Raw genomic sequence first — 115,343 nt, 5'->3', positions numbered from 1 at the left:
TGAAACAGGAAAAGTTATAGATAGCAATTCCTTATTTAAGGATCACGGTAAATTTGTATCTTTTGCAGAAGCTATTTTTAGAAAAACCTACAATATCCCCGAAGATCAATCCATCAATAGTACCGGATTCTTTTTTGATAATGATAAATTCACACTTCCCGCAAGCATTGGATTTACAGATACTGACGTTGTTTTATTCTATAATTCTTATGAGATCAGCTCTTATGCCGATGGCCCGGTAGAACTCAGATTAAACAAAAAAGATGCTTCTGAATTATTCAGCATCCAGATCTTATAGGGATTTTTTAAGTGCCAAAATATATCCTAAATGAACGCCCTCATGATAATTATTAAACATCATTGCATCTGCAATCGATCTCAAAACAAATCCAGTACTGGTAGGATATTCTTTGTATTCTGTAAAAATATTAGCATCAATATCTTTTTCTATTTTATCTACAGTACTAAATAACAAATCTTTGATAAAATCCACTTCGTCTTGATTTACCGGCTTTTCTGTTTTTGTGCCTTTTTTATATAAATCTATAATTTCATCATCAATCATAGGAGATAAACCACTTAGTCTATATACCAAAAGTTGTTGTGTAACCAGCACGTGAGCAATATTCCAAATTAAGTTATTAGAAAAACCTTCCGGAACTTTATTTAACTCTTCTAAAGAATAAGAATTCAGAATTTTTTCCAGTGTTTTTCTATTGGTTCTCGTAATCTCTAATTGATCTTTCATGGGCGAATAACAAATGTTCTTAATTTTTAGCCAAAAATATGAGTTTTAATTGTGAAAAGAATTTCCTTTGTGTCTATTTTGACATTTAAATTACTTTTTTGTGAAAAAAATATATCACCTATCCACCTGCGATACTTGCAAACGAATCCTTAATGAAATCAACCCCTCTTCTGATTTCACATTACAAGACATTAAAAATGAAGCTATAACACCCGAACAATTAGAGGAGATGAAAGCACTTGCCGGAAGCTATGAAACACTGTTTAGCAAAAGGGCGAGATTATACAAAGAACGTGACCTGAAGAATCAAGAACTAACTCCCAATGATTACAAAGATCTTATCCTGGAACATTACACTTTCTTAAAACGTCCGGTACTAATTATCGAAGATCAGATTTTTGTTGGGAATGCTAAAAAAACTATTGAGGCTGCAAAAGCCTCCATCTAGTGCACATGAGTAGAAGAACTTTGGCTTTTTGTGCTGCTAGTTTTGCTGCATTCTTTTATGCTGGAAATTATAGCATTGCTAAAGACGTTATGCCTCACTATGTAGAACCTTTGGGCTTTATTGTGCTTAGGGTTTTGGGAGCAGGATTGTTGTTTTGGATCATTAGCTTTTGGGGACCCAAAGAAAAAATCGAAAAAAGAGATTATATACGTATTGTAGGAGCTGCAATTTTTGGGGTGGGAATCAATATGCTGTCTTTTTTTGAAGGACTCAATCTAACCACGCCAATAAGCGCTTCTGTTATTATGACAACAGTGCCTATTTGTGTACTGATTCTTTCTACTTTTTTGCTACGAGAGAAATTAAATGCACTGAAAATTATCGGGATACTCATTGGATTATCCGGAGCTTTGACCATTATACTTTATGGATCAGGAAATAATCGAACCGCCACGAATCCAACACTGGGCAATATATTAGTTTTTATAAATGCACTATCCTATGCCATCTATATCATAATTATTAAAAAAATTACACAAAAGTATCACCCATTTACTTTTATTAAATGGATGTATTCATTGGGATTCCTATTCGTACTTCCATTTGGATACCAGCAACTTATCAATATACAAACTGATATGATCCCTGTATCAGGATATCTAAAAATAGGATATGTTCTTGTCTTTGCGACCTTTGGCACTTACATCCTTAATATATTTGCCATACGCGAACTTAAACCTACTACGGTAGCCGTTTTTATCTATGTACAACCCTTACTTGCTTCAATATTAGCCATAGGGCTGGGTAAAGATACCCTAGATATTGTAAAAATTACCGCTGCTATTTTGATTTTCTCGGGTGTATATCTCGTAACTAGAAAACAAAAAAAGTTACACTAAATCTACCGGGATTTTATTAAACTTCCTGGTATCCTCTTTGGTAAGTGTTCTAAAATCATCCGGATACTCTACATCTTTTAAAAATGTCTGCATCTCTTCCGGAAGTGGAATCAATTTTCGGGTTTCCAGATTCACCCAGGCTCCAATCATCTCACATAGAGCAAAGTTTCGCCCTTTATAATCATAATAACTATGCCTGAATTCAAAAAATTTACTATCCTCACTCAGTCCGGAGATTTCTAAAGATACTTTTACAGGTCTTCCATAAAAAACTTCTTTAAAATAGTAAATATGCTCGTGAAATACCACTGGTCCTATATTAAATTTTCCTAATAATCGTTGATCAAAACCTCTTTCTGTCAGAAAAGACATTCTGGTATGAGCTGCGTATTCTATATAGGCTTTGTTTGCTAAATGACGATTCGCATCAATATCATTCCATCTAATCTCGAATTCCTTTAAATACATATTTAGTATGTTTTGGTGCTCAAAAATACAAAACATCTATTATGCATACATAATAAATACTTGTTAAAATATTCTATAGTTTCTTTCTATCAAAAACACATAAAACAATCTTTCAATGCAACATCAGCTCACTTATACCCTTAAAATTAAAGCAGACATTAATCAATAATCGTTTTTATACAATGACTTCTAATCATATTGTAAGCGAGAAAATTACGTCTCACAAGTTTTGATAAGCTATCAGGTATTCTTATTTTAGAACAAAACTGAAAGAATGTATATCAAACGAAACATCAGCTGGGGAATTATTCTTCGTTACGCATGGAAGAATATTATTTTTTTCTTTATCTATACAGCAATTATTTTTTCACTTTATCATTTTTTTGAACTTAAATTCATTGACATCCCTTTCCAACCTCTTAGTGTTATTGGTATAGCTGTAGCTTTTTATATTGGTTTTAAAAATAGTCAAAGTTATGATCGGTTCTGGGAAGGCAGAAAAATCTGGGGAGGTATCGTTAATTATAGTAGAACCTGGGCCAATCAGGTATTAAGCTTAGTAAATGAAGACTATGAAACCAAAAAAATACTCATTTATCGCCATATTGCCTGGATCAATGCACTTCGCATACAATTAAGACAGCCTAACTCTTTCTCAATAAAAGAAAATACTGCTGTCGAAAAACTTTTTGACAAACACGGTGAAAAAAATCCTGCTTACGATGCTACAAAAGCTTTTATTTCTGATGAAGAATATCAAGATCTAATAAAAAGAAAAAATCCTGCCACACATTTAGTAAAAAATCAAGCTTTACATTTAAAAGATCTGCTTAGTAGTCAAAAAATAACAGAATTTGATAAACAATTGTTTCACAGAACACTAGAAGAGTTCTATAATCTTCAGGGGAAGTGTGAAAGAATTAAAAACACTCCTTTTCCTCGTCAGTATGCTTATTTTAGCACTGTTTTTACCTGGATTTTTGTTTTATTATTGCCTTTTGGGTTACTTAATGTTTTTGAAAATGAAGTAAGCGATATGTCACAGCATCTCCAACCCTGGTTTATTTTTCTGATAATTCCCTTGTCTGTTCTGGTTTCCTGGATATTTACAACTATGGAAAAAATAGGTAGTAATAGTGAAGATCCTTTTGAAGGTAGAATTAATGACGTACCTATGACTGCACTTTGTAGAACTATTGAGATCGACCTTAGAGATATGCTTGACGAAAAAGAATTACCAGAAAAAATAAAACCCAAAGATAATATCCTTTACTAATGCCAGTAGTACCATCAGAATACAATCCTCCCTTTTTATTTAAAAATAGCCATTTTTCTACTATATACCCTAATCTTCTGAGAAAAGTAAAAGCTGTGGTGCAGACAAGAAAACGAATAGAATTAGAGGATGGAGATTTTATAGATGTTGATTGGAGTTTTGCACCTGATAAAAACGATAAAAATCTTGTTGTATTAATTCATGGACTTGAAGGAAATGCCCAAAGACAGTATATCCTGGGACTCGCTAAAAACCTCAATGATCATCATTGGAATGTAGCCGCCATTAATCTGCGTAATTGTAGCGGGCAAGTAAACAGATATTACCGTTCTTACAATGCTGGAGTTAGTGATGATTTACATGAAGTTATACATCATATTATCAACACATATTCTTATACCAACATTACACTTTGCGGCTTTAGCCTTGGAGGTAATATTGCGCTAAAATACTTAGGAGAAAAACAAGTTTTACCTACAGAAATAAAAGCAGCGGTTGGTATTTCTGTTCCTTGTGATTTATACGATTCATTAACTGCTATTAACAAATCTTATAATTATATCTATCAAAAACGTTTCCTGCTAAATCTTAAGCATAAGCTTTATGAAAGACAAAAAAAGTTTCCGAATCAAATAAGCGTTGAAGATATAAAAGCTTGTGATTCATTAATTGATATAGATAATTTATACACTAGTAAGGCTCATGGATACAAAGATGCTATGGATTATTATACCAAATGTAGTTGTTTACAATTTTTACCCAATATTAAAATCCCTACTTTACTGCTGAATGCTAAAAACGATTCTTTTTTAGGGGATAAATGCTATCCTATCAAAGAAGCTAATAAAAATGCTAATTTATTTCTGGAAATTCCAGATTATGGCGGACACGTAGGTTTTTATCTCCCTGGCGGGACTTATTATCACGAAAACAAAGTTTCAAGCTTTTTGAATACACATGCGAATACACCTTAAAAAATCAATAGCTATAGTATTAAAGAGACTGCATCCCAACAAGCTTTTTATATATCCCTTCTCTAGCCAGTAATTGTGTATGGGTTCCTTGTTCTACAATTTCTCCTTTCTGCATCACTACAATGGCATCTGCTTTCTGGATCGTGGATAGCCTATGAGCAATAACAATAGAAGTTCTGTTTTGCATCATTTTTTCTAATGCATCCTGCACTAAACGTTCACTTTCTGTATCCAATGCAGAAGTTGCTTCATCCAAAATCATGATGGGAGGGTTTTTAAGTACTGCTCTAGCAATACTAAGACGCTGCTTTTGTCCACCAGATAGTTTTCCTCCGGAATCCCCAATATTAGTGTGGATACCATTTGGCAAATCTTTGACAAATTCCCAGGCATTTGCAATTTTTAATGCATCAATGACCTCTTCCTCGCTAGCATCTTCTTTCCCTAATAGTATGTTATTTCTCACCGTATCATTAAACAAAATTGAATCTTGTGTTACTAACCCCATCAAACTCCGTAGTGATTTTTTAGTTAAATCTTTGATATTCTGTTTATCAATAGTAATATCCCCCTTATTTACGTCATAAAAACGTGTTATCAAATTAGCAATTGTAGATTTCCCACTTCCTGATTGCCCAACTAAAGCCACTGTTTTTCCTTTTTCTATTTTTAAAGAAAAGTTTTTTAACACATAATTATCTTCATATTTAAACGAGATATTCTCAAAAGAAACATTGGCATCAAATCCTTCTTTTACAATAGCACCTTCTTTATCATCTAATGGAGAAATTGTATCCAAAACCTCTAGGACGCGATCAGCCGCTGCATTTCCGGATTTCACTCGATAACTAGCCTTACTAATTGCCTTTGCAGGCGTTAATATCTGATAGGACAGTGCCATATATCCAATAAAATTTGAGGCAGCTAATGTATGATCTACCAAAACCATGGTCCCACCGTACCATAATAATGCAGCAATTGTAACAATTCCTAAAAATTCACTTGTAGGCGAAGCCAGATTTTGCCTGTGACCAAGGCTGTTAGAAAATCTAAAAAACCTACTGGTTGAACCCTGAAATCTTTTATTAAAATGCGATTCGGCATTAAATCCTTTGATAACTCTTAACCCACTTAATGTTTCTTCTAGTGTGGATAAAAACACTCCTTGTTCTTCCTGTACTTTTTGCGAATGTTTCTTTAATCTTTTCCCAATAAGTGAAATAATAAAACCTGCTATCGGAATAAATATAAACACAAACAAAGTAAGTTTTGCACTAATGACAAACATGGCTACAATGGCAAAAATAATAGTAAGTGGCTCTCTTACTATTAACTCTAAAACGGATAACAGCGATGCCTGAACTTCATTCACATCACCAGAAATACGAGCAATTACATCACCTTTTCTTTTTTCTGAATAATATGAGATGGGTAGATTAATTATTTTATCATAGATACTATCTCTCAGGTCTTTTAATACGCCATTCCTAAGATAGGTTACAAAAAAAACTGCTAAATAGCCAAATAAGTTTTTTAATAAAAAAAGGCTAATAATCATTATGATCATATATAATAATGCCTGCTGCGGACCTTCTTTTTCTAAAATAGAGGTAACCAGATAATTTAGAGAATCCTCAACAAAAGATTTTATATCTGTAATATCCTCAAAAACAGGTTTGACAGTTACCTTTTCTTTACCACTCTCACTTTCACCAAATAAGACATTAATCATTGGCATCAGTGATACCATTGCCAGAGTACTAAATAATGCATAAAAAACATTACAAATAATATTCAAAATTGCATATTTTTTATAAGGTAAAATAAAGTTGGATAACTTTTTTAAGTAATTCATTAATCTAAATTGATTTAAAAAATGTGTTCTTCTATAGAACGATGTGGCTGTATTCCTTTCACCTTTTTCGTACTATCAAAATCAGACACAAAAATAGAGTTTTATTTTTGGTTCTGTTATTCAGTTATGAAGCAATATTGATACCATCTCTGCCCCAGAGATTGTAACGACATTTTTTTAGTACAGAGGTATCGTTTTTTAAAAGAAAAACCAATTTTGGCAGATTCGCAGAAATACTGACTAATCATTTTGTCAGTATTATAACAATTGTTATCGTATTTTTACTACTTGATTATTTTAATTTTTATAGTGTACAGACGCTTTTTTGAATTAAAAATACATTCCCAAATTTGCTCTTTATCTAAATGTGTTTAAACCAGAAATGGTATGAGGATACCAAAAATCAAACGATCGGATCTAGAGAATTTATTTTTCAGACAAAAAAAACCTATTACACTTAACAGGGTAATAGGTTTTTCTCATCACGAATCGAAAAAATCATGATCATTAAATACTAAGATATCACGCTAGCAAAAAATATTTTGAATTAAAACAAAAATACTTTCTTCGCTAAATACATACAGTTAGATATCAATTCAATTGTTGGTTTAACTGATTTCTGTAAACGATTTATACGCTTTTTCATAATAGGGTAATGTGTGAGGTTAAAAAATTAATTAATAATTTATAAAATATACTCTTTATTAGGGACTGCTAATATGCAAAATATTTTTCAAAACAACGTTTAAGTACTTATAAAATAGATAAAAAACACAAAAATTTAACATTTTTTGTTAAAAACAGCACTTACAGAGGCTTTGTAAACATTTAAAGTAGGCTAAAAACTTACTTTAACGTAGTATTTTTCCTTCAAAATAAATATTTAAAAACATTTAGATATAGAACGTTGCTTTTGTTTATTTATTATTCGTAGTAGTAAAAGCAATAAACGTTATTGATCAAGTAGAATTTGAAAAATCAATCCAAAATCATTTCGGGCACATTTCCTTCTATAAGTAAGGTGCCTTCTGTAGCTTTTTGAACATCTTCCTTAGTTACTCCAGGAGCTACTTCTAACAGCTTAAATCCTTTTTCTGTAATTTCTAAAACTGCCATATTCGTAATAACTTTTTTTACGCATTGTACGCCTGTCAATGGCAATGAACATTTTTTTAGTAATTTGGATGCCCCAGACCTGTTAGTATGCATCATGGCCACAATAATATTTTCTGCGCTTGCCACAAGATCCATGGCGCCTCCCATACCCTTTACCATTTTACCAGGAATTTTCCAATTGGCGATGTCTCCGTTTTCTGCGACTTCCATAGCGCCAAGAATGGTTAGATCCACATGTTGTCCTCTAATCATATTAAAACTAGTAGCAGAATCAAAAAAGGAAGCTCCAGGCATCGTGGTAATAGTTTGTTTTCCTGCATTGATGACATCAGCGTCTTCTTCTCCATCAAAAGGAAAAGGTCCCATTCCCAGTACTCCATTTTCACTCTGAAATTCTACCGCTATCCCTTGAGGAATGTAATTTGCTACCAATGTAGGGATCCCAATACCTAAATTCACAAAATATCCATCTTGTAACTCTTTAGCTATGCGTTTTGCTATTCCATTTTTATCTAACATATGTATCTTCTTCTAATTTTTATATACTGAAATTATTGATAGTCCCGCTTCCATTTTGGCAATCCACCTATCAAAAGTGATATCCTTGTCCTATATATTATTAGTGCCTAAAATCATACTAATCCCATTTAATATGTATAAAATACCTATTCAAATTTGCCTTTTTCACACTAAAATGGTATAAAATAGTTCTGAACACACGCGAATCATTTACTCGATCATCGAGATTTAAATGCCCCGAGGTAGTTTACAGCGTAATTTTAAATAGTAAGCAATCCTATCAAGAAAAATCTATCACGCTTTTTGTTTTAAATAAAACATTGTAATTATTAATATAAGAACCTCACAGGCTTTAAAAAAAGCCTGTGAGATTTCGCAAAATACAGGGGTATACCATGTATTTTATTTGATCAGGTTGTCAAAAACTATTTTTTTATGTTGACTAACTAATTTTATGAAAATTAGTTGGGTTGCGGGGTCATTCTTAAATACGGTTTTATTTCTTTATGACCTTTGGGGAACAACTTAGGAATATCTTCATTACTTACTGCAGGTACAATAACACAATCATCTCCTTGATTCCAATTTGCAGGAGTAGCCACTTTATGATACGCAGTTAATTGAAGTGAATCTATAACACGTAATAATTCATCAAAATTACGTCCCGTAGCTGCAGGGTATGTAATTGTTAATTTCACTTTTTTATCAGGACCTATTACAAACACCGAACGTACTGTCAGCTGACTATCTGCATTAGGATGTATCATATCATATAATTCTGATACTTTTCTGTCTTCATCTGCAATAATTGGAAAATTAACTGTCGTATTCTGAGTTTCATTTATATCTTTAATCCAACCGTGATGCGAAGCAACACCATCTACACTTAATGCAGCAACTTTTACGTTCCGTTTTGTGAATTCTTCAGTGTATTTTGCTACCGTTCCTAATTCTGTGGTACATACAGGAGTGTAATCTGCAGGGTGCGAAAATAAAATTCCCCAGTGATCTCCCAACCAGTTATGAAAATCTATTTCGCCTTCTGTTGTTTGCGCTGTGAAGTTAGGTGCTATATCTCCTAATCTTAATGCTGCCATAATTTTTGTGTGTTTTAAGTTTTAAATAATTATTTTAAATAATAAACGAAGTAGTAAAAGCTCTTTTCTTAATATAATAATCAAAATACTTTTGTGCCTGGTTTGGTTTTTTCTTTACCAATACTTAAATTCTGACACAAAAGAAAATTATATGAAATACAAAAAAGTTATAGACTACGTGCAACGTTATTCTTTTTTTAGAACCGTCCTTTGTTCAATTCTTTTTTCATATTTTTCTCCCTGAAAAATACGTTGTACAAAGATCCCCGGGATATGTACATGATTTGGATCCAGACTTCCTGCAGGAACCAATTCTTCTACCTCTGCTACCGTAATTTTTGCTGCTCCACACATACAGGGGTTAAAGTTTCTGGCTGTCCCTTTAAAAATAAGGTTTCCAGCCTCATCTCCTTTCCAGGCCTTTACAAATGCAAAATCTGCCTTAAAAGCCTGTTCCAGAATATACATCTTGCCATTAAATTCTCTGGTTTCTTTTCCTTCGGCTACTTCTGTACCATAGCCTGCCGGAGTATAAAATGCAGGAAAACCTCCTTGTGCAGCTCTGCATCTCTCTGCCAATGTCCCTTGCGGAATTAATTCTACATCTAATTCTCCACTTAACATCTGTCTCTCAAATTCATCATTTTCGCCCACATACGACGATATCATTTTTTTTATTTGTTTTTGCTGAAGTAAAAGCCCTAATCCAAAATCATCCACACCTGCATTATTAGATATACAAGTCAATCCTTTTATATTTTTTTTAACTAAAGCAGCAATACTATTTTCAGGAATTCCACAAAGCCCAAAGCCTCCCAGCATAAAAGTCATATTACTTTTTACACCTTCTGTTGCCTCTATAACGCCACTTACCGTTTTTTGGATCATAATCTCTTATTTTTATGCTATTCCCAACTCGAATTTACCCTATAAAACTGTATCTTTTTGTTCTTTTATGTGCAAACTCAAATCAGGCTTACTATATGCCAACTAAAAGTACTAAAAAAATAGTACTATAACGTTTGAACCTACGTAGTTTTAGAAATATTTAATAGAAAAAAGAAAGTTGATACTATCCTATTTACACTCTGTATTTGCAGAATGAATAAACTACATCGGGGCAGTAATACGAGATAGTTATTGAAAAAAACATTTTGATTTCGAAGCAAGCCTTGGAGCATTTAAATCTTGATTATCCAGTAAAACAGTATTATAAATTAAATTCACTGTCAATACCATTCGTATTGCGAACATTATTTTCATATTTTTCACAATCTACCTCTATGGAAAAATTCTCTGGTTTTTTGAACGCGGATGTTGAAATTTGTAGAGAGGTATCACTATAGCATTTTTTCATAAACAATCCCCAAATAGGTAATGCCATTGTTGATCCCTGGCCATAAATAACCGACTCAAAGTGTGTAGCTCTATTATCTGCTCCTACCCATACTCCCGTGCATAAATCCGGAACGACTCCAATAAACCAACCATCACTATGATTCTGGGTAGTCCCAGTTTTTCCTGCTATGGGATTTGTAAATTGGTACGGATATCCAGTGACTATATTTTTATACACATATCCTTTTGCATCCGTAGTTCTTAATCTTCTCCCTGATCCGGTTTGCGTAACACCTTCCATCAAATTTATAGTTGCATATGCCGTCTCTTTATTAATGACGTCTCTACTTTCTGGAATATTATCATATAACAAAGTGCCATTCTTATCTTCGATATACGAAATAACTATGGGTATCGTATAGACACCTTCATTAGCAAATGTACTATAGGCACCTACCATTTCTGATAACTTAATATTTTCTGTTCCCAAACATATAGAAGCAACAGTATCAATTTTTGACTGGATACCCATCCTTTTAGCAAGGCGTATAACAGGTTCCGGGCCTATTCGATCTATTAATCTTGCTGAAATTGTATTTACGGATCCTGCCAACGCATCTTTTAGCGTAAGGGAACCTATATAATCATTATCCGTATTTGTGGGACTCCAGCTCTTACCCGAAACACCGTGCCTGCCTATAGGGATCGTAATCTTGGATTTTGGAACCTTGGTACAGGGAGATAGTTTTAACTGATCCATAGCTGTAGCATATACAAATGGTTTAAAAGTAGAACCTACTTGTCTTGCTCCCTGATATACATGATCATACTTAAAATATTTATGATCTATTCCACCCACCCAAGCTTTTATTTCACCTGTTTCCGGTACCATTGACATCAAACCAGCATGTAGAAATCTTTTATAATACAAAATAGAATCTCTGGGGGTCATAATGGTATCTACGGTACCTCTCCAGGAAAACACACTCATTTCTGTCTTCTTATCAAAAGATGCACGAATCTCTTCTTCTGTTTTACCTTGTTTTAACAGTACCTTTCTCCTCGAAGAAGATTTGATTGCCTTATCTATAATATCACTGATTTTTTGATCAGAAATACCTCTAAACGGTGTTGTGTAATTATCTTGTTCCAGTTTATCGAATTCCTGCTGAAGATTAGAAATATGCTCGACAACAGCTTCTTCTGCATATTTTTGCATTCTGGAATCTATGGTTACATATATTTTAAGACCATCGCGATAGATATCATGATATTCGATTTCAGCATTTTTATTATTGCTTTTGGGATTTGCTTTTATCCATTTTTGTACCCAATCTTTAATATATTCTCTCACATAAGTGGCACTCCCATATGAATACCCTTCTGGTGAAAAGTCTAATTTTAATGGCATTTTTTGCAAACTATCTTTTTCTCTAACAGTTAAATAACCATATTTAGCCATTTGACTTAAAACAATATTCCTTCTATTTATTGCGTTTTTAAGTCTGGATTTTGGATTATATAATGTAGCACTTTTTAGCATTCCTACTAATATGGCTGCTTCTTCAATCTTAAGGTCCTTTGATTTTTTATTAAAATAAATACGTGATGCTGATCCAATCCCAATAGCCTGTCTTGCAAAATCATATTTATTAAGATACATAGTAATAATTTCATTTTTTGTGTACTGTCGCTCCAAGCGGGTAGCAATCACCCATTCTTTAATCTTCTGGGTGTACCCTTGCCAGCCTTTAATTCTTTTACCGTGAAAAAGTAATTTTGCTAATTGCTGTGTGATAGTACTGGCTCCTCCTCTTCTCCCAAAAGACATTATTGCACGGAGTGTACCTCTGGCATCAATACCGGAATGCTCATAAAAACGAATGTCCTCTGTTGCCACTAAAGCCTCAATAAGATGTTGTGGCAAATCTTTATACTCGATAGGAGTTCTGTTTTCATTGGATCTAAAAATAGTTCCTAACTGCTTTCCATCAGAAGAGATAATTTGAGCTGCCAGATCTGTTCTGGGATTTTCTAACTCTTCAAAAGTTGGCATTTTTCCAAAAACACCTATACTTGCCAGAAAAAAAAGAAGTACGGTACTCATCGCAACTGAAATAAAAACTAACCAAAACCATTTAATTTTTTTTTGATTTTCTGATAGCAGTCGTTTTTTCGTTTCGAGCATTCTTATTTTTACTTACGTATACTTTCATTAAAGATACTGATTTCTAAAAACCTAGCTCATCATCATCATCAGTTTCATTACTTGATGGAAGACTTTTTCTATATGCTCTACAGTCAATTTCAATGGTTAAATCTTCCGGTCTTTTAAATCCACTTGTAGAAATATTTAATGTTTTATCTGCATAGCATTTTTTCATATACAATGCCCAAATAGGCAGTGCCATGGTAGCTCCTTGTCCATATCTGGTGGTATTAAAATGAGTAGCACGATCATCACCTCCAACCCAAACTCCTGTGCATAGGTTAGGCACAATTCCCATAAACCAACCATCACTCTGATTCTGAGTAGTACCTGTTTTTCCTGCGATTGGATTCGTAAATTGATATGGATGGCCTGTAATTACATTTTTATAATCATGTCGATTAGATGGGCCAGATCTAAGACGTGCGCCAGAACCTGATTGTGTAACCCCTTCTAATAAATTAAGAGTGACAAATGCAGCTTCTTTACTAATCACATCACGTGTCTCTGGTTCGAACTGATACAAAGTAGTACCGTTTTTATCTTCGATACTTGTAATCATTACAGGTTTATTATAAATCCCTTCATTAGCAAATGTACTATAGGCACCTACCATTTCTGATAATTTGAGATCTACGGATCCTAATGCTATTGAAGCAACTTCTATAATTTCTGAGGTTACCCCTGATTTTTTTGCTAATCTAACAATCGGTTCTGGTCCTATCCTATCCATTAAACGGGCAGAAATAGTATTTACGGACTTAGCCAAAGCTTCTTTAAGACTTAGATACCCTGTATATTCACCATCACTATTTTTGGGTGTCCAATCTTCCATAACTCCGTGAGAACCTGCTGGAATGGTCATTTGTGACATAGGCAAGGTATCGCAAGGAGATAATTTGAGTTGATCAATTGCTGTGGCATACACAAAGGGTTTAAACGTAGACCCTACCTGTCTTGCTCCCTGATACACGTGATCATACTGAAAATGTTTAATGTCCACACCGCCTACCCAAGCTTTTACCTGACCTGTCTGCGGCTCCATAGACATCATACCAGACCTTAAAAAACCCTTATAATATAAAATAGAATCTCTGGGAGTCATAATTGTGTCAATATATCCTTTCCAGGAGAATACTTTCATTTCTCTTTTGACATCAAAAGACTTAAGAATTTCTTTTTCACTTTTATTCTGAGAAAGCATTTTCTTTCTGCGAGCAGAACTTCTTATAGCTCTTTTAAGAATACCATCAATTTGTTCATCTGTTAAATCTCTGAAAGGCGAAGTTTTATTTTTCTTCTCCTGCTCATCAAATTCTTTTTGCAAATTAGACATATGCGCTTGTACTGCTTCTTCTGCATATTTTTGCATTCTTGAATCAATCGTTACATTAATTCTCAGTCCATCTCTATAAATATTATAATATTTATCTTCTCCTTCTTCATTTTTTCCTTTAGGATTTTTCTTCACCCAATTACCCATCCAACTTCTTACATATTCTCTAAAATATGTGGCAATCCCATCAGAATGACCTTCTGGAGCATAGTCTAATTTTAAGGGTAATTGTTGTAAACTATCCTTTTCTTCTGTAGTAATATATTCATATTTTGCCATCTGAGACAATACGACATCTCTTCTGGTTTTTACCAATTCTGGTCTTCTTAACGGATTAAAAAGCGCAGAGTTTTTTAACATTCCAACTAATACTGCTGCTTCTTCTTTTTTTAGTTCTTTTGGGCTTTTATTAAAATAAATTCTGGCAGCAGAACTAATTCCTATTGCCTGATTAAGAAAATCATATTTATTGAGATACATTGTCATGATCTCATCTTTTGTATACTGTCTTTCTAATCTTGTAGCGATGACCCATTCTTTAATTTTTTGAGTATATCGCTGCCATCCTCTTGATCGTTTTCTTGTAAAAAGTAATTTTGCTAATTGCTGTGTGATGGTACTGGCTCCACCTTTAGATCCTAAAAAAGCAAAAGCTCTAATCGTCCCTCTGGCATCAATACCAGAATGTTCATAATACCGGGCATCTTCTGTAGCTACCAGCGCATGTACTAAATCAGATGCCAGCTCTTCAAAATTGACGGGAGTTCTATTTTCCTTAAAAAAAGTCCCGATTTGTTTACCATCAGAAGAAATAATTTGCGTCGCCAAGTCATTCTGAGGATTTTCTAACTCTTCAAAATCAGGCATTTCCCCAAATAATCCCCAACTAGCAAAAAGAAATACAAGAATAACCAAAAATATTCCTGATGCAAAGGTGATCCAAAACCACTTGATATATTTTAATACACTAATGTGATTCGATTTTGATGTTTTTTTTGTTCTTTTCGGTGTTGCTTTGGCCATTTCTAAGGGTTTTGTGAAGATTCTATTCTAAAACCTATGTCTGTAATTCCTTCTAAAGAGTATATCCCGGATATTTCCCCGTTTTTTCTCATCGCATGTTGCAGCACAAAAGTATATTCACCTTTCTCAGTAAAACTCACATTTTCTTTATACCACAATTTATTTTCTTTAAGATCCGTAAAACCTGTTCCTAGCCAGGTACCATCTGGTAAAGCCATTTGATACTCCAAAGTATCCTTGACTACTTTGCCATTTGGAAATCTCATTTCACTAATCAAAAACAGGTTACTATATCGATATGCATTATCATTACGAATATTTATAAATAAATTATACGTTTGTATACTATCCAACTCAGGGATTACAAAATGCATGTATTCTGTCTGCTCCCAAGATCCTGATACCGTTTTATACTGATCAAACACTTGTTTATCATCACAAGAAACTAAAGCAATACTAAGGAAAAGTAGTATTAAAAATCTAATCTTTATCATTCTTTTTATTACGCTGCTGTGGTTTACGTTTATTATTGCGTCGTTGATTGTTCTTTCTTTTATTAGATGTTTTATTTTCTTTTGTCTCCTGTTTTTGTTTTTCTGGAGGGGTATTTGATTTTTCTGAAGATACTTTAGGCCTATTCTTGTTTCGATTTCTACTTTTATTTCTTCTTCTACTACTCTTTTTAGGCTGATCAAATCGAGTTAAACTATCCTGACCTACAACGTTTTCAAATTCTACTTTAGTATCTTCGAGTAATTCTGAAGCAAATTCTTCCAGGCTTGCGACCTTTTCTTTATTATTGTTTGCCTCGATAATTTCATTCGCATGTTCTGTAGAAATCTTATGCCAATTCATCCATTCACCTTCATAGGCATACCATAAATATCCTTTAAAAATATCTGTTTTCTGGCATACAGCCGTTCCTTTTTCGGTATACAGCTTAGTTTCTATTTTTGGAAATTCTTTTAATGCATCTATATACGCGTCTAATTCATAATTAAGGCAGCATTTTAGCTTTCCGCATTGACCTGCCAGTTTCTGTGGATTTAAGGATAATTGCTGATATCTCGCCGCACTGGTGTTTACAGATCTAAAATCGGTGAGCCAGGTAGAGCAACATAATTCGCGACCACAGGAGCCTATACCTCCCAATCTGGCTGCTTCCTGACGGAATCCAATCTGACGCATTTCTATTCTGGTACTGAATTCCTGTGCAAATTCTTTAATCAATTGCCTAAAATCTACACGATCTTCTGCGGTATAATAAAATGTACATTTAGAACCGTCTCCCTGAAATTCTATATCAGAGATCTTCATCTGTAGTTTTAATCGAATTGCAATTTGTCTGGAACGAACTTTTATACTCTCTTCGCGATCCCGCGCTTTTTGCCATATATCAATATCCTTTTGCGAAGCTTTTCTATATATCCTCCTTACTTCCTCGCTATCTACCTCTATCTTCTTCTTTTTCATCTGGATACGCACCAATTCACCCGTGAGGGTAACGATACCTATATCGTGACCCGGAGAAGCCTCTGTAGCTACAATATCTCCTATACTTAAGGAAAGATTCTCTGTATTTTTAAAAAAACTCTTTCGCCCATTTTTAAAACGGATCTCTACACAATGAAAAGGAGCCACTCCGTTAGGAAGTGACATATTAGATAACCAATCAAAAACAGTTAGTTTATTACAACCATCTGTACCACATGTACCATTATTCTTACATCCTTTTGGTTGTCCGTCTTTCCCGGAGGAACAACTACTACACCCCATACCCTCTTACTATATTGAAATTTGTCTGTGATTAATACACAACAAATATGGTTCTTACTCAGATCTGATATGTTATACACCAGATATCTTAATCGATAAAGATACTATGATTTCTTTTAAAACCATAGTATCTAAAACATTTTAGCACTACCGTTTATATTTTAGCACTTCTGATCGCCCTTTTTTGAAGATCTTATTACTATTTCCCTTTCCTTTTCTTAATGTTTTTTGTTCTTCATAAGGTAAGGCATTTATTTCTTTACATGCAATAGAACAACAATTATCCATTTTTGCACCACAATCGGGACATTGAATAAATAATAGATGACAAGCTTCATTTTCACAATTGGCATGGGTATCGCAAGGCTTTCCACATTGATGACAACTAGCTATTACATCTTCAGAAATTCGTTCTGATCTTCGATGATCAAAAACAAAGTTTTTCCCCAAATATTTATTCTCTAATCCTTTTTCTTCAACTTGTCTGGCATATTCTATGATTCCACCTTCCAGCTGAAACACATTTTTAAATCCTTTGTGCTTATAATAGGCACTTGCTTTCTCACATCGAATTCCTCCGGTACAATACATTACCAGTTTCTTATCTTCTTTATGTTCCTTTAGATTTTCCTCAATAATATCCAATGAATCTCTAAAAGTATCTACGTCGGGAGTGATTGCTCCTTTAAAATGACCAATCTCACTCTCATAATGATTACGCATATCCACTAATACGGTTTCAGGATCTTCAATCAATTGATTGAAGGTCGAAGCATCTACATGGACTCCTTTATTAGTGACATCAAAAGTCTCATCATTTAGACCATCAGCCACAATTTTATTACGAATCTTTACTTTTAGCTTAAGGAATGATTTTACATCCTGTTCTCTGGCAATATTTAAGCGCACATTTTCCAGAAAAGAAATACTATCCAAATGTTTTTTGAATACTTCAAAATTTGGTGCTGGTACTGATAGTTGCCCATTAATACCTTCGTTTGCGACATAAATTCTACCGAGAACATCAAGCTCGTTCCAATGTATAAAAAGATAATTTCTGAAAATCTCGGTATTCCCGATATGTGCATATTTATAGAAAGAAAGTGTAAGACGATCTGTCCCCGCCTCATCAATAAGGGCTGCTCTCTCTTTTGCACTTAATTTATTGTACAGTTGCATGCTATACTAATTTTTTAAGTTAAAGAAAATATTTTGTGCAAAAGTACAAATACAAGAAGATAAAATAAAAAAATGCCTTAAAAATTACTTCAAGGCATTTTTTGGGCTAATTCGTTAATTTATAAATTAATCTAATGACTAAGAATTAAACTAGCGAGGTTAACCCCCTTCTACTATACAGCTACAGATTTTAGTAACCATACATCCTTTACAGGTATGTCTTACGACTTTTTTAAGAAATTTCATCTACATCTTCTTTCATCACGATTTGTTCAATGTTTGCTTTTATACTAGATGTTGTAAAACTTAAATGGTTGCGTTGTGATTCAAAAAAAAATAAATCATTGGCATAAGAACCTCTGCCACTATTGTTAATAAATTAGCTAGAGAAGTATAATTTTTAAAATGTGTATACAAAAAACATGTAGTATTTTAGCCAAAATCATTTATAAAAGAACGTAAACGCATGAGTAAGGACAAAGAAAAAGATGCAAAATTAAAAGCGTTACAATTAACCTTAGACAAACTAGATAAATCCTACGGAAAAGGAACCGTAATGAAGATGGGAGATAGTGCGGTTCAGGAAGTAGAAGTTATCCCTACCGGATCTCTAGGATTGGATTTAGCATTAGGAGTAGGTGGATATCCAAGAGGAAGAGTTATAGAAATCTTTGGACCAGAATCTTCTGGTAAAACAACACTTACCTTACATGCAATTGCACAAGCGCAAAAAGCAGGAGGAATTGCCGCTTTTATAGATGCCGAACATGCATTTGATCGTTTTTATGCTGAGAAACTAGGTGTAGATATTGATAACTTAATTATTTCTCAGCCTGATCATGGAGAACAAGCACTAGAAATCACAGATAACTTAATCCGATCGGGTGCTATTGATATTATCGTTATTGATTCTGTGGCTGCATTGACTCCCAAAAGTGAGATCGAAGGTGAGATGGGAGATTCTAAAATGGGACTTCATGCCCGACTTATGTCTCAGGCTTTAAGAAAACTTACAAGTTCAATCAGTAAGACAAATTGTACGGTAATCTTTATCAATCAGCTGCGTGAGAAAATTGGAGTGATGTTTGGTAATCCAGAAACTACTACTGGTGGTAATGCATTAAAATTTTATGCATCGGTACGATTAGATATCCGCCGATCTACTCAGATCAAGGATAGTAATAGCGAAGTACAAGGTAATAAGACCCGTGTAAAAGTGGTTAAAAATAAAGTTGCTCCCCCATTCAGAACTGCAGAGTTTGATATCATGTATGGAATGGGAATCTCTAAAACAGGCGAAGTTATTGATATTGGTGTTGATTATGAGATCGTAAAGAAAAGTGGTTCCTGGTTTAGTTATCAGGATACTAAATTGGGTCAGGGACGTGATGCTGTAAAATCATTACTAAATGATAATCCTGAACTAATGGAAGAACTCGAAGAAAAAATCAAAGAGGCGATTAAAATTATTAAAGAATAAAATTTTTATGTTTATCCGTTTATTTCCCTAGCATAGATTTCGTATCTTATAGGTATGAAATTACTAGAGTTTACAAATTGTTTTCCTGATGAGGAAAGTTGCAAATCGGCTTTTAAAGCCTACAGGCTAAAACAAGGTATTACGTGTAAAAAGTGTGGTTGTACCTCTCACTATTGGAAACAATACCGAGAGCAATGGGAATGTAAAAAATGTAAGTACCGTACTACTTTGAAAAGTGGAACAGTGATGCATGGTAGTAAATTATCTTTTCAATATTGGTTCATTGCTATACACTTTCTTACTAGCACTAAGAAGTCGTTTTCAGCAAAAGAAGTCCAGCGTCAGTTGGGTCATAAGCGCTATGAGCCTATCTGGGCGATGATGCACAAACTAAGAAGTGTCATGAGGCTTAGGGATGATGAGTATACCTTAAAGGAGGAGATAGAACTGGATGAAGGTTTTTTTGAGACAGTCTCTATAACAAGGGATAAATGAACCATTAAAACGTGGACGAGGAAGCCAACGTTAAACCACAGTCCTAGTAAGTGTGGAATCTAGAGACGCTGGAGATGATCATGATCCTAAAAAACATGGCAAGAAGAAAAAGGTAGGGTATTTAAAAATGAAAGTTGTTGAATCTTTAAAAAAGGAATGCATAACCCAAAAGATCACAAAATCTGTAGAGAAGAATACAAAAATAGTAGCAGACAAGTCTACCAGCTATGTGGATTTAGAAAAGGACTTTGAAATAGAGTCCAAGGTCATCCCCAAAAAGGATGTTGTAAAGGTGTTGCCTTGGGTACATACTGCTATAAGCAATGCCAAAAGGTTGTTCTTAGATGTACATCATAGAATAGATGATGATTTTTTACAGAATTATCTCAATGAATTCTGTTATAAATTCAACAAACGTTACTTTAATGACCTCTTCGATAGGCTGATTATAGCAGCGGTTTCTTATAGATGGAATTATCTTGGGGAACCTTACGGATAAGCATATTTTCTTTATTGTGCACTGATAACCAGCTTTTAAAAAATCATCAAAAATTAAAGTAAAACTCTAGATTAAAAAGTGGCATTGAAGATATGTTAAGCAATTAAAAAGAACTCATCTTGACTTTTTATTTCTAAAAATTACAAGGTTTTATACGCAACCTTATATTTATACATACATCTATATTATACAATCCGGTATGTAATACCTAAATAGTCATTAGTATGAAGAAGGCAAAAATAATTATAATGATTATTCTATCAGCTTGTTTACATAGTTGTTTAGACGATGATGATCGCATTAATTTTTTTTATGAAGCAGTACCAATAGAAGAGGTTGATATTCCTGATCAATTTACAAGGGGAGAAGTTTTTAAAATAACAGTTTCTTATTTCAGACCATCTGACTGCCATTCCTTTGGTGGTTTTGATTATGACAGAGTATCTAATGAGCGCACAGTGGCGGTCGTTAATGTTGTATTTGATGATAGAGTGTGTCAAGATCTTGAGCAAAACGATATGGTAGAAACCTCACTCAATTTTTTAGTCGGGTCAGAAGACTCTTATATCTTTAGGTTCTGGCAAGGTCGTGACGATCAGGGCGAGAATCAATTTTTAACAATAGAAGTCCCGGTAGTAGAATGATTTTACTGCCTAATCAAAAGAAAAACTGTTCGTGGGTTTAGACCAACTCATAAAAAAATGTAAAAAACAAGATACCAAAGCGCAAGAACAATTGTACAGATTGTACGGTAGCAAGTTATTTTCAATTTGCTTAAAGTATTCTAACAATTATACAAGTGCTGAGGATACTTTGCAGGATGCTTTTATTACCATTTTTGATAAAATAGGACAATATAAAAATCAAGGTTCTTTTGAGGGTTGGCTAAAACGAATAACAGTAAATACCGCTTTACAGAAATATCGAAAACAAAAAGTTTTTGAAATTGTTAGTGAAGAACAAATAGAAGAAGCAGAAGTAGAAATTGATGAAGATCAAGTATCTCTGGATTACCTGCTAGAGATAATTCAGCAACTACCTGATCGATATCGGTTAGTTTTTAATCTATACGTGTTGGATGGGTATTCTCATAAGGAGATCGCTGAAATGTTAGCTATTTCTATAGGAACATCTAAATCTAATTTGGCAAGAGCCAGATATATTTTAAAAGAAAAAATAGAATCCAACCTGGAACATCAGGTTAAGTCAATTGAAAGGTGACTATGAACGAAAAGAAAAACATAGACAGGCTATTTCAGGAAAAATTCAAAAATTTTGAAGTTACTCCTGATGATGCGGTCTGGGAAAGGATTAAAGCCCACAAAGAAGAAGATCGAAAACGAATACTGTTTATTCCCCTCTGGTATCGTATTGCTGGAGTTGCAGCATTGGTTACCATAATTTTATCCATAGGATCGGTTTATATGACTGATACTATAAATCAAGATTCTGTAGTAAGTAATGAAGCTCTTGACAAAATAGACGCAATATCACCGGATAATAATAATAATAATAATACCGATAACTCCAATAATACGCTTGTCGATATTCAGGAAAATCAAGATACGGAGAATCAGGAACATTCTTCTGAAACAAAAAGTACAAATAACGAAGGGATTTCTGGCAAACCTCTAAACACCGAAGAGGAAAAGGTCTCCAAATTCAAGACACCTACAAACGCTAAAACTATAATTTCTGATGTTAATAAAAATACTATTCCTAACAAAAATACTATTCGCAAAGAAAGTATTGTAACCAATATGGTACAAAATACGAATACTGCAGATATGCAGAAAAAAGAAGATATCTTCTCTAAATCTGGAAATAATTCTGAAAAAGCCATTACTGGTATCGTTACTAATGACACTTTGGTTTCAGAAAAAATGCCGGATATTTATCATAAAAATAATCTTCAAAACTCTAAAAACAGTATTGCAGAAAATACAGCTCTTTTAAAAGAGAAAAAACCGAAAACTGATATCGCAAAGGATAATATAGATACTCAGCTTATTAAAAAACCAAGTACGACTGAAGGTATTGCTGAAAATATACCTACTTTAGATAATAAGAAACAAAAAATCACGGATAAAGAAAATCCAACTTTCAAAGATTCTATTGATAAAAATCAAATCACTAAAGAAGCTATTGCTGAAAATATAGGCACAACAGACGCTCTTAATAAAAAAGAAGATGAACTTGACGATACTTCGGCGGAAAATCCAGATGCTTTAAAAAAATCAATTTTTGATGAAATAGACGAAAAAGAAAAGGACAAAATAGCAATTGCTGAAGAAAAATCGATCAAAAGATGGGATGTGATTCCTACGATAGCTCCAGTGTACTATAATCCAACAGGCAACGAATCTACGGTAAATAATCAGTTTTCTGACAATGCAAAAACGGGTCAGGTAAACTTAAGTTATGGGATACAGGTTGCTTATAATTTTAATAAAAAGATTAGTGTTCGATCTGGGGTTAACAAATTGGATGTAAGTTACAACACCGAAGGTATTGGATTTTCGGCCTCTTCTTTTGGAAGAAATTTAAATGGCATTGATTATAATGATACTTCTATGGATATTATTATCTCTGACTTTAATACTAATCAACAGCAGACACCTCCAGGTACTGCTGCTCCGGATGTTAATGGAGAGAGTCTTGTCGGAAAACAGAACTTAGGATTACTTAATCATAGTATTGGCTATATCGAAGTTCCAATAGAGCTTACCTATGCTCTCAGCGATAAAAAATTAGGAGTTCATATGGTTGGAGGCATAAGCACCTTGTTTTTAGAAAATAATGAACTATCTATTAATGCAGGGGATTTCAAAACTAATCTGGGAGAAGCATCTAATATTAATGAAATAAGCTTTAGTGGAAACTTTGGCATAGGTCTTGATTATAAGTTATCAGAGCAATTTCATATTAATATGGAACCCATCCTTAAATATCAGTTTAATGGGTTTAAAGAAAGTGCCAAAGATTTCAGACCCTATTACTTTGGGGTATATACCGGAGTAAGTTTTAGGTTCTAGTCATAGAAAAAGAAAAATAAATAATGTGTGTTTAGGTTATTGCTATACAAGAAGCAATGATGACAAAGCTGTTTCTGGGGAGAAACAGCTTTTTTTATAAGGTCTATCTTCTTTTCTTATACGATTTTTAAGGCAGAAATGGTATTATTAGATTTTTCATTTCAAACTCTCTCTATCATTATATTTTCAACATTCAGTATGTCAAAATTTTCTTCTTTATAACCTAAATTATCAAATGCCAATAATGATTTCCCTTCATCAAGTTTTACGTGAATATATTTCATTAGCCTGATTTCAGTATCAGGATCAAATCCATAAAAATCAAATGCAGTTATATCATACTGCTCAATTCCACAAATGATAGAAAATAATTTTTGGTGAGCATATCCCATTTCTCTTATAGTGTATTCAGGCTTAATATTAAAAGAACTTAAATCATCTTTTATTTTATTACTTTTTACTCCAAATACCTTTTCTAAATATTCTTTAACCTTTATTGGTTTAATAAAATCAAAGGGACCTATTTTTAATTTAATTGGGCACAAATGTATTTTTGCCCCTAAATTCTGATTATTATACTTTTCTATTATTTCAACTATTCTTTTTACTGCCCAGTATCCGTCAGTCTGATTTTCTTTTTCAGGTAGTATCTGAACCCAAAAGCGTATCATTTTTCCAGGTGTCAACTCAAATTCGGGAACAAAAAATTCTTTTACTCTAAAACCTGGGTATTTCATTAGTAAACTACCTCGGGGCAAGCCCACGAGACATTTATTGAAAAAAACATTTTGATTTCGAGGCAAGCCTCGGAGCATTTAAATCACGATTATCGAGTAATTGTTGTAGCGGATTTAAACACTTTTACTTTCGGATGTCAATATACTTAATTAAACACAAAGCGGTTCAGGTATATCCTCAAACCGCTAATGCTTTTATACGGTTTATAACTAAAAATTTCGCATATTCATCGTTTCTTTTTCCTTTCTACTTCGTTTAAAAAAGAAACCGTAGCTATAGCTATGCTTGATTTTTTTGCCTTGCATAAAGAAAAAATAATTCAATGAATTTATACGAATTTTTTAATCACAAATCGTATTATATGCTGTTGAACTGATTATTTATTCTTCATGCGTGAATAATTTATTTACAATTTTCCAATCAGTATTGATTTTAGCCAATGATAAGTAGTCATAATAATTATACCCTAGCATGGGGACATGTAATTTTGCACTTGCAATGTTACCCATAATATCTATTCCTATGATTTTCATTCTGAAAGTCTCATTTGCATCTTTAGGGCTTTGTCTGTTTTTTACTCCCTCAAGGTATTCCTTTACACTTTTTAAATACTCAACTCCTTTAATGTCTCCATATATAACCACATTTTTATGAAAACAAATTTTAAGTTTAGCTACATCTCCGTGAAAAATTCCTTCAAAATAATTAGTAATTATTTTTTCGATTTCTTTTATACTTTCTTTATACATACAAACTATGTTTTTCTAGATAGAGTGACCAATGGTATGACCACCTGCTATGTTAATTGTTTCTCCTGTTACAAAATTAGCAGTCGCCAAATAATAAGCCGCTTCAGCGATTTCAGTTGCTTCTCCGATTCTGTTCAGCAAGTGCAGTCTAGCTAAACTGTCTGCATCTTCAATTCCTATTTTTCCTTGTAATGGACTTCTGATAATTCCTGGAGCGATTGTATTAACTTTAATATTATTTTTTCCAAATTCAGCTGCTAATTGTCTCGTTAAAGAATGAATAGCACCTTTACTTGTCAATGGTGCTGTTGCCGGAAATCCATCTATAGCATGTTCTACTAGAACAGTTCCTATGTTTATTATAGAACCATGTTGTTGTTTTATCATCTGAGGGATCACGGATTGAGAGGTAAAATATGTTCCCTTTAGGTTTACACTCCAATAAAGATCTAAATCTTTTTCTTCAACGTCTAAAAAAGGTTTGGGAGCAAATACTCCTGCATTATTGATTAAAATATCTACAGACTTAAATTTTTTTAATGCTAGAGTAACAAGTTTTTGACCCGTTTCTTGTTTGCTAATATCTCCGGCTAAGTAAAGGACATTAGAAGGAGAGCCAAATTCTATGTATGCTTTTTTTAAATTTTCTTCGTTTGAAGAGTTCATTACTACATTACTTTCTCTCGTTATAAAATATTTTGCAATTTCTTTACCAATTCCTGTAGATGCTCCTGTAATGATTACGGTTTTGTTTTTCATTTTCTTTATTTTTTAGTGACTAAATATTGTTTTCCATTTACTCCCCAATTTGCTATAGGTATTTCATCAATAACTACATGTGTTGTTTGTGGATTTTTGTGAAGTATGTCAACTACGAGTTGCGTAGTACCTTCTATTAATTGACGTTTTTGTTCTTGTGTTACTTGTTCATCAGTAACTCTAATGTTAATGTATGGCATAACTTTTTTATTAATTAATTGCCATACAAAGGTGATAAGCACCTAAAATTTTAGAAAGGAGGTTTATCACTTATTTGAAGTGATGTAGATCACATTCACATGGAGTGATCAAAGAAAGAAACAGGATTATGCGTTTAATCGACTCAGTGTTTCTCTGGAAACACCTAAATAGGCAGCAATCATTTTTTTAGGAACACGTTGGAAAAGTTTCGGATATTGTTCGAGAAGTAAGTCGTATCTTTCTTTGGTTGAATTTTTTAACAATGATAGAATCCTATTTTGAAGTGCAATACGACCGATTTTACTTTTTTTAGCCCAAAAGCGTTCCATTTTGTGCATTTGAGCAGTAAGTTTATCTCTGTTTTCGAATGATATGTATAGTAATTCGCTGTCTTCTATACAGTCGATAGAAGTTTTGGATTTGGTTTGTTTTACAAAAGATTCATAATCCGTAATCCACCAATTTTCCATTCCAAATTGGAGTATATGTTCCTTCCCTGTATTGTCAACAAAGTAATTTTTTAAGCAACCTTTTATTATCCAGTATTCTTTATTAACGATTTCTCCTTCTTGAACAATATATTGATGTTTGCGTTTATTGATTTGCTTAAAATGACTCAAAACAAAATCAAATTCCTCATCTGTAAGGCTAATTATTTCTTCTATATGTTGTCTTAGAGGATGTCTCATTTTAATGGTTGTAACGCAAAATACATGAATCGATCTATCAGTGCATTTTTATTTCTTGTTTACTTTATAAAAATTCTGCATCACTAAAAAAAGGAATAACCTTTTTGATCTGGAGATAAATTGCTCTGATTTTATAGGATCTATTGTTACCTGCTGGCTTTTCCTTCACGATTAAGGATTTTGCTAAAATATTCATTTAATAGCCCTTTTCCATTAAATTCGGTTTTAACCTTCGGTTGCGTCTCAATACAAATCTTTTCATATTCGACTTGTTCATTTTGATTTAAATTAAGTGAGTCTAAATAAACCATTCTGTAAATTAAGTTTTTCAGGTTTTAATTTAGTTGCTTTTTTTAGCATTTCAGACCCTTTTATGTTTAATTCTTCGTAATCTCCAAATTCATAAGGGAATATTGAAACGGTGTATCCTGTAATAAAATTAAATTCCGCTAATTCAGAGTGTTTATTCAGTCCATTATTCAGTTCGTACATCAATGTCTTTTGTAAATTGCTCATTTACATCTTCAAGCATCGATCACAGAAAGAAAAAATAGAATTTCCAAGTTTCAAAATCTGTATTGTTCTCCTTAATCAGTTTTTGATAAAGAGTAAATGCCTCATTATATTTTTCAGCACTTTCCAACTCAAATATTTTATTCATTTATATTTTTCGCTTGCATCTGGCATCAATACACTCCATACACTATAGTTGATCAGACACCAACTTAGTATAAAGGATATTCCATGTTTTTTCTTTTAGCTCCTTTTTATGTTGATGTGTTAATCCAGTAGTCAGCACTTCTTTATGGACAAAAGCTCTCATTCTGCCAGGGCTTCCACTAAAAAAAGTATAGGAAAATCGTTTTTTATTATCCAAAAATGTTAAAGGCACTATGGGTATCTGATGATCAATTGCCAATCTAAAAGCACCATCTTTAAACTCATCCAGCAATACAGATTCATCATCAGGAACACCTCCTTCAGGAAAAATACAGATGCTTGTTCCGTTTTGCAATCTTGCTTGTGCACGATCAAAAACTGCTTTTCTACTCTTCTGATTATTACGATCTACGAGAATACAGGTACGTTTATAAAAAAAACCAAACACGGGAATTTTGGTCAGCTCTTTTTTCCCTACAAATACAAATGGATTTTTTATGCAATATAGCATCAACATAATATCAGCCATAGACGTATGGTTGGCTACAAACATATAACTCGTATGAGTGTCCAGGTCTCCTTCTTTTTTTACACTGGGGATAAAACCTGTTCCATACAACACAATCTTTGCCCAGAATCTCGCCACAACAAAAAAATAAGGATACCAGGCTTCTCTGGATGACAATATCAATAATATGGGGAACAATATAACAATAGGCATTCCCATCATTATATAAAACCAGATACGCCATAATAAAATCAAGATACGTCTTAGTATAAACATGTAGTAAAAATACACAATTTTGGTTTGAGCTATGTGAACAAAAAAATTACCTTTGCGAGAAATTATAAAACTACTATGTCCAGAATTCTAACAGGAGTCCAGAGTACAGGAACACCTCATTTAGGAAACTTATTAGGAGCGATCATTCCTGCAATTCAGATGGCCAATCAGCCAGAGAATGATTCTTTCCTTTTTATTGCAGATATGCATTCATTGACTCAAATTAAGGATGCAGCATTACTAAGAGAAAATACCTATTCTACTGCTGCTACCTGGTTGGCTTTTGGGCTGGATATAGAAAAAACTATTTTTTATCGTCAGAGTGATATCCCACAAGTGACAGAACTCTCTTGGTATCTAAGTTGTTTCTTTCCATATCAACGATTAACATTGGCGCATTCTTTTAAAGATAAAGCTGATCGACTTGAGGATGTTAATGCAGGATTGTTTACATATCCTATGTTGATGGCAGCAGATATCCTTTTGTATGACGCAGAGATTGTTCCTGTAGGGAAAGATCAGGAGCAACATCTGGAAATAACCAGAAATGTCGCCGAAAGAATACATAATCAGGTAGGAGCGCTATTTGTATTACCAGAAGCGCAATTCAGAAAAGAAACTATGTATGTTCCCGGTACTGATGGTACTAAAATGAGTAAATCCAAAGGAAATACCATCAACCTGTTTCTACCTGATAAGAAGTTACGCAAAAATATTATGGGGATTCAAACAGACAGTATCCCTATGGAAGAACCTAAAAATCCTGACACCTGCAATGTGTTTGCTTTATACAAACTCGTTGCTACTCCTGAGCAAATAGTACAGATGAAAGAAAACTATGCAGGTGGAAACTATGGATATGGTCATGCAAAACAAGCTTTATACGAACTGCTCATTGATACATTTTCTGAAGAGCGAAAACGCTATAATTACTATATAGAAAATCTTGAAGAAGTAGATAAAGCGTTGGCCATTGGTGCTAAAAAAGCTTCAGAGGTTGCCAATCAAGTACTTGCGAGAGTAAGAAAGAAGGTAGGCTATTAAAACTTAGCTGATACTGATGCTCAAGAACTATTTTCTAATGGAGTGTCTATTAAGATCAACTATGATTTTTTACTCTATAATCGAGACTTAAATGCTTCGAGGCTTGCCTCGAAATCGGAATGTTTTTTTCTAATAAACCTCTGGTGGACTTCCCCCGAGGTAGGTTACGGACAATATTTTATTGATAATCGATTATTTGTTGTAAAAAAGAAGCTTCATCTTTCAGAGCGATCAAATTACCGTCTGGATCAAAAAACTTGGCAACAATACCCCAATCATGTTCCTGATAGTCAATTTCAATATGTTTTGATTGAAGAGAAATTGCATATTTTTTAACATTGTCAACATGAATACGGATACAGCTAAAATTTTTTTGATGTGCTTCATTTAGATTTTGATAAGAATCTCTGTCATCATTTTCTATCATTAGGTAAGCACCAAATAGGTCAAAACAGGTCAATATACTATTCTGGAATAGTATAGGCAATTCTAGTTTTTTATTATAAAATTCAACACATTCCTTATATTTTTTTACATAGAGAATAGTGCCTGTCCTTTTTGCTTTCATCTAGTTTTTTTATTTGAACCTTGTTATACGATTTATAACTAAAAATTTCGCATATTCATCGTTTCTTTCTCCTTTCTACTTCGTTTAAAAAATAAACCGTAGCTATAGCTATGCTTGATTTTTTTGCCTTGCATAAAGAAAAAATAATTCAATGAATTTATACGAATTTTTTAATCACAAATCGTATTATAACAAAAGTAGACTAAATTCCAGATGTAGCCCAATGGTTTTGTTAACCCAATAGGCAATATCCTACTCCATATCCAAACCCTAAGGATTCCGTTTTGACAACATTAAAAATATTTTCTTCTACCCATACCGAGCCAAATGATAATTTTCCTTTTACATATGGTTGTATTTTCCAGACTTTAAGACATAATACTGGAGATAGAGATCCAGTAGAACTTCCCAGAATTTTGAGGTGCTCTCTCTTATAAAATTATAGGGACATTTTATAAAAAATTAATTAGAAAATAAGGAACTCTTATAATATTTTGTCAAAAAATCATAACATACTAATTCATAAAATCGCTGTTTAGATCTAAAAGCACGATTGACAAGCATATGTATATAACTACTAATCAGGCTTCCTTTTTGTAACTCTTTATCATTTGTTAAGCAGTTTATAATAGAGGATACTTCTTCTTCAGTTTTTGTGGTGTACTGGTGCAGTAGCTGATACAAAATAAGATAGTCTTCGTTTTGATCTGTTGTAGAAAAAAAAGAATATAGCTCGTGTTGTATCGTTCTATACTTTTTGTCAAGCTGTTTGGTGAGTTTTTTATCTGCAAGAAACTCTTCTTTAAAACGATCTCTGTTCAGACTTGTTAATTGTACTTTTTCTTTTAGAGAGTATTTAAAATTAGTAAGGATTGTATCGATCGCTTTTATGACAAATAAAAAAAATAGAGTGTCGTCTTTTATAATTTCTATTGCTTGCAGAAGCATATCACTCTCTTTTGAAAATAGTTTTTCTGAGAATGCTATTGTAGCCGCTCCATATCGCTCTATTTCTCTGATATACGTGTCTAATTGCACTTTATATATAATATCATCCTGTACATAAGATTGTAGTGCTTTATTAATATGTAGTATCACAGAACCAATATGCAGCACATCTGTGAGATGAAAACGTATTCTTATATGAAAGTCTGGATCCTGGTATCTAATAAAAAACCAATGACTAATATACCGGTTCTCTATCAGTTTTGCAACAAGAGGTCTTATTGTCTTTGTTAATATCAGATCAGAGCTGCGTTCTCCGCAATATATTTTATAATACAGCCATGTATCTCCCGCAATAAAGATTCGTTTAGTTGCTATAATATCCATAACAAATCAAGTGTTTTTATCAGATAAATGAGGTGCTCTTTCTTTAGCTTGTTTTAACTTTTCTTCATTATAAAAAGAGATGACAAATTGATTAGTAAACCCTTTATTTTCTCCTTTAATTACTGATTCTTCGGTAAACAAGAACTCTTCTAATACAAAAATTTCTATTTTTTTTACTGTATCCAGCCACATTTGGATCATATCATAGTTTTCTAAGTTAATCAACAAGGTATTATCTCCCTCGACTAATTGCACGAGTTTAGGCATGCATAATGCTGCTCTCCAGGAGCTAATGGCATCTATCAGTGGATCCTTGGTAAGCGGTAGAAATATCTCAATATCTTTTTGGGTAAGTAGCCATCTGGCTTTTGATAAAATAAAGTCTTTATACACTACTCTGGGTAAAAATTTCCTTTTTTCTAAAACGGCTCCCCAGTAAAACCCAATAGAAGCACGTAATTCTTGTTTCTGCAAGTCACATAAAAAATGATAAATAGGTAGTGCATTAGCACTATAATTGTGTGCGTTGCTTAAACGTGGCAGTACTCGTTTGTCTAACCTTTTAGAACGAAGCTGTATTTGGTTATGTCGCACAGAAATCATCAGATCGGTAATAGCTATTTGTTGTTCTCTTGACAAATTCGACTTTCCTAAATAAGGAATTTCATAGTCACGTAGAGAAACTCTCTGTATCACATTACCAATTCTGGATTCTGGCAGATGAATAATTTCTGCCAGAATATGATCAGGATTCATTTGCTGTTCTATATCTGCTATATAGTGCACTTGTTTTTGTATGGCTTTATTGCCATGAGTAAATCGGGCTAATAAATTGGTAGCAGAGGTTCCTCCTATAGAGGATAATACCATCTTTTCTTTACCATCCTGCAGGATTACTTCTGCCATAGCTGCCATTGTATCCGGCAGATCATCCCAGCGTACTGGCAAAGACTCAAAATCAGCATCATTAATTTCCATAACTACCGCATTAGAAGCAATAGTTTGCTCTAATTTTTTGTGGAGTATGTTATAGGGGGTGCCCCAAGATAAAGATTGTGGTATCGACTCTTCTTGATAAGGTATATCCAGCCCCTCCAGAAAAGGAGTACTATCCGATGCTTCCTGCCCTTGTAAATAGCCAATGCCAATTTCTGTATCTAATACGGTTGTTAAAGGTACTTCTCTGGTTTCATAACGTTTTAAAAATGCATTTTTGAAATGACTTAGATTCGTATCCTTTTGAGAAATAGATATCTTATTAAGTAAAGGAAGCATCCTTCTTATATGATATCCCCATTTTCTATCTAACGTACTGGATATGGCAACGGGATATAGATCTGTTTGTAATAAGTATTTCTTATCCATCGGAGTTTCTAATTTTTCTGCCAATTCTATAAACTCTTTATAATATGTTATAGAATTGCCAATCGTCATATCCAGCTGCAAAAGTTTATTCTTTAATTCCTTTATTGTATGTGTTACATCAGTAATATTATGTAATGTATGAAGTAGCCCAAGTAGCTGTTTCAGAAAATTATCTCCACAGATAGAAGGCTCTAATTCACTTACTAATACTTGGTTATCTATCAATTCATGGATAAAATCAGTAGCTTCTTCTTTAGTAATATCATCATCTATTAATATTTCGGATAAGACACCCACAGAAGCACCTGATTGTGATTTTGCCAGTATATTTTCCAGATATGATGACGCCATAACTGCTTCTATGGTATATGCCCGCTTATTTTGTTTGATATAGGTATATTCTACATATCGATACTGGTTCCCAATCTGATATAAACTACTATTGGGATACCATAATATCTGGCTTTTAATCTGGTCAATTTTTACAAGGTGTTGCACGAGTTCAACTAAAAAATGCATATCAAGTCGAGTTTGCCGGGCATAAGCGTGTATAGTATCCAAACTGATATTGGTTTCTGAACCAAATGATGCGGTAGCACAGCCGGCAAATAACCCAAAAGGAGTACATCGAGCAGAAATACGGGATAGATATTTTAGCAAGGAATATCGTAATCGTTTCTCTGATTTGGAATCTATATTTCTAGATGTTGCCCATTTCTGTAATGCGTTATAGAGTTCCGGGGAGGCCAAAAAAACAGCCTCTTTAATAGCTGGATTCTTCCAGATCTCTCTATATTTCTCTTTTGATATTTCCTTATCTGTAAAAACCAGGTTATAAAACTCCAAAGGCAATAGAGGGGTTCTAAAACAGAGCGTGTCAAAAAAAGTATATGGGTTTTTAGATTTCAAAAGTTGGTTAAGTCTATGTTCAATGATAGTATCCAAAGGTATATTTTGATTTTTTTAGTTCAAAATGATACTATGCAAAAACCGATTAGGTATTCAATTATTAGAATTAGATATAGAACTCATCTTGAGTAATGCTTTGACCTACAAAATTTACATTATGCACGCTAATTTTGTTGGTTTTTCAACCATAGACAGGACTAAGCTGAAAAAAAACCTACTTCATTATACTACAAAAGCCAAACTTTTCGGTTGAAAAACCACTACTCAAGATGAGTTCATAATGATCATATTTAGAGTCACAAAATATGGATTTAGAAATCAAATTAAAAATAAATTACAGGAAGTATTGATGTCTTAATTTTTTTGCAACAAAAAAGTGCCTAAAGAAATTAGGCACTTTTAGATATGGTTGTTTATTAAAACTGTAGTTTCAGTTTATTTAAAAAATTGTGTTTACGATATATTAACGTATGGCTTATGTTGTAAAAAAAGACTGAGTTTGTGTAATTATCTTTTTAGAAATATCAGTTTAATATTTCATGGTTTAAACAAAGTTTGGTTAATAATGCAATAAAAATCTGGAATTGGGGGATTATTAGATTTTAAAGCTCATAAATTTTATAAATAATCTACAATCATATCAAAAATTCAAAGATTAGTATTTGGTTATTCAAAGATACTTCTTATTCACTACCAGTATTCAATCAGTTGTTTAAGAGGGCAATTTTAATGTGTAAATTGATATTTGTACTGTATAAATGTATTTTCGCGAATTATTCGGTGAGGGAAAATTCTTAATACATATGTAGGTTTTTTGGCAAAGATTTTGTCAGTTTTTTTAATCTATCCGCATATATAAATTTATCAAAGGAGGTTAGTGCAGCAAGCTAAGTGATTTTTTTAAGCGCAATTTTTATATAAATAACTATTTGATTCATAATAAAATAAATGTAGCCCATTAAAAAACATACAGAAAAGTAGTCTATATGGGGTAACAAATTGCATCGTTATGTCATTAATAAGAAGTTGTTAATTAGTAGTGCCTTCTCAACGTATCAAAGTTAAACCGAAGTTGAACGATATAGAATTAGCCAGATAATCTCAGATATACTGATGATACCTGAGAAGGCATGCTATAGACGACAGCTATTTACCCCTTATAGAATTTTAAAACAAAAAACTAAGAGATATAATTATAGAGTGGTACTGTATCATTTTGGATGCCTAATAGAAATTAGGGTAGAGAATCTAAATAGCATTCACCTATGATATGCCACTCTTTTTTATCAACCTGTAGTTGTAGATATTCTGCAAATAAAGAGTGTAGAGCATTGCTGTTTTATTTCTAGCACATACAGATTTCAGAAAAGAATGATTATATAAGGAATTTAATGAAAAAAGAACAAGAACTATTATACAAAATAATGCGCAATTTTGAAGGAATGCAGAGAATTGAAGTATTTGATCTTCTACATAGGATGGAGATTTTATTATTTTATGCAAAAAGCCCCCTCCAAAAAGAACATCTCAAGAAAATCATCCTGTCTGATATGGATAAGAAAAATGGCAGCCCCTTCACAGTTTACTATCTTAGCCAATGGTAATTCCTGTGAGTTTGTAGCAGCTAACGACTGGATTCATGTGTATAAAGAAGTAAAAAGAGGAATTAATATCTGGAATCCCTTAGATACCTACTATTTTAAAACCAAATACGCTCCATCAGAATTAATACGATTAACCAAAAACAATTTGACGAATACTGTACATAATACTCCTCACGAATTAAAAGTAGCTAATTTTTTAAGAAATCATACAATCGTAAAAAAAGGAAAAAGCAGTGATAAACTACTGCTGATAAAGGTATAGCATATCTTAGAACTGCTTGGATATGTCATATAAATCGATAAAATAGAGCGTCAGGCTAGTAAAAAAAGTTAACACGTCTGGTAGTGGTTTTTTGCAGCATAGCGGAGGAAAACCGTATCGAGACCAAATCAAAGCAGTAGTACTGATTGCATCTCGATACACATTCAGAGTCGAAGGAATTATATCAAAAGAATCATTGCAACAGGTAGCGTCATTTTTGAGGTTTGAATGGTATAAGATACTATTTTAAGTATATTGCTCGAATAACAATATAGAACTATCGCTAAATTCGGGATATCAAAATATGGATTTAAAAAACAGATTATACGATTTGTGATTAAAAAATTCGTATAAATTCATTGAATTATTTTTTCTTTATGCAAGGCAAAAAAATCAAGCATAGCTATAGCTACGGTTTATTTTTTAAACGAAGTAGAAAGGAAAAAGAAACGATGAATATGCGAAATTTTTAGTTATAAATCGTATTAAAAGATAAGTTAAAAGAAATAGCCGATGTATTCATGCAGAACACTAGTACACCAGACACAATAGGAGTTCTGGGAGGTAGTTCTGGCATAGCTTTATTTCATTTTTATTATGCAGCCTTTAGTGAAGATACACTGCACTCAGATCAAGGGGCTGCTGTTATTTCAGAAACATTTAATCGTATACAGGAAGGATATTCATATCCTACATTTTGTGATGGAATTGCAGGTGCATGCTGGGTGTTGGAATTACTAAAAGAAGAACAGTTTGTGACACTTCAGGAAGATGTCATCACAGCAGAACTAGACAATTATTTATTAGATTGCATGAAGAAGGATATCGCTGAAAATAATTATGATTTTCTCCATGGTGCTATTGGTTATGGGTACTATTTCTTAAAACGATATCAGCAAGCCGAAACAGTACATTCAAAAAAGCAATATCAGAAACATCTTATGCCCCTGATTACATTTTTGACAGATACAGCTATTTCTGGTAATACAGGTATTTGGTGGAAATCTGTAATCAAAGTAGGAGAAGAAAAGTTTGAAGGATGTAATCTGGGACTGTCTCATGGGATGTCCAGTATTCTTAATTTTTTATCAAGAGTATCGATATATCCCGATTTTTCTGATCAAGCACTTCCATTGGTAAAACCAGCCATAAAGCATATCCTGGATTGCAAACATACTGATATGGAGTATACCTCTACATTTCCAAATTGGATCACCTCAGAAAAACCAGAAGGATACAACTCAAGGTTAGCCTGGTGTTATGGAGATCTCGGTGTTGGTATATCCCTGTTAAGAGCAGGTGAACTTTTAGAAGATGAAGATTTGATGCACGAAGCAATTACTGTATTAAAACTAAGTGCAAAGAGAAAGGATATCAAAGAAGCACTGGTAAAAGATGCAGGCGTATGCCATGGAGCCTTTGGTATCATACATATCTACAGATTTCTATATAAAAAGACACATGATACCGTATTTAAAAAAACTGCGGACTACTGGGCAAATGTTGGACTGGAGATGGCTACTCATACTGATGGCTATGCAGGGTACCTCTTTGGCTATGAAGGATCCTGGAAATTACAAGATTGTTTATTGGATGGTATTGCTGGTGTAGGATTAGCAATACTGTCCTATCTTACAGATGATGAAACTATGTGGGATGAAGCATTAATGATTGGATAAAAGAAGAAAAAATATAGATGTTGTGATGTGGTTTTTGCAGCAATAGCAGAGAAAAATTGTATCGAGACCTCATCAAGGTAGGTAGCATTGATCGCATCTCGATACACTGCTCCCCCCGGTCGCAGCAATCGATGAGACAGAAGGAGTCAATCATTTTGTATTTAGCTATTAAAAAATCTACATAAAATATAGCCGAGCAGGGTAACATATTGCAGAGATATGTTACTAACAAAAGTCAGGGATTGTTTTTTGCATATAATCCTCAGGCAATAACAGTAACATAATTTTATAATAACAATGAAACACACACAGATCTTACCCTTTATATTTTTATTGATGTCCTGCTATTTTATGATGGGACAGGCTGTTTTTGGGGTGCAATTTCCTATAGAAAACAGAGAGCAGAAGTGCAGGCAATGTATGGAGGCATTTAGAAATAAGCCCAAAGAAGTACTTTTTAGTATCAAGCGAGATGATCGGGAGGGGTTATATTTTGAAATCAATTCTAAAGAGTGGGCATATCAACTTTTTAAGGATACAAAAGATGGGATTATGATTGATATTGTATCAAAAGATCGTTATGATTGTGCTACACAAAAATTAGAGCCCTCTTCTTATGGGATTGTAGGCGATATTAAAAAACCGATATATGCGGCAACACTCAAAAAAGGGTTAAAAAAACAACCAAATGGTAAGTATAGGGTAAAAGTAGGTGTAGTGCCTGTACCATTAAGAGGAAAAGAATTAGAGTTTAATATCTATTTTATAAACGATAATTATTTTTGCCGTTATAATCGATTTTATGATCTGAAATCTTATCGATTAGAGTTACTAGATATGGGTATGTATCTTGATTCACTAACATATCAGTCGGAGATCAAGGATTTTTCTCAGATAAGTGAAGGCTTTAAGCTAAAATATAAAACACTTAAATTTACGATCCCTTTTGAGAAAAATAAGGCCACGTATGCTACCGATGATATCAAACCTGTATATGATTCTCTCCATCTCACAGATTATACTATCAAAACAATCGATATAAAAGCATACGCTTCTGTAGAGGGAAGCTTGAAAAGAAATATAGCCTTACAAGAAGGACGCGCGGCTAGTATTGTAGAGGCGTTACAGGAGTTTCAGAAACCAGCCATAAAGACAAAAATCAGTGCTACAGAAAATTGGGTTGAATTTCTGAATACTATTCCTACTACAGAATATGCTAGCTTTTCTGACCTGAGTAAAGCTGAAATCAAGGCTAAACTTATGGATCCCAACATCAATGCAGATTTAGAACCTTATTTACAAAAACATAGAAAGGCAGTCATCACTTTATCACTCCAGAAAAAAGATAGCTATAAAACAATGAGTAATGACCAGTTAATTTCTCTGTATAAAAATGCTGTGCTAGAAGAAAATATTGAGAAAGCGAATGAATTACAAAATACAATTTTTGAACGTATTAAAGGAAATGAAATTTCGCCGGATAAGATAAGTACGCTGGATGTACCTGCCCAAAAACAATTTGCACAACTCGCCAATAAAAATACATCGCTAACGTATATGATTAATGAGCGTGAGGTACTAAGAACGTACACAAAACTTCTGGAATTGGATAGATTATTACCTAGAAATAAGAAAATCAAGTACAATATTTGTGCAACCAAATTTAAGATATGGCGGCATCGTATACAGCCAGTAAAGACAGAAGCGTTTAAAAAAGAAATTCTGGCATTAAAAAACTATGGAGTATCACAAGTATTGATTGACCGTATGCTTATCAATTATCATATTATCAAAAGTGAATCTTATATGCGGAAAAGAGATTTTGCTGCCAAGGACAAATCCATGAAATATATCTATACACGGTATAAAAAAATAGTACTCACGAATGATGACTATCTTAATCTGGCACAGTATTTTACATCATATGCTAATATCGAATATGCTATAGAATTACTAAAAGATAGAGTAAAAAGTATCGATGCAGGTACAGATTTACTGTTCTATTACCTGAATCTCACTCTTGTAGATAAGGAACTGACCAAAGAACGTGATTACAGAACCATGATGCTTAATGCGATTTCTAAGGATCAACAGCGCTTTTGTAAACTCTTTGATCCATTTGGAGAAGGAGGAGTAACGTTTCAGTTATTAGAAAATGAATACCTAAGAAAAGCATATTGCGAAAATTGTAATACGAAGTAATATCAGTTACTGTTTGAATTTACTGTAAAAGAAAATTCAGACAACAAATGGTCTGGTTAACAATGTGTATCTATTAAATAGATATCTTCAAAAAAGTTAATAAATAATGTTAGCACGTCTGGTAGTGATTTATCGCAGCGATAGCGGAAAAAAATTGTATCGAGACCTCGATACACTGCTCCCCCTGGTCGCAGCAATCGATGTGACGTGAGGAGGTAATGGCATTATATATAAAGAAAGGCGACATCAAAATGCCACCTTTCTTATTTTCCGTTAAGTCTAATCGTTTAGATTCGAGAAAAAGAGGAGTAAAATTCATCAATCTTTTTATAACTTTTACTCATCATAACAGTAGTTATAAAAGTGAACCCATCTTGAGTAATGCTTTATGTACTATCTGCGAATCAACAATTTCTGCGTATGGATCTTTTGACCATTCCCATTTTTGATAACTAAGGTATAGACCCCTTTAGTCAGAGAATCTGTATAAATCTGAATATTTCCATTTGTAAATACCGAAGCTGTTTTTACGTTTTTAACAACAACTCCCAGACTATTAATTAATTCTACCTGAACATTTCCTAATTCTTCTGATGTTTTCTTGAAATTAATAGTAAACTGCTCTCTTACCGGATTAGGATACACGATAGTTTTTTCTTTTGATAATAGCGGTTGTTCTTGTGCCAGATTTTCTGCTACCGACAGATTATTACTGGAAGGTCCTATGTATTCTAATATCCATTGTTGCGCTGGAGTTCCGTTACCGCCCCATATTTGTACATTAACTCCATTACTATCTTGTCCATTACTGATATCCAAATATCTTCCTGGAGCTACTTTGGGTGTCAGCGCCACGTAGGAGTCACCACTACTCTCTATTTTCCATTTTTGAGAGATATTGTTTATATCAGCAGTCCAGATGTGAATATTAGTACCGTCTGCATTCACGCCACCCTTAACATCCAGCGCTTTATCCGGTGCATGCTGCGGGGATAATATGTAATATCCTTCCTCATTAGAGTTTCTGGCAATCCATCGTTGTGGCTGCGTTCCATTGTCTTCCCATATTTGTACATTAGTTCTTACAGCAGTTCCTCCATTTGAAACATCCAGATTACGTCCGTCAGGTAATGAAGACTTAATTTCATAAATACCTCCCGGTATTAACGAATTGTCTTTCAATGTTTTGAATTGTAAGGTACTGGATAGTATTCTGTTACCGTTTGTACATGCAACACCAACTACTACATCATAGATGGTTTCCGGCTCCAGATTTTGTAGTATAACAGAGTTTGTAGGAGCCAGTGTATGTATCCATTCTGACGTGGACTGTTTTTTATGAAAAGTGTAATAATTATTGTTGTTAGGGATAGCAGGCCATGTGATGTTTAATGTGGTATCGGTAGCCGCAGTAAGTGCAATATTGGTAGCCGCTTCGCAAGGTAGTTCTGTTTCTCCATCTAGAGCGGTTTCATAGATTCCTCTACCGTAGGTAGCGGCTCTAAGTTTTCTACTGTGATAATTAATGTGTAGGTGGTGTACTTGAGTTTTCGGTAATTTGGTACCATAAACCTTCCAACTTGTCATGGATGCATCTTTATAAAATACACCAAATTCTGTACCGATATACAAAACTTCTTCGGCATCCTTTTGAGTAACGATAGAATATACAGGAATATTAGGGATCCCTGCAGAGATATTTGTCCAGTTTACTCCTCCATCTACAGATTTATTTACTTTCATTCCGTTTGAGAAATGCCCAAACGTGATATATACGGTTTTTGCATCATTGGGATCAACAGTAATACTGGTGATATCCTGATTAAAATCTTTATAACCCCAGGTATTTCCCTTATCATAGGTGTAGTGAAATCTTCTGGGACCTCCAGCATATATTACATTAGAATCCGAAGGTGCTACGGCAATAGATCGTAATACCTCCCAGTACGCATCACTGGCAGAAAAATCAGGGCTTATTTTTTCCCATGAGTCACCACGGTTATCAGAGGTGTACACTGCGTGATATCCTGCTACAATTCTTTTAGAGTCATTAGGATCTAATACATAGGGTATTACCCACCAGGATTCATTGACATCATCAGGCTTAACATCTCTGGAGTTTTGCCATCCGTTTGTAGTTCTTATAATATTAGGAGATGGATTATAATTAGAATAACGGATATCAGAATCTTGTGGATCTATAGCCTGAGTTCCTGCGTCTCCTCCATTTGAATTTTTCCACGTCAAAGAACTATCTCTAAACGAACCCCCATTATCCTGTGACCCTACACCGATAATAGCACCATTAGATTCTGAAGAGGCGGCATGATAGTATTGTGGTATAACAAGTCCATCACTATGTCTGCTCCATCGGTTAGCAATACTATTTTCTCTCTCGTTATAGGCATCTATTCCTCCGTCATTACAAGAGTATATAAGGCCATTAATTGGATTACATACCATATTTCTATGATCTGCATGAACTTCTGTAATTGAAGTACCTCCGTGCCATTTTGAGATTTGTGTCCAGGTAGCACCATTGTCATCACTTCTAAAAACATCTAATTGACCTCCGTACAGGGTATTAGCATTATAAGGAGAAGTGGTCATGGCATCAAAATTGACAATACTTCCATTTGGATAGGTTGCCTTATTTTTTTCAGTCCAGGAGTTTCCGTTATCATTAGAAACCCATATCCCTGCATTAGACCAGGATATTACGCGATTAACATTCGCATTGTTAAGAGTTATTCTCCCAAGTCCAGAGTGACTAGGACCGTTATTAACTATTGAGAATGACTGCCCTTGATTCGTAGATTTATAGAATCTGTTATTAATTATTGAGAAAGCGGTTGATCCGTTATCACTATTACTAAAGGTAATATCGGTTGCTCTACCACTAGCAACCCTTGTCCAGTTATCACCCGCATTTATGGTACGATAAACCCCTAGATTAGTAGCAACTAATAATATAGCCGGGTTTGTAGGACTTTGTACCAGATTATAGAAAACCACACCATTGCTTAAGTTTCTTGTAAAACCAGTAGGAGACCAGGTAGTTCCTCCATTGGTAGATTTATAAACTCCCATTCCGCGTCCACCTGTATTATCACCAGTGGTAACATAAAGAATATCTGGATTGGCATGATTTACTACGATTGCTCCTGCTCCCAGAAAGGGTAGATTATCTCCCTGCGGAATATACGTACTACCACCATCTGTAGTTTTCCATACGCCTCCTTTTTGTCCGCAAACCCAAAAGATATTTGCATTACTCGGATGAAAACCGATGTCTGTTGTTCTACCCATACTCCAATAACCACCGTCATTACTAGTTCTGGAAATATTAGTCCAGGTAGCTCCTGCCGCTTTTGCTGTTATACTTTGTTCTTTGTTTACAAAATCGTCATATCCTTGCTGAAGTTCTAAACTACTTGGAAACGTACCATCTTGATGTACTCTTTGACTCATATACCACTCCCACCTCCTAAACTTAACAAAATCATTCTCTCCTATAATTTTGATATTATTAGATTTACTAATAACTTCTACTTGTTTGTTTTTCTTTTTTTCTTCAAATCTTTTGGAAATTTCATTACGAATTTCATAAAAATTGGCTCCTGATTGCTGAGCACTTTGTATCCAATCTTTTTCCTGTGCCATTAAGGAAATAAAATTGAATAAAACACCTACTAAGAGTAGTTTTTGGATAATTTTCATTGTTATTTTGATTTAAGTGTGATATGAGTGTTTTTTTAATTAACCACTTGTGGATAAAAGTAGATAAAAATGGATTTTTTCATCTCCCTGTTTACAGGGATATTTACACCAATATTATTCAGTGATAATTTTTTGTGAATTATTCTTAAAGAATTACAAATATTATTCATAAAGTAATGATAATAAAATTTTTACACTGTTGTTTTGTACTAAGTTTATGGTGTCTGATTGTAAGCTAATATCCATTTTATTTTTTTACTTTATAACGCATTTTTTTGTAAAGTCTTATCTACGCTTTTCTGTATATTTATACAATGGTTTCAGTATGAACAGAATACATGATTTACCCATTAAAATATTTTTGATTCACCTATACTTTTGCGGTTCTTACCAAACTCATATTAACTTTTCTATTTCCTGAAAAATGGTGGAGATCTATCTGCGCTTCGTTACTTTTCTTAGCCCTTATACTTTTCAAAAAAAAGCTTTATTGGATCAAAATTCAATATGTTTTGGATACAAACAAAAAGCCAGAATATTCACTATGAACTTATCTTGAGTAGTGGTTTTCAGCCGAAAAGCTTGGCTTTTATAGGTCAAAGTATTACTCAAGATGAGTTCTCTATAAAAACTAAAGGCTACATTTTTTACAAATGAGAAAATCACGATAGAAACAGCGCGTTTAGATCGTGATTTTCGGAATTTAACTAACTAATTAAATTGTTATAACTGGAGCTTATATTTTTTTATCAAGCATATAGATGTTCTATTTTTGTTATTCCTCTACTCTTTTTAGATTATCATTAGAGTTTCTATCTATTAGTTTATTATAGGGATCAATCCCTGCTTTTTCAGGTTTTTTGTCAGTAATGACGGTAAACTTATTTTCACCTGGCTTTAACCATTTTCTTTCCAGATAATATGGGTTTTTAAGAGGTACGTCCTGATCATCAACAATATCTTCTCCAAACAGACCAATTTCTATATAATTAGTAGTGTCATCTGTTCGCTTTTCTTTTCCTTTATCATCATAATAAATTTTCTTGGAATCTACGATAAATGTGGTTTCATAAGTGCCATTTTCCAGCTGTAAAGTAGTAGCTTCTTTAATTCGATTTTCATACAGTACAATCTCCTTAAAACCATCGTCTACTGCATATTTTAAAGAATCTGGAGCTGCTTCATAAATGGCTCGGTATAAATCTTCTGAGGTAGCATATACCCCTTTTTCAAAATTTTTATATTCTTCTAAGAACTCTTTTAATGCTTCATTTACTCTTTCTTCTCCTATAATATCCTGTAATTCATACATGATCATAGAACCTTTGCGATACCAAATATGCTGTCCGGTCTCTACATTTATCAAAGAACGCTCTGGTTTGAAACTAAAAGCTCTGCTTCTCAGGTATTCATCTAATGAATATTTAAGAAAGTTTTTGATTCCGTTTTCGCCATATTCCTTTTTCATAGTCATAAGTGACGAATATTCTGCCAGGGTTTCTGAAATAATATTGGCTCCCGATGTTTTACTGGGAGTTACTAAATGTCCCCACCATTGGTGCGCAACTTCGTGGGCAGTTACTCTAAAAGCATAATTGAAATCTTCTGCTTTTTCAAAATCTGCAACAAATCCAAAATTTTCTGAATACGGTATCGTAGTGGCAAAAGATTGGGCAAAGGTAGCATATGCCGGAAATTCAACAATTCTGATGATTGAATTGGGATATTCATAAAAATTCTTGGAACAATAATCCAGTGCTACTTTTATACCATCTACAAAATATTGAAGGTTTCTTTTATGCTTAGAAGAATGATATACCTCAATCGCTACTTTTTTACCACTTGGAGCGATCCAGCTTGATTTTTCTATATCATATCTTGCGGATACAACATTAAAAAACAGATCTGTTTGTGATTCCAGTTTGTAATGATAATAGGCACGATCGTTTTCTTTCCATTCGTTGACTAATTTCCCGGGGGCTAAGGCAATTTGGTCATCGCTGGTACTTACTATGGCTTCAAAATTAATATAATTAGCATCTTCATTAAATAAATTTTTCTTCAATGCCGTAGTATCTGTTCTGGGAGGTAGCAAATAATCCAGTTTTTTTAATCCATATTTTTTGCGAATACCATTGTCGCTTAAACTAATATCATAATGAAATCTGGGAAAGATATTACCGTTTAAAAAAGTTCCATTATTTAATACCTGAGTTTCCAGCGCATTGGCAAATCCTTTTGTTTTTGCTGATACAGTAATAGTAAGTTCAGCTCTTTCATCCGGTTGCATAGGTTTTGGCAACCTATAGAAATACATCCTGTAAGTAGAATCTACAACTGAAGCCTTAATTTCTCTATGATTGTACAGTACTTTTTCCAAAACCATATGTTCACTTCCATATTGTAATTCTAATAGTAAGGTATCTATGGCTGTTTTATAATTATTAATGATCCTAAATTCTCCTTTTGCAGCAACAGCTCTCTCTGCCGGGAATACATCTATATAGGCTTTTAGGTCTGTTACTTGTGGATGAGGTTTGTTGATCAGTCTGGAGTATTTTTTTTCTGCATCAGCTTCTATCTCATTATAGTACTCTCCATCCTCAATAGTATTTATTATTTTTAGATTATAATAGCTATAAGATGCTACAGATACAAATGCAAGAATAGTAATGCTTACTACGGTGATCATTTTGCTATTAAATCGTTGTTTGGCCAGGGTGAATCTCTCTTTTGCAGTAGTAAAAAATCCTCTGACCCAAAATAGTTTTCCGATAAGCATCAGAATGAGAGTAAATAAAATCCAATATAATTTAAGCCACGCAATTCCTGTAAGATAATGTCCAAACCCGTTGAGATCACTTATAAAAAAAGGAGTTGATCCTCTAAAACGAATGAGAGGATTGCTACTTTTAAAAGCAAGTGTAATCAAAAGAGGCGATCCTATGTATATCAAAACAACAATGAAATGCCCTAGAAACTTATTATTAACAAGTACATGAATAAAAAATGCAAGCAATGTGGTCATTAAAAAATTAGGAAAGACAAGCATAAAATTATAGGTAAGATACATTCCTAAATCAAAATCAAAATATCCAAGGAATACCTGATATAAAATACCAATTAAAATATTTATGAATGTAAGTACAACAGAAATCCCAATAAGCGATAGTACCTTAGAGAGATATAAATTTTGGTTGCTTATAGGGAGCGCATCATAAAAAACAAAGGTTTTATTTTTACGAGTTCTATGTACAGCTTCTCCAGAGTATATAATTAATATAATAATTGAGAGTAAAGTGATACCTATACTAATATTATCAATTATGAATCGAGTAATAGGCAGGTTGGGAGTACCATAGGTCTCGTTATTAGAATAAATGATTATTATAGAAGTAATAACCCCAATTACCAGTAGAATTATAAAAACGGGGTCTCTAAGAATTGATAAAAATTCAATTTTGCTTAGAGAAAATAAATTTTGACGTGAAGTTTCTTTAGTAAAAGCCTGTTTTATAGAGATGATTCCAGAAGGGATGTAATTATCATCCCTTGTTTTTTGCGCTCTGTTACCAGAGGAAAGAAATTTTTTGTAATCAAATCTCAGGAAAGTAATGATAAAAAAAATAAAGCCAATGCTGAGCCATAACATTCTGTTTAACAAGAATTTTCCTTGTATTGGTAATTGATTCGTATTTAATTCATTAATTGACCAGTATTTCTTTACAAAACTCCAGGCCTCTCCTCCAAAAGGATCTAAATAGACACTAAGCCATTGGTAATCAATATCACCAGTAAAATTTCCAGCCAAAGAATACAATAATAATAAACAAATTCCTCCTAAATATATAATAGACATTTTTTTAAAAAAAGCCATTAAGCAGAAGAATAAAGAACCAATGAGAAAAGCGTTTATTTGTAAAATAAATATAAATGGTAGTAGATATGATAACAGACTAAATTTATCATAATCACCATAATCAGGTCTATCTGCGTACATCCCCATGGTGACCCCTATGATGGCAGCAAGTACAATACAAAAATTAAGGAGTGTAACAATTGTAAAACTTCCTAAAAACCGACCTAATACATATGATTTTTGTTTAATAGGAAATGTAAAATAGGTCTGAGCAGTTTTATGATCCTGATCTCTATAGATCGGCACTCCCATAATTGCGGCATAGAAAAATATGCAAAATATAGAGATAGGTCCTATAATTTCTGCAATATGGTTAGGACTATTTACATATTGAGCCGTAGATGATTGTTGAAAATAAGAAAGTAATCCTGCCATGAGCATACCAAGCCCCATATAGATCCAGGTAGCAGGTCTGCGAAGACGGTATAATAGTTCAAAAGAGAATATTTCCTTCATAATTAAACTTCCTGCTGTTGGTTTTGATTAATACTATAAAAATAGAATTCTTCTAAACCGTTATTGATCTGCTCAAAACCATGTAATGGAGGAATATCACTATAAATATTTACAAAAAACTGTCCTCCTCTTAAATAATTAGAAAGAACAGTATATTGATTCTGATAATGCTCAAGTGCTGATTTTTCGATTTGTTTTTTAAATATTTTACCATCAAGCGTGGCAGATAATTCCTGTGGGTTTCCTTGTGCAAGAATTTTTCCTTCATTAAACACAGCCATACGTTCACAGAGGTTTGTTACATCATCTACAATATGGGTGGATAGGATCACTACAGCATTTTCTCCTAATTCACTCAATAAATTATGAAAGCGATTTCGTTCTAACGGATCTAATCCTGCGGTAGGTTCATCCACAATAATCAATTTTGGGTTCCCCAGTAAAGCTTGTGCAATACCAAATCGTTGACGCATCCCTCCAGAAAAATCACCCAGATTGCGAGTCCTAAACTTATATAAATTTACTTTATTTAATAAATCGGCAACATATCCTCTTCGCTCATTGGAATTGGTAATTCCTTTTACCTTAGCAATATGATTGAGCATCATCTCTGCAGAAACCTTGGGATATACGCCAAAATCCTGAGGTAAGTACCCCAAAATTTTTCTGAGCTCTTCAGGATTTTTAAAAACATCAATGCCATCAAACTCTATAGTTCCTGTATCTGCTAGTTGTAAAGTAGCAATGGTTCTCATAAGGGTAGATTTCCCAGCACCATTAGGGCCTAATAACCCAAACATTCCCTTTTCCAGGCTTAGATGCACATCGTTTAACGCCTGGGTTCCATTAGGGTATGTTTTGGTAAGGTTCTTTATTGTTAGCATATTGTTGTCCATGTTGATTAGAATGTTAGACTAATAAGTTAAGATTTTGTTACAGAATGATCTCAACTTTATGAAAATGATCTTAGATTAAGTTATAAGTTGGTATATTTACGTTTCTTATAAAATTACCAGCGAATTCATGTATCAACTACGTAGAAATAGAAGATTACGAACCACTGAAGCAATTCGATCTTTAGTTAGAGAACATACGATAAGCCCCACAGATTTTTTAGTTCCTCTTTTTATTGTAGAAGGACTTCAAATAAAAGAAGAAATATCTTCTATGCCCGGATACTATAGATATAGTCTGGATTTACTGAAAGATGAGGTAAAAGAAATCTGGTCTTTGGGATTAAAATCAGTATTGCTTTTTGTAAAAGTACCTGATCACCTAAAAGATAATAAAGGAACAGAAGCACTGAATCCAGATGGATTAATGCAGCGCGCAATCAAGACCGTAAAAGAAGTTGCTCCAGAATTATTAGTCATGACAGATGTAGCATTGGATCCTTATTCCTCTTATGGTCATGATGGTATTGTAGAAGATGGATATATCGTTAATGATCCTACCTGTAATATTTTGGCACAGATGTCTCTTTCTCATGCGATGGCAGGTGCAGATTTTGTAGCTCCCAGTGATATGATGGATGGCAGGATTCTAGCAATCAGAGAATTATTAGAAAAAGAAAGTTATAAAAATACCGGTATTATGAGTTATAGTGCCAAGTATGCCTCTGCCTTCTATGGTCCTTTTAGAGATGCATTGGATTCTGCACCCGGTTTTGGAGATAAGAAGACATACCAGATGGATTTCTCTAATCGGGATGAAGCCGTTAAGGAAACACTAATGGATATTGATGAAGGTGCAGATATTGTGATGGTAAAACCTGGACTGGCATATCTAGACATTGTTAGAGATATTAGAGATGTGGTGGATGTTCCGGTAGCAGTATATCAGGTGAGTGGAGAATATGCCATGCTCAAAGCTGCAGCAGAAAAAGGATGGCTAGACCACGATGCTATTATGATGGAACAGTTAATCGCTTTTAAAAGAGCGGGAGCACATATTATTGCCAGTTATTTTGCTAAGGACGTGGTTAAACTTTTGGGTTAATTTTTTAAAATACGCAGTATGGTTAGTAGAGAACGATTATATCAGACTTTTGGAGAATTATTGTATGTGATCGCCATGAGTGATGGCGTTATTAAGAAAGAAGAGGCAAAAGCGCTGGAAGCCATCTTAAAAGCTCACCCAAAAGGAGAAGAAATAAAATGGTCTTTTGATTATGAAAACAGAAATCAGAATGATATTGAGACCTTATACAAAAAAGTCATTGAGGTTTTTTCTGATAATGGCCCTGATGAGGAATATGACTTTATGATATATGCGTTGACCAAAATTGCAGAAGCAAGTGATGGTATTGGATCCAAAGAAGAACGCGTAATTACCAGTTTTTCCAAAGATTTATTAAAACGTTTTAAAGAAGATATTGATACGCTGTATTAAAAACCAAATTATTATAGACTAAAAACACTAAAACCAGAAGAATGAAAAATATTTTTTTACTACTCCTATCCGCAGCCTTTATGGGTGTCAGTTGTCAATCCAAAAAGAAACCTGAAAAAGAAAAGATTGTCATTGGAGCAAAAAAAGAAGAAAAATCTCCTGAATTTATAAAAGGAGAGAAATTATTTAAGGGCAAAGGAAATTGTTATTCCTGCCATCGACTCGATAAAAAGTCTGTTGGTCCCAGCACCAAAACAATTATGAAAATCTATAAAGAACAGCAAGGAGATATTATAGGTTTTTTGAGACAAAAGAAAGACCCTATTGTAGATCCAGAAAATTATGCCGTAATGAAAACCAATTTTGCCAGATTAGCAAAGTTTTCTGATGAGGAATTGAAATTGATAGCAGCCTATATGAATGAGGTGAGTGAGTGATTAATTAATTGAGTGATGAACAAAGTTTTTATACCCCTGTTTTTTATAACATCTTCGATAATGTCTCAACAAGTAACCCCAAAATCCGCCTTCTTGGAAAAATGGAAGAATTCCAAAGAATATTTGTTAGCAATAGCAGACGCTATGCCAGAAGATAAATATGCGTATAAACCTACAGATCGCGAAATGGATTTTAAAAATCAATTACTTCATATCTGTGGAAACATGCGCTGGTTAGGCACTACCTACTTTTCTGAAGAAAAATTTGATCGAAAAAAACTCTCAGAAAATAATCCTGAGAAAAAGAAAGATATTATTTCATTTTTATCAGATTCTTTTGATATGGTTTATGATAAAATTACTAAAACTGAGGATAAAGAATTAGAGCTAACCGTCGATTTTTTTGCAGGGAATAAATCTAAACTTCAGATTCTTAACTTACTTCAGGATCATGTAACGCATCATCGTGGGCAATTGATTGTGTATTTGAATCTTAATGAGATCAAACCACCAGAATATGTGGGTTGGTAACAAATGATCCCACTATTCTTAGATTTTTGCTTTACTTATGCTTATCAAATTCTTACTTTAGCAAAACTAACTTTAGATTATGGCTTTACTTATTGTATACGGTGTAGTATCAATTTTCTTTTCCTTTTTATGCTCCATTCTGGAAGCTGTATTACTGAGTATTACTCCTACCTTTATAAATGTTAAGAAAAAAGAAGGTAAAGGGTATGCTGCCACTTTGGAGAACCTTAAAAAAGATGTAGATAGACCTCTGATTGCAATATTAACATTAAATACGATTGCGCATACTGTAGGAGCTATTTTAGTAGGTGTACAGGCAAAAGTCGCTTATGCAGAATTGTATGGGTCTGAAACCAAAACTATTTTAGGATTTGAGATAAGTGAGGATTTGATGGTGGGTATCGTATCTTCTATTATGACAATTTTAATCCTTGTAGCTTCCGAAATTATACCAAAAACCATTGGTGCTACCTATTGGAAACAACTTTCTAATTTTACATCAAAAGCATTGGGCTTTTTAATCTGGCCATTAAAATGGACGGGGATACTCTGGGTATTGCAGTTAACAACAAAATTGATCGGAGGAAAAGGGCATCATGGATCTGTATTGAGCAGAGAAGATTTTACAGCCATGGCGGATATAGCAGAAGAAGAAGGTGTTTTTGAAGAATCAGAATCTAAGGTAATTAGAAATTTACTGAATTTTAAAGAAATACTGGCAAAAGATATTATGACGCCAAGAACAGTCATGAAAATAGCGCCAGAAGAGCAAAATATTAAGTCATTTTTTGAAGCTAATAAAAATCTTCGTTTTTCCAGGGTTCCTGTATATGCAGATACTCCTGATAATATAACAGGCTACGTGCTAAAAGATGAAATCTATAAGAATTTGGCAGAAGATAAATACGATAAAAAACTCAGTGACCTTAAACGCAAAATTTTTATAGTAGATCGCAATGTTGCCGTACCAGGCTTGTTCGAGAAATTAGTGGCTCATAAAGAGCACCTGGCACTGGTTGTGGATGAGTATGGTTCTGTAAGCGGAGTTGTAAGTATGGAGGATGTTATAGAGACACTCCTGGGGTTAGAAATTATGGATGAAAGTGACAAAGATTCTAATATGCAGGAATTAGCACGAAAAAATTGGGAAGAGCGCGCAAGACGATTAGGGATACTAGAGGATAAAAAAGAAGAATGATTGAAACTGCTTTTATAGAAACTCCTCTAGGTATTGCCTCTATTAAAGGTGATGAGAATGGGATTGCCGAAATTTCAATTACATCGCAATCACATCAGAAACCTTCAGAAAAGATTGCAGATTCTTTAAAAGAGCCTGTAAAACAATTACAAGAATATTTTAGCAAAAAAAGAACAACTTTTGATATAAAACTAAACCCGTCCGGAACAGATTTCCAGAAAAAAGTATGGCATGAGTTGTCTGGAATACCCTTTGGCAAAACAGTAAGTTATCTGGACATTGCAAAAAAACTAGGCGACCCTAAAACTATTAGAGCAGCAGCATCTGCTAATGGGAAAAACCCATTATGGGTGGTAGTTCCTTGTCATCGTGTAATTGGTAGTGATGGATCGCTAACTGGATATGCAGGAGGACTCTGGAGAAAAAAATGGTTATTGGAGCATGAAAGCCCAGTGAAACAACAATCCTTATTTTAGATCAGTTTATGTATAAAATATATACTCTTTTATTATTTCTTATACTAAGCATTTCTGCAAATGCCCAGGCATCCATAGATAAAGAGTTACACCGAACAATTAATCTGGAAAATAATTCTTTAAATAAGATTATACAAAAGGCGGATAGCTTAGCAAAAGCTAAAAACTATCCAGAAGCGGAGTTAAAATACGATATGGTATTTGATATTCTCAGAAACACCTATGGTGTCGACAGTCTGGAAAAAGTAGATGTAAAAAAGATAGGCTTTAAAATAGAACGTTTTTTTACCAGACAGATGAAAGGATATTTGAAATCCATGGATGTTTTGGATTTTATTGAGAATTACTGTGATAGTAATAATGACTATAAATGCCTGGCACAGACAAATATACGCTTAGGAATATTACATAAGAGAATTGGAGAGTATTTAAAATCTTTGGACTATTATAATAAATCCTTATCGTATGCAGAAAAAATAGATGATGCAGAGATATATTGGTCGGTCTTTATGGATCGGGGGGGATTATTTTTGGACATTGGTGATCTGAACCAGGCTAGAAAAGATTTTAAAAAGTCACTGAGCTACATTCCATTGGATAACCTTAAAAAAAAGGGGCTGACGTATACAAATATCTCAGCTTCATTCGTAGGAAGTGAAGCAGACTCAATTTTATATTATTCAAAGCTTGCTTCTCTAAATTGTACTAGTTCTTCCTCGACAAGGCGTTGCACAATTGCATATAATAATATAGCATGGGCATATTTCTTAAAAGATATGCCGGGTAAAGCACTCGAAGTGATCAGAAACAATATAGATTTAGAAAAATTAACCTATAAAGATAGTGATGAGCTATATCCCGCTTTGTTACATACACTGGGGTCTATTGAATATAAGCTCGAAAAATATGATAAGGCATTATCGTATTTTTTAGACGCTCATAAAGGTTTTTTAGAAAAGAATGATATTTTAGATTTAATCCGTACCAAAGAAGACTTATCAAGAACCTATGAAAAAATGGGGAACTTAAAATCCAGTATCAAAATCCTGAGAGAAATCAAACCCCTTCGAGCTGGGCAGCTAAAAGTAAAGATCAGCAAAGAATTGGCAAAAAATGAAGGAAAAAAACTACTAGAAGTTAAAGAAAAAATCATTTCTCATCTTGAAGAAAAAAACTTAAAAATAGAAAAAGAAGTAAGTAAAACAAAATGGCTGAGCTATACGCTGGGTATATTATTATGTGTAGCATTGATCGTATTGGTATACAGAGGATACAAAGGTAAGATCAGATATTATCAGATGAATGAGCAGTTAACATTAACACGCCTTACCTCATTACGATCTTCTATGAATCCTCATTTTTTATTTAATACTTTTAGCACTTTACAAAACTATATTCTTAAGAACGATAACCTAAGAGCAAATGAATATATGACCGAGCTATCCGGTTTGATCAGAAATGTATTAAAAAGTTCTGATAGTGTCTATATCCATTTTAATGACGAATTGAATATTATACAATCATATGTGAATTTACAACGAGGTCGATTTCAGGAAAAGTTTGATGTTGTCTATGATATAGAACAAAGCGTTATTGCACTAAATCCCAAAATACCTTCTATGATTATTCAGCCTTTTATAGAAAATGCCATTATTCATGGATTTTCTCATCTGTCAAAAAAAGGAGAATTAAAAATATCACTAAAATTAATTAATGAAGCGCTGGAATTTAGAATAGTAGATAACGGAATTGGTCGTGCAGCCTCAGAAGCTTTAAAAAAAGAAACAAAAGATAAATCTCATTTGTCAATTGCTACAGAAAATACGATTGAACGCTTAGAGATTTTAAATAAAATAGTAGAGGGATATCCAAACGTGATTATAAATGACCTTTTTTGTACATTGGGGGAACCAAAAGGGACTGAAGTAGTAATTACATTGCCAATAATCAAAGAGATTAGAAATAATGGAACGACACAACCTGAAATGCTTTATAATAGATGATGAAAAAAAAGATAGAGAAAATATTCGATTACTTTTAAACACATATTGTCCGCAAGTAGAAATTATTGGAGAGGCAGGAGATAAACTTTCTATATTAGAAGGTTTGACTAATGTAAATCCTGATATAGTCTTTTTAGATGTGCAATTAGGTACACTGACCATATTTGACATTCTTAATGAATTAGAAGAAGTAAATTTTAAAATTGTATTTGTTTCTGCTTACAATCAATATGCAGTGGATGGTTATAAGTATAATGCAATAGGGTATCTATTAAAACCTATTGATCCCAGGCTATTAGTTGAAGTAATTAATAAAGCTTCGCAATTAAACATAGAAGATGAACACAAAGATGATTCATTAAACGAAATTAAAGACTTATACGCCAAAATCCATGAAGTTCCCAAAATTTCTATTACAGATACCAAAGGAACGCATGTCATTAAAATCCCAAGTGTTTTATACTGCGTGAGTAATGGAAATTATACTACCTTTATTAGAAAAGACGATAAAGAAGTTGTAATTTCTAAAAACCTCAAATACATAGAATCTAAGCTTCAGTTATATGGTTTTTTTAGGATACATAGATCTTATCTTATTAATTTGGATCACGTAAAAACATTAGTAAAAGATCAGGGAGGGTATGTAATCATGTGTGATGAGAAATCTTTACCTATTGCAAGAGACTCTAAAAAAGCATTATATGATAAGTTAAATGTCATTTAAGGGAAATTATCGCTTTTAATACTTTTCTCATATACGTTTTATACAATATAAATATCAATTTACACATTGAAACTATCGAGTTAAACATCTTACCAGATCAAAACAACAAATAAAAAGTACCTTTGGGTCACACTTTTATTAAACGTTGATTTTAGATATGATTTAGAATATTTATAAAATTATGAGCTATAAAATCTATTACCCCAATTCTAGATATTTATTGCATTGTTGGCTTCACTTTGTTTTAAAAAAAGAAATATGAAACTGATATTTCAAAAAAAAAAATGAGCATTACACAAACTCGACTTTTTTATTACGTAAGTTACTGGCTAATATATATCGTAAACACAATTTTCTAAATGAATTGAAATTAATTTTTAATACATATATTTTTCAAAAGTGTCTAAAATTATTTAGGCACTTTTTTAATTATAGAAGTATAGATTGCATACTGCAAAAAAAGCAGGTCGATTCATCTAGTATTTTATACAAGTTCTTAAATAAAATTACTTTGGGTAAACTCGATATAGAGATTTAAATGCTCGGATGCACGCCTCGAAATCGAAATGTTTTTTTCAATAAGTGCTTCGGCTTGCCCTGAGGTAGTTTACTTGATGGTAGTTATATTTTTTCTTGTTTTTACCTTTTCTTTTGATAATATATAATACACTCTTTTATTGCTATTGTCAATTTAGTAAATCGTTTGCTAACTATTGGTATCATAGAACTTTAAAGGCATTTATTTTTCATACCTTAGATTTCAAAATTTCCAACAGATATGAAAATCATTAAAAAAATACTTAAAGGGCTTTTATTCCTTATTGGATTCATTATAGTACTACTTTATATTTTTGATTATGATTATATCCTTAAAGGTATTAGGGTAGTCTATATGACAGGGCATACAACAGCATATATTGATGATTATCCCCATTTTGATAATCGTACTATAGCAAAAGGAAAAAACACAATCCCCTGGCAATTACATACAGATTATAATACTGTGGAAACCACAGAACGACTACAGGCTACAAATTCAGAATTAGGAACAGTTGCTTTTATGATTATCAAGAATGACAAAATATGGTATGAAAACTATGCCGAAGGATATAGTCTGGAGTCTAAAACCAACTCGTTCTCTATGGCTAAAAGTATGGTTACAGCTTTACTGGGTAAAGCAATTATGAAAGGATCTATTAAAAGTCTGGATCAGCCAATAGGTGATTTTTTACCAAAATTTTCTAGCGGTTTGGCAGCTAAGACAACGGTAGGCGATCTTTCTTCTATGTCATCAGGACTCAATTGGACAGAACATTACACAAGTCCTTTTTCTATAACAGCCAGAGCTTATTATGATCCTGATATCCGAGAAGTAATAATGGGATTGGAGATTATTGATTCGCCAGGACAAGAGTTTAAATATTTAAGTGGTAATACACAACTATTAGGAATGGTGATCGAAAAAGCAACTGGAAAAACATTAACAGAATATCTGAGTGAAAATTTCTGGAAACCGATGGGGATGGAACAGGATGCACTATGGCAGATAGATAGTGAGGAAAACGGAATGGAGAAAGCTTATTGCTGTATTGCAAGTAATGCAAGAGACTTTGCACGTTTTGGAGTATTGTTCAAAAATAAAGGGAAGTTTGGAGAGAAACAGATTTTACCTGAAGAATTTATAACATTAGCTACCCAAAAAAGATTCGAAAATGGAGCTATGTATGGCTATGGATTATGGCTATCAGATCATTTAGGCAAAGAAATATTTGCGATGCGCGGGATTTTGGGTCAATATGTAATCTGTATTCCAGAAGATGATATAATTATAGTGAGATTAGGGCATCATAGAGGCTCTTTTGTAACAGGAGAATCCTTTACAGAAGATTTTTTTATTTATATAGAAGAAACTTATAAAATGTTAGATAATGCTTCATAAGATTAGCCTGGAACACGTATTATTTTTGGATATAGAAACGGTACCAGAACAAGAAAGCTATGATAGTTTAAGCGAAGAGATGAAATATCTTTGGGCTGATAAAACCAGGTATCAGCGTAAAGAAGATTTCACCCCATCAGAATTTTATGATCGTGCAGGGATCTGGGCAGAATTTGGTAAAATAGTCTGCATTTCTGTAGGATATTTTGTTTTTAAAGGAGAAACCAGGTCTTTCAGAACTACTTCTTTTCACGGAGAAGAAAGCCAATTGCTAATTGACTTTAAAAATCTTCTAGAAACACATTTTAACAGACCTCATCATTTGTTATGCGCTCATAACGGGAAAGAATTTGATTTCCCGTATATCGCCAGAAGAATGATTATTCATAACATTTCTTTACCATCCAAGATGAACCTATTTGGCAAAAAACCTTGGGAAGTTCCGCATTTAGACACCTTGGATTTATGGAAATTCGGGGATTATAAACATTATACTTCTCTTAAATTATTAACGAATATTCTCGGTATTCCTTCTCCAAAAGATGATATTGACGGGAGTCAGGTGAGACAAGTCTATTATGAAGAAAAAGACATAGATCGTATTATTATCTACTGCGAAAAAGATACTGTAGCAGTTGCTCAAATAGTATTGCGCCTGCGACAAGAAAATTTGCTCGATGAAGATGAGGTAATTTCTGTATAATCACATTACAAACTCCATAAGAACCGTTCTTTGTTGTAGGCTATGGCACCAAGGTTTTTATAAAACTTAATAGCTTCAGTATTAAAACTAGGTGTTTGCCATTGCATGCGACTACAATTTTGATCTTTTGCATACGTTTTGACCCAATTCATAATTTCTTTGCCTATTCCATTACCTCTGTTTTTTTCTTTTAGATATAAACAACACAAATACATATAATACTGAGCATCCCAGGTAGAAAATTGTTTCATAAATGTAGCATATCCAACAATCTCATTCTTGATTTCTATAACCAGGCATTTTATACGATTTATAACTAAAAATTTCGCATATTCATCGTTTCTTTTTTGTTTGTGATATCATAGTTTATTTTTTCGTACGCTGCGTGTTCTGCACACAAACTAACAATCGATTCGATATCATTTGCTATGGCAAAACGTATAGTATATTTTATTAACAAGCGCATTGTATCTCTGAGCCAGTAGAAGCATTTGTCCCCTCGGTAGCATACCCATCAATTTTCCACCATGCCAATCCTCCTATTAATTCTTTTACAGTAAAACCCTGCATAGCCATATTTAATGCTCCCTTTGTAGAAGCATTGCAACCAATACCATCACAATAACAGATATACGTTTTGGTTTTATCTAGTTTTTCAGTGTTTTCTTGAGTCATTTCTAAATGAGGAAGGTTTATTGCTGTTGGAATATGTTCTTTTTTGTAAGCAAAAGGCTGACGGGTATCCATGATAATAATATCTTTTTGGTTTTCTAATGCAAAAAATAAATCAGAAGGATCCATTTCATAAGAAAGTTTGTTTTGGTAGTATTCAACTTGTTTTTTCACGTTTTTAAGCTTTTTATATTGTTTTGTTCAAAAATAGATAAGATTTATTCTATGAGATCATAGTTTAATTGAATGATTTTTTAGGATAGCTGAAATTTTTTCAATTACCAAAGATTGAAATTATTGTACTTTTGAGTGTATGGAGATCAAATATTTCAGACTTATAAAAACGATAGCAGAAGAAGGTAATATTGCGAATTCTTCTGAGAGATTATTCCTTACACAGTCTGCACTAAGCCATCAGCTTAGAGAAATAGAAGAACGATTAGGGTTTAAGGTTTTTTATAGAAGTAGAAATAATTGGAAACTTACCGAAGAAGGTACAGAATTATATAAAACAGGGGACGAACTTCTGGAGATTCTGGAACGAGGTTTTAATTCTATTCAAAAAATCAGAACAGGTTCTAAAGGGGCTATTAAGGTGAGTACCGAGTGCTACTCTTTTTATCAGGGTCTTCCTGCTTTTATCCAAAAAATGGCCGTCTTATATCCTGAAATAGAAATTGATTTGATTCTGGATGCAACACACCAACCTATTACCAAAGTGTTATCTCACAATATTGATATAGCATTAGTTACTTCACTGGTTAGCACAACAGGCTTAACCGTAATTCCTCTGTTTGAAGATGAAATATTTGCAGTAATGCATAAAGAGAATTGCTTATATAAACAAGAATACTTGAGTGCTGCAGATTTTAGTGATACTCATCTTATTATTCATTCTTTTCCCATAGAAACTGTTTCTGTTTATCAACAGTTTTTAAGCCCTGATAAAATAGTACCTGCCAAAATATCTGCAATACCGCTAACAGAAGTTTCATTAGAAATGATCTCTGCTAATATGGGTATATCCTGTATACCAAAATGGACTTTAAAATCATTTCGCCTTTCTGAGGATCTTAGATTTAAGAGAATAGGAAAAAATGGATTAAAAAGAACGCATTATCTGGTATTAAGAAAAGAAGATCGTAAGAAAAAATATATAGATGATTTTATTTCTACTTTTGAGGATGAGTTTGTAAAAAAAAATCGCTCTATTGAGCGATTTTAATTATCAGTCTTGTTAATAACTGATTACCATTGTTTTGTCGTTGTACTTAGTCCTTGATATAATAATTTTAGGGGAGTTGAGGTTTTTCCTGTTAGATTAGTTGTATCTCCTAATTCATAAAAATAGGTATTATCATCAATACTACTTTTTCTTCCTATGGTTAATCCGGCAGGTTTAAAAATAGCCATATGGCATTTACTATTTGTTGAAAGGTCATTTCCTTTAAGTAAGAAGAATATTTCTTCATTAACTCCTGTATGCTTTGGTAATGGATCTCCAATATCGGTATATCCCTCGGTATTACCATCACTGGATAGTTTGAGCTTTAATCCTGGTTGGTCATTAGCTTGTATTGCATAATATTTAAATGCAAATAAATAACTGTTTTTAGGTAGCACAGCTTCTTCGGTCTCATTAGAAAGTGTAGTGGGAGAAGAAGTTGTAGTAATAATATTAGAAGATTCTTTGTACTCTGATTCCAAAATACCGCTTTTAAAGACATTTTCTATTTCTGAGGCTAACGCATTATATTCTGTTGCCGTTATAAGAACCCATTCTCCATTAGCAGCATCGATATATGCAGGTTTAGAAGTAGTCAGTACCTCTTCGATTTTATCTTTCTTAGCATTAGGATTAGTCACCTCTCCATCAGTTACAGGATTTTCTATTTCATTAATATCTTCTGAAGTTTCGCTTTCACTACAAGACTGAAATGAAAATAGAAAGAGCATAATAACGACTAGAATTGAATATTTTTTTAGCATGTTTTTAGGTTTTATAGTTAAACTTAACAGCGCAATTATTTTAGTTAAAATACGTAAAAACAAGATTAAAAGCGCTAATTTTTATGATTTTTCGATGAAATACACAAGAAAATTCTTACATTATTGTTTTTCAATATATGCGATATAGTTTAACAGTAACAGGGGAAATTTATTTTTACTAGTACATGTAATTTTATCAAATAGTATTCTGGAGAAGGATAAAAGAATTTTGATGCATATTATTAAAACGGCATTGGCATTATATAATGAAGTGGATTAAACTACTTCAATTCTTAGATGAAATCACTGTAAACTGAATTGAAGTATTTTTTAATTCAGACGAGAAATAAGAAGAAATGATTTTTGCAGGGATTTTATTTGAGAATTATAATACCATTTGTCATTTGAATTTACTGGTATTACAATAAAAAGAGAGTGCTCGACTTCTCAAGCACTCTCACATTCTAATATTCGAACATTATTCCGAAACTCTTTCAAAACCTTTTTCTACATTCAAAATAGCATTAAAAGTTTTGTTTTCTTTATTAAAAACTACAGGGTACTCTCCTGCTTTTAGGACATTTCCTCTCAGGCCAAGCTCTTTAGTTGTTTCTATGTCTAACACAAGATCTTGTTTCAGCAAAAGAATTTTTCCATCTGATGATAGAAGTCTGTTTTCTTCATAAAACTGTAAACCCAATATCCCTTCATTCATAGCAAAAGGCACAGCACCATGGCGAGAATCAATATCTAATTGTAATTTCTCTCTTAATGATATAAACACTCTTGGGTCTATTTTTTCATAAATAATTCTCGGGTCAAAAATATCTGGCCAACACGGAATTAATTGACACGGTTCAAAATAAATTTCGGGAATACAAATGCGTTTATACTCGCAGATTCCAGGAAATGAAGAATGACAGTGCCCTCCCCATTTTAATCCGTACTCGATATAATAAAAACAAGTTTGTCCCCAACCCTTTTTGGTCTCCGGCTCTTCAGAATCATTATTTTCTACGACTACTGATTCCTCTTTCAGGATTTGCTCCTTCTCACACGCCCATATAATGAGAATGATTGCTACTACTACTATTAATGACACTTTTTTCATAATATAAAAAGATTTTAAGATGAATATAATAAACGTCATATGACCATGATGAATACACCAAATTTTGATCTTATAAAGTTTTACTAATTAGTGTATTAACATATGCAGAAGTAAACATTTTATAGAGATAAATATCATAGTTATCTTGATCTAATACAAATGCTACTTATTAAGACTTATACGATTTGTGATTAAAAAATTCGTATAAATTCATTGAATTATTTTTTCTTTATGCAAGGCAAAAAAATCAAGCATAGCTATAGTTACGGTTTATTTTTTAAACGAAGTAGAAAGGAAAAAGAAACGATGAATATGCGAAATTTTTAGTTATAAATCGTATTATACCTATATTCTTTGAATTTACCACAATAAAATATTCTTTTTCAACTTAGTTTCAGAATCAGAAAAGTTTAAATTGCTTCAATAAAAAAGCGAGAAATCAGTAAATAATTTCTCGCTTTTATAATTTTGTGCTTATTGCAATAACGGAATTACCGCTTGATTATTGATTTTGAATCTACTAAATCCCCATTAAAAATTCTAGCAACATACATACCTGTTGAAAGTTCATTTATCGATATCTGATTATCTTGCCCTTGCAATTTTTCTGTTTTTACAAGCTGTCCGAGATTGTCATAAATTCTAACTACCGCATCATCCACTATCTGGTTAATTAGATTAACATGTACGATATCAGTTACCGGATTAGGATACACCACACTTTTGGGAGCATTAATATCAGTAACACTAAGATTAGCATCTTCTAATGAATATGTATGTACCCAATCTACATACATCGTATTTATCTGATCATCAGATAAGTCACTTTTTACTGCAACACCTCCACTCCATGGAGCGTCTATCGTCCATAAATCCCAAATAATATTAAGGCTTCTTGTAAAATCACGATTTGTCACAACACTACCTGCCGGCTCACCGTCCAGGTAAAACTGCATATTATTTTTATCTTTCCACCACACACCTATTGTATGATAATCCTCATTCCATTTTACACCTCTAAGAGGATTTTGGGGAGATAAGTTTCTGTTATCAAAATTGCCTTTTGCTCTATCATCATTCGTTGCAACCGTTATAAAATATTGAGATTGCATTAAAAAAGGCCAGTCTGCTTGCCTGGAAGGAATAGAAGGTTTAGAGTTATTCTCGCACATATCGATCTCATCTCTATTATTAATATCTCCGTTATTCATCCAGAAGGTATTATAAGCAGAAATATGAGCGGTTCTCATTTTACATTCGGTATACATAGGGTAACTAATCTGAGTAAAAGACATTACTCTAGAGGTTTCAAACCATCGATTAGAAGAGTTATCTAATGTTGCCTTGATCCATAAATTACCATTCGTGACTCCAGAATTCTGAGCTAACATCATAACTGGTTCTCCATAATTCCATAAAGGTTTCCACCATTTGGAATCATTCCATACATCAAATTCATCTGAGAGTGAAGGAACTACTTCCCATACCTTACCTTGTGGAGGTGCAGGTTGTGCATACATTTGACCACTCATAAGTAAACTCAAAGTAATTAGGGATAAAAAATTCATTGTGCAATAGTTTTTCATGACGATTTTATTTAGTTATCACTAAAATAACAAAAAGAAACTATTCACCTGCCTAATACCTTGATAATTAACATGTAAAATCATCTAAGTTTTCGGGTTTTATGAATCTGTGATTTCTATAATTAAAAATACAATTGATAATGAGTTTTACCAGACAAGCTCGATTTAATGAAGCTTAACTCAAAATCAAACTGTTTTTTTTATAAATGCTTTGTGGACTTGCACCGAAGGTAGTTTACTTTACCAAAACTCCACGTTGCTCTATTACCGGCAAATCTCGAAAAGCATTCTCATGTATCGTATTTTTTCTAAAAAGATATTTTCGATCATACAATTTACCTTGAGCAAAGAAAGTCACCGAGAATTCATTATTCATAGAAAAGAGCTCTTCCTGAAGCATTTCTATTTTGGCTGTTGACTTAGCTTCAACCGTCCCAATTCCATGTCGTAGCAAGGAGGTTTTTCTTTCTGTATCATATCCTTTGGTAACTACTAATACCATTTCTATAGGGATATCCTGATCATTAATAATATATGCATTCCAGTCGTAGCCAGAAAACTCATTATTCCATTCTTTGACTACAGCAATATATACATTTCGTACTACTGGTATTTCAATATCTTTCTTCATATCATACCTTTTAGGGAAAATATTTTTTATACTTTCACCCCAAGATAAATAAAATCTTTTTATTTTATAATACAGATTTAAACTGCTCTAGAAAACGGACATCATTCTCGCTCAGCATACGGATATCAGAGATTCCATATAGTAATAATGCAATACGATCTATACCCATACCAAATGCAAATCCACTATACTTTTGCGGGTCTATATTGCAGTTTTTCAATACATTAGGATCCACCATACCGCATCCCATAATCTCTAACCAACCCGTTCCTTTGGTCATTTTATAATCTGTCTCTGTTTCTAATCCCCAATAAACGTCTACCTCGGCACTAGGCTCTGTAAACGGGAAATAGGATGGGCGCAATCTAATTTTTGATTTACCAAACATCTCTGTGGTAAAATATTGTATCGTCTGTTTAAGATCTGCAAAAGAAACATCCTTATCAATGTATAATCCTTCTACCTGATGAAAAAAACAATGTGATCTTGCAGAAATGGCCTCATTACGAAATACTCGTCCTGGAGAAATTGTACGAATCGGAGGTTGGTTATTCTCCATATAACGTACTTGCACGGATGATGTATGTGTACGTAATAAAATATCTGGATCTGTCTGAATAAAAAAAGTATCCTGCATATCACGCGCCGGGTGATATTCTGGTAAATTTAATGCAGTAAAATTATGCCAGTCATCTTCAATCTCCGGACCTTCGCTCACATTAAATCCTATACGAGAAAAAACATCAATGATCTGATTCTTAACTAGTGAAATAGGATGTCGCGCCCCTAAGGCCATGGGTTCTGCAGGTCTTGTTAAATCTCCATACGCCCCTTTTTCTTCTTCTTTGGATTCTAATTCATCTTTTAGGGAACGCACTTTTTCTTCTGCAGCATTTTTGAGCGCATTAATAGTCTGACCAAACTCTTTTCTTTGTTCTGCAGCAACATTTTTAAACTCCGCAAAAAAATCATTAATTAATCCTTTTTTACCGGAAAATTTAATTCTGAATTCTTCTACATCTTCCTTTGTCTTAGCTTTGAATTCTTCAACTTCAGCAATATATTCTTTAATCTTATCGATCATGATTTTTTTCTTAAATAGAGCACAAATTTAAGTTAGTATTTTCTAAAAGTATAACAAAAGTTATCTTTTCAGGATAAAAATTATAAAACGGCTGTCATAGAGGTTTCTTTAAGAATCATCTGGCTTCCTGCATTTTTTCATAATTGTATATCAAATTTCATCAAAAAAAGTAAAATGACAAAACCAATCTGTATTCATATTCAAAAAATCCGTTTTCAAAAATGTAAACCACTTCAATATGTATTTTTTACGAGATATATTCACTTGCCATAAAATAGCTAACAATAGCCTCTTTCATTAATACAGATTGTTCTCCTGCCCTGAGATTAGGTAATTGTTCTTTTACTATATAATGTGGCCATCCCTGTTCATCAAAATAATCAAATTCATAATAGCCGTAAGGTTCTAAAAGTCTGCAAATTGCAATATGCATCAGATCCAGCTTTTCATCTTTTTTAAATTTTCTATGAATCTGTCCTAATTCCTGTACGCCAATCAAATAAATAATAGCATCCAGATCCAATACATCTCCATCAGCAAATTGATTTGATAATTTATCTACCAATATTTCCCACCGTTCTTTTAGTTTCTCATCTCTTGCCATAATCTTGTGTTTACCTTCACTTATAATTTTATAAAAAAGTAACGTTTTGCAAAAGTAATGCTTCGTCGAAAAACCAAACGATGATTCCTAAGAAATCTTATATGCCACATCTCTATACTTTATCTATTCTTTAATTAAAAGTTTTTCTGTAAATACAATGTATAACTCTGGGATATTTGGATCACACCTGAAACTGAATCTCAGGTATAAATGCAGCTACTCTATACCTGTTGACATTCAATTTTGATTTAAAATAGTATCTTAGTCCAAGAAAATGTAACTAATGAATTATATAGATATTATCTTAGGCGTTCTTTTATTGTGGGGATTAATACATGGGCTTAGAAAAGGGCTATTTGTTTCTATAGCCTCTATGGTTGCACTTATTGCTGGCATTTATATTGCAGTGCACTTTTCTCACGTCATTGGGGATTTCCTTGGAGAATACGTAGATTGGGGAGAAGGAACTATGAGATTAGTAGCTTTTGCCATTACTTTTATTATTGTTATTATTATTGTATCCTTAGCAGGGAAATTATTAACTAAAATTGCTGATTTCGCTTCTCTGGGTATTCTCAATAAAATTCTGGGTGCTACTTTTGGAGTTTTAAAATTTGCTTTTATTGCTAGTGTCATTATCATGCTTCTTGATGCGGGAAACAGAACACTCAATATAATTAAGCAAGAAACATTAGATACTTCAATTTTATACCCTCCTGTAAAAAAACTGGCTCCTGCTGTATTACCAAGTCTGCTAAATAATAGCAAAAAAAAGGATTCTGAAGATGCTACCTAAATAAAATAACCTATTAAAATTTGATCTTTTTCGTGAATGAAGTGATTTAAACGTTTTTGATTCTGGCAGAAAAAGGAAATTTTATTCTAGTAAACTACCTAGGGGAAAGCCCACGGAGCATTTAAATCTCGATTATCGAGCAGTATTATTTAAAATCACTTAATTCCTGCGATGCACTCATCAAAAGTCTCAAATATAGATGTTTCTGGCACCAAATCCGGGATAATATCAATACGCTCCATCATATACCTGGGTTGCCTCAATAAGCCTACAAAAAGAATATCTATATTTTTCTTTTTCAGGTCTAAAATCATTTCCTCCATCGCATACAATCCTGATTGATCCATATATTGCATAAGACCCAATCTCATAACCACTACAGATGCCGTATCAGGAATTTGAGAAGCTAATTTCTGAAAATCACTGGTTGAACCAAAAAATAAAGGTCCTTTGAGATGCTTTATAAAAACTTTTTGATTTAATGCTGAAAGAAAATCTGTTTCATCTCCCCAGCCTTCTTCTTCTTTTAATGGTTTTACATCAGATCTTTCTGCTGTTAGATCCCCTATTTTTTTCATAAACATCAGAGAAGCAATTATCAACCCAATTCCAACAGCATACACAAGATTCCAAAAAGTGGATAATAAAAGTACGATTAGCATTATCAATACTTCTGAACTAAACCTTAATGGCCCTAATTTGATATCTTTTGGTAAACTTGCTATTGCTTTAAGTCCTTTATAGTCCATTACACCAATACCTACAGTTATTAAAATTCCGGCAAGTACAGCTGCTGGTATTTTGGAAGCTACTGGTCCTAGTCCCAACATGATTATTAAAAGCATAGCACCTGCTATCATACCAGACAGCTTGGTTTTCCCCCCAGAATTAATATTCACTACTGTTCGTATAGTAGCTCCTGCTCCCGGAATACCTCCAAAAAGAGCCGCAATACTATTACCAATTCCCTGACCGATTAACTCTCTATTGGGTTTGTGTTTGGTTTTGGTCATATTATCTGCAATTACACTTGTTAATAAGGAATCTATGGCTCCTAAAAGCGCTAGTGTTAATGCAGTAAAAATATATGGAACAATACTATTTATATTAAACTTTGTAAATATTTCCCACTTAGGTACTGGTATTCCACCAGGTATCTCTTCAATAGCTCTATACTCTAACCCCAACCCAAATGCAATCGCAGACATAACAATTAATGCAACCAATGTACTAGGGAGAACAGTAGTAATTCGTTTAAACCCATAAATAATGATAATGGTTCCCAAGGCTAATAAGAGTTCTAACCAATTGATGTTTTTTAACGCTCTCGGAAATACTTTTAAAGCTCCCAAAGCACCTGATGCTTCTTTTGCTGCCAATATTTTTGATTCTGTCAGAATATCATCTTGAGAAATTGTATCAGCTCTGCTTATTGTTTCTTTAAAATTCTCAAGAACCAGAATTCCTTCTCCTGCTTCTTCTTTCAGAATATTTTCGAGAATTACCTCTTCTGCCTGTGCCTTAAACCGATCTACAAATGCTACATCTTCTTTTGGGTAATATCCTAAAGATGGCAAAACCTGTGTTAATAATATGATCACACCAATCGCTGTCATAAAACCAGAAACGACAGGATAGGGTATATATCTAATATATTTTCCTAAACCAACCATTCCGAGACCTATCTGTATAAGTCCACTCAGTAAAAATACTGTTAATATAGCAGGTAATGCTTTTTCAATACTACCATCATTAGCAGCTATTATACCTGCTATGACAACCATACTCACAGCAGTCATAGGAGCCGTTGGACCAGAAATCTGCGTACTGGTTCCTCCAAATAATGCAGCAAAAAAACTTATAAAAATAGCTCCATAAAGTCCGGCACTTGGTCCTAAACCGGAAGATACACCGAATGCCAATGCCAAAGGAAGCGCAACAATACCTGCTGTCAATCCTCCAAAAGCATCCCCTTTAAGATTCCCAAAAAATCCTTTCATATCACATTTTTTTTTCCTAACAATAATAGTCAATCTATTAATATTCAACCTAAAAAAATTAGATATAATTATAAAGGCTCTTTATTTTAGTCTAAATTTTAACATGTATCAGTTTTCAAAAAAAGTGACACCTCCGGTACTAATATCATACATCCCCCCGATTATCAATATTTCTTTATTCTCCTCCATCTCTCTCAAGACACTACTCTCTGCACGGATATTCTCAATTGTCATGTACACATTTTTGACAGCTACTTCATTAACAAACTCAATATTTTTGGATGTTCGTAAGGAAGCATCAGAAGGTTCTGTAACGGCTGCAACAGCAGGTTTAATTTTGGATAACAATGCTGTCAGATTTCCCAACTTAGCATTATCTACAGCTCCTTTGACTGCTCCACAACTAGTATGACCTAATACTAATATTAATCTGGTTCCTGCAAGTTTACTGGCAAACTCCATACTGCCCAGAATATCTTCGTTAACAAAATTTCCTGCCACCCGAGCACTAAAAATATCTCCTATTCCCTGATCAAAAATCAATTCTGAAGAAACTCTGGAATCGATACAACTTAAGATAGTTGCAAATGGATATTGACCTGCTTTAGTATCCTTTATTTGTCCCAAGAGGTTTCTATCGGCCTTCATGCTGTTTTGAAATCTTTTATTTCCTTCTTTTAGCAATTCTAATGCGATTTGCGGCGTAATTGCTGCTTGTGTTTCTTTTGTATGTGCTTTCATAATATGGTGTTTTATGCAGTTTTTGGTCTCAATTCAAAAAATTCAATATAACTATCGGGGTTTTCTACTACTCCTCTTTCGGATATTAACTGAATATCAATACTTCTGGTTTTTGCCTTTTCAGAAAAATCCTCTAATATTTCAATAATATCACTATCCAAATATCTTGTCTTTCTAACATCTAATGTAAGATAGGTATCATTTGGTAATCGGTCTAATTCTTTTAAAATTGCTCCTTTATTAAAAAAGGTTACCTCTTCTGCAAGTGTCATTTTAATCTTATGTTTTCCATTACTTTTATCTTCGATATGCAAAAAGTGAGAATTTTGATAGCTTTTTATTAAAATCACAACGATTCCTACTAATAATCCTAAACCAATTCCTACCAATAAATCTGTAAAAACAATCCCTACCACAGTCACTGTAAAAGGGACAAACTGTTTCCAGCCCATAAGATACATTTTTTTGAATAACGCTGGTTTTGCCAATTTATATCCTACGATAAGAAGAATCGAAGCCAATACAGAAAGTGGAATCATATTCAAAAGTCTAGGGATCAATATCACAGAAATTAATAATAAAAACCCGTGAATGATTGCAGACATTTTTGTTTTTCCACCAGATTGGATATTAGCAGAACTACGAACAATTACCTGAGTAATAGGAAGTCCTCCAATCAGTCCTGAAATAATGTTTCCTGTTCCTTGCGCCAACAATTCTTTATTCGTAGGAGTTACATTCTTTTCTGGATCTAATTTATCTGTCGCCTCTACACATAATAGGGTTTCTAAACTAGCGACCAGAGCAATTGTAAATGCGGTGACCCAAATATCAATATTACCAATCGCCGAAAAATTAGGAAAACTAAACTGTCCTAAAAAAGATGAAAAGTTATCAGGAATAGGAACACTTACTAAATGGTTTTTAGAGATTGCCAGACTTTCTGAAGATCCAGTAACCATATAATAAATAATCCCAGCGGCGACTGCTACCAGTGGTCCTTGTATGATCTTAAAAAACTTTCCTTTTTTTGCTAATACTTTATCCCAAAGTAATAATATCGCCAATCCAATGACCGCAATTATTGTTGCCCCAGGGCTAATAAAATTAATAGAATTTATAATCTCAGAAAACGTATTCTCTCCATCAACCTGAAAAAAAGCAAAATCCCCTTCTGGATCTACATCATATCCAAAGAAATGTGGGATTTGCTTAAGTATAATGATGATTCCGATACCTGTTAGCATTCCTTTAATAACAGAAGACGGAAAATAATATCCTATGATTCCTGCTCTTAGGAATCCAAAGACCAATTGTATTACTCCTCCAAGGACAACTGCGACCAAAAAATTCTCGTATCCACCTAATGCCCCAATAGCACTTAATACTATTGCTGCTAATCCAGCGGCTGGCCCACTGACACCTATTTGCGAACCACTCATAGCTCCTACTACAATTCCTCCAATAATCCCGGCAATAAGACCAGAAAAAAGAGGTGCACCACTAGCGAGGGCTATCCCTAAACATAAGGGTAAGGCTACAAAAAAGACAACGATACTTGCTGGAAGATCGTTCTTAATACTTTTAAAAATATTCATGATTTGAACAATTAAATTAATGCCTAAGTAGGCTTTTAAAATTTTAATACTCTAAAAATAAAGGTCGTATATTAACCGCTATCCTAACAACGGGAGAACGCGTAAATAACCTATGTAACAAAAGAAATTATGAGTATTCTGGAGGTGGTGTCGTGTATTCTAAATATACAGACGAGTTTTTGTAATATAATTCTGGATAATCGTTTGTAACCAGGACGCATATTCTGACAAACTTATCCTCAGAACCTTGCGAGATCTTATCCTTTTCTTTTAAATCTTCCTTCTCAGAACTATCTTTTTCTGTGGGCTCGGATTTCTCTTCTTTTTCATCATAAATAACAATTGAGGAGATATCTTCATTATAAAAATTAAATAGTTCTAAACCATAATTCCCAAGGTTTAGAAGAAAACCAAAGACAATTAAAATTCTTACTATTTGAAGTTTTATTACCATATAAAATATTAATTCAGAACACAAAAATAATAGTATTACTTTCAAAATTTGTTAAATGAATTGTAAATTTCTTTGAATTAATTTTGAAATACTTTATAACCAAAAACTTTCATTTTAGCTTGATTCAATCTGAAAAAACTAGCTGAAAATTAAAATCGCAAACCACCTGAGTATCAATCCCTCTATATTTATTACTAAAAAACAATTTCGTAAATAGAAGTGTACAATGTTTATCTTATCATTTTAATCAAGTTTTCCTACATGGTTACCATTAAGTAGCATCAAAATCTTAAAAAAGCATTATTTTAAAAATTATAGGGTAACAAAACACTCTTTTTTGTTACTATATAAATAGAGACTATGGTTAAATCCTATTGATATTCTAATTGTCAGTATATTAAGTAGTATAAAAAAGTATATTTTTGCAGATTACATTAACCCGCGGTTTTTTAATTATTAGTTATGAAGCATAAAACACATAAGATCAAAGCATTTAATCTCCAGGAGATGCTTTTGGTGTTGGCAATAATAGGAATACTTCTATTAATAGCACTACCTAATTTCTTGCCGCTTATTGCGCAAACAAAGGCACAGGAGGCAAAAATACAATTGAAAACCATTAGCAATATGCAAACTCAGTATAGATATCTTAATTCTAAATATTCTATTGATTTTAATGAAATAAATTATGAAGCTCCTACAACAGTAAAAAATGGAGGAACGGCTAATTATAGTTACGAACTTCTGGAAGCTTCTATCTCAAGTTTTAAGGCAAGAGCTACTGCCGTTGTAGATTTTGATGGTGATGGAGTTTACAACATCTGGGAAATTGATGAAAAGGGAAGTCCAAAACAAATTACTAAAGATTAGATGTTGGTTTTGAAAGGACTCATTATATATAATCTGGGCTATATTGCCTATCAAGATCTTAAAAGTAGAGAAGTATATTGGTTTCTATTTCTGAGCCTTATTATTTTAATGGGACTACAACACTATCTTCAGGTATTACCAATACATTTTATAAACGCAATCTTAATAAACCTGGTCATTATATTTATCATAATCGCATTACAATATATATACACCATCATAAAGATAAAACGACCTTTCTTCAAAGAGGTTTTCGGACTGGGGGATGCATTATTTTTTGTATCGATGGCGATTGCATTTCCTACGATTACTTTTAACATTCTATTTGCTTTTTCTTTATTTTTTTCATTGAGCATCTGGTTAATTTTCAAGAATAAATCATTTCATCAAAACCCACCGCTAGCAGGATATATGGCAATTTTTTTACTATTAATTTTTATAGGAAGCTGGAGTACTCATATAATTAATCTGTATCTTATCTAATGAAAATACATTCATTCGAAATACCAGTACAGTTAAAACAGTTGATTACACCCAATCAGGCTTTTCACTATAGAATAGTTCCATTTTCTAAAAAAGATGAAGTTATCTATTTCAAAACGGATGTAGAAAACCCTGAAAGTCTTAAAAAAGAGCTTTCTATACTTCTAGATCATAAAATTAACCTGATTTCTGAAACTCAGGAAAATCTACAATCGTATCTGACGCTTAATTATAGAAAAACAACAACTTCTAGCAATCAAAAACTTCATTATGAAGAGAATTTTCTACAAAAACTAATAGCAACGGCAAAAGATTTTGGCAGTAGTGATATCCATTTGGAACCTTATGAGAAGTTTTGTCGAGTACGATTGAGACTTGACGGGAAATTAAAAGAACAATATACAATCAGTAATAAAGAATATCCTCAATTGATTAATCAGATCAAAATACAATCCGGACTTGATATTTCTCAAAAAAGACTCGCACAGGATGGACGTATTACTTTTAAAAATGGAGCAGAAGAATTCGATATACGAGTATCCACTATGCCTACATTGTATGGAGAAAAAATTGTGTTGCGATTATTGAGTAGAAACACACAAGATGTACAACTTAATGACTTAGGGTTTACTGATAAAGAACTCGAATTATATAGAGAAGCCACTAAAAAACCTCAGGGAATCATATTAATATCAGGTCCCACAGGTTCTGGAAAAACGACTACTCTATACGCTACCTTAAAAGAGCTCAACAAAGAGATATCGAATATTCTAACAATAGAAGACCCTATCGAATATACGTTAGAAGGTGTAAATCAGGTACAACTAAGAGAAGATATTGAGTTTGATTTTCCAGCTGCTCTTAGAGCTTTTTTACGACAGGATCCCGATATAATTATGGTGGGGGAGATTAGAGATGATAAAACAGCTAGTATGGCTATCAAAGCTGCATTGACAGGACATTTAGTCTTATCTACTATACACACCAACTCGGCTTGGGCAACTATCTCCAGACTTATTGATATGAAGATTCCTTCTTTTTTACTAGCCAGTACACTAACGATGAGTATTGCGCAACGATTGGTAAGAAAGCTGTGCGAGCACTGTAAAAAAGAAAAGAATTCAGAAATAAAAGATTTTCCTCTGGGATTTGATATTCCCGAAGAAATTAAAAAACATTATATCGCCTCCGGTTGTAATTATTGTTACCAAACAGGATATTTAGGCAGAAAAGCAATTTATGAATTGCTACCCATTACCAAAGAATTAGAAACAGCAATACGTCAGAATGAACTACAAATCGATGACTATATTATAACCCAAAATATTGACACGCTACAAAGTAATGCAATACGCCTGGTAAGGGAAGGCGTAACTTCTATCGAAGAAGTATATGCGTTATTAGCTAATAATTAATGAATATGAAGAAGAACATACTTTTAATATGTTTCGTTTTTAATGTTGGAATACTATCGTTTGCTCAAGATACTTTTCTGAATCAATCGCAAGACAATACCAGAATTGCTACCTTAGAAAACAAATTGCAATTGCTAAGTGTAGAGATACCAGGCCTAGGAGAAAAAGTAAATGTAAATATCTCTAATACTACATTATCTAATTTTTTGAGAGCGGTTTCTCAAGTTCATAAAATAAACCTTACGCTCTCTGATCAACTGAATACTCTTACGATTGTTACCAGTGGTTTTAATGATGTTAGTGTACAGGATTTATTAATATTTGTTGTCAAAGAGTATCAATTAGATATAGAGTTTACCGGAAATATATTAGCTATAAAACCATATACTCCACCTGCAGATGTAATTGCAGAAAAAGAACCGGTCATAAAGTATGATATTACCACCACCACCTTGTCTACAGATCTTAGAAATGATCCATTGCCTAAAGTATTTAGAAAAATTACCGAGGTTTCTGGAAAAAATCTTCTGTATACTCCAGACTTAAATACTAAAAATCTGACTTTGTATCTCAGCAATGTACCTGTTGATGTAGCATTAAAAAAATTGGCAGCATCCAATGATATGGATCTTACCGTAACAAAAGATGGATTTTATGAATTCGAAAATATTCCTGGTCTCAGCGATGGCAATACCAATTATACCCGAAGAAACAGAAAAAATTCTAATTACAAAATAGTAGACACCCTCAATAGAGTACTTACTGTAAACCTTAGAAATTCTTCAGTCTCTGAATTGATTAACAATGTTGCTGAAGATCTGAAACTAAATATCTTTACAGCATCCCCTCTGGAGAAAGCTGGCAATGTAACAGTGACAGCAGAAGCTATTAGTTTTGATGATCTTTTGGTAAAAATTTTCGAAAGTAACTCTGGTGCTACAACACAGACTCAAAACACAAACAATGTTACCAACAGGAATACTAGTTCTAATCAGCAAAGTGACTCTAGAAATAATCAAACCGCATCGACTTCAAATAACTTCACATTTAAAAAAGAAGGGAATGTCTATTATTTTGGAACAGAAAATCAATTGACGATCAAGAAAATAGAATTGATTCAAATGATGCACAGATCCATTGCTATGTTGGGAGATGCCAACCCTGCCGGTAGTGTTGGTAGTAATAATTTTGGCAGTAATAATTTTGTAACAGGTGGTACCAATTTCTTTGGCAATCAGGGAAATTCTAATTTTAATCAAAACCGAACAAACAACAGAAATCAGGGAGTCATCAATTCTGGAATTTCGAGGAATTCTTCAACAGGCAGTTCTGGCAATACGCCAGCAGGATCAATTTCTGATATTTTTCCAGCTTCTGTTACAGAAGGTCTGGATATTAAAATTGATACAGAGCTAAATAGTTTTGTGGTAAGTGGATCTGGAACACGTGTAGAAAAATTTAAGAATTTTATAAAATATATCGATAAACCTGTACCACTAATCCTGATTGAAGTAATGATCCTGGAAGTTAGTAGAAGTGCAACTGTAGAAACTGGTGTAGAATTTGGGATCGGCAAAGAACCCACAGTGACCGAAGGTGTCACCTTTCCTAATGCTAATATTACATTGGGCGCACAAACAATTAATAGAATTATTGGTGGTTTTGATGGGTTTGGTTCCTTAAACCTGGGGAATGTGGTTCCTAATTTTTATATGGATATAAAAGCTATGGAATCTAATGGAAATGTAAAAATATTATCCACTCCAAAACTAAGTACCTTAAATGGACATAAAGCTTATTTATCTAGTGGTCAGACTACATATTATGCAGTGACCAGCCAAAATATTTTTGGATCGCAAAACCCCCAAACTTCAGAGATCGTAAACTATCAGCCCATAGATGCAGAATTAGCCCTGGAATTTAAACCTTTTGTTTCTGGAGATGGTCAGATTACATTGGATATACAGGTGATTCAGTCTAATTTTAGCGGAGAACGTATTGCAGAAGATGCACCACCAGATATTAATAGCAGACGATTTTCTTCTATTATGCGCATGCAGGCAAATGACGTTGCCATCCTGGGAGGAATTGAAGAAAAAGTAAAAAATGATTCAGGTTCTGGAGTTCCCTTTTTATCACGTATTCCAATCATAAAATGGTTATTTAGTAAACGAAGAAGAGAAGACTCTAAGAAAAAACTGAATGTAATCATTAAACCTACAGTATTCTATTAATGCTAAAATCCCTATTGTCATACAACCCTATAGGAAAAACTTTCTTTTCATTTGAGCAATCAGAACAAGATGACCATACGACAATTCTGGGGATGGAAGTTTTACAAAAAAAAGATGAACTAGATGTCATACAAAACTTTATTGTACATGACATTACAGCCATCGCTGTTATTACCAAAACTGCTGTAAAAGCAAATCTTATTATTACGGATAGCAATGTATTGACAAAAGAAGTATTTGTAACAGCATCCGATCAGGAGGTTTTATCAGAAGCGTATCCTAATCTTAATTTGGATGATTTTTATTACCAAATTCTAAAAACTACAACCCGATCTTTTGTTGCTGTATGCCGGAAAGCTTATGTAGATACCGTTATTACACAATATAAAAAAGCAAATATCAGCATTACTACCATTGATTTAGGAATTCTAAAGACGACGGCTTTATTGTCCTACATTTCGGATGCAGAAGTGATGACGTATACTTCAGTAATTACACTTGATACTAATGAAGTTATCGCTATAGGTGTTAATCACGGAGACACTCAAAATTATACAATAGATACTATAACAATACCCAGCACACACACCTTGCCATTTGCTGCTATTCTAGATACTGTAACAAATCAAACTCGCATTTCTGGCAATATAGAAGATAAAAATCTGGAGCTGAAACATCAGTATAAAGAATCACAGTTTTTTAAAAAAACGTTACAATACAGTGTGACTTTTCTGCTAATTTCTTTATTGATTAATTTTTTTATTTTCAATAGTAAGTATAAAAGCTGGCAAGGATTACAAGAAGAGCAGCAGATATATACTACTCAGAAAGAACGCATTAAAAAACAACAATTTATTGTAAGTACTAAAGAAGCTATTGTAACCAGTATCGTACATACAGGTTTCTCCAGAAGTTCATTTTATGTGGATCAAATTATTCAATCTCAGCCAGAAACTGTACTTCTTACAACCTTTATCTATCAACCGGTCACAAAAACTATGCGTAACGACAAACCCATTAGCTTTAAAAAAAATACAATCACCATTACAGGCGACTCTACAGATAAACTGAGTTTTACTACCTGGTTGAATCGTATAGAAAGCCTAGAATATGTACAGGGAGTTACTATTATAAATTATGGATTGAGTACAAAAAACACAGCTGATTTCGAAATAGCAATTAACTTAATCGATGACACAGAAAAATAAAAACATAACATTGGTGATAAGCCTTCTGGTAGTTTTGTTTATAGCGTATCAATATGGATTTGCTAAAACCTTTACCATAAGCAAACAAGTTACTGTATTACAGAATCAAAAACAGGCGTACGAATCCGCTCCTGCTCAATTAGCTGCATTGGCAACTAAAGAAAAGCAATTAGATGAAATTTTGAAAAAGAATAATGTAGAAGGAAACTCACTACAGAATAACATTTTAAAAACATTAAATATATTATCTGGCGATGCCAGTTTTACTATAATTGCTTTTGAAGAACCACATATCTATCTTGATGAAACCTCTCAGAAAACTACCACCACGTATAACTTTACTTTACAGGGAGATTACAAATCATTAATCGGGGTATTATATGCCTTAGAGCAACACTATAGCTTCGGGAATGTAATCAATACTAGTTTTGAAAAGAAGAAGAACTTCAGAACCGGAAAACGATTTTTACAATGTCGGATTTTATTACAGCGCCTCAATTAATCTCATACCATTTGTCATTTGAGTTTATAAAAAAGTGGAGTTCGGTCAAATGTCTTTTGTACTAGCTAAAATATACCGAAAAAAACTGATTGATTTGAAGGTTTTTATATCATACGATTTGTGATTAAAAAATTCGTATAAATTCATTGAATTATTTTTTCTTTATGCAAGGCAAAAAAATCAAGCATAGCTATAGCTACGGTTTATTTTTTAAACGAAGTAGAAAGGAAAAAGAAACGATGAATATGCGAAATTTTTAGTTATAAATCGTATCAGTTCTTAGATCAAATCACCGTAAACTGAATCAAATTCTTATTTCGAACTCGCATTCAATAATAGATTAGAAAATTTATATCGGACTGAGTTATTTTCTGTAAAAAATTACATTGAAGACCAGAAAACTACTCCAGGACAAGCCCACGAGGCATTTATTAGAAAAAAACATTTCGATTTCGGGGCAAGCCTTGGAGCATTTAAATCTCGATTATCGAGTAAATTTTTATATGATTCAAAGCTTATCAATTCTCATATCGTTTCCTGAAAATGAGATTTTTAACATTTCTTCATCATTTTAAACACAGTTCTTAAGCTCCTTTATAGCGCTTAATGCTATAAAATTGAAAAAAATACGTTTTTTGGGGTAACATAATCTGTTTTCGTGACACTTACGTATACAAAATAAAAGTAAAAAATTAAGAAGAAGTTGGTTATTATTTCAACACATAATCAATCTAAATGCTGATTATTAAAAAGTTAGTTATAAGTATTAACTATTAAGAAATAATAACCCTGCAGAGCAACACGCTAGCATTTGCTAGTGGCGTTATAGATTGGTAGCATATGAGTGACTGATAAAAACTATAAAAATTAAAAAAAGCTATTCCACAGATTTTGGGATAGCTTTTTGTATTTTGTGGTATGAGCAGAAATTATAAATTCCATAATAAAAGCGGTCTATATTTTGTGAGTTTTGCAACGGTTTACTGGATAGATGTTTTTACAAGCTAGTTCTACTTCGATGCATTGGTAGATAGTGTGAAGTATTGTCGAAAGGAAAAAAGTATGGAATTGTATTGTTATTGCTTTATGCAGAGCCATATCCATTTTATTTTTCGTTCTTCAATTGATCAACCATCAGAATTACTAAGGGATTTTAAACGGCATACCCCCGGCTGCCGCTAGTATGAGCTCCCGCTAGTTTTCAAAACTAGTGGCGTTCTGAGTAAGACGACAACAGTAAGAAATAGAAAAAAAACAGCCACGATCTATTTTATGATAGGATGTGGTTTTGTTATATTATGCAGCGTATGCTTTTTTGGTTTTCGTATCACGTATAAAAGCATCAATAATTTTGGTAATGGTATTTTTATCATCGGTAGTAAGACGCCACAAAATATGTAGTATAAAATCCCGATAGCACGGAAATGTTTTCCGTGTCAAATATAAGGTAAGCTTAAGAAATACAGTAAAAATAGTCATGTTTATAGAAGATGTGGCTGTTTTTTTATAACGAATAAGTAACAAATTTGCCTGATTGACACGCTTGGGGTAAATAGAAATCCGGTTCATTCAAAAAAAATCATATCAGAATTGTAAATCTGATTATAAACACTTTACAAAACACTCAAAAATTCTAATATTTTGTATTCTTTGAGATGTATCCTTTAATTTTAAGCAGCACTTAAGACAGTATCCCTATGATGTACCAATGAAAGAATATTCCTCCTTTTGCCCATAAACTTATATTTACACCTCGCAACTGATTCTGAAACCTTTTTCGCTTCAATATTTTGATTAACAAATAAATAGATGCACAAATAATTATATTTTTAAAAAAATGAGTGTTGTTGTTTTTTAATTTTTTCACGAAAGGAAAGGTGTAACAAAATAATCACATGAATCTGTATAAAAACAAGCTTTAATTCAAAATCCCTTAGTTTACAGACTTTTATACTTTAAAAAGAACAACATATACATACTGTTAAGCCATAATATTATTACTTTAACGACATATAACCGTCATTCGTCGTAACTTTACGACATTTTAACGTTAATAAGGTGGTAAAACAAAACTTATGTGTTATTTTTGACAGTATAAACTAAATAATCTACTAAACCTTTCAACATGAAAAAGTTATACATATGTTTTGGATTAATTGTAGTGTCTTCTTTTTTTTCTATATCTACAGCCCAAAACCGAATAGATCATATGCCTTGGGATCAGTTATTACTCCTCAATGTATCTACTGATGGTGAAGTAAACTATAAAGGTTTCATCAGAGATAAATTTTTATTCAATGAATATTTTAATTCTTTGGCAACCAATCATCCATATATAAATACCCCAGAAAATGAAAAACTAGCGTATTGGGTTAATTTATATAATGCTATCGTGATGAAAATGGTAATTGATAACTATCCTGTTACTTCTATCAATGATATCAAAAACCCCTGGAAACAAAAACAAATCGTAATCAACGATACATCATATAGTCTGGATGACATTGAACATAACATCCTTAGAAAAATGAATGAACCAAGAATTCATTTTTTACTAAGCTGTGCCGCAAAATCCTCTCCAAAATTATGGAATAGGGCTTACACTGCACGTAATGTTCAACAAGCTTTACAAGAAAAAACAGTAGAGTATATTAATAACAGAAATTATAACAGAATTACGGCACAAGATGCAAAAATCTCTAAAGTATTCGAATGGTATAAAAACGATTTTAATGAAGGAGATGTTATTAAGTTCATTAACACCTACGCTACTACCAAAATTGACCCTAGATCAACAATATCTTATTTGGAATATGACTGGAGTTTAAACGAAAAAAAATATGTTAACGATGTTACGGTAACTAAATAGTATCGAGCTTCATCCTTAATAATTCAGAGCACTGATATTAATGTAAAAAAACTCAAAATATAAAAAACAATCAAGTAGTAATTAGTAATTGAATATTTTTAAACAGGCTTTAAAGAACTTATCTTTTGTAACGCTTTTGCTTACAAAGGATGAGTTCAATCAATATAATAATAATCAAGCAATGCTGTTGATATATGGATAAGATCATATATCAACAGCATTTATTTTTTAATCAGTACAATTTCTGATTTAAAATTACTCACATAAAAGCAGTAATGAGATTAGACTAAAAAAAGAACTTTGTTTTAGACATAAAAATTAATGACTATCGATTTTTGTTTTTTCATACATCAATGTAATATCATTAAATACACGTGTTAATTCATTTGTCATTTTATATACATCTTCATATTTTAATTCTTGCGCCATTAATTTTTGTTTTTCTTTTTTGATAGTATTCCACTTAGAAAAAGCAACTCCTATTTTCTCATCTATCTCCGAAGTATTAGCATCGAATATCAAAAGCATATTAAGAGCTCCATCAAATTCATTAAAAATATTCGTAAGCATTTGATTCGAATTTTTATTCTTAATTACTTGTTCGTTCCCATAATAATAAAGTGCTAACCGCTGAGATAACATGCGTTGTCTACCAGCTATATTAATAATTTCTTCGAGCTCAGGTGCATCTTTTTTCAAATTAGACTCTGATTCGTTCAAATAATTTGAAGCGTTTTTACGCGACTTTTTAGACTGCATTATGATTTGCCGCACTACCTCATTAGTTGCTTTTAACAGATCGGTATTTGATTCCATAATTTTTTTAGCGATATCATAGTTCGGAGAAACTTCAATAAGTTTTTTAAAATCTCCCCATAGTTTATTTACCAACACTATTTTATCATTAACTTCTTTGAATGGTGCATTCTGTTGAAGAATTCTATTTTGTTCTTCAAAAATAACTTTGGCAGTCATTAAATCTTTTTTGGCCTGACTATCATCAGGTTTACTCAATAAATAAAGATATGATTTAGCCATTTTTTGGGTAAGCATACGTTGTTTACCAGATGTGTTAATTGCTTTTTTGAAACTTATATTTCCGTATTTGTCATGCTGAGCATGACTAATGTTCATCAGTAATACTAAAAAAAATAGGGGTATAAGTCTGTTGTAAGTAAGTGGTTTGTTTGTCATTTAAATTTGGTTTTTAGTCTTTTGGTTATACATCTATCTTCTACGTGGATCCATTAGTTAAGAAGAATATGATGCGGTTTAGGTACTTTTTACTTGTGCTCAGCTAAAAAAGTTGCGCAAAAGTACTTCATATTTTTGAATTATTCAGTTGATATTGATTCCCAAAAAAAGGAGTCATTATAAAGAAAAAAGTGCTACATCTTATATTAACACACTTAAAAACAATATTTTAACATCTAAAAAAAGTATATTTAACTCTCCGAACAAAGAACATTTAAAGTTGAAAATTCCCTTTCAATCACTTGGTTTTCAAACAATAAAAGTTTTGTTAAAATTTGGAGTCTTCAAAACGACATCCTATAAAAACATTGTTTAGGTAGCCACCTTTGAACAATGGTGTCTGATTATTTTTACAAAATTTCATGTCTTTGAGGGGTAACATTTACTGTATTACAGACACTATTAATAGATGACCTCATAAATATGAGGAATTATTAATAGTTTATCATAGATAACAGATATAGTGTGACGATTATTTGTTTTATAACCATCAATATCTAACCAAACTAGTATAATTAGCTAGCTTCTATTATCTTTGACAGCTCATTTTGTGGCAAATACAAGCTTATTTTATGCAGTATAAAAAACATATTTTAGTAGTACTAAGCATTTCTTTTTTTATCGGGTGTCGGAGCATCTCAGTAAATAAATCTGCCTTGCACACCTCAGCAACCACTCCTATAGCATTGGGGGTTATTGGTGTTCATGAAAATCATATCCTCCATACAGATTTTCAGGTAACTACCATTCCTAGCTATAAAAATGGAATTCGAGTAGGAATCAGTGCTACGGATTTCAATAAAAATACTTACAAAACTTATCTGGCTGCCTCAAAAAATAATGTGCAGCAAATTAAGTATGTTGACTCTATAGATAACAAACCACAATTTCTTAAAATAGAATTACTTGATTGGGTAGCTATAATTACAGAATTAGAGGAAACATATAACCAACAGACAATAGCTTATCTGAAACGTCAACAAGATGCCGAAATGATATCTGCTGTTTCAGCAGCTTTATCTGCAAAAGATATCAACGAAATCAATAATGCCGAAGCTGTTTTTTTAGTTAATAAAAATTATAAACAATATCAACTATCATTAATAAAAGATGGTAAAACATTCAAAACTATTGATTTTGCAGACCTTACTATCTTTGGATATCGATTGTCTTACTTTTGCTGGGGAGAAAATGAAAAAAATCGAGTTACACTTTTTGATATTGTTGATGAAAATGACAATTGCCCCAAAAACACGTATAAAAATGCTGAAAAGACGAAAGAAAAAGTAAATTATTTCAAATTATAATTTAATTCCTTTCTTTTTAAGACATCGGATATAATGAAGTTACTTTTATCAGTACATATCATTCAAAATTAATAACTAAAAAATGAAAAAACGATTTTTATATATCTCTATACTGTTTCTAATCTTTTTTAGTTGCGAAGAAATCTTGCTGGAAGAGGATCTTACCAATATGGTAGTAACCATTATCGCACCATCAGACGGAACAAGGGTAGAAAACACATCCCCTACTTTTAGCTGGAATGAGATTGACCAGGCCATTACATATCGCCTGCAGATTGCAAGACCAAATTTTGAAAATGCTTCTCAGGTGGTAGAAGATACTACAGTTACCACCACAAGTTTTAGAACTACTTTGGTAAGAAATGCATATGAATGGAGGGTAAGGGCTCAAAACACCTCTTCGGAAACAGCATATACCAAAGCAGGTTTTAGTATTGTAGAAAGTGAAGATTTTCCAGCTCGAGAAGTAATTTTATCATCTCCTGCTAATTCTATGATACTCAATAGAACTTCTATAACATTACAATGGCAATCCGTTACAGATGCTACGGCATATAGAATACAGCTATTGGATACTAATGATCAGGTATTACAGGAAGAAACAGCCACGGGAATATCCATTCAACTTACATTTCCCGAAGGAACTACTACCTGGAGAATACGTGCAGAAAACAATACGCAGAGTACATTATACAGCTCGAGAACACTTACAGTAGACAGTATGAATCCTAAAAAACCTGTGGCTACTGCACCCGCCAATCAAGGTTCTTTTACCAATACTATGGTGTCATTTAGCTGGACCAGAGAAGCAGTAGAGGGTACTACAGAATTTGATAGCATCTATATATATCAAAATGAGCAATTAACACAATTAGTAACCAAAGATCAGGTAACATCACCTGCAGAAATTACATTAGAGACAGAAAATACATATTATTGGTTTCTAAAAGCTTTTGATGAAGCTGATAACCAAAGTGAAGCAAGTGATGTATTTAGTTTTACCATAAATCCATAATATGCTAAAAGGTAAAAAAGTATTATATGTTCTAGTACCCATGGTTGCTTGCATCTGGGGAGCTATTATATTTCAGGTTGTAGATGCATTCTCTGAGGATGATGCTATAGTTTCTGATATAACGACAGTATCTTTTTCTACCATTGAAACAAAGGAACGAGAGAAATTCTCAATGAGTACTATTGATAGAGATCCTTTTTTGGGCACTATCTATCGACCAAAAAAAACAGCAACCAAAAACCCAAAGGCACCTATAAAAAAGCAAGAGACTATTTGGCCTTCTATAACGTATAAAGGATTAGTTTCTGCTCAAAACAATACAAAAGCTATTTTTCTTGTGGAAATAAATGGAACTGATCAGTTGATGAAAAAAAATGAATCATTTTCTGAGGTAAAATTCATAGAAGGGACTCCTTCTTATATACGATTGAGGTATAAAGGAAAAACAAAACAATTTGAAATTTTGAATTGAACATATTCTATAAAATAAAAGCCCAGGCAATGCAATTTGCATTGCTAATCTCAGTAATCATCGCGATTTTATTGAGCACTTTCTTATTACTTACCCACGTGCAATCTTTTTTTAGCATCAAATCACAAGAATTAATAGAAGCTTCTGAGCTAGTCAATAAACAAATATTTAAATCTTTTGCTGATACTGGTATTACTAAAGACACGATACAAACGAATATAGGGAATAATGTGACAAAACTAGTTTCTAATTATCATGGGGTATGGACAAAAACAGTCTCTAAGGTACAGATAAGAAATAAAAAAGTTGTCAAAATCGCTTTTACCGGATCTGTTATAGACCAAAAAACACCTAATCTCTATTTGGCAGACAAAAACTCTCCGCTGGTAGTGGTTGGCAATACAAGAATTGAAGGCAACAGCTACCTCCCGGAGCAAGGTATAAAAGCTGGAAATATTTCTGGTAACTATTACCACGGGACTCGCTTATTTTATGGGCGTACTATAAAAAGTAAAAAGCGTATTCCAGAATTGCATCCCGAATGGATTGAATACCTGGAATCTATGTGTGCAGGCGCACATCTAACTGAAAAAAATATAATTCCTTTATCAAAAGAGATAAAAAATTCTTTTCATAACTCAACAAACATTATTTACAATACTGAAAAAATCGTTCTGGGCGACGAAATTATATCAGGGAATATTATCGTCCAGTCTGCCTCAAAAATTATAATAAACTCAACATCTCAATTGACAGATGTTATCCTGATTGCTCCAATTATTGAAGTACAAAATGATGTAAAAGGTACTATCCAACTCATCGCAACAAAAAAAATTAAAATCGGAAAAAGATGTCATCTATCATATCCTTCTTCTATAATTCTTTTTGATAACAACAGCTCACAGAACTCTCTTCATACTAACACCACTCAAAATCAAATTCCGGATTTCAATATCAATATCAATACTATTATAGAAGGTGCTGTGGTATATCTGAAAAAAACTAAGGAAATACAAAACCGAATCAAAACCAATATCAAAGTAGAAAACAATGTACAGATCATTGGTGAATTTTACTGCCAGGGAAATACTGATTTTCAAGGAACTGTAAAAGGAGCTTTGTATGTGAATCAGTTTATCGCCAATCAATCCGGTTCTATCTATCTCAATCACCTTTATAACGGCAAAGTCTTAAAAAATCCAGTGAGCGACTATGCCGGACTTTCTTTTGAGAATTCTAAAAAAAATGTAGCAAAATGGATGTACTAAAAAAAATACGCGCTGCGACATTGATAGAAACGCTAACTGCTTCGGTCTTAATAATCATAGTATTTATGATTGCAAGTTTTAGTTTTAACAACATCTTTACCAATCATATAAAAAGAGACCAAACCACTATTAAAAACAGAGTAAAAGAATTAGAATATCTTCTGATTCACCAAAAAATAAAACTTCCTTATACTGAAGACTTTGGCAATTGGGAGATTGAAATTATATCTGAGACACCTACCATAGTACTGCGATATCGTCAGGGTACAAATGAATATGAAAAACAAGTAGTATTGCGTGAGTAAAAAGTTTCATAAAATAAAGGCTTTTACCCTAACCGAAATGATGGTAGTAATTGTTATTTCTGCAATTGTGGTTGGACTGGCATTTACTATTCTCGGAATCGTACAAAAAAATATGAGAAGCATTGAACACAATTATGAATATCAATCAGCAATACAGTCATTAGAAACAAGTTTAACCATAGATTTTAACAAATACCCAATTGCTATATGGAACTCCTCAAAAAACGAATTAGTACTTTCTTCTCCCATCCATAAAAAAACATACACATTCGCAACCGATAGTATTGTTAATGATTTGGATACTTTTGCGCTAAAAACTAAGAATACTACCTATTATCTTGAAGGAAATGAAGTTACTTCTGGTCGTATTGATGCGGTGAAACTTACGTTTAATCGTACAGCAGATAAGCATCGCATTTTTGTCTACAAACATAATGATCCTACAATCCATTTCTGAATATGGGAATAAAAATAGCTAATACTAAAAAGGAAAAACAAAAGGATAGCTCTTTTGATATTTCAGAAATACTAACTACCGAGATTACCCTATTTGGTACTGCATTCAATAGTAAAAAAAAGGAACAATGGTATGCAGAACTTAGTATTTTATTAAAATCAGGAATCGATCTAAAAAGTGGTTTAGAATTATTATCAGAAACACAGAAAAAAGAAAAGGATCAAAAATTAATGATAACTATGCTATCTCAATTAGTTGACGGTAGTTCGTTTTCTGAGATTTTAAAAAAAGATAAAAACTTTACGGATTACGAATATTATGCTATAAAAATTGGAGAACAGACAGGACAATTAGCCCAGATTACGCTGGAACTTAGTGAATTTTATAAAAGAAAAAATGATTTACGCAGAGAGATAGTCTCTTCACTAACATATCCACTTATCGTTATGCTTACCGCTTGTATTGTTATCATTTTTATGCTAAAGTATGTTGTCCCTATGTTTGTGGATATTTTTGAACAAAATAATGTGGAACTTCCTGGTATTACGAAAGCTATTATCAATTTTTCTAATTTTACCGGGGAAAACGGCTTTTTGATTTTAGCCAGTCTTACAATTAGTGTGATTGTAGTTATTATTATTTCAAAAAAAGACTGGTATAGAAAATTCTCAGGAAGCTTTCTTCTTAAGATACCTATCTTGGGAAATTATTTTAGAAAGATCTATATGGCACAATTTACGCAGGCACTTTCTCTTCTTACTCAGGCCAAAGTACCGATGGTAGACAGTATAGAACTGATAAAAAACATGATCAATTTCTATCCGTTACAGCAAGGATTACACAAAACTAATCAGGCAGTAATTGCAGGAGACAAATTGAGTGCAGCTTTTGCACAAAATCCGATTTTTGATAAAAAAATGATTGCAATGGTACGTGTAGCAGAAGAAACCAATCAGACTGAATTTATTTTTCAAAAATTAAATGAACAGTATAACCAGCAGGTAAAGCATCAGTCTCAGGTAATCTCTAATGTGCTCAATCCTGTTCTTACCATTATGGTAGGGATTATTGTGGGCGTAATTCTCATTGCAATGTACCTACCTATGTTCAGACTAAGCAGTGTCATTGGATAATACTACTTTTAAAAACTGATCTCATATTTTTGTCAGGTTTCTTAAGAATCCATATAAATTACAACTCTTTGAGATCCGTAGTAGGTACCCATCCTATTTTACCGTCAGAAAGTTTAATTTTTTTCCAGTCATTGACTGTTTCGGTAATCTTTACTTTGGTTCCTTCATGAAGTTGAAATACTTCTTCACTTCGCAAGTTGGGTTCACTCTTTACCGTAGTTTCCTGCGCAAAAATAATTGCATATTGATTATTCTGGATAAATCCATATTGCTTAAAAGCAAAGAAAATACCAAATAAAGTAATAATCAGTGACATCCAGGAGCCGATAAAAAATAATCGTTTTCTAATGGATATTCTGGCGGTATAATAGGCAATAAAAAGTAATACAAAAAGAATAACACATACTATAGATACCCACGCCCATCCATCAAAACTAAACATATTGGTAAAATTAGTAATAGTTCTGGACACTACTCCTTCAGGAATTACATCAATGGCATCGATTGTAGTATTTTTTGCAAAATCAAGATTATTTTTGATATCCGCATCATTGGGCGCTAATTCTAAGGCCTTCTCATAGTAGTATATGCTCTGCCCTACATTACTCAGCTTATAATGTGCATTGGCGAGATTATAATATAGTTCTGCAGATTCCTGACCTTGATCTATAATGGATAAATATGCATCAATCGCTTCCTGATATTTTTCCTGATTATAGAACGTATTCCCATTCTGAAAAACAGTTTCTTGCTGAGCAACCATATAGCTGCTCACTAGTAAAACAATTATGGTAATTAAATTTTTCACGTTTTTTAAAATTTTATAATTGTTTATCAATAGATGCAATCACTCTGGATGCCTTATCATAATCTTGTTGCATAGCAGAGGTTGATGAAGGTGTGTATCTTGCAAATTCACAACTCTCTAATAAGGCTATAAACTCTATAGTAGTTGCCTCATCGACTTCTTTCTCTTTTAATAAACGCTCAATACGATCTTTACTCATATCACTTGTCTGTATATGCAACTTGGCTTTTAGATAATTATGCAAGGCACGTTCCATAGCAATATAGAATTCTGTTTGATTCCCTAAATTTTTCTTTGCTTCAGATAAATATTTACGTGCTAGTTTATCTGCTTTACGCACTCTATTGCCACTTACATCACTTAGTCGTTCTTCTCTCTTTTTTCCAAAAAACAAAAATAATGGGATTGCCAGCAATGGGGCTGTCAGTGCAACCCAATACCTTGTAGATTTAAAAAAGTATTCTTTGTTCATTGGCTGAAGGTTTCCGTTCAATTTTAAAAACCGAAACTGATTACCTGATTGTGTCACCAGTTGTTTACCGGTTCCTGTTGTCTCCGTATTGGCAACAATACTTCCGCTATCCGGACCATTTTTTACATTAATTACAATTTCATCGGATGTGATCCTCTTATAGGTTTTCGTTTTTAGATCAAAATAAGAAAATGAAATCGGAGGAATAGGATAGGTTCCTTTGAACTGGGGAACCAATGTGTAAGTGTCAGAAATACTACCAGACATACCCCCAAGGGTTGTTCTTACACTTTCATTGTGCTCAGGTTCATATTGCTCTAAACCATTAGGTACGTTTAGTTTTGGTAAATCAAAAAGCTTTAGGTTTCCATTTCCTGAAACTGTCACTTTGGCTTCCAGAGATTCTGTAGCATCTAATGATGTTCTATTCGGGCTTACTCTAAAATTAAAAGTACCTACAGCTCCGGAAAAATCATCTGGTTTACCTTGTTCCGGTAATGGCTTAACATTAATAATTCTAGTTCCTGCAGCTACTTTTCTCTCTACTGTTGTATACAATTTTCCTCCGAATATATCACGCCGATTAGTAGGCACATTAACTGAAATAGATAATGTAAGGGGTTCTATCTCAAGTTTTCCTGTTTTCTGAGGGTATAACACTGTCTTTCCACAAACAACAAAAGAATAGGGTTCTCCTTTATATTCTCCTCGCTCTACACTTAACTGTCCTATTTTTATAGCCTGACTCCAGAAATCGCTATACTTGGGATTGTCTATCTCTCTTAAATTACTTACTTGTATTCTGGGGCTAACATATAATTTGTAAACTACCGTGATAGCTTCATTAAGATATGGATTGGTATTAGAAACTTCTGCTACGAGATGTAGATTTTCACTAGCTACATAATCTGCGTTATTACCATCCTTTGGTTTTTGTACTGCTGCTGTGACTTCTACTCTTATGGGTAAGGTTTTGTAGATACTACCGCCAATCTCTATAGTTGCCTGCCCAATCTTAAAAGTTCCTCTTCTGGTTGGTGAAAGAAAGTAGCTAAATGTTTTGGCATACGATCTTTTGCCATTAATCCAGGAATTACTAATAGATTGATTCGGTCCTCCAACCACTGTAAATCCGCTAAAATTAGGAGGTGTAAAATTATCTCCGTCCTGATTCATCTCAAAATCAACACGTAATCTCTCATTTATACCTAGCTTTTTCTTACTTAATTTAGCTTCAAACTTAACCTGAGCAATCCCTAACTGTGCTATACCCAGAAATAATGTTAGAAAAATTAATTTTAGTTTCATCTTTATATTTTATATCATTCTTTCTTCTACAGAAACCTATGTACTACCAATCTTTTTCAGTCTTTGTTTTTGCTCCCTGTACTTTTTTGGCATTGATCTTATCCTGTACTTTCTTTTCCTGATTATTCATTGCTTCTAATAAACTCTTTACCTGCTGAGGAGAAAGTTGTCCTTGTACCTGTTGTGGCTGTTTTTTTTGTTCTTCAGGTTTTCCATCTCCTTCTTTTTTATCTTCTTTCTTTTCTTTTCCTTCGTCTTTAGGCTCTTCTTTTTTATCCTTTTTGTCGTCTCCCTTTTCATCTTTCTTATCTTCTCCTTCATCTCCTTTCTTCTCCTTGTCGTCCTTCCCTTCTTTGTTATCCTCTTTTTTATCGTCCTTATTATCTCCTTCTTTGTCTTTGTTATCCTTGTTTTCGTCTTTTTTATCGTCCTTGTTATCTTTGTCCTTATTATCCTTATTCTGATCGTTTTGTTGTTCTTGCTGCTCTAGCATTTTTTTTGCCAATGCCAGATTATAACGGGTTTCATCATCTTTAGGATTATTGCGCAGTGCATTTTTATAGGCATCTACAGCTTCTTTATATTTTTTTTGCTCCATAAAGGTATTTCCTTTGTTATGAAACGCCTTATGTTTTTCTTCTTTGGAACTAGCTATTTTTACTGTCTCGGTATAGCGTTGTTCTGCCTCACCGTATTTTTTGGTATTGTAATATGCATTTGCCAGATTGTATTTTGCTGTTGGATCTACCGGGTTTTTTGCAATCGCTTTTCTATATTCTCCTTCTGCTTTTGGGAAATTACCATCTTTTACCAATACCTTATTTCCTGTAGCCACAAATCTATTGGCTTCTGCAATAATTTCTGTTCTATCTTCTTCCTGCGAAAATATGATTCCGGATAAGAGACATGTCAGTATGATTAGTGTCTTTTTCATAGTGCTCATTTTTTTTACCTCAATTCTGTTATTTAATGTTCATTAAAGAGGTTTAATTTTTTAACCCAGGATGTTTTTCTTTCTAATAAGAATATATCTAAAAACAGTAATAATAATCCTGCTCCAAGAAACCATTGAAATTGGTCTTTAAAATCTGCAAACTGCTTTGCTTCAAATTCCTTTTTGTCCATTCCTTGTAATAGTTCTGTAACATTTTCTACTACGGTATTTGTATTTTTACCATCAATGTATATGCCATTGGCATCTTTAGCAATTTCCTGTAAAATTGTAGTATTTAGCTTGGTAATTACGGTCTCACCCTGACTATTTTTCTTATAATTTTGTACAATCCCATTTCTTTTTATGGGTATCGGCCCCCCTTTGGTGGTTCCAACTCCAATCGTAAAAATTTTGATTCCTTCCTGTGCTGCTTCTTCTGCTATCGACCCAATATTACCTTCGTGATCTTCTCCATCACTGATAATAAAGAGAACGCGATTCGTTTGCTCTTCATCATCATAATAGGTTTTAGCTAATTCTATCGCTTCATTAATTGCGGTTCCCTGAGAGGAAAGCATATCTGTATTCATAGATTGTAAAAACATTTTTGCAGAACCATAATCTGTAGTAATAGGCAACTGCGGGAAAGCACTGGCAGCATAGGCTATAATACCAATTCTATCACTTGCCAGGTTATTGATAATCTGTGTTACCAATTGCTTTGATTTTTCTAATCTGTTAGGAGCAATATCTTCTGATAGCATACTTTTAGATACATCTATCGCAAATACTACATCTACTCCTTCCCTTTTTACGGTTTCTAATTTGGTCCCTACTTTTGGGTTTACCAATGCAACAATAAAACACGCCAATGCCAGGCTGATAATAATAATCTTAAGAATTGATTTAAAAATCGATTGATTGGGACTGAGTTTTTTTAATAAAACCCTATCTGCAAATTTTTTCTGCACCGTTTTTTTCCAAATTAAAACACCCAAAAACAGTACTATTAGTAAAGGTATTACTAATAGCAACCAGAAATATATTTTTTCTTCTAATAAGTACATACTATCAATTTATAGATACTCTATTATTTAATTCTCAATGCAAAAGCATTGATTTTTTCTTTTACCTCTACCGGGATTTCTTTGTTTTTTACCCAAGTATGTATATCATCCAGATATTGCATCCCTAAATACTCGGCACTTCTCGAAAAGGGAAGGCTAAATTCTGTTACGTTATCATCATCATTACTACAACTAATCATCCCCATTTCTTTTCCTCTAAGCATTCTACCAATATCTTTTTCTTTATATAAATAATCAGAAATCCGATCTAAAAACACTTTCATAATTCCGCTCATTGTATACCAATATACAGGTGTGGCTACTATCATTGTTTGATAATTCTGAGTTATATCCTTGAATATATCCCCAAAATCATCATTTTTATTTTTAAACTCATAATCGAAATATTGTATTTTTTTTTGGTTTAAATCTACTATTTCAAAACCTGTAAGCTCCTTGACATAAGCCACTATCATTGCTGTGTCTCCGTCGCTTCTGGAACTTCCTTGTATAATGATTCCTTTTTTCAAAATTAAATCTTGTCAATATTATAAGCTTTTACAACCTACTCCACAATACAATTGTCCCCATATCAAACAAAACTTCTGAATATGGTAAACCTCATCAAAAATTCTATCAATAGCAACAAACCTGCTAATAATACTAATGGTCTGAACTTTTCTTCATAATTGTAAAACTTAAATTCTTCTACATCAGTCTTCTCTAATTTATCAATTTCCTCATAGATTTCTACTAGTTTTTTATTGTTAGTCGCTCTAAAATATTTTCCTTTAGTCACTTTGGCTATTTCTTTTAGCAACTCCTCATCTATCTCTACTTTTACATTACCATATTGAAAAGTTCCATTGGGCCTTATTGCTACGGGAGACAATGCCATACCATTGGTTCCGATACCAATAGTATATACCTTGATCCCATATTCTACTGCTAATTCTGAAGCTATTTTGGGATCAATAAAACCAGAATTATTAGAACCATCTGTAAGTAATATAATCACTTTGCTTTTGGCTTTACTATCTTTTAATCTATTCACAGAAGTAGCCAATCCCATACCAATAGCAGTCCCGTTTTCCAGAAGGTTATTGTACACAATATCATCCATCGCACTGAGGACAATAGCTTTATCACTGGTAATAGGAGTTTTTGTAAAACTTTCTCCTGCGTACAACACTAATCCAATACGGTCATTGGGTCTTCCTTGTATAAATTCTTTTGCCACATCTTTTAGTGCTTCCAGACGGTTCGGTCTTAAATCTCTGGCGAGCATACTGGCAGATACATCAATTGACATCACAATATCAATACCTCTGGTAGTTTTTGTCTTGGTAGAAACATCTACTGTTCGTGGTCTTGCCATTGCAGTAATAACCAATCCTAAAGCTATCAATCGGAATAATAATAAAACCGGTTTTAGTTTTGCTAGCCAGCTACTGGAAACTTTAAAGCCTTTTATACTGGAAATTTTAAGTGCAGCCTGTTGTTTGTTTCGTTTCCATATATACCATGCTATTGCGATTGGTAATGCTAAAAACAACCAAAAAAACTGTGGATTTTCAAATGTAAAATTATCAAACATAGCTATTCGGCATTTTTAAGTTCTACAGAATTAATAATGCGTTGTGCAACATCTTTGGCATACCTGTCTTCTTTATTAAAGACGACAATAATCTGCTGAAATCCTCCTCCTTCTCCAAAATATAACATTAAATATTCTCCTTTTTGTGTTTTTTTAGTGATCGGGTTATCTGCTTCCATCTCTCCAAATACCTTTAGTCCTTTAGCTCCTCTAAGGGTTTCATATTCTTCAGTCTTAAAAGTGATGTTTTTTGCGCCCTGTGCTTCCATTCCTTTAATGGCTCCTTCTACTGCCTTTTCCAGATCTACTTCTTGCTGCTGTTGTTTGAATTGTATCGTACTCACAGCAACATAAAAATTACCAAGAATACTACCATATACAAAGGTCTCATTTCCCTTAAGCACCTGTTTTTGCTCTTCTGTTAACTGAAAACTATTACGAATCAATACTTTTGGCGACGAAACGGTAACCGGGGGAGATCCGTAGGTACTGCTAATCCATTCTGTTTCTGCCAGCTCTTTGGTAGGATGTCCCAGTAATGAATCTTTGACAACATCATATCCTTTGGTCAGAATAAAAATAAGAAGTGTTATTCCTAAAGCTCCAATGACAGCAAGGCTTCCAAAAATAATCTTCTTCTTCCTTTTTTTCTCAATAGCTGCTTTTCTATATTCTTCATCGGCTAATAGTTCTTCTTCTGTGGGTTCAGGAATGGCTTCTTTGGTTTCATTGATAACCCTTTCTATAACGTTACGATCCGCTTTTGCAGTACCAATATCTGGTTTGGACTTAGCAAACTTTGCCATATCTGCGGTTTTCAGTACGTTTTTCAGCTCTTCTACGGTATGCTTATCCAGGTTTAACGATCCTGATTTGATTTCCTCATCTAATCGTTCGATAAGTTCATCCGTGGTACTTTCCATTGCGTGATCATATACTTCTTCATCAATATATTTACGCGCAGTATCACTCAATTGAGAGTAATATTCTTTGTGCGACTCTTCTTCTAATAGATGAGAAGCGTCAATTCGTTGCAGTGCCAGAATTGCTCTTTCATAAGGAGGTAGTTCATTTTCTCTGGCTTCTTTGCGTTTCTTTCTTCTTAATAAAAGAAAAGCAATCAGTCCAATGAGTACTAATGGTATCAGAATCCACCCTATATATTTTCTCCAATTAGAAAAAGAAGCATCTACATCTACCAGCGGCTTGATCTCATACATCTTTTGTTTGGTCGTATCCACCAATACATCACGGACTTCTACTTTTAGCGAATCTGTAAAAAATACCTGATCACCTACCATTACTTTTTGTCTGGGAATGGTATAATGCCCGGAATCAAATTGTGTTAACGCATACTCTTTTGTCAATAGAAATCTACTTGTATTTCTGGTCGTATCTGTTTTATAAGATTCTATGACTTCCAGCGGTGTAAAAGTTTGTCCTTCCGGAAAAACAACTATCTGCGTAGAATCAGTTTCTACTTGCATCGTATATCGCATTTGGTCACCAATACGAATCGATGTAGAATCTATAGCTGATGATACCTGAGCATACCCTCCTAATCCATAAAGAGGGAACAGTATATAGACACAAAATCCAAAGACTTTGTTTCTTAATTTCATAATTATATCTCGTAATTCGTAATTGTTCATTCGTAGTCTTACCTTATCCTCTTCGTTTAAAATACCCTAATAATTTTTTTACATAACTTTCATCCACACGGCTGCTTAATGAACCTGCTCCACTTCTGGTAAAGCTGTCATTAAAATAATTTACCCTTTCTTTATAATACGTTGCATAATTATTTCGGGTCTTCTTAGATCCTGTATTTACTAATAATAATTCTCCCGTCTCTTCATCTTCCATCTGTACCATACCCAAATTGGGAATTTCTTCTTCTCTCTGATCGTATACACGTATTCCCGTAACATCATGCTTACCTCCCACAATCTTTAACGTCTGTTGATACTCGTCTGTAATAAAATCAGAGAGCACAAATACAATTGCTTTCTTTTTCATCACATTTGACAAAAACTTTAATGCTTCAGTAATATTTGTTTGTTTGCTTTTGGGTTCGTGTTCTAATAACTCTCTGATAATTCGTAATACGTGCGATCTTCCTTTTTTGGGTGGGATGAATAATTCTATTTCATCTGTAAATAAAATCAATCCTATCTTATCATTATTTTGAGTAGCAGAAAAAGCAAGGGTCGCTGCAATTTCTGTAATTATCTCTTTCTTAAATTGTTGCTTTGTACCAAAAAGCTGAGAACCTGATACATCCACCATCAGCATCATCGTAAGCTCACGCTCTTCTTCAAAAACTTTTATATAAGGTTCGTTATACCTGGCTGTTACATTCCAATCAATATTACGAACATCATCTCCAAACTGATATTGCCGAACTTCACTAAAAGTCATACCCCTACCCTTAAAGGTAGAATGATATTCTCCTCCAAAAATATGATCACTCAAGCGCCGCGTCTTGATCTCAATTTTTCTAACTTTTTTAAGTAACTCTTTAGTATCCATAAATAATGATTTACGATTGTCGATTTGGGTTATTGTCGATTTAGATATATTTTTAAGTAATATCTAAAAGGTATTTCGAAAACCTAAAATCTCTATGGCACTTCAATTTCATTTACAATCTTATTAATAATTTCTTCTGAAGTTACATTTTCTGCTTCAGCTTCATAGGTAATACCGATACGATGGCGAAGCACATCATGCACAACAGCTCTTACATCTTCTGGGATTACATATCCTCTTCGTTTTATAAATGCGTAGCATTTGGCTGATGTTGCCAAGTTGATACTTCCTCTTGGTGAAGCTCCAAAACCTATTAATGGTTTTAAATCTTCAAGACCATATCTTTCTGGATAACGAGTAGCAAAAATAATATCCAGAATATATTTTTCGATCTTCTCATCCATATACACATCTTTGACAGCTTCCTGAGCTTTCAGAATTTGTGCTACAGAAATTACCGGATTTACTTTTTCAAAAGATCCCTTAAGATTCGCACGAACAATTAATTGCTCATCTTCTAACTTAGGGTAATCAATCACCGTTTTTAGCATAAAACGGTCTACCTGCGCCTCGGGTAATGGATACGTTCCTTCCTGTTCTACAGGATTCTGAGTTGCCATTACTAAGAAAGGTTTATCTAGTGTAAAGGTTTCGTCACCAATTGTTACTTGCTTTTCCTGCATGGCTTCCAGCAAAGCACTCTGTACTTTTGCGGGCGCACGGTTAATCTCGTCCGCTAATACAAAATTTGCAAAAATAGGACCTTTCTTAATAGAAAAGTCATTCTCTTTCATATTATAAATAAGCGTTCCTGTTACATCTGCCGGTAACAAATCTGGCGTAAACTGAATCCGACTAAAACTTCCATGAACCGCTTTTGACAGCGTATTAATTGCCAAAGTCTTTGCCAATCCAGGAACCCCTTCCAGTAGAATATGACCTTTTCCTAACAAACCAATAAGCAATCGTTCCACCATGTGTTTCTGGCCTACAATTACTTTATTGATCTCTAATGTAAGTAAATCTATAAATGCAGATTCTTTTTGTATTTTGTCATTGATTGAAGCAATATCAACAGAACTATTTTCTTCCATCTATTTTAATTTTTAAAAGCGTGAATTTAACATTCATAATTCAACATTGCAAATTGTTGAATTAATTTTCCTTTTGTTGTTAATTATAGGTTAAATGTATTTCTTTTATATACGCTTACACTCAAATTTTAAAGTATATTTAAACCATTTAACTGAAAAAAACGAACATAAGAAGCCTCATCGCTGTTTGCGATGATTTTATCAAAGGACGGGCTCTATTTTTTAGTGTTGCAAAAAAATAAAATTTTAATCTAATCTATGAAAACTGCGTTAATCACAGGAGCAACCAGCGGGATCGGAAAATCCGTAGCGATAGAATTCGCAAGACATAATATCAATCTTATTCTTTGTGGAAGAAGACAGGAACGGCTAATCGAATTACAGCATCAATTAAACACTAAGGTAAACGTACATACACTCTGTTTTGATGTACGAGATAAAGAACGGGTTTTTGCGGCTATAGATAGTCTTCCTGCAGAATTTAGCAAAATTGATATCTTAATCAATAATGCCGGCAATGCACATGGTATGAACCCAATACAAACAGGTAATCTGGATGACTGGGATGCTATGATCGATATTAATGTAAAAGGATTGTTGTATGTTTCTAAAGCTGTGATCCTAACAATGATCTCTAATCAGTCTGGTCATATTATTAATATAGGTTCTATTGCGGGAAAAGAAGTGTACCCTAATGGCAATGTATATTGTGCCAGCAAACACGCTGTGGATGCTATTAATAAAAGTATGCAGTTAGATCTCAACGCTTATGGCATCAAAGTGGGCGCTATTCATCCGGGATTAGTAGAAACTGAGTTTAGCAATGTTCGTTTTAAGGGAGATGACAAGCGAGCTGATACTGTATATCATGGTTTTGACCCCCTTACTCCAGAAGATATTGCAGATATAATTGCTTTTGTTGTTACCAGACCTTATCACGTAAATATCGCAGATTTGATTGTTTTTCCAACGGCTCAGGCAAGCAGTACTATAATAAACAAAAAGGTGTAGTAAGTAAGGTTTTTCTCCTGCGAATTTCCTGAAAAAATTATCACGAATTCATCTTAACTTTTTGTTTTTAACCTAAGATGCATTGAAATTTTGACAAATAAGTCATTTTTTGAAAACCAGAAATGGTACGATGAACAAGAAACATAACGAAAACAAGAATGAATTTTAACCTTTTTTTAGGAAATAGAAAGAAGTAAGATGAGTTCTTCAGTAATTTTGTAAAAACAAAAAGGGGATTAGTTAACATCAATCCCCTTTTTATGAGTAATACCATCCTCAAAGAAATTACCTAATAAAGAAGCCATAGGGGTATTCAACGGAAGAAAGTTTTACAATTTAATGAAAACCATCCGTTTTCAAACTTTCCTCTAAAACCTCCGATGCAGAGCATCGGGGAATTCTATTGATTAAAAGCATTTCTTTTTGTTTCACACTTCTAAAGTGTCTGGTCGGAAATACAGCAAAATCAAATTTGTACCTTTTTGCAAAATTTTGATTTATTTTTAATTGTTTGATGCTATGGCATCTACTTCAAAAAATAAATTCCAAATTTCATCAAAAATCTTTCAAATTATGAAAATCGTCTATTTCCGACCGGACATTTTCTAAATAAAAAATAATTTGATTCAGTTTACTGTGATTTCATCTAAAGAATTTGAAATCATTATCAATTAGTAACATAACGTTTCCAGAAATTAGCAATGCTATTCGCCTTTTTTGTATTAAAAATCCAATAATTTTCTACACAGTCTGAAAAATCCACTCCTCCCTTTGGTATAGAAGAATGGCTTGCATTAAAACCACTCGCTTTAATGATCTTATCAGCCTCTCTCCAATATTCTCTGGCAAATCTATTTCTGGAGTTTTTTGCTTTCTTAAGAAATGACTTGTTTACCGTTCTGTAACTCGGTGTATTTGGTCCTCTATCAGGTCCATTCCCGAAACCAGCATTGCCATCATCAATGGGTCTATATGTTGCTTTGTTTTTAACATAGTTTAGATCAGCTCTTTTAGTATGTCTTTCATTCCATTTACTATGCTGCACTACAATCACGTTTGACTTGATTTTTGAGGGAGGTACACCCTCGTCTATCAGCTTTTTTATCCATAATTTTGTGATCGTTGACTGTCCTGCTTCTTGTACCCATACTTTTCCATTAGAATTTAGTATAGGACGAACGACATTTTTGATCCTGTTTACGGCTCTATTCCTGTTTTTTTTGGCGTCTACCCATTTAGAACCAAAAACTTTTTTAAACAAAGAAGTAGCATCAATAAATTTACCTCCTTGCGTACCATAAGCACCTTGAACTCCAAAATGCTTTATTCCTCTTAAATCTGAATGGCGCAACATACATCCAAAAGCTGCTAATGAATGAATGTCATCTGCATCAGGTTTGTTATCAAACTGGGCGATCAAAATGTCTTTGGATTTGTTAAAAAATGGCCTTGGAGCTAGCTTCTCAGTAGTTACAGACGTTTCTTTTTCAGCAGTGTTGAACTCGCTATTTACCTGCTCTTTTTCGCAACTAGTGGATACGACAAATCCAACCAGAAGCATTAATACTAGTTTAAATTTCATTTGTGTTATATTTTGTTAGTTAAAGGATTAAAAGTACTCAAAAAAAGCGATTTATTCCCTCAATATTTTATAAAAAACAAACTAACAATCTCATTTTAACACAACAAAATGTACATTAAAATCAATATACTTGTAATTATTAACATTTATATTATACATAGAACTCTCATCTTGAGTACTGCTTTGGCCTGCAAAATTTACATGCTACACACTAATTTTGTTGTTTTTTTAACTGTAACTATGGCTCTGCTGAAAAAAACTACTTCAGTATAGTACAAAAGCTAAACTTTTCGGTTGAACGCCACTACTAAAGATGAGTTCATTTTTTAGATAAGATTTAAGTATGAAATCTAATTCATATTTATTATCAAATAGATTAAAAATAAGAAGGGATTTTATTGATTTTATATTTAAATTACATATAATTGCTACTTTGTAAACCTATTTCAAAAAATCAAAGTTTTCATTCTCACACATTGCCAGCCCAATAAAAATACCTAAGTTTAGCTTAAAAAAATACACATTGCTTTTATGTAAAAAAGAATGATTAACAAACGCTTACTTATAAAAAATCTTTTGGCACATAATGACGAGAATAGTTTTTATGACAAAAAGCTCAAACTTAATATTGGTGAAAAAGAAGGAAAAGCTAAGTTCTTAAAACATATTTGTGCATTAGCAAATTCTAATCCTAAAAATAATTCTTATATCGTAATTGGTGTAGAAGATGAAAATAATCAGATTATAGGAGTTGATTTCTTCGATGATAGTAAAATACAAAACCTTGTTAATGCATACTTGTCTAACCCTCCTATTGTTGCCTATGAGAATATTCCTTTCCCGCATTTACCCAGTAGTAAGGTAGTGGGGCTGGTTTCTATTCGTTCGCAAGATGGAAAACTTTGTTCTTTAAGAAAAAATATTTGGAAGTATTATGGAGGTGCTGTTTTTTTTAGAGATGGAAGCATGAGTATGCCCAAAGTATTTGATATCAACATTAAAGATATTAATTCTGAGGTTGTAGAATCTATAGAAAGTCATGCGCAAAACAACATAGAACTTACACTAGATGGTGTTTTTGATTTTATGAATTCAAGAAAGGATTATAATCCTAGTTATAAGGTTTTTAAAGAATATTTTGTAGTATGCTGGTCTGCAAAAGAAAAACGGGTAAATGGAGAAATCTATTATTCCAGAGTAGATATTGCACTGATTAATGAGCAGGTAAAATTGTTTTACTCTCAGTTTGATGAGATAAGCATCGCTATCACCGATGAAGAATTTAAAATCATTGAATATGTACAACTAGGGCTACAAGATACCTATAGTTACTATCCACTAGAAGAAGTTTCTATCAAATTTAAAAATAATGTAAGTTATGATATAGAGAATAAGTTACTTTTTGAACCACCACAATTCAATAGAAAAACGCTCCATCATCTCTACAATAGTAACAACTCATTGATTGAAAAGCTTAAAAAGAAAATATCCTTAACAAAGAATGAACAAAAGGATATTATAAACCTTCCTGGCACTTATCTAATATGTTATTTCAATGGTTTTAATGAAGCCAAAGAAAGACTGGAAGAAGCAAAACCATATTTAAAAAGTTATCCTGATCAAAAAGTATATGTACTTTATAAGGAAAGCATTCGAATATTAAGAAAAGTAAGATATAGCTAACCAAAAAACCTACCCACCACAAACAAAACTAAAAAATGAGTAGAACTATAGTAATAGGAGATATCCATGGAGGCTTAAAAGCACTCAAACAATTAATGATAAAATCAAAAATCACAAAAGATGATACATTGATTTTTCTAGGCGATTATGTAGATGGTTGGAGTGATAGCGCCCCATTAGTTTCTTTTCTTATAGAATTACAAGAAACGCATAAGTGTATTTTTATCAGAGGAAATCATGATCAATTATGCTATAATTGGCTTACCAAAAAAAAATTCAATCCGGAATGGATGATACATGGCGGACAGGCAACCATCGATTCTTATCAAAAGTTATCTGATTCAGCTATTAAGCAACACCTTAATTTTTATGAACGCCTTCTTGATTACCATATAGATGATACCAATCGATTATTTTTACATGCAGGCTTCACAAATATTCACGGACCTGATCGAGAATATTTTAGTAAATTATTTTACTGGGATCGAACCTTATGGGAAACCGCACTATCTATTGATCCTGCGCTAAAAAAAACAGATCTTACCTATCCTAAACGATTACTTCTCTTTGATGAAATCTATATCGGTCATACTCCGGTAACAAGAATTAATAAAACAGTGCCCGTAAATGCCACCTGCGTATGGAATATAGATACCGGAGCTGCATTTAAAGGACCGCTTACTGCAATAGATATCAAGACCAAAGAGTATTGGCAAAGTGATCCTGTTTATCAACTATATCCTGATGAGATTGGAAGAAATTGACTTTCTGCAATACCCCTGTCTTCTATTGATTTATATTAACCTTAAAATAATTTTTAATGAAGAATTCTATTTTGTAGTTTTAGAACACAAATTATAAATCAATCCACTAATGGGAATTTTTGACGAAATAAAGAAAAAGTTAGGTAATGAATTTATAGACATCGTAGAATGGCTGGACAATACAAAAGATACCATTGTACATAGATTCGAGCGATACCAAAATGAGATAAAAAATGGCGCGCAATTAATTGTTAGAGAAGGGCAAACAGCCGTTTTTATCAATGAAGGACAATTAGCAGATGTTTTTTCGCCAGGTACGTATACACTAAACACACAAAACCTACCCATTCTAACCACACTAAAAGGCTGGAAATATGGATTCAATAGTCCATTTAAGGCAGAAGTGTACTTTGTGAACACACATTTATTTACTGATGAAAAGTGGGGAACCAAAAATCCAATCACATTAAATGATGATCGTTTTGGGTTGGTAGAAATACGGGCATTTGGCACCTATGCTTTTAAGATCAATGACCCAGGTAAGTTCATTATTGATATTGTAGGAACAGATGCCAATTTTACTAATTATGAAATTAATGAACATCTTAAAAGTTTAATTGTTACCCGTTTCACAGATACTATTGGTGAAGCAAATCTGCCTATAGAATTGTATGCCGCTAATACTACAGAATTATCAGAAACATGTCTCGAAGTAATGCAACCAGAGTTTAATTCTGTGGGGATTTCTTTAGAAAAATTCTTTATTGAGAATGTTTCAATGCCTGAAGAATTAAAGAAAGAAATTTTTGAATACAGTAGAATTGATAAACTTGATCTTGATAAGTTAACCAAATTCAAAACTGCAAAAGCTATTGAAGCTGCTGCCGCAAATGAAGGTGGTACAGCAGGAGCAGGCATGGGCATGGGTATGGGATTCGTACTTGCACAACAAATGGGTGGCATGATGAATCCCATGACTACACAACAACAGATACAACCGCAACAAACATCTCCTGTTGCCCCTCCACCAATGCCTGTCCAGATTCAATATTTCTACGCCTCTAATGGTCAACAAGCAGGTCCGGTTTCTTTTGATCAGCTAAAAATACTGTTTGCCAATAGAACCATTAATAAAGAGTCCTTAGTTTGGAAACAAGGAATGAGTAGCTGGACAGCTTTAAAAGAGGTAGAAGAACTAAAATCATTTTTAGGTGGCAATACCCCTCCTCCATTACCTGGAGCTTAAAATTGAATTAATCTAGCATTATATTGATGAGGTTTTGGTTGTGCCAGAATTTTAGTTTATGGAAAAAGAGAAAAAAGCAATTTCTGAGCAAAAGAAATCCTGTGTCAATTGTGGCGCAGAGTTGACATATAAACCAGGTACTACCCAGATAAAATGTGATTATTGTGGTCATGAGGAAACTATTGAAAAACATCCGGATGGTTTTAAGGAATTAGAATTAAAACCATACTTGGATGAGATGGGGTCTGTATCTCATTCTGAAGAAATTCTAATGCTTCAATGCAAAAATTGTGGCGCCAATCAACATATTGAAGAAAACTATAAATCACTACATTGCGTGTATTGCACGATGCCATTGATTATAGAAGATGCCTATAAGGAAGAATGGATTCTTCCTGGTGCCGTACTTCCTTTTCAATTTGATCAAAAAAAATCACATCAGATATTTTCCAGTTGGGTAAAAGGCTTGTGGTTTGCTCCCAATAAACTTAAGAAAGCTACGCTGAACCCTCTACATACCAAAGGATTATATCTCCCTTATTGGACATTTGATGCACAATTATACGCAACATATACCGGACAGCGAGGAGATTATTACTATGTAAGTGTTTCTTATACTGCAACAGAGAATGGAAAACCAGTGCAGAGAACCCGGCAAGAACAAAGAACCCGGTGGAGTCCAGCAAGTGGTAATGTTAGTGGTTTTGTAGATGACACCTTAATAAAAGCCTCTCATCAACGTAAAAATCCAATTCCATCAAAAATTGCACATTGGAATCTTAAGGCACTTGAGCCTTTTAATACTGCATTTTTAGCCGGTTTTGTTACAGAAAAATATACCATCCCGCTAAGAGATGGGCATTTATCTTCTACGCAAGAAGCAGAAAAAATTGCTCACTCCTGGGCACGGCACGATATAGGAGGTGATACCCAACGTGTACATTCTGTAGACATGAGTTTATCTCAAGAAACTTTTAAACACATATTATTACCCATATATATCAGTGCTTATCAATATAATGGTAAAAAATATAATTTCTTCGTAAACGGGCAGACCGGTAGTATTTCCGGGAAAAGACCGTATTCATTCTGGAAAATATTTTTCTTTGTTTTATTAATTTTAATAATTATTGGAGTAATTATTTATTTTACCAATACCTATCAAAAGTAACAGAAAAATTCATAGTTTTTCGTTGTAAAAAATAAAAAATCCAAGATAAGATTCTGATTTTTAATAATGCAGAATATTAAAAACTATCAATTCGAGACATCTAATAAAAATTTTATCACCTGTTTAAACTGACATAAGCAGAAGAATATTATCAGAATGGTAAACTACCTCAGGGCATTTAAATCTCGATTATCGAGTCAAAGAATCAGGAATATCAATTAACTATAAAACAATGACTTAAATAATACATCACTGATAGTATTTTGACGAAGGAAAAGTGTGTCGAGAATAGGCTTTAAAACCTAAAACGCTTTTTTTTGATACAAAATTCTTATCAGAATTTCACTCAAACAGGCATATCGAACTAAGGCTAACAAAAGGAGTATTGCTTTTTTTATCCAAAGAAATTGTAATCCAATTTTGAGGTTTCTCAGATAAGACTGATGGTATTATACGATTTACGGGTGAGAATTTCGTAAAAATAATGGCAAGGATTTTTCGCTAGATTGATGAATCAAATTAAAGAATAGCCATAGCTATTGTTTAATTTTATGAAGAAAATATAGTAGAAAAAGAATGTCATTAGATGCGAAATTTTTATTCGTAAATCGTATTACAAGGTAAACTGTAGGCTTTAGCTATGTAACCATTCGGCGAACTACATATTGTGTAGCTAATATTTAGGTTTTAGCTTTGTTGTATGCAAAGAGAAGATACTAAACGAAAACGCGAAATGTATAAAATTCTCAGGAATTGGAAGAATAGTACCCTCAGTTTGAAGGACTATGGAGAAAGCCAAGGTATTACTTATGAAGTTATGAAATACTGGCATAGGAAATTCAAAGCAGAATTTCCAGAAACTAAGAAAAAAGTAGCCAAGAAAGCAGCTTCTTTTATTCCTGTGGAAGTTGCTACACAAGTATCGATTGCCTTTACTAGAGTTCTATATTGAAGCTTGATAGCATTTTTTAAGTGATTTATAAATGTAAATGCTATAAAGCACATAGCAATATGCCCTTTTATCCTTTGGCCAGTCCAGTGGAATACAGGACGTATTTCTAATTGGCTCTTAAGTGCTCTAAAGGTGTCTTCTACTTCAAAGAGGTCACTATATTTTGAGAGTATCATCTCTACGGTTAAATCTGTTGTAGTTGATAAGGCTTTAAAGCCAAGAACATAAGGCTAATAAGCTAACAGAATTACTGCCCAATAATTGGACTAGTTCTAACTAAATAGCTCCAAAATTTATCTTGATTTCATAAAAGATACAGTTTTTTAGGGTATACCTACCTGCAAAGTGTTTTTATAATATAAAATTAAAATATTGTAATTAATATTTTCAAGAAAGCCCATTAAAGACAAGAAAATATGTATCCTAATTTAAAAAAAGAGACAAGAAAACAAAAAGAATTAATGACGATATTCCTAGATCTCAAACACTTTTAAAAAAGGAAGTTCAATCTTTAAAAGAATTAAAAAAAGACGAAGTAGTTTTTCCAAAGTTATTAAACGTCAAGGATAATGCAAATCCAATACAAAAGAATTTAGACGAAGAATATAGAAAGCAGTCAATTTCTTTTCATCCTGATATGCCACCAAAAATAGATAAACTTCAAAAGTATAGCGAAATTGTTGGTGATAATTAAGATGGTTAAAAATATGTCTCCTTCAGAGACTAAAGAATATCAACGACAAGCTTTTAATAAATTAACAGAGGCTAAGGAAGGATTCCTTCAATTACCAACAAAAATTACAACAACAAATGAAAACAACAAATGAAAACATAACTCAATTAAAAAATAAAATAAATACGCTCAAAACAGAACAGCAAAAAGCCTCTGAAACAAAAGAGTCTGTAAAAAACAATGCGAAATCTAAATATCAAAGAGCAAAAAACAAAGCCTCTGAAACAAAAGAGTCTGTAAAAAACAATGCGAAATCTAAGTATCAAGGAGCAAAAAACAAAGCCTCTGAAACAAAAGAGTCTGTAAAAAACAATGCGAAATCTAAGTATCAAGGAGCAAAAAACAAAGCCTCTGAAACAAAAGAGTCTGTAAAATCAATGTATGATTTATTTATGTCTCCAACAGTCAAATCTGTTGTTAGAGACGCCAAAAGTAATGTTAAAACTACTGCAAAATTCTTACAGCAAGATTTAAAAACAGCTTCACAAAATTTAAGAGATAAGGTGAAAAGCTTAAAAATGGAAGATCCTTTAAACAAAGCCATTAAAAATAAGCATGCGCTTAAGAGTAAGAAAACCAAAGGAAGAAAACTATAAATAAAGAAGTTTTTTTAAATAAACTGTAACAGTTAAGACTTAATTGAATAGTTACTATTATTTATTTTATAAACAGATAGTAATCTATATTACCATAGGCTTACTTAGCTATAATGAATCATTGTTTTCTTAATGAATACATTCGAATCAGAATGACATAAAGATCAAAGTAAATGAATTATATATTATTTGGTGTTGTTATAAATATAAGAGCATCTTTTATAAAAGATGCTCTTATATGATTACTTTTTCCTTATTAACACGTCCTATAAATCAAACTTAATCCCCTGTGCTAATGGCAATTCTGTTGTGTAATTTATAGTATTGGTTTGTCTCCGCATATATACCTTCCAGGCATCAGAACCAGATTCTCTTCCTCCTCCGGTTTCTTTTTCTCCTCCAAAAGCACCTCCAATTTCGGCACCAGAAGTTCCTATATTTACATTAGCAATTCCACAATCTGAGCCTGCATGAGATAAAAAACGCTCTGCTTCTCTTAGATTATTTGTCATAATTGCAGAAGACAATCCCTGTACGACTCCATTCTGGATATCAATTGCATTTTCTATTGCTCCACTATACTTTACTAAATACAGCACTGGCGCAAAAGTTTCGTGTTGTACAATCTCAAAGTCATTCTTTGCTTCTGCAATGGCTGGTTTTACATAGCATCCGCTTTCATAACCTTCTCCAGAAAGTACGGCACCTTCTACAACTAAGTTTCCTCCTTCTTCTACAACTTTTTCTAAGGCATGTTGATATCCTTTTACGGCATCAGTATCAATAAGTGGCCCTACATGATTATTCTCATCCAGAGGATTGCCAATACGTAACTGTTTATAGGCATCCACCACAGCATTCTTTACTTTATCATAAATAGAATCATGGATAATTAAGCGTCTTGTAGAAGTACATCGTTGTCCGGCGGTGCCTACTGCTCCAAAAACAGCTCCTATAACCGTCATTTTAATATCAGCATCCGGAGTAACAATGATTGCATTATTTCCTCCTAGTTCTAATAATGATTTCCCTAATCGTTGTCCTACTGTTGCTGCAACTTTCTTACCCATTCTCGTAGATCCTGTAGCAGAAATTAATGGAATACGCTTATCGGTAGTCATCATTTCTCCTACTTTGTAATCTCCATTGATCAAACAGGAAATTCCTTCAGGAAGATCATTTTCTTTTAATACACTGGAGATTATATTTTGACAGGCAATTCCACAAAGGGGTGTTTTCTCACTTGGTTTCCAGATACAAACATCACCACAAATCCAGGCCAATGCTGTATTCCAAGCCCATACTGCCACTGGAAAATTAAATGCTGATATTATCCCAACTATTCCGAGTGGATGATACTGCTCATACATTCGATGCCCAGGACGTTCAGAATGCATCGTTAACCCATGCAACTGCCTTGACAAACCTACAGCAAAATCACAGATATCAATCATCTCTTGTACCTCTCCTAATCCTTCTTGATAGGATTTACCCATTTCATAAGAAACTAGCTTACCCAAAGGCTCTTTTAGTTTACGTAATTGTTCACCAAATTGTCGTACAATTTCTCCTCTTAATGGAGCTGGTTTTACTCTCCATGAGGTAAACGCAGACATAGCATTTGCAACCACTTTTTCATAATCTGCAGGCCCAGTTGTAGCTACTTTTCCAATTAAATTACCATCAACCGGCGAGTATGAAGAAATTTCATCTCCGGATGAAAACCACGTTGTGCCAGTAGAAGTTCCTTTATTAAAATCCAAAACACCTAATTGTTGTAGTGCTTTTTCTATTCCAAAATCTGTTGCTATTGCTGCCATATTATTTGAATTTACTTTCGACAAGGTAAAGATACTCTGTTTTTTTGATGCCTTTAAATTTTGACCTTACATCCTACTAATTTAGAGCAAGTCACATAAAAAAACACATTTACAAAATCAATGTATTCTAAAAATAAGAATTATTGAATTAAATTGATTTTTTATTCATCTGCAATAAATCTTTTATCGACAGGCATCTCTGTCCCACAATTGTTACAAGTTCTCAATAATTTATTGCCATAAAAATCCTTAAAGTGTTTCAAGAAATCTTTTTCGATATCGTGTAGCTTAAAATATACATCGTGCAGTTTGGTATTGCAATGGTCACAAAACCACAATAATCCATCCTGAGCATCCAGATCTACACGTTTCCTTTCGATCACCAAACCAATAGAGTCCTTATGTCTAACTGGGGAATGGGGAACTTTTGCAGGATGCAAATACATATCACCTGGTCCTAATAGCATTGTTTTCTTTTCTCCGCCTTCCTGGATATGTACTTCGATTTCACCTTCTAACTGATAAAATAACTCTTCGGTTTCATTATAATGATAATCTTTTCTGGCATTAGGTCCTGCAACGATCATGACAATGTAGTCTCCTGCTTCTTTGTATAAATTTTTATTACCAACTGGTGGCTTTAATGTATCTCTATTTTCCTCAATCCATTTACTAAGATTGAATGGTTTTTGGATTGCCATAACTGTTTTATATTTTGAATTATAAAAATACAGAAGTTTTGATTAAGCAAATCTATTTTTAAACCGCTTTATCATTTTTTTCATCACTAACAGATACATAAATGCAAGAAAGTGGCTGGCAATTGATAGCAATAAAAAAACATACACAGATTCTTCAACTACTGGAAATATATTTTTTGAGTCATATTTTTCTCTTTGAAAAACAGCAATTACGAACGTATGAATAACAATTGATACTAAAAAATACAAGATACTAGAAAATCTTTTACCTTTTAACCTCTCAAAAGCTACTAATAATAAAACGGCAAGTAAGGAAGGAAAATTGCTGACCATTAGTATCCACAAAAAAATATACCAACCTTTTAGAGAATGAAAAATACTAGCATACAAAAGCGTAAATAGCAAGAGATACACCACAGAAAAATGCGCTATATCTTTATCTTTTTTCATTGAATCAATATAGTAAAATGTAATCGAATTAAAAAAAGAAATCGCTCAGACTAGATTTCTCTTGCAGAGCGATTTCCAACTAAATAACCAACCAAAAAGTTTTAATTATTGTCTAGTACTTCTTTTATAAGGTAGGTCTTATAAAATCAGCCTTTTTAATTCTTTTTTTATCATTCTGTAATGGTTCCTTGCTCCCAGAATTCTTAAACGGTACATATCCTCGTCCAATAAATTGATATACAGTTCCTGAGGTAGCATGAAGTAATTCTATCTTTCTATCATTGATAACGGTCAACTCGAAATATTCATTGCCCAAATAATCGTAATCAAGTGTTAAAATTTTCCTATAAAAATTATTCTGAATATCCCGAACACTAAAATATCCAGTATAGTCATAATATATATCGTTTATATTAGATATGTTAATATCTTCAGAACTTTTAAAATTATCTCCAGATCCATTATATAAAAACCGCAAATAATTTTCGTCATCGAATTCGTTTATTACCCCAAATTCACTGGTATATACTTTTTCCCACGTTTTATATTCGTGAAGAAAGTAGTGGATATTGTCATAAAAAACCTTATCATAATCAAAAGTATCTCTTTGATAACCAACTAAATAATAACTAGTGTTGGTCTGATAATCAAATAATCGGATTTCATTATTTGCCAACTGACTCACGGCCAAACTATAAAACCCATTGATATCGTGACTAATATCCAGTTCCATATTGATCGTATCATAAAACCCTACATCCAGACCAAAACCATCTCCATTACTTCCGATGCCTACCAGATTATTATTGGCGTAGAATACTCCGTTTTTAAAAGATACAGTAAATGCTTTCTGAAGAAAGGGAATCTCTCCATTACCCTGTGTACGTTCTATATCTACGTACCAAATTTCATAGGTATTCAATAACTCATTAAGTGTGATTACAGGTTCATCAACATATACAGCATCTTCGATCACAACTTCTGCAACACAAGAAGTCAATAGCAGAGAACCTATCATAAAAGCTGAAAGTAATTTTAAAGTCTTCATAATCTAAGCGTTTTTCAATTTCATTTATGATTAACCAAAACATATGCCAAAACCATAACATACTGATTATCAGTTTTTATTTTGAAATGTATTTTGCTTATTTTTGAACTCACAAACTTCTTACATGGATAAAGAATTAAAATTTGCTGTGATTGGTGGTGGTAGCTGGGCAACTGCAATTGTAAAAATGCTAACCGAAAATCTAAATGAAGTGGGCTGGTATATGCGCAGTGTGTATGCATTAGAACACCTAAAAAGGCAACAACATAACCCCAATTATCTGAGTTCTGTAGAGTTTAAAACAGATCAGCTTATACTTACTAATGATATAAACGAGTCTGTAGCATATGCAGATTACCTGATTTTTGCGATTCCGTCAGCTTTTTTAAATACTGAATTAAAAAAACTCACAGAACCCTTAGACAATAAAGTTATTTTTTCTGCAATTAAAGGAATTGTTCCAGAAACCGGATTAATCGTAGGAGAACATTTTCATGAGGTTTATGCCATTCCTTTTAATAATATTGGTGTAATTACAGGACCTTGTCATGCAGAAGAAGTAGCACTAGAACGTCTGTCATACCTTACGATTGCCTCTAATGATGAAGAAAAAGCAACCATTATGGCGACAAATCTGAGTAGTGAATATATTAAATGTAAGGTTACAGATGATATTATTGGTACAGAATATGCCGCTGTCCTGAAAAATATATATTCTGTTGCTGCTGGCATTGCTCATGGATTAGGATATGGAGATAATTTTCAAAGTGTATTAATGAGCAATGCGATTCGGGAAATGAAACGTTTTATTAAAAAGATTCATAAGATGAAACGTAATATTAATGATTCTGCCTACCTCGGAGATCTGTTAGTTACAGGATATTCTATTTTCTCCCGTAATCGTATGTTTGGAAATATGATTGGGAAAGGATATACCGTAAAAAGCGCTCAAATGGAAATGAATATGGTTGCCGAAGGATATTATGCTGCCAAAACGGCGTATGAATTAGATGCAACGAGTAATGCCAGAACTCCTATTATTGATGCAGTTCATGATATTCTATACGAAAATAAAAACCCTAAAAAAGTATTTAAGAAGCTAGCAGATAAGCTAGATTAATTATTCTTATCTTCATCGTATGTTTTTTACTGTATATATGAAACGAATACTAAGAAATTGAGACCTGTGAAAGAACTCATTGAAACATTTTATCAAGGCTTACAAAATCAAGATGCAGAAAAAATGATATCCTGTTATCACGACGATATCCTTTTTGAAGACCCTGCTTTTGGCATACTAAAAGGGGACAGAGCTAAAAAAATGTGGAAAATGTTATGCAAAAATGCAAAAGATTTTAAAGTAGAATTTTCTAATATAAAAGCTAATGACCAAAGTGGATCTGCACATTGGGAAGCTTGGTATATTTTTAGTCAGACCAGAAGATCTGTTCATAATCGTATAGATGCTCAATTCGAGTTTAAGGATGGAAAAATCATAAAACATACAGATCATTTTAATCTACATCGATGGGCTTCTCAGGCTATTGGTTTTAAAGGTAAATTGCTGGGAGGCACTAATTTTTTTAAGAAAAAACTACAACAACAAACTAATAAATTGCTTGACAAGTTTCAACCCTAATAACTCATGGAGGCATTACAAATACTAAAACCTATTGTATCAGCAGATTGGTTATCAAAACATATACATCATCCCGATCTGGTTATACTTGATGCCAGCATTAAAAAAGTTACTGCCAAAAATGAATCTGAATACAAAAACCTTCAGATTAAGGGAACTCGGTTTTTTGATATTAAAAAAACGTTTTCTGATCAGCAGAATCCAATCCCTAATATGCTGCCATCTTCTAAACACTTTGAGGAAAATTGTAGAAAACTCGGTATCAATGCGAATTCAAAAATTATAATTTATGATACATTGGGCATATATTCCAGTGCCAGAGCATGGTGGATGTTTACGGTTATGGGACACAAAGAAGTCGCTATTCTAGATGGCGGATTTCCTGAATGGATTAGGTTAGCGTTACCTACAGAGGCAAAAACAGAAAATTCAACAAATTATAACACGGGGAATTTTAATTCAAAAAACGATCGTTCCAAATGTACCGTTACTGCTAAAGAAGTTTTAATTGAAATGAATGGTTCAAATTCTTTAATCCTTGACGCTCGCTCACACAACAGGTTTATTGCTGTTGATCCTGAACCCAGATCCAGTCTGAAAGGAGGTCATATTCCTAACTCCATAAATCTACCCTATACCCGTGTTCTGGATAACGGAAAAATGCGTTCCAAAGAACAACTGACTCAGCTATTTGAAGAATTTAATATTAAAAACAAAAAGCTGATATTTAGTTGTGGTTCTGGCATCACTGCCTGTATCATTTTATTAGCGGCAAAACTTTCTGGATACACAAATCTTTTAGTCTATGATGGCTCCTGGAGTGAATGGGGACAACTAGATGGAGTGCCTATTGAATCTTACTACAAAAAACATACGTAAACCTATGCGATATTCTTATTCTATACCGATATTATTTGTTATTTTTTCTATACAAATGAGGGCTCAATCTCCAAAATTTAGTTTACAGAATTTCTATTCCTATGATGCTGAACTTGCATATACCGTAGACTCTATATATAATACGCTTAGTAATACTCAAAAAGTAGCACAAATGATCATTACTTCTGCTGGAGAATTAGGAAAACCGATGTCTACAGTTAAAAAATTAGCAGAAAATAACAGCATAGGAGGTGTTGTTTTCCTAAAAGGAACTAAAAAAAAGCACACAGAAAGCATTCAAGTTTTAAACACAATCACTGCCAACAACAAAACATTACCATTACTTTTTAGTATGGATGCAGAACCCAGTTTATTTGCCAGTAGAATTAAAGGAGCAAAAGATGTAGGCAAAACGATAGATATCAAAACTGAAGCGCAATCCGATGCAGTGGTCAATACTATTAATACTGAACTTAGAGAAATTGGAGTACATCACAACTATGCTCCCGTATTAGATATTAGCGCCCATAATGAAGCCATAAAATCCAGAAGCTATGGCAGCAATCGAGATTCTGTTATCAATCTGGCTAATCAATTTATAAAATGTACACAGGAAGGCGGAATTATCGCTACAGCAAAACATTTTCCAGGGCATGGTCTCGTAAAAGGTGACACCCATAAACAAAGTGTTTATATAGATGGTCCTCTGCAAGAAGTTGACAATTACAAAAAAATTATACAAGACGGAGTACTCTCTATCATGATTGCACACATTACCATCCAAAACAATAAAAAATATAGTACTGATGGTTTGCCGTCCAGCTGTTCCAGAAAAATTATTACAGGCTTGCTAAAAGAAGAAATGGGGTTTAAGGGAATTATTATTTCTGATGCGCTTAATATTATGAAGGCCGTAACTATTCTTGATAATGCCCCACTATTGGCATCCAAAGCAGGCTGTGATTTAATTCTAATGCCGCAAAATGAACAAAAAACAATTCAATCAATTCTTACAGAAATGACAAAGGATCCTGCCTATAAAAAGCAAGTGTTACAATCTGTAAAAAAAATATTGAGATTAAAGGTTTGTGCAGGATTATTACAGGTGTAGAAGTACATAATATCAGTTTTAAAACTACAAAAGTAGTATCTCCAGAATCTTCAGGGAAGTGTAATTATAACCCTGTCTCAGGGTTAAGCCCCAGGAGGGCTCTGGAAGCTAGCTTCCAGAGCCCTCCTGGGGCTTGGTCGCTAAATCGAGTGCTATCCGATCCCCAAATTTAATATATAATTGTTGGATAATCAAGCTCCAATTGTGTAAAGGGGCTGTCCATTTCTTCTGAATATTTTTAGTGGCTAAGTATACTAGCTTTAGCAATGCCATAT

General features: G+C 33.2%; 102 protein-coding genes and 1 pseudogene (1 of these 103 running past the window's edge). 51 read left to right on the top strand and 52 right to left on the bottom strand.

Translation table 11 applies throughout. The features are described from left to right. Positions 1-298: the final stretch of a DUF3298 and DUF4163 domain-containing protein gene (locus F0000_RS02360; protein ID WP_188111999.1), read on the top strand. It extends 461 nt beyond the left edge of the window; only the last 298 of its 759 coding nucleotides appear in the window; its start codon lies off the left edge, out of view; the stop codon is at positions 296-298. Here F0000_RS02360 and F0000_RS02355 read toward each other — a convergent pair. Beyond that, positions 293-748, bottom strand: coding sequence for a DinB family protein (locus tag F0000_RS02355; RefSeq protein WP_149623092.1), 456 nt, complete (start codon positions 746-748; stop codon positions 293-295). The two genes, F0000_RS02360 and F0000_RS02355, sit on opposite strands and share 6 nt — an antisense overlap. 100 nt (positions 749-848) lie before the next feature. Between F0000_RS02355 and F0000_RS02350 the strand changes: the two genes are divergently transcribed. Next, positions 849-1,196: an arsenate reductase family protein gene (locus tag F0000_RS02350; RefSeq protein ID WP_149623091.1), complete on the top strand. Its 348-nt coding sequence runs from the start codon at positions 849-851 to the stop codon at positions 1,194-1,196. Positions 1,197-1,201: 5 nt separating this feature from the next. After that, complete coding sequence (locus F0000_RS02345; RefSeq protein WP_149623090.1) at positions 1,202-2,095, top strand: DMT family transporter; 894 nt, start codon at positions 1,202-1,204, stop codon at positions 2,093-2,095. On the opposite strand, the gene F0000_RS02340 is transcribed toward F0000_RS02345, so the two are convergent. Then, the gene (locus F0000_RS02340; RefSeq protein ID WP_149623089.1) at positions 2,087-2,563 is read right to left on the bottom strand and encodes a thioesterase family protein; all 477 of its coding nucleotides are present in this window, start codon (positions 2,561-2,563) and stop codon (positions 2,087-2,089) included. The two genes, F0000_RS02345 and F0000_RS02340, sit on opposite strands and share 9 nt — an antisense overlap. A gap of 274 nt (positions 2,564-2,837) precedes the next feature. On the opposite strand from F0000_RS02340, the gene F0000_RS02335 reads away from it, so the two are divergent. Next, positions 2,838-3,839, top strand: coding sequence for a bestrophin family protein (locus tag F0000_RS02335; RefSeq protein WP_149623088.1), 1,002 nt, complete (start codon positions 2,838-2,840; stop codon positions 3,837-3,839). After that, positions 3,839-4,813 carry a YheT family hydrolase gene (locus F0000_RS02330; protein WP_149623087.1) on the top strand — a complete coding sequence of 325 codons (975 nt, stop codon included), beginning with the start codon at positions 3,839-3,841 and terminating at the stop codon, positions 4,811-4,813. The genes F0000_RS02335 and F0000_RS02330 overlap by 1 nt, the downstream gene beginning before the upstream one ends. A 19-nt stretch (positions 4,814-4,832) precedes the next feature. On the opposite strand, the gene F0000_RS02325 is transcribed toward F0000_RS02330, so the two are convergent. The 9 genes from F0000_RS02325 to F0000_RS02285 form a co-directional block, all read right to left on the bottom strand. Further along, the gene (locus F0000_RS02325) at positions 4,833-6,668 is read right to left on the bottom strand and encodes an ABC transporter ATP-binding protein (protein WP_149623086.1); all 1,836 of its coding nucleotides are present in this window, start codon (positions 6,666-6,668) and stop codon (positions 4,833-4,835) included. 978 nt (positions 6,669-7,646) lie between these two features. After that, positions 7,647-8,303, bottom strand: coding sequence for a 3-oxoacid CoA-transferase subunit B (locus F0000_RS02320; RefSeq protein ID WP_149623085.1), 657 nt, complete (start codon positions 8,301-8,303; stop codon positions 7,647-7,649). A gap of 461 nt (positions 8,304-8,764) precedes the next feature. Continuing rightward, complete coding sequence (locus F0000_RS02315; protein WP_149623084.1) at positions 8,765-9,400, bottom strand: peroxiredoxin; 636 nt, start codon at positions 9,398-9,400, stop codon at positions 8,765-8,767. Positions 9,401-9,586: 186 nt separating this feature from the next. Continuing rightward, the gene (locus F0000_RS02310) at positions 9,587-10,288 is read right to left on the bottom strand and encodes a CoA transferase subunit A (protein WP_149623083.1); all 702 of its coding nucleotides are present in this window, start codon (positions 10,286-10,288) and stop codon (positions 9,587-9,589) included. Between the two features lie 322 nt (positions 10,289-10,610). Next, positions 10,611-12,926, bottom strand: a complete 2,316-nt coding sequence (locus F0000_RS02305; RefSeq protein ID WP_149623082.1) for a transglycosylase domain-containing protein — start codon at positions 12,924-12,926, stop codon at positions 10,611-10,613. Between the two features lie 43 nt (positions 12,927-12,969). After that, positions 12,970-15,306, bottom strand: coding sequence for a penicillin-binding protein 1A (locus F0000_RS02300; RefSeq protein ID WP_149623081.1), 2,337 nt, complete (start codon positions 15,304-15,306; stop codon positions 12,970-12,972). Between the two features lie 2 nt (positions 15,307-15,308). Further along, entirely contained in the window at positions 15,309-15,800 is a 492-nt protein-coding gene (locus tag F0000_RS02295) for a gliding motility lipoprotein GldH (protein WP_149623080.1), read from the bottom strand. Next, positions 15,787-17,082, bottom strand: coding sequence for a regulatory iron-sulfur-containing complex subunit RicT (locus F0000_RS02290; RefSeq protein WP_149623079.1), 1,296 nt, complete (start codon positions 17,080-17,082; stop codon positions 15,787-15,789). The genes F0000_RS02295 and F0000_RS02290 overlap by 14 nt, the downstream gene beginning before the upstream one ends. A gap of 147 nt (positions 17,083-17,229) precedes the next feature. Continuing rightward, positions 17,230-18,261, bottom strand: a complete 1,032-nt coding sequence (locus F0000_RS02285) for a rhodanese-related sulfurtransferase (RefSeq protein WP_149623078.1) — start codon at positions 18,259-18,261, stop codon at positions 17,230-17,232. Positions 18,262-18,727: 466 nt separating this feature from the next. On the opposite strand from F0000_RS02285, the gene recA reads away from it, so the two are divergent. From recA to F0000_RS02260, 5 genes and pseudogenes are all read left to right on the top strand, one after another. Further along, positions 18,728-19,741, top strand: coding sequence for a recombinase RecA (gene recA, locus F0000_RS02280; RefSeq protein ID WP_149623077.1), 1,014 nt, complete (start codon positions 18,728-18,730; stop codon positions 19,739-19,741). A 54-nt stretch (positions 19,742-19,795) separates the two neighbouring features. Continuing rightward, positions 19,796-20,735, top strand: a pseudogene (locus F0000_RS02275) (IS1595 family transposase). Between the two features lie 224 nt (positions 20,736-20,959). After that, positions 20,960-21,379 carry a hypothetical protein gene (locus tag F0000_RS02270; RefSeq protein ID WP_149623076.1) on the top strand — a complete coding sequence of 140 codons (420 nt, stop codon included), beginning with the start codon at positions 20,960-20,962 and terminating at the stop codon, positions 21,377-21,379. Between the two features lie 31 nt (positions 21,380-21,410). Beyond that, positions 21,411-21,956 carry an RNA polymerase sigma factor gene (locus tag F0000_RS02265; RefSeq protein WP_149623075.1) on the top strand — a complete coding sequence of 182 codons (546 nt, stop codon included), beginning with the start codon at positions 21,411-21,413 and terminating at the stop codon, positions 21,954-21,956. 2 nt (positions 21,957-21,958) lie between these two features. Then, positions 21,959-23,770: a hypothetical protein gene (locus F0000_RS02260; RefSeq protein WP_149623074.1), complete on the top strand. Its 1,812-nt coding sequence runs from the start codon at positions 21,959-21,961 to the stop codon at positions 23,768-23,770. A gap of 161 nt (positions 23,771-23,931) precedes the next feature. On the opposite strand, the gene F0000_RS02255 is transcribed toward F0000_RS02260, so the two are convergent. The 7 genes from F0000_RS02255 to F0000_RS02225 form a co-directional block, all read right to left on the bottom strand. After that, positions 23,932-24,507 (bottom strand): hypothetical protein, encoded by a 576-nt coding sequence (locus F0000_RS02255; protein ID WP_149623073.1) that lies wholly within the window; start codon positions 24,505-24,507, stop codon positions 23,932-23,934. Between the two features lie 381 nt (positions 24,508-24,888). Next, a complete protein-coding gene (locus F0000_RS02250; protein ID WP_149623072.1) occupies positions 24,889-25,257 on the bottom strand; it encodes a nuclear transport factor 2 family protein in 369 nt (122 codons plus the stop codon). Positions 25,258-25,272: 15 nt separating this feature from the next. Next, complete coding sequence (locus F0000_RS02245; protein WP_149623071.1) at positions 25,273-26,016, bottom strand: SDR family NAD(P)-dependent oxidoreductase; 744 nt, start codon at positions 26,014-26,016, stop codon at positions 25,273-25,275. Positions 26,017-26,021: 5 nt separating this feature from the next. Further along, complete coding sequence (locus F0000_RS02240) at positions 26,022-26,216, bottom strand: 4-oxalocrotonate tautomerase family protein (RefSeq protein WP_149623070.1); 195 nt, start codon at positions 26,214-26,216, stop codon at positions 26,022-26,024. Positions 26,217-26,342: 126 nt separating this feature from the next. Continuing rightward, positions 26,343-26,906, bottom strand: a complete 564-nt coding sequence (locus F0000_RS02235) for a Crp/Fnr family transcriptional regulator (RefSeq protein WP_149623069.1) — start codon at positions 26,904-26,906, stop codon at positions 26,343-26,345. Positions 26,907-27,194: 288 nt separating this feature from the next. Next, the gene (locus F0000_RS02230) at positions 27,195-27,422 is read right to left on the bottom strand and encodes a hypothetical protein (RefSeq protein WP_149623068.1); all 228 of its coding nucleotides are present in this window, start codon (positions 27,420-27,422) and stop codon (positions 27,195-27,197) included. 187 nt (positions 27,423-27,609) lie between these two features. Beyond that, positions 27,610-28,287: a lysophospholipid acyltransferase family protein gene (locus tag F0000_RS02225; RefSeq protein ID WP_368668059.1), complete on the bottom strand. Its 678-nt coding sequence runs from the start codon at positions 28,285-28,287 to the stop codon at positions 27,610-27,612. Between the two features lie 138 nt (positions 28,288-28,425). Here F0000_RS02225 and trpS point away from each other — a divergent pair, with 138 nt between their 5' ends. After that, on the top strand, positions 28,426-29,394 hold the full coding sequence (gene trpS / locus F0000_RS02220; RefSeq protein ID WP_149623066.1) for a tryptophan--tRNA ligase: 969 nt from the start codon (positions 28,426-28,428) through the stop codon (positions 29,392-29,394). Positions 29,395-29,572: 178 nt separating this feature from the next. Here the strand turns inward: trpS and F0000_RS02215 are convergent, their stop codons facing one another. The 3 genes from F0000_RS02215 to F0000_RS02205 all read right to left on the bottom strand — a co-directional run bounded on the left by F0000_RS02215 (position 29,573) and on the right by F0000_RS02205 (position 33,604). After that, complete coding sequence (locus tag F0000_RS02215; protein WP_149623065.1) at positions 29,573-29,962, bottom strand: VOC family protein; 390 nt, start codon at positions 29,960-29,962, stop codon at positions 29,573-29,575. 462 nt (positions 29,963-30,424) lie between these two features. Beyond that, the gene (locus F0000_RS02210) at positions 30,425-31,294 is read right to left on the bottom strand and encodes a thiopeptide-type bacteriocin biosynthesis protein (RefSeq protein ID WP_149623064.1); all 870 of its coding nucleotides are present in this window, start codon (positions 31,292-31,294) and stop codon (positions 30,425-30,427) included. 6 nt (positions 31,295-31,300) lie between these two features. Beyond that, positions 31,301-33,604: a lantibiotic dehydratase family protein gene (locus F0000_RS02205; RefSeq protein ID WP_188111997.1), complete on the bottom strand. Its 2,304-nt coding sequence runs from the start codon at positions 33,602-33,604 to the stop codon at positions 31,301-31,303. A 1,527-nt stretch (positions 33,605-35,131) separates the two neighbouring features. On the opposite strand from F0000_RS02205, the gene F0000_RS02200 reads away from it, so the two are divergent. The 3 genes from F0000_RS02200 to F0000_RS02190 all read left to right on the top strand — a co-directional run bounded on the left by F0000_RS02200 (position 35,132) and on the right by F0000_RS02190 (position 39,315). Beyond that, complete coding sequence (locus tag F0000_RS02200) at positions 35,132-35,434, top strand: hypothetical protein (protein ID WP_149623062.1); 303 nt, start codon at positions 35,132-35,134, stop codon at positions 35,432-35,434. A 521-nt stretch (positions 35,435-35,955) separates the two neighbouring features. After that, positions 35,956-37,113, top strand: a complete 1,158-nt coding sequence (locus tag F0000_RS02195) for a lanthionine synthetase C family protein (protein WP_149623061.1) — start codon at positions 35,956-35,958, stop codon at positions 37,111-37,113. Positions 37,114-37,410: 297 nt separating this feature from the next. Beyond that, entirely contained in the window at positions 37,411-39,315 is a 1,905-nt protein-coding gene (locus F0000_RS02190) for a hypothetical protein (RefSeq protein WP_149623060.1), read from the top strand. Positions 39,316-39,708: 393 nt separating this feature from the next. Here F0000_RS02190 and F0000_RS02185 read toward each other — a convergent pair whose 3' ends face one another. The 3 genes from F0000_RS02185 to F0000_RS02175 form a co-directional block, all read right to left on the bottom strand. After that, entirely contained in the window at positions 39,709-43,035 is a 3,327-nt protein-coding gene (locus F0000_RS02185) for an RICIN domain-containing protein (protein ID WP_149623059.1), read from the bottom strand. 775 nt (positions 43,036-43,810) lie between these two features. Next, on the bottom strand, positions 43,811-47,410 hold the full coding sequence (locus F0000_RS02180) for a M1 family aminopeptidase (protein ID WP_149623058.1): 3,600 nt from the start codon (positions 47,408-47,410) through the stop codon (positions 43,811-43,813). 2 nt (positions 47,411-47,412) lie between these two features. Next, positions 47,413-48,294 (bottom strand): ABC transporter ATP-binding protein, encoded by an 882-nt coding sequence (locus tag F0000_RS02175; protein ID WP_149623057.1) that lies wholly within the window; start codon positions 48,292-48,294, stop codon positions 47,413-47,415. A gap of 139 nt (positions 48,295-48,433) precedes the next feature. Between F0000_RS02175 and hemB the strand changes: the two genes are divergently transcribed. The 10 genes from hemB to F0000_RS02125 all read left to right on the top strand — a co-directional run bounded on the left by hemB (position 48,434) and on the right by F0000_RS02125 (position 57,812). Continuing rightward, a complete protein-coding gene (hemB, locus tag F0000_RS02170; RefSeq protein WP_149623056.1) occupies positions 48,434-49,408 on the top strand; it encodes a porphobilinogen synthase in 975 nt (324 codons plus the stop codon). A gap of 18 nt (positions 49,409-49,426) precedes the next feature. After that, complete coding sequence (locus F0000_RS02165; protein ID WP_149623055.1) at positions 49,427-49,801, top strand: TerB family tellurite resistance protein; 375 nt, start codon at positions 49,427-49,429, stop codon at positions 49,799-49,801. A gap of 41 nt (positions 49,802-49,842) precedes the next feature. After that, on the top strand, positions 49,843-50,238 hold the full coding sequence (locus F0000_RS02160) for a c-type cytochrome (RefSeq protein ID WP_149623054.1): 396 nt from the start codon (positions 49,843-49,845) through the stop codon (positions 50,236-50,238). A 60-nt stretch (positions 50,239-50,298) separates the two neighbouring features. After that, a complete protein-coding gene (locus F0000_RS02155; RefSeq protein ID WP_255452596.1) occupies positions 50,299-50,769 on the top strand; it encodes a DinB family protein in 471 nt (156 codons plus the stop codon). A 79-nt stretch (positions 50,770-50,848) separates the two neighbouring features. Continuing rightward, a complete protein-coding gene (locus tag F0000_RS02150; protein ID WP_149623052.1) occupies positions 50,849-51,967 on the top strand; it encodes a CNNM domain-containing protein in 1,119 nt (372 codons plus the stop codon). Then, a complete protein-coding gene (locus F0000_RS02145; RefSeq protein WP_149623189.1) occupies positions 51,967-52,443 on the top strand; it encodes a methylated-DNA--[protein]-cysteine S-methyltransferase in 477 nt (158 codons plus the stop codon). The genes F0000_RS02150 and F0000_RS02145 overlap by 1 nt, the downstream gene beginning before the upstream one ends. Positions 52,444-52,451: 8 nt before the next feature. Next, a complete protein-coding gene (locus F0000_RS02140) occupies positions 52,452-54,446 on the top strand; it encodes a histidine kinase (protein ID WP_149623051.1) in 1,995 nt (664 codons plus the stop codon). Then, positions 54,409-55,170: a LytTR family DNA-binding domain-containing protein gene (locus tag F0000_RS02135; RefSeq protein ID WP_149623050.1), complete on the top strand. Its 762-nt coding sequence runs from the start codon at positions 54,409-54,411 to the stop codon at positions 55,168-55,170. Before F0000_RS02140 ends, F0000_RS02135 begins: the two co-directional genes overlap by 38 nt. Positions 55,171-55,948: 778 nt before the next feature. After that, entirely contained in the window at positions 55,949-57,109 is a 1,161-nt protein-coding gene (locus F0000_RS02130) for a serine hydrolase (protein WP_149623049.1), read from the top strand. Then, complete coding sequence (locus F0000_RS02125; RefSeq protein ID WP_149623048.1) at positions 57,099-57,812, top strand: 3'-5' exonuclease; 714 nt, start codon at positions 57,099-57,101, stop codon at positions 57,810-57,812. Before F0000_RS02130 ends, F0000_RS02125 begins: the two co-directional genes overlap by 11 nt. Positions 57,813-57,817: 5 nt before the next feature. On the opposite strand, the gene F0000_RS02120 is transcribed toward F0000_RS02125, so the two are convergent. Both F0000_RS02120 and F0000_RS02115 read right to left on the bottom strand, forming a co-directional pair. Beyond that, the gene (locus F0000_RS02120; protein WP_255452597.1) at positions 57,818-58,096 is read right to left on the bottom strand and encodes a GNAT family N-acetyltransferase; all 279 of its coding nucleotides are present in this window, start codon (positions 58,094-58,096) and stop codon (positions 57,818-57,820) included. 169 nt (positions 58,097-58,265) lie between these two features. Further along, on the bottom strand, positions 58,266-58,658 hold the full coding sequence (locus F0000_RS02115) for a rhodanese-like domain-containing protein (protein WP_149623046.1): 393 nt from the start codon (positions 58,656-58,658) through the stop codon (positions 58,266-58,268). A 139-nt stretch (positions 58,659-58,797) separates the two neighbouring features. Here F0000_RS02115 and F0000_RS02110 point away from each other — a divergent pair, with 139 nt between their 5' ends. Then, positions 58,798-59,709, top strand: a complete 912-nt coding sequence (locus tag F0000_RS02110) for a LysR family transcriptional regulator (RefSeq protein WP_149623045.1) — start codon at positions 58,798-58,800, stop codon at positions 59,707-59,709. A 23-nt stretch (positions 59,710-59,732) separates the two neighbouring features. Here the strand turns inward: F0000_RS02110 and F0000_RS02105 are convergent, their stop codons facing one another. From F0000_RS02105 to F0000_RS02080, 6 genes are all read right to left on the bottom strand, one after another. Next, entirely contained in the window at positions 59,733-60,473 is a 741-nt protein-coding gene (locus F0000_RS02105; RefSeq protein WP_149623044.1) for a hypothetical protein, read from the bottom strand. A gap of 478 nt (positions 60,474-60,951) precedes the next feature. Continuing rightward, on the bottom strand, positions 60,952-61,584 hold the full coding sequence (locus F0000_RS02100; protein WP_149623043.1) for a hypothetical protein: 633 nt from the start codon (positions 61,582-61,584) through the stop codon (positions 60,952-60,954). A 491-nt stretch (positions 61,585-62,075) separates the two neighbouring features. Beyond that, positions 62,076-63,152, bottom strand: coding sequence for a T9SS type A sorting domain-containing protein (locus F0000_RS02095; protein WP_255452595.1), 1,077 nt, complete (start codon positions 63,150-63,152; stop codon positions 62,076-62,078). Between the two features lie 253 nt (positions 63,153-63,405). Continuing rightward, on the bottom strand, positions 63,406-63,801 hold the full coding sequence (locus F0000_RS02090) for a hypothetical protein (protein WP_149623041.1): 396 nt from the start codon (positions 63,799-63,801) through the stop codon (positions 63,406-63,408). A gap of 64 nt (positions 63,802-63,865) precedes the next feature. Then, complete coding sequence (pheS, locus tag F0000_RS02085; protein ID WP_149623040.1) at positions 63,866-64,885, bottom strand: phenylalanine--tRNA ligase subunit alpha; 1,020 nt, start codon at positions 64,883-64,885, stop codon at positions 63,866-63,868. 247 nt (positions 64,886-65,132) lie between these two features. Continuing rightward, positions 65,133-65,489 (bottom strand): hypothetical protein, encoded by a 357-nt coding sequence (locus F0000_RS02080; RefSeq protein WP_149623039.1) that lies wholly within the window; start codon positions 65,487-65,489, stop codon positions 65,133-65,135. Between the two features lie 283 nt (positions 65,490-65,772). On the opposite strand from F0000_RS02080, the gene F0000_RS02075 reads away from it, so the two are divergent. Continuing rightward, the gene (locus tag F0000_RS02075; RefSeq protein ID WP_149623038.1) at positions 65,773-66,285 is read left to right on the top strand and encodes a CvpA family protein; all 513 of its coding nucleotides are present in this window, start codon (positions 65,773-65,775) and stop codon (positions 66,283-66,285) included. 155 nt (positions 66,286-66,440) lie between these two features. Here the strand turns inward: F0000_RS02075 and F0000_RS02070 are convergent, their stop codons facing one another. The 4 genes from F0000_RS02070 to F0000_RS02055 form a co-directional block, all read right to left on the bottom strand. After that, positions 66,441-68,285 carry a SulP family inorganic anion transporter gene (locus tag F0000_RS02070; protein WP_149623037.1) on the bottom strand — a complete coding sequence of 615 codons (1,845 nt, stop codon included), beginning with the start codon at positions 68,283-68,285 and terminating at the stop codon, positions 66,441-66,443. A gap of 108 nt (positions 68,286-68,393) precedes the next feature. Further along, on the bottom strand, positions 68,394-69,026 hold the full coding sequence (locus F0000_RS02065; RefSeq protein WP_149623036.1) for a carbonic anhydrase family protein: 633 nt from the start codon (positions 69,024-69,026) through the stop codon (positions 68,394-68,396). Positions 69,027-69,037: 11 nt separating this feature from the next. Continuing rightward, on the bottom strand, positions 69,038-70,618 hold the full coding sequence (locus tag F0000_RS02060) for a SulP family inorganic anion transporter (protein WP_149623188.1): 1,581 nt from the start codon (positions 70,616-70,618) through the stop codon (positions 69,038-69,040). Positions 70,619-70,751: 133 nt separating this feature from the next. Further along, positions 70,752-71,078, bottom strand: coding sequence for a hypothetical protein (locus F0000_RS02055; RefSeq protein ID WP_149623035.1), 327 nt, complete (start codon positions 71,076-71,078; stop codon positions 70,752-70,754). Positions 71,079-71,540: 462 nt separating this feature from the next. Here F0000_RS02055 and F0000_RS02050 point away from each other — a divergent pair, with 462 nt between their 5' ends. From F0000_RS02050 to F0000_RS02025, 6 genes are read left to right on the top strand one after another with little or no spacing between them, the layout of a single operon-like run. Next, positions 71,541-71,948: a prepilin-type N-terminal cleavage/methylation domain-containing protein gene (locus F0000_RS02050; protein WP_149623034.1), complete on the top strand. Its 408-nt coding sequence runs from the start codon at positions 71,541-71,543 to the stop codon at positions 71,946-71,948. Continuing rightward, positions 71,949-72,431, top strand: a complete 483-nt coding sequence (locus tag F0000_RS02045; protein WP_149623033.1) for a hypothetical protein — start codon at positions 71,949-71,951, stop codon at positions 72,429-72,431. Then, entirely contained in the window at positions 72,431-73,846 is a 1,416-nt protein-coding gene (locus F0000_RS02040; RefSeq protein ID WP_149623032.1) for a GspE/PulE family protein, read from the top strand. The genes F0000_RS02045 and F0000_RS02040 overlap by 1 nt, the downstream gene beginning before the upstream one ends. A gap of 5 nt (positions 73,847-73,851) precedes the next feature. Then, positions 73,852-76,080 carry a type II secretion system protein GspD gene (locus F0000_RS02035; protein WP_149623031.1) on the top strand — a complete coding sequence of 743 codons (2,229 nt, stop codon included), beginning with the start codon at positions 73,852-73,854 and terminating at the stop codon, positions 76,078-76,080. Beyond that, positions 76,080-77,288: a hypothetical protein gene (locus tag F0000_RS02030; protein ID WP_149623030.1), complete on the top strand. Its 1,209-nt coding sequence runs from the start codon at positions 76,080-76,082 to the stop codon at positions 77,286-77,288. The genes F0000_RS02035 and F0000_RS02030 overlap by 1 nt, the downstream gene beginning before the upstream one ends. Further along, on the top strand, positions 77,272-77,790 hold the full coding sequence (locus tag F0000_RS02025) for a hypothetical protein (RefSeq protein ID WP_149623029.1): 519 nt from the start codon (positions 77,272-77,274) through the stop codon (positions 77,788-77,790). The genes F0000_RS02030 and F0000_RS02025 overlap by 17 nt, the downstream gene beginning before the upstream one ends. Positions 77,791-79,086: 1,296 nt before the next feature. On the opposite strand, the gene F0000_RS02015 is transcribed toward F0000_RS02025, so the two are convergent. Then, a complete protein-coding gene (locus F0000_RS02015) occupies positions 79,087-79,359 on the bottom strand; it encodes a hypothetical protein (RefSeq protein WP_149623028.1) in 273 nt (90 codons plus the stop codon). A 556-nt stretch (positions 79,360-79,915) separates the two neighbouring features. On the opposite strand from F0000_RS02015, the gene F0000_RS02010 reads away from it, so the two are divergent. Next, on the top strand, positions 79,916-80,659 hold the full coding sequence (locus F0000_RS02010) for a DUF547 domain-containing protein (RefSeq protein ID WP_149623027.1): 744 nt from the start codon (positions 79,916-79,918) through the stop codon (positions 80,657-80,659). A gap of 318 nt (positions 80,660-80,977) precedes the next feature. Here the strand turns inward: F0000_RS02010 and F0000_RS02005 are convergent, their stop codons facing one another. After that, positions 80,978-81,853, bottom strand: coding sequence for a type IV pili methyl-accepting chemotaxis transducer N-terminal domain-containing protein (locus F0000_RS02005; RefSeq protein WP_149623026.1), 876 nt, complete (start codon positions 81,851-81,853; stop codon positions 80,978-80,980). 632 nt (positions 81,854-82,485) lie between these two features. Between F0000_RS02005 and F0000_RS02000 the strand changes: the two genes are divergently transcribed. The 7 genes from F0000_RS02000 (at position 82,486) to F0000_RS01970 (ending at position 87,870) form a co-directional block, all read left to right on the top strand. Beyond that, positions 82,486-83,220 carry a hypothetical protein gene (locus tag F0000_RS02000; protein ID WP_149623025.1) on the top strand — a complete coding sequence of 245 codons (735 nt, stop codon included), beginning with the start codon at positions 82,486-82,488 and terminating at the stop codon, positions 83,218-83,220. Positions 83,221-83,302: 82 nt separating this feature from the next. Then, positions 83,303-84,235 (top strand): hypothetical protein, encoded by a 933-nt coding sequence (locus F0000_RS01995; protein ID WP_149623024.1) that lies wholly within the window; start codon positions 83,303-83,305, stop codon positions 84,233-84,235. 1 nt (position 84,236) lies between these two features. Continuing rightward, complete coding sequence (locus F0000_RS01990) at positions 84,237-84,707, top strand: hypothetical protein (protein WP_149623023.1); 471 nt, start codon at positions 84,237-84,239, stop codon at positions 84,705-84,707. 29 nt (positions 84,708-84,736) lie between these two features. Next, the gene (locus F0000_RS01985; RefSeq protein ID WP_149623022.1) at positions 84,737-85,975 is read left to right on the top strand and encodes a hypothetical protein; all 1,239 of its coding nucleotides are present in this window, start codon (positions 84,737-84,739) and stop codon (positions 85,973-85,975) included. Then, positions 85,963-86,280, top strand: coding sequence for a hypothetical protein (locus F0000_RS01980; protein WP_149623021.1), 318 nt, complete (start codon positions 85,963-85,965; stop codon positions 86,278-86,280). The genes F0000_RS01985 and F0000_RS01980 overlap by 13 nt, the downstream gene beginning before the upstream one ends. Then, positions 86,273-86,737, top strand: a complete 465-nt coding sequence (locus F0000_RS01975; protein ID WP_149623020.1) for a prepilin-type N-terminal cleavage/methylation domain-containing protein — start codon at positions 86,273-86,275, stop codon at positions 86,735-86,737. The genes F0000_RS01980 and F0000_RS01975 overlap by 8 nt, the downstream gene beginning before the upstream one ends. 2 nt (positions 86,738-86,739) lie before the next feature. Continuing rightward, a complete protein-coding gene (locus F0000_RS01970) occupies positions 86,740-87,870 on the top strand; it encodes a type II secretion system F family protein (protein ID WP_149623019.1) in 1,131 nt (376 codons plus the stop codon). Between the two features lie 58 nt (positions 87,871-87,928). Here F0000_RS01970 and F0000_RS01965 read toward each other — a convergent pair whose 3' ends face one another. From F0000_RS01965 to F0000_RS01925, 9 genes are all read right to left on the bottom strand, one after another. Beyond that, positions 87,929-88,678, bottom strand: a complete 750-nt coding sequence (locus tag F0000_RS01965) for a tetratricopeptide repeat protein (protein WP_149623018.1) — start codon at positions 88,676-88,678, stop codon at positions 87,929-87,931. A gap of 13 nt (positions 88,679-88,691) precedes the next feature. Continuing rightward, complete coding sequence (locus F0000_RS01960) at positions 88,692-90,458, bottom strand: BatD family protein (RefSeq protein WP_149623017.1); 1,767 nt, start codon at positions 90,456-90,458, stop codon at positions 88,692-88,694. A gap of 43 nt (positions 90,459-90,501) precedes the next feature. Continuing rightward, positions 90,502-91,392, bottom strand: a complete 891-nt coding sequence (locus tag F0000_RS01955; RefSeq protein WP_149623016.1) for a tetratricopeptide repeat protein — start codon at positions 91,390-91,392, stop codon at positions 90,502-90,504. A 32-nt stretch (positions 91,393-91,424) separates the two neighbouring features. Continuing rightward, positions 91,425-92,459, bottom strand: a complete 1,035-nt coding sequence (locus F0000_RS01950) for a VWA domain-containing protein (protein ID WP_149623015.1) — start codon at positions 92,457-92,459, stop codon at positions 91,425-91,427. A gap of 23 nt (positions 92,460-92,482) precedes the next feature. Further along, a complete protein-coding gene (locus F0000_RS01945) occupies positions 92,483-92,989 on the bottom strand; it encodes a flavodoxin family protein (protein WP_149623014.1) in 507 nt (168 codons plus the stop codon). A 62-nt stretch (positions 92,990-93,051) separates the two neighbouring features. Then, positions 93,052-94,056, bottom strand: a complete 1,005-nt coding sequence (locus F0000_RS01940; protein ID WP_149623013.1) for a VWA domain-containing protein — start codon at positions 94,054-94,056, stop codon at positions 93,052-93,054. Between the two features lie 2 nt (positions 94,057-94,058). Then, positions 94,059-95,678, bottom strand: a complete 1,620-nt coding sequence (locus F0000_RS01935) for a BatD family protein (protein ID WP_149623012.1) — start codon at positions 95,676-95,678, stop codon at positions 94,059-94,061. A 43-nt stretch (positions 95,679-95,721) separates the two neighbouring features. Continuing rightward, positions 95,722-96,588 (bottom strand): DUF58 domain-containing protein, encoded by an 867-nt coding sequence (locus tag F0000_RS01930; protein ID WP_149623011.1) that lies wholly within the window; start codon positions 96,586-96,588, stop codon positions 95,722-95,724. Positions 96,589-96,680: 92 nt separating this feature from the next. Continuing rightward, entirely contained in the window at positions 96,681-97,682 is a 1,002-nt protein-coding gene (locus F0000_RS01925) for a MoxR family ATPase (protein WP_149623010.1), read from the bottom strand. Positions 97,683-97,940: 258 nt separating this feature from the next. Here F0000_RS01925 and F0000_RS01920 point away from each other — a divergent pair, with 258 nt between their 5' ends. Then, positions 97,941-98,693, top strand: coding sequence for an SDR family NAD(P)-dependent oxidoreductase (locus F0000_RS01920; RefSeq protein WP_149623009.1), 753 nt, complete (start codon positions 97,941-97,943; stop codon positions 98,691-98,693). A 667-nt stretch (positions 98,694-99,360) separates the two neighbouring features. On the opposite strand, the gene F0000_RS01915 is transcribed toward F0000_RS01920, so the two are convergent. Next, positions 99,361-100,275, bottom strand: coding sequence for a hypothetical protein (locus F0000_RS01915; RefSeq protein ID WP_149623008.1), 915 nt, complete (start codon positions 100,273-100,275; stop codon positions 99,361-99,363). A gap of 543 nt (positions 100,276-100,818) precedes the next feature. On the opposite strand from F0000_RS01915, the gene F0000_RS01910 reads away from it, so the two are divergent. The 6 genes from F0000_RS01910 (at position 100,819) to F0000_RS01885 (ending at position 107,420) form a co-directional block, all read left to right on the top strand. Next, entirely contained in the window at positions 100,819-101,958 is a 1,140-nt protein-coding gene (locus tag F0000_RS01910) for an ATP-binding protein (protein ID WP_149623007.1), read from the top strand. A gap of 35 nt (positions 101,959-101,993) precedes the next feature. Continuing rightward, positions 101,994-102,722 carry a metallophosphoesterase family protein gene (locus F0000_RS01905; RefSeq protein WP_149623006.1) on the top strand — a complete coding sequence of 243 codons (729 nt, stop codon included), beginning with the start codon at positions 101,994-101,996 and terminating at the stop codon, positions 102,720-102,722. Between the two features lie 109 nt (positions 102,723-102,831). Next, positions 102,832-103,968 (top strand): SPFH domain-containing protein, encoded by a 1,137-nt coding sequence (locus tag F0000_RS01900; protein WP_149623005.1) that lies wholly within the window; start codon positions 102,832-102,834, stop codon positions 103,966-103,968. 58 nt (positions 103,969-104,026) lie between these two features. After that, complete coding sequence (locus F0000_RS01895) at positions 104,027-105,139, top strand: DNA helicase PriA (RefSeq protein ID WP_149623004.1); 1,113 nt, start codon at positions 104,027-104,029, stop codon at positions 105,137-105,139. Positions 105,140-105,839: 700 nt separating this feature from the next. Continuing rightward, on the top strand, positions 105,840-106,091 hold the full coding sequence (locus tag F0000_RS01890; RefSeq protein ID WP_149623003.1) for a hypothetical protein: 252 nt from the start codon (positions 105,840-105,842) through the stop codon (positions 106,089-106,091). 810 nt (positions 106,092-106,901) lie between these two features. Beyond that, complete coding sequence (locus F0000_RS01885) at positions 106,902-107,420, top strand: hypothetical protein (protein ID WP_149623002.1); 519 nt, start codon at positions 106,902-106,904, stop codon at positions 107,418-107,420. A gap of 266 nt (positions 107,421-107,686) precedes the next feature. On the opposite strand, the gene F0000_RS01880 is transcribed toward F0000_RS01885, so the two are convergent. The 4 genes from F0000_RS01880 to F0000_RS01865 form a co-directional block, all read right to left on the bottom strand. Further along, positions 107,687-109,240: an aldehyde dehydrogenase family protein gene (locus tag F0000_RS01880; protein ID WP_149623001.1), complete on the bottom strand. Its 1,554-nt coding sequence runs from the start codon at positions 109,238-109,240 to the stop codon at positions 107,687-107,689. A gap of 161 nt (positions 109,241-109,401) precedes the next feature. Continuing rightward, the gene (locus tag F0000_RS01875) at positions 109,402-109,941 is read right to left on the bottom strand and encodes a 3-hydroxyanthranilate 3,4-dioxygenase (RefSeq protein WP_149623000.1); all 540 of its coding nucleotides are present in this window, start codon (positions 109,939-109,941) and stop codon (positions 109,402-109,404) included. Between the two features lie 42 nt (positions 109,942-109,983). Continuing rightward, positions 109,984-110,391 carry a hypothetical protein gene (locus F0000_RS01870; RefSeq protein WP_149622999.1) on the bottom strand — a complete coding sequence of 136 codons (408 nt, stop codon included), beginning with the start codon at positions 110,389-110,391 and terminating at the stop codon, positions 109,984-109,986. A gap of 124 nt (positions 110,392-110,515) precedes the next feature. Continuing rightward, on the bottom strand, positions 110,516-111,439 hold the full coding sequence (locus F0000_RS01865) for a nicotinic acid mononucleotide adenyltransferase (protein ID WP_149622998.1): 924 nt from the start codon (positions 111,437-111,439) through the stop codon (positions 110,516-110,518). A gap of 124 nt (positions 111,440-111,563) precedes the next feature. Between F0000_RS01865 and F0000_RS01860 the strand changes: the two genes are divergently transcribed. From F0000_RS01860 to F0000_RS01845, 4 genes are all read left to right on the top strand, one after another. Further along, complete coding sequence (locus F0000_RS01860; RefSeq protein ID WP_149622997.1) at positions 111,564-112,559, top strand: NAD(P)H-dependent glycerol-3-phosphate dehydrogenase; 996 nt, start codon at positions 111,564-111,566, stop codon at positions 112,557-112,559. Positions 112,560-112,625: 66 nt separating this feature from the next. Next, positions 112,626-113,078, top strand: a complete 453-nt coding sequence (locus tag F0000_RS01855; protein WP_255452594.1) for a nuclear transport factor 2 family protein — start codon at positions 112,626-112,628, stop codon at positions 113,076-113,078. Positions 113,079-113,084: 6 nt separating this feature from the next. Then, entirely contained in the window at positions 113,085-113,957 is an 873-nt protein-coding gene (locus F0000_RS01850; RefSeq protein ID WP_255452593.1) for a sulfurtransferase, read from the top strand. 4 nt (positions 113,958-113,961) lie between these two features. Next, complete coding sequence (locus F0000_RS01845) at positions 113,962-115,068, top strand: glycoside hydrolase family 3 N-terminal domain-containing protein (protein ID WP_188111996.1); 1,107 nt, start codon at positions 113,962-113,964, stop codon at positions 115,066-115,068. The last annotated feature ends 275 nt before the right edge of the window (positions 115,069-115,343 follow it).

The organism is Aquimarina sp. RZ0, from assembly GCF_008370685.1.
Taxonomy (GTDB): Bacteria; Bacteroidota; Bacteroidia; order Flavobacteriales; family Flavobacteriaceae; genus Aquimarina.
Note: the sequence above shows the minus strand (reverse complement) of the source record. Positions and strands in the feature narration are given on the sequence as shown.

What these genes read in the sequence shown, in the direction of transcription:
- F0000_RS02045 (WP_149623033.1), top strand. Translation starts at nt 71,949, where the DNA reads ATGTTGGTTTTGAAAGGACTCATTATATATAATCTGGGCTATATTGCC.
- F0000_RS02285 (WP_149623078.1), bottom strand. Translation starts at nt 18,261, where the DNA reads ATGCAACTGTACAATAAATTAAGTGCAAAAGAGAGAGCAGCCCTTATT.
- F0000_RS02130 (WP_149623049.1), top strand. Translation starts at nt 55,949, where the DNA reads ATGAAAATCATTAAAAAAATACTTAAAGGGCTTTTATTCCTTATTGGA.
- F0000_RS01865 (WP_149622998.1), bottom strand. Translation starts at nt 111,439, where the DNA reads ATGAAGACTTTAAAATTACTTTCAGCTTTTATGATAGGTTCTCTGCTA.
- F0000_RS01915 (WP_149623008.1), bottom strand. Translation starts at nt 100,275, where the DNA reads ATGAAATTTAAACTAGTATTAATGCTTCTGGTTGGATTTGTCGTATCC.
- F0000_RS02335 (WP_149623088.1), top strand. Translation starts at nt 2,838, where the DNA reads ATGTATATCAAACGAAACATCAGCTGGGGAATTATTCTTCGTTACGCA.
- F0000_RS02150 (WP_149623052.1), top strand. Translation starts at nt 50,849, where the DNA reads ATGGCTTTACTTATTGTATACGGTGTAGTATCAATTTTCTTTTCCTTT.
- F0000_RS01850 (WP_255452593.1), top strand. Translation starts at nt 113,085, where the DNA reads ATGGAGGCATTACAAATACTAAAACCTATTGTATCAGCAGATTGGTTA.
- F0000_RS02030 (WP_149623030.1), top strand. Translation starts at nt 76,080, where the DNA reads ATGCTAAAATCCCTATTGTCATACAACCCTATAGGAAAAACTTTCTTT.
- F0000_RS02175 (WP_149623057.1), bottom strand. Translation starts at nt 48,294, where the DNA reads ATGCTAACAATAAAGAACCTTACCAAAACATACCCTAATGGAACCCAG.
- F0000_RS01845 (WP_188111996.1), top strand. Translation starts at nt 113,962, where the DNA reads ATGCGATATTCTTATTCTATACCGATATTATTTGTTATTTTTTCTATA.
- F0000_RS02180 (WP_149623058.1), bottom strand. Translation starts at nt 47,410, where the DNA reads ATGAAGGAAATATTCTCTTTTGAACTATTATACCGTCTTCGCAGACCT.
- F0000_RS02355 (WP_149623092.1), bottom strand. Translation starts at nt 748, where the DNA reads ATGAAAGATCAATTAGAGATTACGAGAACCAATAGAAAAACACTGGAA.
- F0000_RS02055 (WP_149623035.1), bottom strand. Translation starts at nt 71,078, where the DNA reads ATGGTAATAAAACTTCAAATAGTAAGAATTTTAATTGTCTTTGGTTTT.
- F0000_RS02040 (WP_149623032.1), top strand. Translation starts at nt 72,431, where the DNA reads ATGAAAATACATTCATTCGAAATACCAGTACAGTTAAAACAGTTGATT.
- pheS (WP_149623040.1), bottom strand. Translation starts at nt 64,885, where the DNA reads ATGATCGATAAGATTAAAGAATATATTGCTGAAGTTGAAGAATTCAAA.
- F0000_RS02035 (WP_149623031.1), top strand. Translation starts at nt 73,852, where the DNA reads ATGAAGAAGAACATACTTTTAATATGTTTCGTTTTTAATGTTGGAATA.
- F0000_RS01925 (WP_149623010.1), bottom strand. Translation starts at nt 97,682, where the DNA reads ATGGAAGAAAATAGTTCTGTTGATATTGCTTCAATCAATGACAAAATA.
- F0000_RS02255 (WP_149623073.1), bottom strand. Translation starts at nt 24,507, where the DNA reads ATGAAATACCCAGGTTTTAGAGTAAAAGAATTTTTTGTTCCCGAATTT.
- trpS (WP_149623066.1), top strand. Translation starts at nt 28,426, where the DNA reads ATGTCCAGAATTCTAACAGGAGTCCAGAGTACAGGAACACCTCATTTA.
- F0000_RS02240 (WP_149623070.1), bottom strand. Translation starts at nt 26,216, where the DNA reads ATGCCATACATTAACATTAGAGTTACTGATGAACAAGTAACACAAGAA.
- F0000_RS01940 (WP_149623013.1), bottom strand. Translation starts at nt 94,056, where the DNA reads ATGTTTGATAATTTTACATTTGAAAATCCACAGTTTTTTTGGTTGTTT.
- F0000_RS01920 (WP_149623009.1), top strand. Translation starts at nt 97,941, where the DNA reads ATGAAAACTGCGTTAATCACAGGAGCAACCAGCGGGATCGGAAAATCC.
- F0000_RS02095 (WP_255452595.1), bottom strand. Translation starts at nt 63,152, where the DNA reads ATGAATTTTTTATCCCTAATTACTTTGAGTTTACTTATGAGTGGTCAA.
- F0000_RS01860 (WP_149622997.1), top strand. Translation starts at nt 111,564, where the DNA reads ATGGATAAAGAATTAAAATTTGCTGTGATTGGTGGTGGTAGCTGGGCA.
- F0000_RS02165 (WP_149623055.1), top strand. Translation starts at nt 49,427, where the DNA reads ATGGTTAGTAGAGAACGATTATATCAGACTTTTGGAGAATTATTGTAT.
- F0000_RS02195 (WP_149623061.1), top strand. Translation starts at nt 35,956, where the DNA reads ATGCAGAACACTAGTACACCAGACACAATAGGAGTTCTGGGAGGTAGT.
- F0000_RS02270 (WP_149623076.1), top strand. Translation starts at nt 20,960, where the DNA reads ATGAAGAAGGCAAAAATAATTATAATGATTATTCTATCAGCTTGTTTA.
- F0000_RS02010 (WP_149623027.1), top strand. Translation starts at nt 79,916, where the DNA reads ATGAAAAAGTTATACATATGTTTTGGATTAATTGTAGTGTCTTCTTTT.
- F0000_RS02050 (WP_149623034.1), top strand. Translation starts at nt 71,541, where the DNA reads ATGAAGCATAAAACACATAAGATCAAAGCATTTAATCTCCAGGAGATG.
- F0000_RS02230 (WP_149623068.1), bottom strand. Translation starts at nt 27,422, where the DNA reads ATGAGCAATTTACAAAAGACATTGATGTACGAACTGAATAATGGACTG.
- F0000_RS02110 (WP_149623045.1), top strand. Translation starts at nt 58,798, where the DNA reads ATGGAGATCAAATATTTCAGACTTATAAAAACGATAGCAGAAGAAGGT.
- F0000_RS02200 (WP_149623062.1), top strand. Translation starts at nt 35,132, where the DNA reads ATGGCAGCCCCTTCACAGTTTACTATCTTAGCCAATGGTAATTCCTGT.
- F0000_RS01910 (WP_149623007.1), top strand. Translation starts at nt 100,819, where the DNA reads ATGATTAACAAACGCTTACTTATAAAAAATCTTTTGGCACATAATGAC.
- F0000_RS01950 (WP_149623015.1), bottom strand. Translation starts at nt 92,459, where the DNA reads ATGTACTTATTAGAAGAAAAAATATATTTCTGGTTGCTATTAGTAATA.
- F0000_RS02305 (WP_149623082.1), bottom strand. Translation starts at nt 12,926, where the DNA reads ATGCTCGAAACGAAAAAACGACTGCTATCAGAAAATCAAAAAAAAATT.
- F0000_RS01960 (WP_149623017.1), bottom strand. Translation starts at nt 90,458, where the DNA reads ATGAAACTAAAATTAATTTTTCTAACATTATTTCTGGGTATAGCACAG.
- F0000_RS02065 (WP_149623036.1), bottom strand. Translation starts at nt 69,026, where the DNA reads ATGAAAGCACATACAAAAGAAACACAAGCAGCAATTACGCCGCAAATC.
- F0000_RS02090 (WP_149623041.1), bottom strand. Translation starts at nt 63,801, where the DNA reads ATGAAGAAAGATATTGAAATACCAGTAGTACGAAATGTATATATTGCT.
- F0000_RS02315 (WP_149623084.1), bottom strand. Translation starts at nt 9,400, where the DNA reads ATGGCAGCATTAAGATTAGGAGATATAGCACCTAACTTCACAGCGCAA.
- F0000_RS01970 (WP_149623019.1), top strand. Translation starts at nt 86,740, where the DNA reads ATGGGAATAAAAATAGCTAATACTAAAAAGGAAAAACAAAAGGATAGC.
- F0000_RS01985 (WP_149623022.1), top strand. Translation starts at nt 84,737, where the DNA reads ATGCAATTTGCATTGCTAATCTCAGTAATCATCGCGATTTTATTGAGC.
- recA (WP_149623077.1), top strand. Translation starts at nt 18,728, where the DNA reads ATGAGTAAGGACAAAGAAAAAGATGCAAAATTAAAAGCGTTACAATTA.
- F0000_RS02000 (WP_149623025.1), top strand. Translation starts at nt 82,486, where the DNA reads ATGCAGTATAAAAAACATATTTTAGTAGTACTAAGCATTTCTTTTTTT.
- F0000_RS02070 (WP_149623037.1), bottom strand. Translation starts at nt 68,285, where the DNA reads ATGAAAGGATTTTTTGGGAATCTTAAAGGGGATGCTTTTGGAGGATTG.
- F0000_RS02025 (WP_149623029.1), top strand. Translation starts at nt 77,272, where the DNA reads ATGACACAGAAAAATAAAAACATAACATTGGTGATAAGCCTTCTGGTA.
- F0000_RS02160 (WP_149623054.1), top strand. Translation starts at nt 49,843, where the DNA reads ATGAAAAATATTTTTTTACTACTCCTATCCGCAGCCTTTATGGGTGTC.
- F0000_RS02100 (WP_149623043.1), bottom strand. Translation starts at nt 61,584, where the DNA reads ATGAAAAAAGTGTCATTAATAGTAGTAGTAGCAATCATTCTCATTATA.
- F0000_RS02015 (WP_149623028.1), bottom strand. Translation starts at nt 79,359, where the DNA reads ATGAACCGGATTTCTATTTACCCCAAGCGTGTCAATCAGGCAAATTTG.
- F0000_RS01905 (WP_149623006.1), top strand. Translation starts at nt 101,994, where the DNA reads ATGAGTAGAACTATAGTAATAGGAGATATCCATGGAGGCTTAAAAGCA.
- F0000_RS01980 (WP_149623021.1), top strand. Translation starts at nt 85,963, where the DNA reads ATGGATGTACTAAAAAAAATACGCGCTGCGACATTGATAGAAACGCTA.
- F0000_RS02325 (WP_149623086.1), bottom strand. Translation starts at nt 6,668, where the DNA reads ATGAATTACTTAAAAAAGTTATCCAACTTTATTTTACCTTATAAAAAA.
- F0000_RS02250 (WP_149623072.1), bottom strand. Translation starts at nt 25,257, where the DNA reads ATGTATAAAGAAAGTATAAAAGAAATCGAAAAAATAATTACTAATTAT.
- hemB (WP_149623056.1), top strand. Translation starts at nt 48,434, where the DNA reads ATGTATCAACTACGTAGAAATAGAAGATTACGAACCACTGAAGCAATT.
- F0000_RS02215 (WP_149623065.1), bottom strand. Translation starts at nt 29,962, where the DNA reads ATGAAAGCAAAAAGGACAGGCACTATTCTCTATGTAAAAAAATATAAG.
- F0000_RS01990 (WP_149623023.1), top strand. Translation starts at nt 84,237, where the DNA reads ATGCTAAAAGGTAAAAAAGTATTATATGTTCTAGTACCCATGGTTGCT.
- F0000_RS01870 (WP_149622999.1), bottom strand. Translation starts at nt 110,391, where the DNA reads ATGAAAAAAGATAAAGATATAGCGCATTTTTCTGTGGTGTATCTCTTG.
- F0000_RS01995 (WP_149623024.1), top strand. Translation starts at nt 83,303, where the DNA reads ATGAAAAAACGATTTTTATATATCTCTATACTGTTTCTAATCTTTTTT.
- F0000_RS02075 (WP_149623038.1), top strand. Translation starts at nt 65,773, where the DNA reads ATGAATTATATAGATATTATCTTAGGCGTTCTTTTATTGTGGGGATTA.
- F0000_RS01935 (WP_149623012.1), bottom strand. Translation starts at nt 95,678, where the DNA reads ATGAAATTAAGAAACAAAGTCTTTGGATTTTGTGTCTATATACTGTTC.
- F0000_RS01930 (WP_149623011.1), bottom strand. Translation starts at nt 96,588, where the DNA reads ATGGATACTAAAGAGTTACTTAAAAAAGTTAGAAAAATTGAGATCAAG.
- F0000_RS02225 (WP_368668059.1), bottom strand. Translation starts at nt 28,287, where the DNA reads ATGCCTATTGTTATATTGTTCCCCATATTATTGATATTGTCATCCAGA.
- F0000_RS01875 (WP_149623000.1), bottom strand. Translation starts at nt 109,941, where the DNA reads ATGGCAATCCAAAAACCATTCAATCTTAGTAAATGGATTGAGGAAAAT.
- F0000_RS01955 (WP_149623016.1), bottom strand. Translation starts at nt 91,392, where the DNA reads ATGAAAAAGACACTAATCATACTGACATGTCTCTTATCCGGAATCATA.
- F0000_RS02245 (WP_149623071.1), bottom strand. Translation starts at nt 26,016, where the DNA reads ATGAAAAACAAAACCGTAATCATTACAGGAGCATCTACAGGAATTGGT.
- F0000_RS02310 (WP_149623083.1), bottom strand. Translation starts at nt 10,288, where the DNA reads ATGATCCAAAAAACGGTAAGTGGCGTTATAGAGGCAACAGAAGGTGTA.
- F0000_RS02235 (WP_149623069.1), bottom strand. Translation starts at nt 26,906, where the DNA reads ATGAGACATCCTCTAAGACAACATATAGAAGAAATAATTAGCCTTACA.
- F0000_RS01885 (WP_149623002.1), top strand. Translation starts at nt 106,902, where the DNA reads ATGAAAACAACAAATGAAAACATAACTCAATTAAAAAATAAAATAAAT.
- F0000_RS01895 (WP_149623004.1), top strand. Translation starts at nt 104,027, where the DNA reads ATGGAAAAAGAGAAAAAAGCAATTTCTGAGCAAAAGAAATCCTGTGTC.
- F0000_RS02140 (WP_149623051.1), top strand. Translation starts at nt 52,452, where the DNA reads ATGTATAAAATATATACTCTTTTATTATTTCTTATACTAAGCATTTCT.
- F0000_RS01900 (WP_149623005.1), top strand. Translation starts at nt 102,832, where the DNA reads ATGGGAATTTTTGACGAAATAAAGAAAAAGTTAGGTAATGAATTTATA.
- F0000_RS02210 (WP_149623064.1), bottom strand. Translation starts at nt 31,294, where the DNA reads ATGGATATTATAGCAACTAAACGAATCTTTATTGCGGGAGATACATGG.
- F0000_RS02260 (WP_149623074.1), top strand. Translation starts at nt 21,959, where the DNA reads ATGAACGAAAAGAAAAACATAGACAGGCTATTTCAGGAAAAATTCAAA.
- F0000_RS02190 (WP_149623060.1), top strand. Translation starts at nt 37,411, where the DNA reads ATGAAACACACACAGATCTTACCCTTTATATTTTTATTGATGTCCTGC.
- F0000_RS02340 (WP_149623089.1), bottom strand. Translation starts at nt 2,563, where the DNA reads ATGTATTTAAAGGAATTCGAGATTAGATGGAATGATATTGATGCGAAT.
- F0000_RS02290 (WP_149623079.1), bottom strand. Translation starts at nt 17,082, where the DNA reads ATGGGGTGTAGTAGTTGTTCCTCCGGGAAAGACGGACAACCAAAAGGA.
- F0000_RS02105 (WP_149623044.1), bottom strand. Translation starts at nt 60,473, where the DNA reads ATGCTAAAAAAATATTCAATTCTAGTCGTTATTATGCTCTTTCTATTT.
- F0000_RS02080 (WP_149623039.1), bottom strand. Translation starts at nt 65,489, where the DNA reads ATGGCAAGAGATGAGAAACTAAAAGAACGGTGGGAAATATTGGTAGAT.
- F0000_RS02135 (WP_149623050.1), top strand. Translation starts at nt 54,409, where the DNA reads ATGGAACGACACAACCTGAAATGCTTTATAATAGATGATGAAAAAAAA.
- F0000_RS01880 (WP_149623001.1), bottom strand. Translation starts at nt 109,240, where the DNA reads ATGGCAGCAATAGCAACAGATTTTGGAATAGAAAAAGCACTACAACAA.
- F0000_RS02320 (WP_149623085.1), bottom strand. Translation starts at nt 8,303, where the DNA reads ATGTTAGATAAAAATGGAATAGCAAAACGCATAGCTAAAGAGTTACAA.
- F0000_RS02300 (WP_149623081.1), bottom strand. Translation starts at nt 15,306, where the DNA reads ATGGCCAAAGCAACACCGAAAAGAACAAAAAAAACATCAAAATCGAAT.
- F0000_RS01890 (WP_149623003.1), top strand. Translation starts at nt 105,840, where the DNA reads ATGCAAAGAGAAGATACTAAACGAAAACGCGAAATGTATAAAATTCTC.
- F0000_RS02185 (WP_149623059.1), bottom strand. Translation starts at nt 43,035, where the DNA reads ATGAAAATTATCCAAAAACTACTCTTAGTAGGTGTTTTATTCAATTTT.
- F0000_RS02155 (WP_255452596.1), top strand. Translation starts at nt 50,299, where the DNA reads ATGTCTCAACAAGTAACCCCAAAATCCGCCTTCTTGGAAAAATGGAAG.
- F0000_RS02005 (WP_149623026.1), bottom strand. Translation starts at nt 81,853, where the DNA reads ATGACAAACAAACCACTTACTTACAACAGACTTATACCCCTATTTTTT.
- F0000_RS02345 (WP_149623090.1), top strand. Translation starts at nt 1,202, where the DNA reads ATGAGTAGAAGAACTTTGGCTTTTTGTGCTGCTAGTTTTGCTGCATTC.
- F0000_RS02125 (WP_149623048.1), top strand. Translation starts at nt 57,099, where the DNA reads ATGCTTCATAAGATTAGCCTGGAACACGTATTATTTTTGGATATAGAA.
- F0000_RS02295 (WP_149623080.1), bottom strand. Translation starts at nt 15,800, where the DNA reads ATGATAAAGATTAGATTTTTAATACTACTTTTCCTTAGTATTGCTTTA.
- F0000_RS02330 (WP_149623087.1), top strand. Translation starts at nt 3,839, where the DNA reads ATGCCAGTAGTACCATCAGAATACAATCCTCCCTTTTTATTTAAAAAT.